At 70.5% G+C, this 86,156-nt stretch carries 84 protein-coding genes and 1 pseudogene (1 of these 85 only partly in view); 42 read left to right on the top strand and 43 right to left on the bottom strand.

Translation table 11 applies throughout. The annotated features are described in order from the left end of the window. Positions 1 to 570: 570 nt before the first annotated feature. The 5 genes from tyrS to ACFC06_RS28710 form a co-directional block, all read right to left on the bottom strand. Positions 571 to 1,857, bottom strand: coding sequence for a tyrosine--tRNA ligase (gene tyrS / locus ACFC06_RS28730; protein WP_375938486.1), 1,287 nt, complete (start codon positions 1,855 to 1,857; stop codon positions 571 to 573). Between the two features lie 26 nt (positions 1,858 to 1,883). Beyond that, complete coding sequence (locus ACFC06_RS28725; protein WP_375938483.1) at positions 1,884 to 2,726, bottom strand: alpha/beta hydrolase; 843 nt, start codon at positions 2,724 to 2,726, stop codon at positions 1,884 to 1,886. Positions 2,727 to 2,871: 145 nt separating this feature from the next. Continuing rightward, positions 2,872 to 3,504: a DNA-3-methyladenine glycosylase gene (locus ACFC06_RS28720; RefSeq protein WP_375938480.1), complete on the bottom strand. Its 633-nt coding sequence runs from the start codon at positions 3,502 to 3,504 to the stop codon at positions 2,872 to 2,874. A 23-nt stretch (positions 3,505 to 3,527) separates the two neighbouring features. Continuing rightward, positions 3,528 to 4,394, bottom strand: coding sequence for an RNA polymerase sigma-70 factor (locus ACFC06_RS28715; protein WP_375938477.1), 867 nt, complete (start codon positions 4,392 to 4,394; stop codon positions 3,528 to 3,530). A 27-nt stretch (positions 4,395 to 4,421) separates the two neighbouring features. Continuing rightward, complete coding sequence (locus tag ACFC06_RS28710) at positions 4,422 to 4,763, bottom strand: hypothetical protein (RefSeq protein WP_375938474.1); 342 nt, start codon at positions 4,761 to 4,763, stop codon at positions 4,422 to 4,424. A 104-nt stretch (positions 4,764 to 4,867) separates the two neighbouring features. Here ACFC06_RS28710 and ACFC06_RS28705 point away from each other — a divergent pair, with 104 nt between their 5' ends. The 5 genes from ACFC06_RS28705 to ACFC06_RS28685 all read left to right on the top strand — a co-directional run bounded on the left by ACFC06_RS28705 (position 4,868) and on the right by ACFC06_RS28685 (position 8,996). Beyond that, positions 4,868 to 5,161 carry a hypothetical protein gene (locus ACFC06_RS28705; protein ID WP_375938471.1) on the top strand — a complete coding sequence of 98 codons (294 nt, stop codon included), beginning with the start codon at positions 4,868 to 4,870 and terminating at the stop codon, positions 5,159 to 5,161. Between the two features lie 114 nt (positions 5,162 to 5,275). Then, positions 5,276 to 6,787, top strand: coding sequence for a multicopper oxidase family protein (locus ACFC06_RS28700; RefSeq protein ID WP_375938468.1), 1,512 nt, complete (start codon positions 5,276 to 5,278; stop codon positions 6,785 to 6,787). A gap of 74 nt (positions 6,788 to 6,861) precedes the next feature. Next, positions 6,862 to 7,596, top strand: a complete 735-nt coding sequence (locus tag ACFC06_RS28695; RefSeq protein WP_375938465.1) for an ABC transporter ATP-binding protein — start codon at positions 6,862 to 6,864, stop codon at positions 7,594 to 7,596. Next, a complete protein-coding gene (locus ACFC06_RS28690) occupies positions 7,593 to 8,357 on the top strand; it encodes an ABC transporter permease (protein ID WP_375938462.1) in 765 nt (254 codons plus the stop codon). Before ACFC06_RS28695 ends, ACFC06_RS28690 begins: the two co-directional genes overlap by 4 nt. A 21-nt stretch (positions 8,358 to 8,378) precedes the next feature. Next, the gene (locus ACFC06_RS28685) at positions 8,379 to 8,996 is read left to right on the top strand and encodes a TetR family transcriptional regulator (RefSeq protein WP_375938459.1); all 618 of its coding nucleotides are present in this window, start codon (positions 8,379 to 8,381) and stop codon (positions 8,994 to 8,996) included. 36 nt (positions 8,997 to 9,032) lie between these two features. Here ACFC06_RS28685 and ACFC06_RS28680 read toward each other — a convergent pair whose 3' ends face one another. Genes ACFC06_RS28680 through ACFC06_RS28670 form a run of 3 tightly spaced genes read right to left on the bottom strand, consistent with a single transcriptional unit; the run spans position 9,033 to position 11,917 of the window. After that, positions 9,033 to 9,257 (bottom strand): Trm112 family protein, encoded by a 225-nt coding sequence (locus tag ACFC06_RS28680; protein WP_375938456.1) that lies wholly within the window; start codon positions 9,255 to 9,257, stop codon positions 9,033 to 9,035. A gap of 9 nt (positions 9,258 to 9,266) precedes the next feature. After that, a complete protein-coding gene (locus ACFC06_RS28675) occupies positions 9,267 to 9,713 on the bottom strand; it encodes a GtrA family protein (protein WP_375938453.1) in 447 nt (148 codons plus the stop codon). Further along, positions 9,710 to 11,917, bottom strand: coding sequence for a hypothetical protein (locus ACFC06_RS28670; protein WP_375938510.1), 2,208 nt, complete (start codon positions 11,915 to 11,917; stop codon positions 9,710 to 9,712). The genes ACFC06_RS28675 and ACFC06_RS28670 overlap by 4 nt, the downstream gene beginning before the upstream one ends. Positions 11,918 to 12,085: 168 nt before the next feature. Between ACFC06_RS28670 and ACFC06_RS28665 the strand changes: the two genes are divergently transcribed. Next, a complete protein-coding gene (locus ACFC06_RS28665; RefSeq protein WP_375938450.1) occupies positions 12,086 to 13,213 on the top strand; it encodes a glycosyltransferase in 1,128 nt (375 codons plus the stop codon). After that, the gene (rffA, locus tag ACFC06_RS28660; RefSeq protein ID WP_375938447.1) at positions 13,210 to 14,346 is read left to right on the top strand and encodes a dTDP-4-amino-4,6-dideoxygalactose transaminase; all 1,137 of its coding nucleotides are present in this window, start codon (positions 13,210 to 13,212) and stop codon (positions 14,344 to 14,346) included. Before ACFC06_RS28665 ends, rffA begins: the two co-directional genes overlap by 4 nt. Before the next feature lie 37 nt (positions 14,347 to 14,383). Here rffA and ACFC06_RS28655 read toward each other — a convergent pair whose 3' ends face one another. After that, positions 14,384 to 17,401, bottom strand: coding sequence for an AMP-binding protein (locus ACFC06_RS28655; RefSeq protein ID WP_375938444.1), 3,018 nt, complete (start codon positions 17,399 to 17,401; stop codon positions 14,384 to 14,386). Positions 17,402 to 17,697: 296 nt separating this feature from the next. On the opposite strand from ACFC06_RS28655, the gene ACFC06_RS28650 reads away from it, so the two are divergent. The 4 genes from ACFC06_RS28650 (at position 17,698) to ACFC06_RS28635 (ending at position 20,957) form a co-directional block, all read left to right on the top strand. Next, positions 17,698 to 18,051: a hypothetical protein gene (locus ACFC06_RS28650; protein WP_375938441.1), complete on the top strand. Its 354-nt coding sequence runs from the start codon at positions 17,698 to 17,700 to the stop codon at positions 18,049 to 18,051. Between the two features lie 108 nt (positions 18,052 to 18,159). Beyond that, positions 18,160 to 19,293, top strand: a complete 1,134-nt coding sequence (locus tag ACFC06_RS28645; RefSeq protein ID WP_375938438.1) for a serine hydrolase domain-containing protein — start codon at positions 18,160 to 18,162, stop codon at positions 19,291 to 19,293. 49 nt (positions 19,294 to 19,342) lie between these two features. Next, positions 19,343 to 20,566 (top strand): threonine ammonia-lyase, encoded by a 1,224-nt coding sequence (gene ilvA, locus ACFC06_RS28640; RefSeq protein ID WP_375938435.1) that lies wholly within the window; start codon positions 19,343 to 19,345, stop codon positions 20,564 to 20,566. 61 nt (positions 20,567 to 20,627) lie between these two features. Beyond that, a complete protein-coding gene (locus tag ACFC06_RS28635) occupies positions 20,628 to 20,957 on the top strand; it encodes a hypothetical protein (RefSeq protein ID WP_375938432.1) in 330 nt (109 codons plus the stop codon). Between the two features lie 3 nt (positions 20,958 to 20,960). On the opposite strand, the gene ACFC06_RS28630 is transcribed toward ACFC06_RS28635, so the two are convergent. The 3 genes from ACFC06_RS28630 to ACFC06_RS28620 all read right to left on the bottom strand — a co-directional run bounded on the left by ACFC06_RS28630 (position 20,961) and on the right by ACFC06_RS28620 (position 24,014). Continuing rightward, positions 20,961 to 21,284 carry a multidrug efflux SMR transporter gene (locus ACFC06_RS28630; RefSeq protein ID WP_278265845.1) on the bottom strand — a complete coding sequence of 108 codons (324 nt, stop codon included), beginning with the start codon at positions 21,282 to 21,284 and terminating at the stop codon, positions 20,961 to 20,963. Positions 21,285 to 21,294: 10 nt separating this feature from the next. Next, positions 21,295 to 22,713 (bottom strand): argininosuccinate lyase, encoded by a 1,419-nt coding sequence (gene argH / locus ACFC06_RS28625; RefSeq protein ID WP_375938428.1) that lies wholly within the window; start codon positions 22,711 to 22,713, stop codon positions 21,295 to 21,297. 98 nt (positions 22,714 to 22,811) lie between these two features. Continuing rightward, on the bottom strand, positions 22,812 to 24,014 hold the full coding sequence (locus ACFC06_RS28620; RefSeq protein ID WP_278265847.1) for an argininosuccinate synthase: 1,203 nt from the start codon (positions 24,012 to 24,014) through the stop codon (positions 22,812 to 22,814). Between the two features lie 234 nt (positions 24,015 to 24,248). Between ACFC06_RS28620 and ACFC06_RS28615 the strand changes: the two genes are divergently transcribed. Beyond that, complete coding sequence (locus ACFC06_RS28615; RefSeq protein WP_278265848.1) at positions 24,249 to 24,389, top strand: hypothetical protein; 141 nt, start codon at positions 24,249 to 24,251, stop codon at positions 24,387 to 24,389. A 25-nt stretch (positions 24,390 to 24,414) separates the two neighbouring features. Further along, complete coding sequence (locus ACFC06_RS28610) at positions 24,415 to 24,555, top strand: hypothetical protein (RefSeq protein ID WP_336086752.1); 141 nt, start codon at positions 24,415 to 24,417, stop codon at positions 24,553 to 24,555. 4 nt (positions 24,556 to 24,559) lie between these two features. On the opposite strand, the gene ACFC06_RS28605 is transcribed toward ACFC06_RS28610, so the two are convergent. Next, the gene (locus ACFC06_RS28605; RefSeq protein WP_375938423.1) at positions 24,560 to 25,234 is read right to left on the bottom strand and encodes a GNAT family N-acetyltransferase; all 675 of its coding nucleotides are present in this window, start codon (positions 25,232 to 25,234) and stop codon (positions 24,560 to 24,562) included. A gap of 84 nt (positions 25,235 to 25,318) precedes the next feature. Here ACFC06_RS28605 and ACFC06_RS28600 point away from each other — a divergent pair, with 84 nt between their 5' ends. From ACFC06_RS28600 to ACFC06_RS28540, 13 genes are all read left to right on the top strand, one after another. Further along, positions 25,319 to 25,474 (top strand): hypothetical protein, encoded by a 156-nt coding sequence (locus ACFC06_RS28600; protein ID WP_375938420.1) that lies wholly within the window; start codon positions 25,319 to 25,321, stop codon positions 25,472 to 25,474. Positions 25,475 to 25,523: 49 nt separating this feature from the next. Continuing rightward, complete coding sequence (locus ACFC06_RS28595) at positions 25,524 to 26,330, top strand: aldose 1-epimerase (protein ID WP_375938417.1); 807 nt, start codon at positions 25,524 to 25,526, stop codon at positions 26,328 to 26,330. A gap of 231 nt (positions 26,331 to 26,561) precedes the next feature. After that, a complete protein-coding gene (locus ACFC06_RS28590) occupies positions 26,562 to 27,407 on the top strand; it encodes an MlaE family ABC transporter permease (protein WP_375938507.1) in 846 nt (281 codons plus the stop codon). A 1-nt stretch (position 27,408) separates the two neighbouring features. Next, positions 27,409 to 28,269 carry an ABC transporter permease gene (locus ACFC06_RS28585; RefSeq protein ID WP_375938414.1) on the top strand — a complete coding sequence of 287 codons (861 nt, stop codon included), beginning with the start codon at positions 27,409 to 27,411 and terminating at the stop codon, positions 28,267 to 28,269. Between the two features lie 9 nt (positions 28,270 to 28,278). Next, complete coding sequence (locus ACFC06_RS28580; protein WP_375938411.1) at positions 28,279 to 29,652, top strand: MlaD family protein; 1,374 nt, start codon at positions 28,279 to 28,281, stop codon at positions 29,650 to 29,652. Between the two features lies 1 nt (position 29,653). Next, positions 29,654 to 30,676, top strand: coding sequence for an MlaD family protein (locus tag ACFC06_RS28575; RefSeq protein WP_375938408.1), 1,023 nt, complete (start codon positions 29,654 to 29,656; stop codon positions 30,674 to 30,676). After that, positions 30,673 to 31,704, top strand: a complete 1,032-nt coding sequence (locus tag ACFC06_RS28570; RefSeq protein WP_375938405.1) for an MCE family protein — start codon at positions 30,673 to 30,675, stop codon at positions 31,702 to 31,704. Before ACFC06_RS28575 ends, ACFC06_RS28570 begins: the two co-directional genes overlap by 4 nt. After that, a complete protein-coding gene (locus ACFC06_RS28565; protein WP_375938402.1) occupies positions 31,704 to 32,777 on the top strand; it encodes an MCE family protein in 1,074 nt (357 codons plus the stop codon). Before ACFC06_RS28570 ends, ACFC06_RS28565 begins: the two co-directional genes overlap by 1 nt. Then, a complete protein-coding gene (locus ACFC06_RS28560) occupies positions 32,774 to 33,850 on the top strand; it encodes an MCE family protein (RefSeq protein WP_375938399.1) in 1,077 nt (358 codons plus the stop codon). Before ACFC06_RS28565 ends, ACFC06_RS28560 begins: the two co-directional genes overlap by 4 nt. Next, a complete protein-coding gene (locus tag ACFC06_RS28555; protein ID WP_375938397.1) occupies positions 33,847 to 35,043 on the top strand; it encodes an MCE family protein in 1,197 nt (398 codons plus the stop codon). Before ACFC06_RS28560 ends, ACFC06_RS28555 begins: the two co-directional genes overlap by 4 nt. 14 nt (positions 35,044 to 35,057) lie before the next feature. Then, complete coding sequence (locus ACFC06_RS28550; RefSeq protein WP_375938394.1) at positions 35,058 to 35,642, top strand: hypothetical protein; 585 nt, start codon at positions 35,058 to 35,060, stop codon at positions 35,640 to 35,642. 11 nt (positions 35,643 to 35,653) lie between these two features. Continuing rightward, the gene (locus ACFC06_RS28545; RefSeq protein WP_375938391.1) at positions 35,654 to 35,974 is read left to right on the top strand and encodes a hypothetical protein; all 321 of its coding nucleotides are present in this window, start codon (positions 35,654 to 35,656) and stop codon (positions 35,972 to 35,974) included. A 42-nt stretch (positions 35,975 to 36,016) separates the two neighbouring features. After that, positions 36,017 to 36,550 (top strand): DUF4184 family protein, encoded by a 534-nt coding sequence (locus tag ACFC06_RS28540; RefSeq protein ID WP_375938388.1) that lies wholly within the window; start codon positions 36,017 to 36,019, stop codon positions 36,548 to 36,550. Here the strand turns inward: ACFC06_RS28540 and ACFC06_RS28535 are convergent. Next, entirely contained in the window at positions 36,519 to 37,931 is a 1,413-nt protein-coding gene (locus ACFC06_RS28535; protein ID WP_375938385.1) for an MFS transporter, read from the bottom strand. The two genes, ACFC06_RS28540 and ACFC06_RS28535, sit on opposite strands and share 32 nt — an antisense overlap. Positions 37,932 to 38,058: 127 nt before the next feature. On the opposite strand from ACFC06_RS28535, the gene ACFC06_RS28530 reads away from it, so the two are divergent. Then, positions 38,059 to 38,631, top strand: coding sequence for a TetR/AcrR family transcriptional regulator (locus ACFC06_RS28530; RefSeq protein ID WP_375938382.1), 573 nt, complete (start codon positions 38,059 to 38,061; stop codon positions 38,629 to 38,631). 6 nt (positions 38,632 to 38,637) lie between these two features. On the opposite strand, the gene ACFC06_RS28525 is transcribed toward ACFC06_RS28530, so the two are convergent. Genes ACFC06_RS28525 through ACFC06_RS28495 form a run of 7 tightly spaced genes read right to left on the bottom strand, consistent with a single transcriptional unit; the run spans position 38,638 to position 45,693 of the window. Then, on the bottom strand, positions 38,638 to 39,141 hold the full coding sequence (locus ACFC06_RS28525) for an arginine repressor (RefSeq protein ID WP_375938379.1): 504 nt from the start codon (positions 39,139 to 39,141) through the stop codon (positions 38,638 to 38,640). Between the two features lie 34 nt (positions 39,142 to 39,175). Further along, entirely contained in the window at positions 39,176 to 40,108 is a 933-nt protein-coding gene (gene argF, locus ACFC06_RS28520; protein WP_375938376.1) for an ornithine carbamoyltransferase, read from the bottom strand. Next, complete coding sequence (locus ACFC06_RS28515; RefSeq protein ID WP_375938373.1) at positions 40,105 to 41,307, bottom strand: acetylornithine transaminase; 1,203 nt, start codon at positions 41,305 to 41,307, stop codon at positions 40,105 to 40,107. The genes argF and ACFC06_RS28515 overlap by 4 nt, the downstream gene beginning before the upstream one ends. Continuing rightward, on the bottom strand, positions 41,304 to 42,188 hold the full coding sequence (gene argB / locus ACFC06_RS28510; RefSeq protein ID WP_375938370.1) for an acetylglutamate kinase: 885 nt from the start codon (positions 42,186 to 42,188) through the stop codon (positions 41,304 to 41,306). Before argB ends, ACFC06_RS28515 begins: the two co-directional genes overlap by 4 nt. After that, positions 42,185 to 43,384, bottom strand: a complete 1,200-nt coding sequence (argJ, locus tag ACFC06_RS28505; RefSeq protein ID WP_375938367.1) for a bifunctional glutamate N-acetyltransferase/amino-acid acetyltransferase ArgJ — start codon at positions 43,382 to 43,384, stop codon at positions 42,185 to 42,187. The genes argB and argJ overlap by 4 nt, the downstream gene beginning before the upstream one ends. Beyond that, a complete protein-coding gene (argC, locus tag ACFC06_RS28500; protein WP_375938363.1) occupies positions 43,381 to 44,439 on the bottom strand; it encodes an N-acetyl-gamma-glutamyl-phosphate reductase in 1,059 nt (352 codons plus the stop codon). Before argC ends, argJ begins: the two co-directional genes overlap by 4 nt. Positions 44,440 to 44,466: 27 nt before the next feature. Then, positions 44,467 to 45,693 carry a cation:proton antiporter gene (locus ACFC06_RS28495; RefSeq protein WP_375938360.1) on the bottom strand — a complete coding sequence of 409 codons (1,227 nt, stop codon included), beginning with the start codon at positions 45,691 to 45,693 and terminating at the stop codon, positions 44,467 to 44,469. Positions 45,694 to 45,702: 9 nt separating this feature from the next. On the opposite strand from ACFC06_RS28495, the gene ACFC06_RS28490 reads away from it, so the two are divergent. Continuing rightward, a complete protein-coding gene (locus ACFC06_RS28490; protein ID WP_375938357.1) occupies positions 45,703 to 46,299 on the top strand; it encodes a hypothetical protein in 597 nt (198 codons plus the stop codon). A gap of 18 nt (positions 46,300 to 46,317) precedes the next feature. On the opposite strand, the gene ACFC06_RS28485 is transcribed toward ACFC06_RS28490, so the two are convergent. Continuing rightward, on the bottom strand, positions 46,318 to 46,809 hold the full coding sequence (locus ACFC06_RS28485; RefSeq protein ID WP_375938354.1) for a pyridoxamine 5'-phosphate oxidase family protein: 492 nt from the start codon (positions 46,807 to 46,809) through the stop codon (positions 46,318 to 46,320). A 63-nt stretch (positions 46,810 to 46,872) separates the two neighbouring features. On the opposite strand from ACFC06_RS28485, the gene ACFC06_RS28480 reads away from it, so the two are divergent. Beyond that, the gene (locus ACFC06_RS28480; protein ID WP_375938351.1) at positions 46,873 to 47,847 is read left to right on the top strand and encodes a helix-turn-helix transcriptional regulator; all 975 of its coding nucleotides are present in this window, start codon (positions 46,873 to 46,875) and stop codon (positions 47,845 to 47,847) included. 34 nt (positions 47,848 to 47,881) lie between these two features. Here the strand turns inward: ACFC06_RS28480 and ACFC06_RS28475 are convergent, their stop codons facing one another. Further along, positions 47,882 to 48,979, bottom strand: a complete 1,098-nt coding sequence (locus tag ACFC06_RS28475) for an FAD-dependent monooxygenase (protein ID WP_375938348.1) — start codon at positions 48,977 to 48,979, stop codon at positions 47,882 to 47,884. A 99-nt stretch (positions 48,980 to 49,078) separates the two neighbouring features. Between ACFC06_RS28475 and ACFC06_RS28470 the strand changes: the two genes are divergently transcribed. After that, complete coding sequence (locus ACFC06_RS28470) at positions 49,079 to 49,621, top strand: TetR/AcrR family transcriptional regulator (RefSeq protein WP_375938345.1); 543 nt, start codon at positions 49,079 to 49,081, stop codon at positions 49,619 to 49,621. 2 nt (positions 49,622 to 49,623) lie between these two features. Here ACFC06_RS28470 and ACFC06_RS28465 read toward each other — a convergent pair whose 3' ends face one another. Genes ACFC06_RS28465 through ACFC06_RS28450 form a run of 4 tightly spaced genes read right to left on the bottom strand, consistent with a single transcriptional unit; the run spans position 49,624 to position 54,645 of the window. Then, on the bottom strand, positions 49,624 to 51,057 hold the full coding sequence (locus ACFC06_RS28465; RefSeq protein WP_375938342.1) for a GntP family permease: 1,434 nt from the start codon (positions 51,055 to 51,057) through the stop codon (positions 49,624 to 49,626). Between the two features lie 10 nt (positions 51,058 to 51,067). Beyond that, positions 51,068 to 51,709 carry a bifunctional 4-hydroxy-2-oxoglutarate aldolase/2-dehydro-3-deoxy-phosphogluconate aldolase gene (locus tag ACFC06_RS28460; RefSeq protein WP_375938339.1) on the bottom strand — a complete coding sequence of 214 codons (642 nt, stop codon included), beginning with the start codon at positions 51,707 to 51,709 and terminating at the stop codon, positions 51,068 to 51,070. Further along, entirely contained in the window at positions 51,706 to 53,319 is a 1,614-nt protein-coding gene (locus ACFC06_RS28455) for an amidohydrolase family protein (protein WP_375938336.1), read from the bottom strand. The genes ACFC06_RS28460 and ACFC06_RS28455 overlap by 4 nt, the downstream gene beginning before the upstream one ends. A 9-nt stretch (positions 53,320 to 53,328) precedes the next feature. Beyond that, a complete protein-coding gene (locus tag ACFC06_RS28450; protein WP_375938334.1) occupies positions 53,329 to 54,645 on the bottom strand; it encodes an amino acid deaminase in 1,317 nt (438 codons plus the stop codon). 92 nt (positions 54,646 to 54,737) lie between these two features. On the opposite strand from ACFC06_RS28450, the gene ACFC06_RS28445 reads away from it, so the two are divergent. The 4 genes and pseudogenes from ACFC06_RS28445 (at position 54,738) to ACFC06_RS28430 (ending at position 57,228) form a co-directional block, all read left to right on the top strand. Beyond that, on the top strand, positions 54,738 to 55,778 hold the full coding sequence (locus ACFC06_RS28445; RefSeq protein WP_375938331.1) for a sugar kinase: 1,041 nt from the start codon (positions 54,738 to 54,740) through the stop codon (positions 55,776 to 55,778). After that, a pseudogene (locus ACFC06_RS28440) lies at positions 55,775 to 56,437 on the top strand (IclR family transcriptional regulator); the annotation flags it as partial. The gene ACFC06_RS28445 and the pseudogene ACFC06_RS28440, both read left to right, overlap by 4 nt. 114 nt (positions 56,438 to 56,551) lie before the next feature. After that, a complete protein-coding gene (locus ACFC06_RS28435) occupies positions 56,552 to 56,962 on the top strand; it encodes a RidA family protein (RefSeq protein WP_375938505.1) in 411 nt (136 codons plus the stop codon). A gap of 98 nt (positions 56,963 to 57,060) precedes the next feature. Then, positions 57,061 to 57,228 (top strand): hypothetical protein, encoded by a 168-nt coding sequence (locus tag ACFC06_RS28430; protein WP_278265880.1) that lies wholly within the window; start codon positions 57,061 to 57,063, stop codon positions 57,226 to 57,228. Positions 57,229 to 57,232: 4 nt separating this feature from the next. Here ACFC06_RS28430 and ppc read toward each other — a convergent pair whose 3' ends face one another. Together ppc and ACFC06_RS28420 are read right to left on the bottom strand one after the other, a co-directional pair. Next, complete coding sequence (gene ppc, locus ACFC06_RS28425; protein WP_375938328.1) at positions 57,233 to 60,004, bottom strand: phosphoenolpyruvate carboxylase; 2,772 nt, start codon at positions 60,002 to 60,004, stop codon at positions 57,233 to 57,235. A 47-nt stretch (positions 60,005 to 60,051) separates the two neighbouring features. Further along, positions 60,052 to 60,609, bottom strand: coding sequence for a sugar O-acetyltransferase (locus ACFC06_RS28420; RefSeq protein ID WP_375938326.1), 558 nt, complete (start codon positions 60,607 to 60,609; stop codon positions 60,052 to 60,054). A 92-nt stretch (positions 60,610 to 60,701) separates the two neighbouring features. Between ACFC06_RS28420 and ACFC06_RS28415 the strand changes: the two genes are divergently transcribed. Next, entirely contained in the window at positions 60,702 to 61,340 is a 639-nt protein-coding gene (locus ACFC06_RS28415; protein WP_375938323.1) for a TetR/AcrR family transcriptional regulator, read from the top strand. Between the two features lie 80 nt (positions 61,341 to 61,420). Further along, a complete protein-coding gene (locus ACFC06_RS28410) occupies positions 61,421 to 62,806 on the top strand; it encodes a lipase family protein (protein ID WP_375938320.1) in 1,386 nt (461 codons plus the stop codon). Between the two features lie 221 nt (positions 62,807 to 63,027). On the opposite strand, the gene ACFC06_RS28405 is transcribed toward ACFC06_RS28410, so the two are convergent. From ACFC06_RS28405 to ACFC06_RS28390, 4 genes are read right to left on the bottom strand one after another with little or no spacing between them, the layout of a single operon-like run. Further along, positions 63,028 to 64,053 (bottom strand): hypothetical protein, encoded by a 1,026-nt coding sequence (locus tag ACFC06_RS28405; protein ID WP_375938317.1) that lies wholly within the window; start codon positions 64,051 to 64,053, stop codon positions 63,028 to 63,030. 48 nt (positions 64,054 to 64,101) lie between these two features. Continuing rightward, on the bottom strand, positions 64,102 to 64,608 hold the full coding sequence (locus tag ACFC06_RS28400; RefSeq protein ID WP_375938314.1) for a hypothetical protein: 507 nt from the start codon (positions 64,606 to 64,608) through the stop codon (positions 64,102 to 64,104). A 23-nt stretch (positions 64,609 to 64,631) separates the two neighbouring features. Beyond that, a complete protein-coding gene (locus tag ACFC06_RS28395) occupies positions 64,632 to 65,399 on the bottom strand; it encodes an alpha/beta hydrolase (RefSeq protein WP_375938311.1) in 768 nt (255 codons plus the stop codon). Next, complete coding sequence (locus ACFC06_RS28390; RefSeq protein WP_375938502.1) at positions 65,396 to 66,796, bottom strand: TerD family protein; 1,401 nt, start codon at positions 66,794 to 66,796, stop codon at positions 65,396 to 65,398. Before ACFC06_RS28390 ends, ACFC06_RS28395 begins: the two co-directional genes overlap by 4 nt. A gap of 103 nt (positions 66,797 to 66,899) precedes the next feature. Here ACFC06_RS28390 and ACFC06_RS28385 point away from each other — a divergent pair, with 103 nt between their 5' ends. Next, entirely contained in the window at positions 66,900 to 68,105 is a 1,206-nt protein-coding gene (locus tag ACFC06_RS28385; protein ID WP_375938308.1) for a hypothetical protein, read from the top strand. Positions 68,106 to 68,154: 49 nt separating this feature from the next. Here the strand turns inward: ACFC06_RS28385 and pheT are convergent, their stop codons facing one another. Further along, the gene (pheT, locus tag ACFC06_RS28380; RefSeq protein ID WP_375938305.1) at positions 68,155 to 70,656 is read right to left on the bottom strand and encodes a phenylalanine--tRNA ligase subunit beta; all 2,502 of its coding nucleotides are present in this window, start codon (positions 70,654 to 70,656) and stop codon (positions 68,155 to 68,157) included. A 37-nt stretch (positions 70,657 to 70,693) separates the two neighbouring features. Next, positions 70,694 to 71,755 (bottom strand): phenylalanine--tRNA ligase subunit alpha, encoded by a 1,062-nt coding sequence (pheS, locus tag ACFC06_RS28375; RefSeq protein WP_336086783.1) that lies wholly within the window; start codon positions 71,753 to 71,755, stop codon positions 70,694 to 70,696. A 479-nt stretch (positions 71,756 to 72,234) separates the two neighbouring features. Here pheS and ACFC06_RS28370 point away from each other — a divergent pair, with 479 nt between their 5' ends. Then, positions 72,235 to 72,708, top strand: coding sequence for a hypothetical protein (locus ACFC06_RS28370; RefSeq protein WP_375938301.1), 474 nt, complete (start codon positions 72,235 to 72,237; stop codon positions 72,706 to 72,708). A 71-nt stretch (positions 72,709 to 72,779) separates the two neighbouring features. On the opposite strand, the gene ACFC06_RS28365 is transcribed toward ACFC06_RS28370, so the two are convergent. Beyond that, the gene (locus ACFC06_RS28365; RefSeq protein ID WP_375938298.1) at positions 72,780 to 74,213 is read right to left on the bottom strand and encodes an MFS transporter; all 1,434 of its coding nucleotides are present in this window, start codon (positions 74,211 to 74,213) and stop codon (positions 72,780 to 72,782) included. A gap of 125 nt (positions 74,214 to 74,338) precedes the next feature. Between ACFC06_RS28365 and ACFC06_RS28360 the strand changes: the two genes are divergently transcribed. Next, on the top strand, positions 74,339 to 74,896 hold the full coding sequence (locus ACFC06_RS28360) for a TetR/AcrR family transcriptional regulator (protein ID WP_375938296.1): 558 nt from the start codon (positions 74,339 to 74,341) through the stop codon (positions 74,894 to 74,896). 7 nt (positions 74,897 to 74,903) lie between these two features. Here the strand turns inward: ACFC06_RS28360 and ACFC06_RS28355 are convergent, their stop codons facing one another. The 4 genes from ACFC06_RS28355 to infC form a co-directional block, all read right to left on the bottom strand. After that, a complete protein-coding gene (locus ACFC06_RS28355; RefSeq protein WP_375938293.1) occupies positions 74,904 to 75,701 on the bottom strand; it encodes a TrmH family RNA methyltransferase in 798 nt (265 codons plus the stop codon). Between the two features lie 35 nt (positions 75,702 to 75,736). Further along, positions 75,737 to 76,123 carry a 50S ribosomal protein L20 gene (gene rplT, locus ACFC06_RS28350; protein WP_019046423.1) on the bottom strand — a complete coding sequence of 129 codons (387 nt, stop codon included), beginning with the start codon at positions 76,121 to 76,123 and terminating at the stop codon, positions 75,737 to 75,739. Between the two features lie 115 nt (positions 76,124 to 76,238). Then, a complete protein-coding gene (rpmI, locus tag ACFC06_RS28345) occupies positions 76,239 to 76,436 on the bottom strand; it encodes a 50S ribosomal protein L35 (RefSeq protein ID WP_278265897.1) in 198 nt (65 codons plus the stop codon). A gap of 33 nt (positions 76,437 to 76,469) precedes the next feature. Further along, a complete protein-coding gene (gene infC / locus ACFC06_RS28340) occupies positions 76,470 to 77,147 on the bottom strand; it encodes a translation initiation factor IF-3 (protein WP_336086930.1) in 678 nt (225 codons plus the stop codon). Between the two features lie 358 nt (positions 77,148 to 77,505). Between infC and ACFC06_RS28335 the strand changes: the two genes are divergently transcribed. Further along, a complete protein-coding gene (locus tag ACFC06_RS28335) occupies positions 77,506 to 77,847 on the top strand; it encodes a DUF1844 domain-containing protein (protein WP_375938288.1) in 342 nt (113 codons plus the stop codon). A 413-nt stretch (positions 77,848 to 78,260) separates the two neighbouring features. Here the strand turns inward: ACFC06_RS28335 and uvrA are convergent, their stop codons facing one another. Next, on the bottom strand, positions 78,261 to 81,227 hold the full coding sequence (gene uvrA, locus ACFC06_RS28330; protein WP_375938285.1) for an excinuclease ABC subunit UvrA: 2,967 nt from the start codon (positions 81,225 to 81,227) through the stop codon (positions 78,261 to 78,263). A 423-nt stretch (positions 81,228 to 81,650) separates the two neighbouring features. Here uvrA and ACFC06_RS28325 point away from each other — a divergent pair, with 423 nt between their 5' ends. Further along, positions 81,651 to 82,283, top strand: a complete 633-nt coding sequence (locus tag ACFC06_RS28325) for a response regulator (RefSeq protein ID WP_375938284.1) — start codon at positions 81,651 to 81,653, stop codon at positions 82,281 to 82,283. A gap of 4 nt (positions 82,284 to 82,287) precedes the next feature. Here the strand turns inward: ACFC06_RS28325 and ACFC06_RS28320 are convergent, their stop codons facing one another. Then, entirely contained in the window at positions 82,288 to 83,067 is a 780-nt protein-coding gene (locus ACFC06_RS28320; RefSeq protein ID WP_375938281.1) for a hypothetical protein, read from the bottom strand. A gap of 144 nt (positions 83,068 to 83,211) precedes the next feature. Between ACFC06_RS28320 and ACFC06_RS28315 the strand changes: the two genes are divergently transcribed. Continuing rightward, the gene (locus ACFC06_RS28315) at positions 83,212 to 85,032 is read left to right on the top strand and encodes a GAF domain-containing protein (protein ID WP_375938278.1); all 1,821 of its coding nucleotides are present in this window, start codon (positions 83,212 to 83,214) and stop codon (positions 85,030 to 85,032) included. A gap of 7 nt (positions 85,033 to 85,039) precedes the next feature. On the opposite strand, the gene ACFC06_RS28310 is transcribed toward ACFC06_RS28315, so the two are convergent. Next, positions 85,040 to 86,156: the 3' portion of a beta-ketoacyl synthase N-terminal-like domain-containing protein gene (locus ACFC06_RS28310; protein WP_375938275.1), read on the bottom strand. Its footprint extends 29 nt past the window's final position; 1,117 of the gene's 1,146 nt are visible here — the last part of the coding sequence; the start codon falls outside the window, past its right edge — the gene reads right to left on this strand; the stop codon is at positions 85,040 to 85,042.

The following is an 86,156-nucleotide window of genomic DNA, read 5'->3' as shown; positions in this document are numbered from 1 at the left end:
CGTCCTGAGCCAGGATCAAACTCTCCGTTGAAGACTCTCAATCACACCCGAAGGTGTAATCAGAAATATCTAACTAGAGTCCGAAAACCTAGCAAAGCCAAACACCAGCAAAAAGATTCGCTGTTGTTTAAATGTCCACTCCTCAACCGGGGGGTATGAGAAGCGGAACCAATAATAATATTGGCACTGACATTCATCGACACACTATTGAGTTCTCAAAGAACACACGCACAAGCAGAATCACCGAAATTCTTCAGATCTTCCGCAGGGCAACTGTTCCAGCCTAACTTCGCGTCCAGACGATGTCAATCGTAACTCTGGTCACACAGTTGAGGCAATGTCAGGCGCTTCCCCGTCCTACCGCGTTTTCCCTCGCCCCGCCGGTCTCGAAGACCAGCGTCTCGGCTCCGGGTTGGTGTCCGTGTCGCTCTGACTTCCAATAAGTTACGCGCCGGATAACGCCGCGTCAAATCGCCTGGACAGCAGGGTATCTGCGCTGGTAGACGCGGCGCGGCCAGGCGGCGCGTCGGCCTGAATCACACGGATGTGATTCAGACCTCCGCGACGGCTTCAGGCTATCCGACGGACGCCGGCCATGTTCTTCTTTCCGCGACGCAGCACCAGCCACTGCCCGTGCAGGAAATCGGTGTCGGACGGGGTCCAGTCGATGTCGGCGACGCGCTCGTTGTTCACCGAGGCACCGCCTTCGTTGACCGCGCGACGGGCCGCGCCGCGGCTCTCGCACAGACCGGAGGCCACCAGCAGGTCGACGATCGTGCTCGGCTCCCCCGGGGTCACTTCGGCGACCTTGCCGTCCACCGCGGCCTCGCGCAGCGCCGCGCCGAGGGTGGCCTCGGGCAGTTCCCGCAGGTCGCCGCGCCCGAACAGGGCCTGGCTGGCCAGTTCGACCGCGCGGGTCTCGGCTTCGCCGTGCACCAGGGTGGTCATCTCGGCCGCGAGCCGCTTCTGCGCCTCGCGGGCGAAGGGGCGTTCGGTGGTCGCCTGCTCGAGTTCGTCGAGTTCTTCGCGGCTCAGGAAGGTGAACCAGCGCAGGTAGCGCACGACATCGGCGTCGGCGGTGTTCACGAAGTACTGGTACCAGGCGTAGGGGCTGGTCAGTTCCGGGTCGAGCCAGAGGCTGCCGCCGCCGGTGGACTTGCCGAACTTCTTGCCGTCGGCCGAGGTCACCAGCGGCACGGTGAGCGCGTGCACGTGCGCCCCGTCGACGCGGCGGTTCAGCTCCACGCCGGCGATGATGTTGCCCCACTGGTCGGAGCCGCCGACCTGCAGCGTGCAGCCGTGTTCGCGGCGCAACTGCAGGTAGTCGTTGGCCTGCAGCAGCATGTAGCTGAACTCGGTGTAGGAGATGCCCTCGCCTTCGAGGCGCCGCTTGACGGTGTCGCGGGCCAGCATCACGTTCACCGAGAAGTGCTTGCCGATGTCGCGCAGGAAGTCCACGGTCGACAGCGACCCGGTCCAGTCCATGTTGTTGACGATCACGGCGCCGGTGGGTGAGTCGTCGAGGTCGACGAAGCGCTCGAGCTGGCCGCGGATGCGCTGGGCCCATTCGGCGACGGTGTCGGTGGAGTTCATGGTGCGTTCGCCGACATCACGCGGGTCACCGATCAAGCCGGTGGCGCCGCCCGCGAGCACGATCGGACGGTGCCCGGCGCGCTGGAAGCGCTTGAGCGCGAGCAGCGGAACCAGGTGGCCGGCGTGCAGGCTGGCCGCGGTGGGATCGAAACCGGCATAGAGGGTCAGCGGGGCCGCGGCGGCCGCGGCGCGCAGCTCGTCCAGGTCGGTGGACTGCGCGATCAGGCCGCGCCAGGTCAGTTCGTCGAAGATGTCACCGGTCACGGTGTTCCATCTTTCCGTATCGGGGTTCAGACCCTGGCGCGGGTCACCCACGCCAGCAGTTCGGCTTCGACCTCGTCGCGGTTGATCTCGTTGAGCACCTCGTGGCGGGCCTGCGGGTAGGTCCGGTAGGTGATGTCGGTCAGACCGGCGTCGCGGTAGCGCTGCACGAGCAGGTCCGACAGGCGCAGGCCGGCGTTGAGCGGATCCTTGTCGCCGACCATCACGTAGATCGGCAGGTCGGCGCGGACGGTGGCGGGATCGGCGAGGCGGGTCTGCGCGGTGGCCGCGAGCAGGCCCATGTTGGCCTCGTCGATGGCGAATCCGCACCAGGGATCGGCGATGTAGGCATCGACCTGGGACTCGTCGCGGCTGATCCAGTCGGCCTCGGTGCGGGTGGGCTGGAACTCGGCGTTGAAGAAGGCGGTGAGATCGCCGCCCGCGGTCGCGATGGCGGCGAACAGTCCGTCGACGGCGGTGGAGCCGCACAGTACGGCCTCGTCGACGAGGGCGGAATGGTCGAGCAGGTACTGCTGCACGGCGAAGGAGCCGAGGCTGTGGCCGAACAGGGTGATCGGCAGTCCGGGGTGACGCTCGCGCAGGAGGTGGGTGAGGGCGACCTCGTCGGCGACGAGCAGGTTCCAGCCGTCGGGCCCCAGGTCGCCGGGGACCTCGCCCATGCTGTGGCCGTGGCCGCGGTGATCGTCGGCGTAGACGGCGTAGCCGTGCTCGACCAAGCGCTCGGCGAGATGGCCGTACCGCTCGGAGTGCTCACCCATGCCGTGCGCGATCTGCACGACACCGCGCGGTTCGGCGGGCAGCCAGCTCCGGACGTGGATCGTGGTTCCGTCGCTGCTGGGGAAGGTGAACACGGGTACTCCTGCTGGTCGGCGTCGAACTGAGATCCTCGATCGTCGCACTCGCGGCGGGTGCCTGCCATGGGATCCGGCGCCGAGATCGCCGCCGCGGTGTTGGCTCGGCAGACGAATCGACACCGAGCTCAGCGCACCGGTGCGGTCAGCGTGGTGGGATGACGGCCGCGGGCGCGCGGGGACTGCGGCGGTAGGCCGAGACGGCCGGGGAGTCCGGCAGCCAGAACCGCCACGGCACCTCGGCGGCGAGGCTCACGCCGACGCGCGGTCCCGACGCGATCGCAGTGTCCGGCACCGGTGGACGCAGGGTGAGGTGGACAGCCGAGAACGGGTCGAACAGTTCGGTGCCGTAGTCGTCGAGGCTGACGGCGAGGGCGCTGCCCACATTGCCGGGACCGCGGGCGAGGTCGACGTCGGTGCGGGCCGCCGGGCGCCGCTGCCGGGCGATCTCGAGGCCGTCGACCACTTCGCCCGCGCGCACGAGCACCGCACCGGCGACCCCGTCGAAGGTCGCGGTGACGTTGACACACAGGTGGATTCCGTAGGAGCGGTAGATGTAGAGCCGTCCCGCGGGGCCGAACATCACCGCGTTGCGGGCGGTGGGGCCGGGCCAGGAGTGCGCGGCCGGATCGGGCCACGGACCCGCGGGGTCGCTGCCGTAGGCCTCGACCTCCACGATGCGCAGGGCCACCGGTCCCGACGACAGGATGGCGCCGAGCAGCCTGCGCGCGGCGGCCGGTGGATCGACGGCGAGTTCCTGAGCGGACACGACGCCCATTGTCGTCCATCGGCGACGCGGGCTCAGCCGAGCAGCTCGGTGCCCCGGTAGAGGCCGCCGAGTTTGCCGGGGTTCACCTGGAAACGCAGATTGTGGATCAGCCCGTCGACCAGGTCGTAGGTGAAGGCCGCGCCCGGATTGCCCGCGAAGCAGGCCAGGGCGCCGCGTTCGCCGTTGATGTCGGCGGCGGTGAGCTCTACACCGGCCGACGCCGGTTTCGCCAGGACGCCCAGAATCCAGCGCGCGACGTGGTCGGGGCCGTGCATCGGCCTGCGAGCGGCGGTGACGACACCGCCGCCGTCGGACCAGCAGGTGACCTCCGGCGCGAGCAGATCCGTCAGCGCGTTCAGGTCGCCGCCGGCGCACGCGGCCATGAACCGGTCGGTGACGCGGGCGCGCGCGACCCGGTCGGTGTCGAAGCGTGGACGCCGCGACCGCACGTGGTCCCGGGCGCGATGGGTGATCTGGCGCACGTTCGCCTCGGAGCGGTCGAGGGTGTCGGCGATCTCGGCGTGGGAGTAGCCGAAGACCTCACGCAGCAGGAAGACCGCGCGTTCGACCGGGGCGAGCGTTTCCAGGACCACCAGCATGGCGGTCGAGACGGCCGTGTCCTCGGCGATGTCGGGTGAGGTCAGCACCGGTTCGGGCAGCCACGGGCCGATGTACTGCTCGCGGGTGGCGCGCGCCGAGGTGAGCCGGTTGAGCGCCGGATTGGTGACGGCGCGGACCAGATACGCCTTGGGATGCTCGACGGTGGTCCGGTCGACGGCGTGCCATTTCAGCCAGGCGTCCTGAAGGATGTCCTCGGCGTCGGTGACCGTTCCGAGCATGCGGTAGGCGGTCGCGAACAGCAGCCGGCGATGTTCGAGGAACGGGTCCTGTTCGGGCATGGGCTCAACCATGACGCACGGGCCGCGTCAGGCCGGGTGGCGGGTCGCCCGGCCGCCCTTCGACAGCTGGACGGTCATGGTCATCCGCTTGCTGCCCTTGACGGTGGGGATCGGGCTGCTGCTCACGAGCTCCTTGTAGACGCGGGCGGCGCGGCCTGTGAGGTGCAGGCGGCGCGGGGTGTCGTCGGCGTGGGTGAACTGGATGACGGCGTCGCGGCGGCCCAGGCTCACCGGCTGGTGGACGGCGGCGGCGTCACCGATCGCGTGAATCGTGGGGTGCGACACCGACTTCAGGGTCGGGTCGACCACGATCAGGCCGCGTTCGTCGGTGCTGATCCCGGCCGCCGTGGCCAGGGGTGAGACCCGCACGCCGCTGGTCCACAGGGTGAGGTCGCTCGCGAGTTCCCCGTCGCGAGCCGGGCGAGTTCACCGGCGAATTCGTGGGCGGTGCGCGGATCGTTCAGGGTCCACGCGTGGTCGGCGGCGCCGGGGACCGCGGTCGTGTCGGTGGTGCTGCCGAGGGCGTAGATCAGCTCGTCGTAGACGAGCTCGCCCGCTCCCTCGACGTGCACGCGGCGGGTCTCGGGGTCGAGGGCGGTGGCGCGACCCCGGACGAACCGGATGCCGGTGCCGTTCAGGAGGGCGGGGATGTCGTGGTGCGCGAGTTCCTGGCCCGCGGCGATCTGGTGCTCATGGTGACGCTCCTTCTCGGTCGGATATCCAGGGGACAGACGAGCCGGGCCGAACGTGACAACCCCGCGTTGTGATACAGATCACATATGCCTGACCTGCTGGAACGCCGGGAATCAGGGCAATGTCGGGGTCGGGTTGGGGGTCGCTCCCCGATGTGCGGGAGGGTGGTCCGTTCCTACCGTCGGGACATGGTTTCTCCCCCGCGCCGTGTGCGCCGTGCCCTGCTCGGCGTGGGCACGCTCGTCGTCGTCCTGCTCACCGCGATCGCCGGTGGCGTCGGCTGGATCTGGGCCACGGCCGACATCTCCACCGTCGGTACCGAATTCACCCGCCCACTGGCCATCCCACCCCTGGCCGAGTCCACCGTCGATGCCGACGGCACCCGCGTGTTCTCCCTCGACATGCGCAGCGGCACCACCGCGTTCGAGCCCGGAACCGACACCGAGACATGGGGTTTCAACGGCAGCTACCTGGGGCCGACGCTGCGGGCGAGCGCGGGGGAACGCGTGCGGGTCCGGATCGCCAACCAGCTGCCCGAAGCCTCGACGGTGCACTGGCACGGCATGCATCTGCCCGCCGCGATGGACGGCGGGCCACACCAGATGGTCGAGCCCGGCGCGACCTGGACGCCGGAATGGACGGTGGCGCAACCGGCCTCGACGCTGTGGTACCACCCGCACCCCCACGGCGCGACCGAGGACCACGTCCGGCGCGGCCTGGCGGGCATGTTCCTGATCGACGACGCCGCGGCCTCGGCACTGCCGCTGCCGAAGACCTATGGTGTCGACGATCTTCCGGTAATCGTTCAGGACCTGCGCCTGCGCGGCGACCGGCTCGACGGCTCGCACACGATCTTCCGCGATGTCGGGTTCCTCGGCGACCGCACGCTCGTCAACGGCACCCTGGCCCCGTATCAGGAGGTGGGCGACGAGCTGGTGCGGCTGCGCCTGCTCAATGCCTCGACCGCGCGGATCTACACCTTCGCCTTCGACGACGCGCGCCCCTTCGCGCTGATCGGCTCCGACGGCGGGTTACTGGAACGTCCGGCCACGCTCGACCGGGTGCGGCTCTCCCCTGGTGAACGCGCCGAGATCGTGGTGCGGATGCGGCCCGGCGAGCGGACCGTGCTGCGCAGCGAACGTCTCGACGCCGGACTGGATTTCTGGGGCAACCGGTTCGCCGGTGGTGACGACCGCTTCGACATCCTGGAGCTGCGGGCCGCGCCCACCCTGCGCGAATCCGCCCCGCTGCCCGCGGCGCTCGTCCCCGCGTCCACGCCCGACGGCAGCGACGCGGTGACCGAGCGGCGGTTCGATCTGACGCTGTCGGGCATCAACGGCACGGCCATGGCGATGGATCGCATCGATACGACCGTCACCCGGGGAACCACCGAGACGTGGGTGGTGCGCAATACCGACGGGATGCCGCACAACTTCCATGTCCACGATGTGCAGTTCCGCGTGCTCGACTACGACGGTGGCGCACCGCCGCCCGCGCTGACCGGGCCCAAGGACACGATCTTCCTGCCACCGAACACCACCGCGCGGCTGGCGCTGCGTTTCGACGGGCCCGCCGATCCGGACACCCCGTACATGTATCACTGCCATCTGCTCTGGCACGAGGACCTGGGGATGATGGGCCAGTTCGTGGTGGTCGAGCCCGGGCAGCAGGCGGGCACGCCGCACGGACACGCCCACTGACCCTTGCCGTGCGACATCGGCCGCGCTAAATTCATCACGTAGTGAATTCAACACTCGATGAATTGAGTCGGCCGATGTCGCACACTCCACCACCCCAGGACGCCGTCCAGGTCACCGATCTGACCGTCCGGCGCGGGAAACGCACTGTTCTGCACGGTCTTTCGACGCGGATACCGCGCGGGTCGATCACCGGGCTGCTCGGTCCGTCCGGGTGCGGGAAGACCACGCTGCTGCGCAGCATCGTCGGCACCCAGCTGGTGCAGTCCGGCACGGTCACGGTGCTCGGCGAGCCCGCGGGCAGCGCCGGGCTGCGGCGCCGCGTCGGGTATGTCACCCAGGCGCCGAGCATCTACGCCGATATCAGCGTGCGCGAGAACGTCGCGTACTACGCCGCGCTCTACGGACGCGAGCGCACCGATACCGAGGACGCGCTCACCGCGGTGGGATTGCGCGACCACGCCGACCAGCTCGGCGATCAGCTCTCGGGCGGGCAGCGGACCCGGGCCTCGCTGGCCTGCGCGCTGGTGGGCAAGCCCGAACTGCTGGTGCTCGACGAACCGACCGTCGGGCTGGATCCGGTCCTGCGCGTGGAACTCTGGAAACAGTTCCACGACCTGGCCGCCGCCGGGACGACCCTGCTGGTGTCGAGTCACGTGATGGACGAGGCCGATCACTGCGACACCCTGCTGCTGATGCGCGAAGGCGAACTGCTCGCCCAGCTCAGCCCGGACGAACTGCGCGCCGACACCGGCGAGCAGAACCTCGAGAACGCCTTCCTGACCCTGATCACGAGGGGAGCGCGCGCATGAGCACCGCCCTGCGGCCCTATACCGCCACCACCGGCCGGATCCTGCGTCAGCTGCGCAACGACCGGCGCACCGTCGTCATGATCCTGGTGGTGCCCGCGATCCTGATGGCGCTGCTGTACTTCATCTATCAGGACGCGCCGCGCCCGCCGCACGCGCCGCTGACCATGTTCGACCGCGTCGGGATCACCATGCTCGGCATCCTGCCGTTCGTGGTGATGTTCCTGATCACCGCCATCGCCATGCAGCGCGAACGCACCTCCGGCACCCTCGAACGCCTGCTCACCACGCCGCTGAGCAAGTTCGATCTGCTCGCCGGATACGGCTCGGCGTTCTCGCTGGCCGCCGCCGCGCAGGCCGCGGTCGCGTGCGCGGTCTCGTTCTGGCTGCTCGGGATGCAGGCGGCCGGAAGTCCGGGCTGGGTGATGCTGATCGCCATGGTCGACGCCGTGTGCGGGGTGGGGCTGGGGCTGCTGGCCAGCGCGTTCGCGCGCACCGAGTTCCAGGCGGTGCAGTTCATGCCGGTGATCGTGGCACCGCAGATCTTCCTGTGCGGGTTGCTCGTTCCGCGCGATCAGCTGCCCCGCTGGCTCGAGCTGCTCAGCAATGTGATGCCGTTGAGCTACGCGGTGGACGCGCTGCAGCAGGTGTCGACCCATGCCGAGCCGACGGCGACGATGTGGCGCGACATCGCTGTCGTCGCCGGGTTCGCGGTGGTGGCACTGGCCCTGGCCGCGGCCACGCTGCGCCGGCGGACCGCGTGAATCGATAGCGAGGAGGACAGCATGGGCGGCGACGGACGCGAGCCGGGCAGGCGCAGTGGGCGCAGGCCGGGCAAGGCCGACACCAGGACGGCGATCCTGGACGCCGCCCGTGCCCGCTTCGCCGAGGCCGGTTTCGACAAGACCTCCATCCGGTCGGTCGCCGCCGACGCCGGGGTCGATCCCGCGCTCGTGCACCACTATTTCGGGACCAAGCAGCAGTTGTTCGCGGCGGTGGTCGAGTTCCCCGCCGACCCGGAGGCCACCCTGTCGACCGTCGCGGCGGCGCCGGTGGACGAGCTCGGGGAGACGATCGTGCGGACCGTGGTCGCGGTGTGGGACTCCCCCGCGGGCCCGGGCGTGGTCGCCATGGCGCGCAGCATGATCGCCGGCGACCCGAACCTCGCGCGCACGTTCCTGCTGGAGGTGGTGCTGGAGCGGGTACGCACCCGCATCGCCACCGCCGAGGACGACGGGCACGCGCGGGTGGCGCTGGTCGGGGCGCAGATGGCGGGCCTGCTGATCGCCCGCAAGGTGATCAGCCTCGAACCGCTGGCCTCCATGCCGCTGGCGGAGGTGGTCGCGGCGGTCGGGCCGACCATACAGCGCTACCTCACCGGCGACATCGGTGCCACGGCCTGATTCCGGTCAGGACGTGGCACCCGCCAGCTCGAGTGGTCAGGACTCCGAGGCGAAGAATTCGTGTTCGGTGTCGGTGACGTCGCGGGCCTCGTCGATCAGCAGGACCGGGATGCCGTTGTCGACCGGGTAGGCGCGCCGTAGCCGCGGGTTGTAGAGCACGCTCGCGCCGTCTTCGGTGCGCACCAGCTGCAGCGGGCCCTTGTCCTGGGGGCAGGCCAGCAGGCCGAGCAGGGTTGCGTCGAGGGTGGATTCGTGCGCCATGCCCCTAACCTACCGCGCCCGCCGGAACGAGATGTAGCGGTGCCCGAAGAAGCTCAGGACCGCGACCAGCCCCATCACGATCACCGAGGCGGGCTCGGCCGGGAAACCCAGTCCGGTGACGGCGAACTCCACCAGGATCACATTGAGGACCAGCCCGCCGGCGTTCACGCCGCAGAAGGCCAGGAAGTCGCGCAGCACCCGGCCACGGACCCGGAAGACCAGCGTGCGATGCAGCACGAACGCGACGATCGTGCTCACCGCGTAGGCGGCGACCACGGCCAGGCCGGGCCTGCCGTCACCGAGCACCCGCAGCCAGAACACCGCCAGGGCCATGCCGAGCAGGGTGTTGAATCCGCCGACGACGGCGAAGGCCAGCTCCTGGCGTTTCACGATCCGCAGCAGCGGGCCCGGCGTCTCGAGGACACCGCCGCCCGCCGCCGCGGCCTCGGTGGTCATCGCAGCGCGTCCACGAGCTCGGGATCGTCGTCGGGGACCGGGGTCTCGACCGGCGTCTCCTGCTCGTCCTCGGGTTTGCGCCCGCGCAGGTACAGCCACTGCAGGAGCGCCAGGCCGAGCAGGCCGGTGGCGATGGCGGCGCCGCCGATCTTCCAGCCCGGCGGCCGCCAGGTCAGGTCGAGGGTGGCGTCGCGGGTGCCCGCGGGGATGTCGACGGCGACGAAGCTCTTCGCGACGACCTGGAACGGGATGTCCTCGCCGTCGAGGGTCACCCGGTAGCCCGGCCAGCCCAGCCGCGCGAACACGACCCGGCCGCCCGACTCGGAGCTGACCCGCACCCGGCTGGTGGTGTCGCTCTCCGACAGCGAGACCGCGGTGACGCCCTCGGCGGCGGAGATCCGGCCGTTGCGGGTGGAGATCAGCCCGTCCTCGCGTTCGAGGACGGCGATGTACTTCTCGTGGCCGGGGTAGTCGACCCATTTCCAGCCGGTGGGGGCGGGCTGGTTGCGGGCGTCGGGGTAGAGCGCGGTCTGCAGGACGACCCGGTCGACGTTCATCAGGTCGACGACGGTCTTGCCGGTCGACGGCTCCACCGCGAAGGCGCGCCGGTAGGCGTCCGGGCAGACGCTGGTGTCCCAGCGCATGCAGAGCATGTCACCGAACCAGTAGTGGCCGTTGGGGGTGTAGCCGCTGACGTAGGTGCGTTCGATGTCCTTGGCGTAGTTGCCGAAGACCAGCGACCCGTACGCGCCGTCGAGGCTGCGTTCGCCCGGCTGGATCAGGGCGCGGTCACCGAGCTGCAGCGTGGTGCCCGCGAACTCCGGGAACGCCGCGCGCGCCGCGGCCCGGTCGCTGGGCAGGTTCCAGCTCATCGGCGTGGGCTGCGCGCGTTCGACCTGGACGTAGGCGATCGGGAACACCGCGACGATCGCCAGCGCGACCGCCGCCGAGGTGCCCTTGCGCAGGGCCAGCCACACCATGCCCGCGCCGAGGGCCGCCACGGCCGCCGCGGCGAGCAGATGCGCGGGGACGTGGTGCGGGTCGGCCGAGAACGACCGCACCCACAGCAGCCCGATCAGCACGGCGGCCGCGACACACCGTGAGCGCCAGTCCTTCACCGTCGCGAAGCGTCCCAGCAGCACGCAGACCAGCAGCAGCAGACCCAGCGCCACCATCGGCAGCACGCGGGCGGGCCAGCGCAGCGGGCCGATGGTGCCGGGCCCCGCGGTCCACATGAGCGCGGCGGCCGCGAACACCGCGATGCCGGTCAGCTCGCGCCACGCGGTGCGGGCCCTGCCCCAGTCGATGAAGGCCAGGCCGGGGATCAGGAACCAGGCGATGTAGACGACCGGCAGCGGCTGGACATAGCCCCACCAGGAGGTGAAGGCGGGCAGGGTCGAGGGCAGGCTGGCGTTCAGCGATTCCGACCACGGCACGGTGAGGAACTGGTCGTTGTTGATCTGGGCGGTGCCGCGCCAGGTCACCTTCGCCGAGAGCATGCTCGGCAGGTAGGTGGCCACGCCCGCCAGGGCCGCCAGGCCCGAGACCGTCAGCAGTTTCAGCGGGGGACGCCAGGCGCGCTGATAGACCAGCTCGCCGATCGCGACGGCGCCGATCATCAGACCGGCCTCGACCGCGGGGAAGATGTACTGCACCGAGATCGCCAGGTACAGGTAGACGAACACCGGGATCGGCCCGCCGCGTCCGCGCGCGTACCGCACTCCCGAGGCCCACGCGTGCACCATCCACGCCGTGCCGGTGAAGGCGGTCATCCAGCTGGCCTCGTCGAAGAACAGCAGCCAGCCGGTGAACGGGATCGACACGCCCGCCAGCGCCGCCCACTGCACCCGCGAGCCGTAGGCCAGGCAGATCCGGTAGACGCCGAGGCCGAGGATGATCGCGAAGATCAGCTTCACCACGGTCGCGTAGAGCACGAGGTTGTCCACCGAGGGCGCGATCAGGTCGATCAGCAGCTGCGGCGGATTCAGCAGTCCCGCTTCCTCGATGGAGTAATTGCCCGCCATCCAGTGCTCGGGCACCATGACCGGCAGATCACCGTCGCGCAGCCGCCTGCCCAGCATCACCCACAGCGGGACGTACTGGGATTCGGTGTCGTCGGTGTAGAAATGCCGGACGTTGGCGAGCAGAACCGCGCCATAGCCGGCGATCACGCCGAGAGAGGTGAGCAAGCCCCACAGGTACACGGCCCGCCGGGGAGGGGTTCTACTTTCCACCACGAGGACCAGACCCTACAGGTAACCGGCGGAATAGGCACCGCCGCACGGGCCATGGCGCAGCAGCCGACTCGCCGTGGTGCGGTGTTAAAGTTCCCAGCACTGTTGGGTCTGTTCCGGTCACACCGAAAGTCGACGATGCCGATTCCTACCGCACACTCGTCCCGGCTCGGCGCCGTGCTGCACACGGGCGCTCCCGACAGCGGCGACCGGCCCGGCACGGTCCATTCGGTGTCGGTGGTGGTCCCGGTCTACCGGGGCGAGGACACGATCGCCGCACTGGTCGCCGAACTCGACCGGCTCACCGGCCCCACCACCTCCGTGGCGGGCGCGCGATTCGCCATCGAGGAGATCATCCTCGTCCACGACAACGGCCCCGACCGTTCCGACATGGTGATGCAGGAACTCGAGCGGACCTACCCGCAGGTGCGGGCGGTCTGGCTCAGCCGCAACTTCGGCCAGGACGCGGCGACGATCGCGGGTATGGCGGCGGCGCGGGGCGACTGGATCGTCACCATGGACGAGGACGGCCAGCACGACCCGGCCTTCATCGCCGATTTCCTCGACGCCGCGCTGGCCTCGCGCGCGGACCTGGTCTACTCCAAGCCGTCCAACACCCGCCCGCACGGGTTCCTGCGCAATCTCACCTCGCGCGGCGCGAAGATCGTGCTGGCCACGGTGTTCGCCTTCCCCGATTCCACCCGGTTCGAGAGCTTCCGGCTCATCCGTGGCGACATCGGCCGTCAGCTGGCCGAGGTCGCCGCCAACGGCGCGTACCTGGATGTGGCACTGACCTGGGTGGTCGGGCGCACGGTGTCGGTGCCGGTGGTGCTGCGCGCCGAGGGCCGCGACGAGTCCGGCTACAACTACCGGCGGCTGTTCTCGCTGTTCTGGAAGATGGTGCTGTGCAGCGGCACCCGCGGCCTGCGGCTGGTCAGCATGCTCGGGGTCTCGCTGGCGCTGGCCGGGGTGATCATGGCCGCGGTGGTCGTGGTGCAGGCGCTGACCAACAACGACAACAACGATCCCGAGGGCTGGGCGTCGATCATCGTCGTGCTGCTGCTGTGCTCGGGGGCGATCCTGTTCTCGCTCGGCCTGATCGCCGAGTATCTCGGTGTGGCGCTGCACATCCTGGTCGGCAAACCGCTCTACCTGACCGTACAGACCCCCACCCCGCGCCCGGATACGATGCACACGCCGGCCGCGCACCATCGAATCGAGGCCGCGGTGCCGGCCGCCGCGACCGAGAAGGGGCACCGCGAGTGAGCGACCGCATCATCTTCAGCAGGCCGTTCCGGGCGGCCGCCGAACGCGCCAACCTGATGACCGTGCTCGACTCCGATCACAGCCACGGCGACGGCCAGTTCACCAAGTCGGCCACCGCGCGGATCAAGTCGATCACCGGCGCCGGGCACGCCCTGCTCACCACCTCCTGCACGCACGCGCTCGAACTCGGCGCGCTGCTGCTCGAACTCGGGCCCGACGACGAGGTGATCGTCCCGAGTTTCGCGTTCACCTCCGCGGCCACCGCGATGGCGCTGCGCGGGGCCACCTGCGTGTTCGTCGACATCGACGACAGCACCGGCAATATCGACCCGGCCGCGGCCGCCGACGCCGTCACCGAGCGCACCAAGGCGATCCTGGTGATGCACTACGGTGGCGTCGCCGCCGACATGGCACCGCTGCTCGAGCTGGCCGCCCAGCACGGCCTGGCCATCATCGAGGACAACGCGCACGGCTTGGGCGGCACCTGGCGGGGCAGGCAGCTGGGCACCATCGGCACCCTGGGCACCCAGAGTTTCCACGACACCAAGAACGTGCACTGCGGAGAGGGTGGCGCGCTGCTGCTCTCCGACGAGATCCTGATGAGCCGCGCCGAGATCATGCGCGAGAAGGGCACCGACCGCGCCCGGTTCCTGCGCGGCCAGGTCGACAAGTACTCCTGGCAGGACATCGGTTCGAGCTATCTGCCCAGCGAACTCAACGCCGCCGTCCTCGACGCGCAGCTGGCCGAGTTCGACACCATCCACGCGAACCGGCATCGGGTGTGGGACACCTACGCGGCCGCGCTGCCCGGCTGGGCAGCGGCCAACGATGTGCGCCCGATGACCGTGCCGCAGGACCGCGGCCACACCGCGCACCTGTTCTATCTGCGGATGCCCACCGAGGACAGCCGCGACGGCCTCATCCGGCACCTGGCCGGGCAGGGCATCGTCGCGCCGTTCCACTACATCCCGCTGGATTCCAGCCCCGCCGGCCTCAAGTACGGCCGCACCCCGGTGCCGTGCACCCGCTCGGCGAACTTCTCGGCCACCATCCTGCGGCTGCCGCTGTGGCCGATGCTCGACGACGCGCAGCTCGGCCGCGTCGTGGACGCGGTCACCGCCTACCGGGTGTGAGCGTCCCGCGCGGCCCGGGAGGCCGCGCGGGAACGCCTCAGTTCCGGCCGAACAGCTCGGCCGCGGCGGCCTCGGTGAGCACCCCGTAGGTCTGGGTCGAGCGGTCGTAGATCCAGGTGTCGGGTCCCGGCTGCGGCAGCCCGGCGGCCTGGACCGCCGCGGCCGAGGGCCGGAAGCTCGGGCTGCGCGGGATGTCGTCGACCACGTAGACCAGATCCGGTCGCTGATCGAGCTCGAGCGCCCGCATCGCCTCGGTGACATCACCCGGTTCGATCCGGTGCCCGGTGCGCACGCTCAGCGCGGCCGCGGCCAGGGTGCCCGCCGCGGTGGGCAGCGCGAAGGCCACCTCCATGTCGACGGCGGTGATGTCGTTGAGCACGTCGACGATCGGCTGGGTGAACACCGGACCGCGCCCGGTGCGGATGACGGTGTCGCGGCGGTCCAGCAGCCAGTAGTCGCCGTCGCTGTCGCGGCGGAACAGGTTCTCCGTCGGCCACCAGGCGTCACCGGCCTTGAACACCCCGCGCAGCCCACCGTCGGAGATGTCGCCACCGTCGACGGCCTTGCCCAGCAGCAGGCCGGGCTCGTTGTCGGCGCAGCGCCGCGCGAAACCGCTGTCGCCCACCAGGATCTGCTCGCTGAGCGGGTCGTAGGCCACCAGCTCCACGCGCGCGGTGCCCGGCACCGGCCTGCCCTTGGACCCGATCTTGGCGCCGTCGACATTGGCCAGCACCACGTCGCCGTCGATGGAGGCGTAGAACTCGAGCACCCGGGCCGGCTCGAACTGCTCGACCGTGCGCCGCCACAGCCCGGCGGGCATGCCGGAGCCGATGAACAGCCGGATCGGGTGGTTGTGCCCGGCCGGGAACACCTGCGCGTCGAGCAGATCGCGCAGCATCGTCCAGGTGTAGGTGACCACGGTGACGCCGTAGCGGTGCACCTCGGCGGCGAAGCGGCCCGGGTCCATGTCCATCGGCCGGGCCAGCGCGATCCGGCTGCCACCGGCGATGGCACCGCCGAGACTCACCAGCAGTCCCGAGGAATGGTGCAGCGGGGCCAGGCAGTAGACGGTGTCGCGGCGGTCGAGGTCGGCCGCGCTGGCGGTGCCGAAGGCCGACAGGGCCCAGCGGTGGTTGGTGATGTACTTGGCCTCGAGCCGGTCACCGGAACCGAGCACCAGCACGAACGCGAGTTCGCGGGCCAGGCCCGGGTTGGGGCGGTACCAGGCGGGCACGCGCACCCGTGCCGGGTCGATCTGCTCGAGGTCGATCACCCGCTCGCCGGTCGGCACCGGCAGCTGCCGGGTCGCGCCGCCGCCGAGCACCAGCACCCTGGCGCCGGTCGCCGCGGCCGCGCGCAGGTTCTCCGGATCGGTGATCAGCGTCTGCACGCCGGTGAGCTCGATGGCCCGGTCCAGTTCGGCGCCGGGGGCGAGCAGCACCGCGACAGCGCCGAGGCGCGAGAGCGCGGCCACCGAGGCCAGCGCGCTGGGCCGGGTCTCCATCATGATGCCGACGCGGGTCGCGGGCCGGATGCCCACCGAGATCAGCCCGCGCACGATGTTGTCGACGCGTTCCTCCACCGCCGCGTTGGTGTGCACACGGTCGTCGAAGAGCACCAGGTCCTTGTGCGGGGCGCGGCGCGCGTGCTCGGTGAGCAGCTTGCCCAGCGAGATGCGGGTGTGCGGCTGGATCATGCCCAGGCGGGTCAGCCGGGGCAGCGCGCGGGCGGCCTCCCCCGCGATCTCGAACGACCCGCGCACCGTGCTGCTGGCGATACCCTCCAGCGCCTTGCCCACACCCGCGCCCGCCTCGGCCAGCGAGGCGGCGGTGTGCACCATCCGGGTGGCCGCGGTGCGCGGGGCATTGCTCGGCACGTGTTCGCGCATGGGGACGATCGCCTCGGGCAGGGTGCCGTTGCCGTCCATCCAGCCGATCCAGTCCCGCACCAGCGGCCAGGTGTGGTTGGTCGCCATCGAACCGGCCACCAGCCCGAAGTGCCCTGCCACCAGGCTGGCCTCGTAGACCTCGGCGTTCGGCGCGGCGCGCACGATGCCGCGCACCGCCGCGGGCTGACCGATGTCGTCGACCTCGCCGACGAAGGCCAGGATCGGGCACTTGAGCTCGGCCAGCGACACCGGGTGATCACGGATCACGAAGCCGCCCAGCATCATCCGGTTGTGCGCCACGAACTGCTTGAGCAGATCGGCCACCGCCGGACCCGAATACCCCACCCAGCCGTCGCTGTTGAGGAACCGGCGCTGACGTTCCTTGGGCAGCAGCGCTTCCCGGTCGTGCAGTTGCAGCAGGAAATCGATGCGCGACTTCGCGGTCTTCACCGGGTCGAGCATCTGGAAGCCCACCCGCACCATCGATTCGGTGATCGGCAGCCGGTGCATCACGTGGTCGGCCAGGAAGTCGGCCACCTCCGAGACCAGCCCGTAGGGCAGCCCGAACGGCATGCCCGCGACGATGTCGACCGGGCTGCCGAAGGTGACGATGGAGGCCACGCCCTTGCCGTAGCGGTAGGCCGTGGTCTGGTAGGCGAACATGCCGCCCTGCGAGTACCCCATCAGGTGCACCTGTGCGCCGGTGGCCTCGCACACGGTGTCGATCGCGGAGTTCACCGCGAGCACGTGATCGGCCAGATCACGTTCCCAGCCGCCCTCCTCGGTGGCCGGTGAGCCGAAATCGATGACCCAGCAGTCGATTCCGCTCGCGTGCAGGATCCCGACCGCACCGCCCGCCGCGTTGACGTCCCAGATGTCGGCATTGACCATCAGCGGCGGCACCAGCAACGCCACCGGACGGCCCGACGTCGTGTCGTCCGGGAAGTAGTGCCGCAGCCGGTACATCCGCCTGCGCTCGACCACCTCGAACGGCGAGGACTCCACATCGTGCGCCAACCCGCCGAAACGGATGACCTCCAGCCCGTTCTGCGCGGTAGCCAGCAACCGCTGCACCGAACCGACCACACCCTTTGGACTGATATCCACTGTTCCCACCTGGCCTACCCTGCTGAAAGTGACACACCTCACACACCCCGATGTGCTCATATGAGCTAACCACACCGGACCTCCATTATGTGTCGGCTGTGACAGGCCGCATGTTCCGGCGATTCGCATCACAACCGCTGCTCAGCGCACCGGGGCTCCCCGCTCCCCAGCGTCTTCGGTGACGGTCGGGACCAGCGTGTGGACCGATGATGACACATCCGATAGATGCGCATATCTACATCTTCCGATGCTTCACAGTTCCTTGGCCAAATCACAGGATCGCCACAGTCGGCGACCAGGCCACCCACCCATCCTGGACAGGGAAAGTTTTCCGCAGAGGTGAGTGAGGTAGAGCGATGGTCGAGGTCGAGGTTCACGACGACACGGTGACGGTCCATGTACTCGGCGGGCACCGCCTCCTCGCCCTGCGCCAGCAGGTCGTGATCGACCGGGCCGCGATCACCGAGATCACCACCGCGGAGGTGGACCTGCGCCCGCCGTGGGTGCGCGCACCGGGCACCTTCATCCCCGGAGTGATCGCCGCCGGCGTCTACCGCGGCAAGGGCCGGAAAGAGTTCTGGGACACCACGTTCGGCGGCAGTGCGGTGCGCATCGATCTCGACGGGCCCGACTTCACCCGGCTCGTCGTCGACGTCGACGATCTCGACGCGGTCCTGGACGCGCTGACCGCCGAATCCGTCGGCGCCTGACCCGCGCGCGGCAGGCTCACCGGACGGCCGGTCCCCCACCGGTGGTGGCATGCTCGGCTCATGGGATTTTCGACAGCGCAGTCGGTGGATCGACGTTTCGTCCGTGTGGTGGCCATTTTCGATCGGTTGTTCCGCACCCCGGCGCACGGCGGGGGCGCCCTGTGCGTGTACCTGCACGGTGAGCCGGTGGTCGACGTCTGGGCGGGCTACGCCGCGCCCGGGGTGCCGTGGACGGCGGACTCGGTCGCGTTGGGGTTCTCCACCGGAAAAGGTGTGGCCTCCACGGTGATCCATCAGCTCGCCGAACGCGGGCAGATCGACTACGACACCGCGGTGGCCGAGTACTGGCCGGAGTTCGCCGCGGCAGGCAAGTCCCACATCACCGTGCGCGATGTGCTCACCCACCGGGCGGGCCTGCACCGGCTGCGCGGCCTGCTGCCCGGCCCGGTGGAGTCCTTCTTCGACGACAGCGCCGTCACCGCCGCGCTCGCCGCCGCCACACCCGATCCCCGGCACCGCGTCACCAGCGGCTACCACGGCATCAGCTACGGCCATCTGGCCGCCGAGCTGGTGCGGCGGGTGACCGGGCGCGAGTTCACCGAGGTGGTGCGCACCGAGCTGGCCGAACCGCTGGGTGCCGAGGAACTGTGGTTCCGGGTGCCCGCCGACCAGCGCCACCGCATCGCCACCACCTTCCCGCGCCTGCGCGCCGCGGGCATGGATTGGGACCGGGGCTCGGATCTGCTCACCCGTACCAGGTTCGCGGCCGCCGCCGAGACCACGCCGCGGGGTTTCGCCGAGCTCATCGTCGATCCACGGGTGCACGATTCGGTGATGCCCGGTGTCAACGGTGTCTTCTCCGCGCGCGCTCTGGCCCGCCTCTACGCCGCGCTGGCCAACGGCGGCGAACTCGACGGCACCCGCGTCCTCGACCCGGACTCGATCCGCAGGTTCAGCGCGCGGCAGGTCTTCACCCCGGACTACGTGCTGGCCTTCCGGATTCCATGGGCGCTGGGCTACCACGGTGTTCCGATGAAACCCTCCAAGGCCGACCCGATCTCGGCGTTCGGCCATTTCGGGCTCGGCGGCTCGGGCGCCTTCGCCGATCCGGAAACGGGGCTGTCGCTGGCCTTCGTCACCAACCGGCTCGGCGGCAAGCTCACCCCACTCGGCGACGCGCGCCTCACCCGCCTGGGCACGGTCGCCCACAACATCGCGAAAGCCAGCGCCGCGGCCCGGTGAAACGACACGGGCCCGCGCCGTCGCGTTCGGCCGTGCCCGTCCTGGCACGATGTGGCGCATGGAGACGGTCGGGCTCGAGCGGATCGAAGCTGCGGCGGCGCTGCTGGCGGCGGTCATCCGGCGGACACCCACCGTGGCGTCCCGGGTGCTGTCGGACCGGGTGGGTTCGCCGGTGCTGCTCAAGTGCGAGAACCTGCAGCGCACCGGCTCGTTCAAGCCGCGCGGCGCCTACAACCGGATCGCGCACCTGCCCGACGCCGAGCGGGCGCGCGGGGTGGTGGCCGCCTCGGCGGGCAATCACGCGCAGGGAGTGGCGTGGGCGGCGGCGGAACTGGGCATCACCTCGACGGTGTTCATGCCGGTCGGGGCCTCCCTGCCGAAGCTGATGGCCACGCGCGCCTACGGGGCCGAGGTGCATCAGATCGGCGACACCATCGACGAGTCCCTGCTCGCCGCCCAGGAATTCGCCGAGCGCACCGGGGCGACGCTGATCCATCCGTTCGACCATCCCGACATCGTCGCCGGGCAGGCCACCGTCGCACTCGAGATGCTCGAGCAGGTGCCCGAGGTCGGCACGGTGGTCGTGCCGACCGGCGGCGGCGGGCTGCTGGCCGGGGTGGCGGTGGCCCTGCACGCGCTGGCGCCCCGGGTGCGGGTCGTCGGGGTGCAGGCGGCCGAGGCGGCGGCGTGGCCGGATTCGCTGGCCGCGGGCACCCCGGTGCGGGCGGCGCGGATGGCGACGATGGCCGACGGCATCGCCGTCGGCCTGCCGGGTGCGGTGCCGTTCGCCCATGTCGCCGAGCTGGTGACCGAGATCGTCACCGTCGACGAGGACGCGTTGTCCAAGGCGCTGCTGCTGTGTCTGGAGCGCGCCAAACTCATCGTCGAGCCCGCGGGCGCGGCGGGTGTGGCCGCCCTGCTCTCCCCCGCCCTGCGCGCGCTGCCGGGCCCGGTGGTGGCGATCCTGTCCGGCGGCAATATCGATCCGCTGCTGCTCACCCGCGTGATCGGTCACGGGCTCAGCGCGGCGGGCCGCTACCTGGCGATGCGGGTGACCATCGCCGACCGGCCCGGGGCGCTGTCGGCGCTGCTCGGTGTCGTCGGGCGCGCGGGGGCGAGCGTGGTCGACATCGTCCACTCCCGCACCGGCATGTGGCTGGCGGTCGACGAGGTCGAGGTCTCGCTGACGGCCGAGACCCGCGGTCCCGCCCACCGCGACGAGGTCCTCGACGCCCTGCGCGATGCCGGGTTCCGGGTGCGGGCGGAGCTGTGAACGCCCATGTCCACCCGCTAGGGTCGGCAGTCCACCCCTCACCGACGACGCTGGGATCACCGTGACGACAGGACAGCACCACCCCACCATCCGCCCCGCGACCGGACCGGATCTCGATGCTCTCCAGGCGCTCGCGCGCCGCACGATCGACATCTGCTACCGCGGGTTCCTCGGCGACGAGGCCGTGGACTGGTTCGTCGGCAGCGGCGCCTCCGACGAGCACGTGCGCGGCCACCTCGAGCAGGGTCATGTGCACTGCCTCGATCTGGAGACCTTCCCGGACAATGTCACGGCCAGGTCGTTCTACGACTCGTGCGGCTGGGTCCTCGGGGATCGGCTGGAGGACGAGGGGCCCGCCAAGCTCGAATACACCAAGAGCGCCGGCGACTGAAAGCTAGTGGGCGCCGCCGAGTTCCAGGGCCAGGACGCCGAGGATCACCAGGCCGATACCGCCGACCTGCACCAGCGTGAGCCGCTCCCCCAGGAACAGCACGCCGATTCCGGCGATGGCGGCCACCCCGACCGCCGACCAGATGCCGTAGGCGACGCCGATCGCCATGCCCCGCTTCAACGCCTGGGACAGGAAGAAGAACGCGGTGGCGTAGCCGATCACCACCACGATCGAGGGCACCAGTTTGGTGAATCCCTCCGAGAGTTTCAGCGAGACGGTCGCGGTCACCTCGGTGGCGATGGCCAGTGCCAGGAAGAGCAGGGTCATGACACGGGTGTCAGCGCAGCCAGGCGCGGGCGTCGGCGGCCGACGCGGCGACCTCGGCCAGCTGCTCGGCCACCCGCACCCCGGCGGTGCCGCCACGGGCATTGCGGGAGGCGATGGAGCCCTCGACGGTGAGGACCTCGCGCACGCCCCCGGTCAGTGCCGGGTCGACGGCGGCGAACTCCTCGTCGGTGAGCTCGTCCAGGCCGACACCACGGGCCTCGGCGGCACGCACGCAGGCACCGGCGGCCTCGTGCGCCACCCGGAACGGAACACCCTGGCGGACCATCCATTCGGCGATGTCGGTGGCGAGGGTGAATCCGGCCGGGGCCAGCTCGGCCATCCGGTCGGTGTGGAAGGTGAGGGTGCCGACCAGACCCGCGATGGCGGGCAGCAGCAGTTCCAGCTGGGCGACCGAGTCGAACAGGGGTTCCTTGTCCTCCTGCAGATCCCGGTTGTAGGCCAGCGGCTGGGCCTTGAGGGTGGCCAGCAGCCCGGTCAGGTTGCCGATCAGGCGGCCCGCCTTGCCGCGGGTCAGTTCGGAGACGTCCGGGTTCTTCTTCTGCGGCATGATCGAGGAGCCGGTGGACCAGGCGTCGGCGAGGGTGATGTAGCCGAATTCCGGTGTGCTCCAGAGGATGATCTCCTCGGCCATCCGGCTCAGATCGACACCGATCATGGCCAGCACGAACGCGGCCTCGGCGGCGAAGTCGCGCGAGGAGGTGGCGTCGATGGAGTTGGCCGCCGAGGCGGTGAAGTCCAGTTCGGCGGCGATCTGCTCGGGGTCGAGGCCCAGCGAGGAACCGGCCAGCGCGCCCGAACCGTAGGGCGAGACGGCGGCGCGCTTGTCGAAGTCGCGCAGGCGTTCCAGATCGCGCAGCAGCGGGTGCGCGTGGGCGAGCAGGTGGTGGGCGAGCAGGACCGGCTGGGCGGCCTGCAGATGGGTCTTGCCCGGCATCACGGCGTCGGGGTGCGCGGCGGCCTGGGCCACGAGCGCGTCGACCACGTCCAGGACTCCGGCCGCGACCCGGCGCACACCGTCGCGCAACCACATGCGGAACAGGGTGGCCACCTGGTCGTTGCGCGAGCGGCCCGCGCGCAACCGGCCACCGAGCTCGGTGCCGACCCGGTCGATCAGGCCGCGCTCGAGCGCGCCGTGTACGTCCTCGTCGGACTCGGCGGGCCCGAAGGCACCCGAGGCCACATCGGCGGCGAGCGCGTCCAGCCCGGCGAGCATGCCGGACAGGTCGGACTCGGAGAGCAGGCCGGCCTTGTGCAGCACGCGGGCGTGCGCCTTGGAGGCGCGGATGTCGTAGGGGGCCAGCGCCCAGTCGAAGTGCGTCGACTTGCTCAGCGCCGCCATCGCCTCGGCCGGACCGGACGCGAATCGCCCACCCCAGAGGGCACCTTCGTTGGTTCCGCTGTGGGTCATCGGGTTCTCCTCCGGTCGGGTTGGCGGGCAGGGCTGGGCACGGCACCGGCCGGTCCGTGACGGGACCGGCCGGTGTCGAGACTACGACGTGCTGGTTGTTACTTCTGGTTCAGGTCGCGACGCGCGGCGACCTTGGACGACAGGCCGTGGATCTGCACGAAGCCCTTGGCCAGGGACTGGTCGAAGGTGTCGCCCTCGTCGTAGGTGGCCAGGTTGAAGTCGTAGAGCGACTGCTCGGAGCGGCGGCCGTTGACCACGGCGGAACCACCGTGCAGCACCATCCGGATGTCGCCGGTGACGTGCTGCTGGGTGTCCTGCACGAACGCGTCGAGGGCGCGCTTGAGCGGGGAGAACCACAGGCCGTCGTAGGCCAGCTCGCCCCAGCGCTGCTCGACCTGGCGCTTGTAGCGGCCCAGCTCGCGCTCGATGGTGACGTTCTCCAGGGCCTGGTGCGCGGTGATCAGCGCGATGGCGCCCGGCGCCTCGTAGATCTCGCGGCTCTTGATGCCGACGAGCCGGTCCTCGACCATGTCGAGGCGGCCGACACCCTGGCGACCGGCGCGGGTGTTCATCTCCTCGATGGCCTGCAGCACGGTGACCTGGCGGCCGTCGATGGCGACCGGCACACCCTTGTCGAAGGTGATGATGACCTCGTCGGGCGCCTCGAAGTTCACCGTCGGGTCGGCGGTGTAGTCGTAGACGTCCTTGGTCGGGGCGTTCCACAGGTCCTCGAGGAAGCCGGTCTCGACCGCGCGGCCCCACACGTTCTGGTCGATGGAGAACGGCGACTTCTTGGTGACGTTGATCGGCAGCTTGTTCTGCTCGGCGAAGGCGATGGCCTTCTCGCGGGTCCAGGCGTAGTCGCGGACCGGGGCGATCACGTTCAGGTCGGGCGCCAGCGCGCCGATGCCGACCTCGAAGCGGACCTGGTCGTTGCCCTTGCCGGTGCAGCCGTGCGAGACGGTGGTGGCGTTGTGGAACTTGGCGGCCTCGACGAGGTGCTTGACGATCAGCGGACGGCTGATGGCCGAGACCAGCGGGTACTGGCCCATGTACATGGCGTTGGCCTGGATGGTGGGCAGGCAGTACTCGTCGGCGAACTCGTCGCGCGCGTCGACCACGATGGCCTCCACGGCGCCGCAGTCCAGCGCGCGCTGGCGCACCACGTTCATGTCCTCGCCGCCCTGGCCGAGGTCGATGGCCACGGCCACCACCTCCGAACCTGTCTCCTTCGCGATCCAGCTGATGGCGACGGAGGTGTCCAGCCCACCGGAGTAGGCGAGTACGACGCGATCGGACATGTCTGTTGTGCTCCTCGAGGTCTGGGACGTACATCTGCACGGGCTGCCGTGAGCAGTATGGATGCTCCGGCCGCCGGTCGGCTCGCGCCGCTGCTGCAAATGATTATGCACGATGATGCAATCTCATACATACCCGGGGGTAGCCACCCTGCCGTGATCCTTGGCGGCACCCCTTCGATGTGAGACGCTGGTCACATCAGCTACCAATCGGTCGGGGTCGAGGGAGTGGTCACCATGCATGAACTGCAGCAGTTCGCCCAGGACAACTACGAGCTGATCAGCACGGTCGTCGTCGGGCTCGGCAATCTCAGCCTGACCGTCGCCAAGGTCGTCATCGAGATGGGCGCACCGATCCTGCGCGACCTCCTCTACTGACCTTCCGAGACCGAGAGGCAGCACCATGAACGAAGACAAGATCCTGGGCGTCCTGTCCGACAACTACGAGGCGCTGGCCACCACCGGCCTGGCCCTGGGCCGGATGGGCTTCGACATCGCCGCGCCGCTGCTGCTGGCCATCCTGAACTTCCTCGGCACCGCCTGACCCGTCACCGGGCGCCCGCGCGCCGCTGCACCAGTCGCGCCCGCACGCGCGGCCAGTCCTCGGCGACGATCGAGAACAGCACACTGTCGCGCACGGTGCCGTCCCCGCGCCGGAAATGCCTGCGCAGCGTGCCCTCGTAGACCGCGCCGAGCCGGGCGATCGCGCGCTGCGAGCGGTGATTGCGGACATCGGTCTTCAACTGCACGCGGCCCACCCGCAACGTCTCGAACGCGTACTCGAGCACCAGCAGTTTCGCGTCGGGGTTGACCGCGCTCCCCCACACCGACGGCGTGTAGGCGGTGAAGCCGATCTCCAGCGACGCGTCACGCGGCCGGGCATCGAGATAGCAGGTGAGGCCGAGCACGGAGCCGGCCGGACGTTCGCCGATGCTGTTGCGGGAGCGCACGATCCACACGTGCCAGTCCGAGGTGGCGGCGAGATCACGCAGTAGCTGCCCCAATTCGGCGGCGTCGGTGGGGCGCCAGGGCAGGTGTTGCCACACGGCGTCGGCGTCGAGTGCCGCGAAGAGTTCGGCGGTGTCGGCCGGGTCGAACGTCGTCAGCGTCACGACTTCGCCGGTCAGCCGGGTTCCGGCCGGGACGGGCCAGGTCATCTCGGGCCAGGCCGTGTCGGCGGGACGGGGATCGGGGATCGGCTCGAACGTGGTGTCGTGTCGCACCAGGACGAATGTACGGACCGTGTCGGTGGTCTATGGCACCCTGGGAGTGCACTATTCGGCTCCACGAACGTGAGGACGAACGAGATGCTCCACTACATCGCGCAGGAATTCTCCACTCTCGGCAACGGCGTGCTCGATGTCGGCCGGGCGGTGGTCCAGCTCGTCCAGGACATCATCGATGTCGCGACACCGGATCAGCGCGGCGGCGGAGGCGGCGGCGGGCAGTATCCGTTCAACTGACCCGGCGTGGGAGGTGCCCGGCGGCGGCACGCGCCGATAGTCTCCGGACATGGCAGCCCAGGATGATGTGCGCCTCCACGCCGGCGACGCGGCACTGATCATCGCCCCCGGTGACGGTGGCGCCCTGCACAGCCTGACCGTCGCGGGCACCGAACTGCTGCGACAGGACCCGGGCACCGGGTGTTTCGTCATGGCCCCGTGGGCGGGCAGGCTGGGCTACGGCCGGTTCACCGTGGGTGCGCGCACCTACACGATGCCGATCGACAATCCGCCGCACGCGATCCACGGCACCGCCCGGCACGGCGCCTGGGAGGTGGTCGACGCCACCGCGAGCACGGCGACCCTGCGGCACCGGCTGACCGACCCGTGGCCGTTCGCGGGCACCGTCACCCAGACGTTCGCCCTCACCGCGACCGGCCTGACCCTGACGATGCGCATCGCCACCGACCACGACCCGTTCCCCGCCCAGGGCGGCTGGCACCCGTGGTTCCTGCGCGAGCTCGCCCCGGCGCACGGACCGCTGGAACTCGACTTCCAGCCCGCATGGCAGTACGAACGCGGCGAGAACTACCTGCCCACCGGCAGGCACATCCCGCCCACCCCACCCCCGTGGGACGACTGCTTCGGCATGCCCGACGGCGTGCACGCGTGGCTGAGCTGGCCCGGCTTCCTCGAATTCACCATCACCAGCCCGGTCCACGACGTCGTCGTCTGGACCCTGCCGACCGAATCGCTCTCGGTCGAAGCCCAATCCGGCCCACCCGACGGGCTCAACACCGAACCCCGGATGGTCACCGTCGACGACCCGCTCGAGGTGCGGGTCGACTGGACGTGGCGGCGCCTTCCGCCCGGCTGACACGCGATTCGCCACTGCGGCACCACTTCTCACACCTGACACGACGGCCCGCCCGGTTCCGCGGGCATCTTCCCGAATCGATGACAGTCACCGCCGCGCTTGCTACTGTCTCAGACAGTTCGCTACACGCGTGTAGATTCACCGAGCACGCGCCGCGGCACGACAGCCACTTCCGACCGCCGGCCACCGGCGACCGGACCGCATCCCGGGGTGATCACCATCGTCGCGACCATCGAGAAACCGTCCACACCAGGCGATCGTGAGCTCGTCGTCGAGTTCGTGAAACGCTGGTGGCGCGCACACCCGCAGCGGTCCGTCGAGACCGCGGGCAGGCAGGTCACCATGGCGGGGCGGGCGATCACCGAGCTCGTCCTCGCGCTGGTCCGCCGCCGGTTCCCGCTCACCGAGTTCCTCCGGCAGTGCTCGTTCATGGCAGGTGTCTCAGCCACTCCGACCCTGTTGGTCGCCATCCCGGTCGCCGTGGTGGTCTCGATCCAGATCGGTTCACTGGTCGGGCAGGTCGGCGCGACCACCTTCATCGGCGCGGTCAACGGCCTGGGGATCATCCGGCAGGGGGCGCCGCTGGTCACCTCGCTGATGATCGCCGGGGCGGTCGGGTCCTCGATCTGCGCCGATCTGGGCTCACGGACCATTCGCGAGGAGATCGATGCCATGCGGGTGATGGGCGTGGACCCGGTCCGCAGGCTGGTCGCGCCACGCCTGCTGGCGGCGGTCTCGGTGAGCATGCTGCTGTGCGGGTTCGTGGTGTTCATCGGCTTCGCCACCGGCTACGCGTTCAACGTGTTCATCCAGGACGGCACCCCCGGGTCCTACATCAGCACATTCGCCTCGTTCGCCGTCGCCGCCGATCTGGTGGTCGCGATCGTGAAGGCGGCGGTCTTCGGCGCGCTCACCGCGATCATCGCCTGCGACGCGGGCCTGCACACCCAGGGCGGTCCCGGCGGGGTCGCGAACGCGGTGAACTCGGCGGTGGTGAGTTCGGCGATCGTGCTGTTCGCGGCCAATATCGCGCTGACCCAGATCTACAACACCGTCTTCCCGTCGAAGGTGCTCTGAGATGGCGAGCTATCTGCCGCCCGCCCTGCGTCCGTGGCGGGCACTGAGCGCGGCGACACGGCCGCTGGCCGACGCGAATGTCCGTCTGGGACACCAGGGCGTGGTCTTCGTCGAGTCGCTGCTGGCGATTCCGTTCGTGCTGCGGCACTACCGCAAGGAACTGGTCCGGCTGATCGTCGACGTCACCTGGGGCAACGGCGCCCTGGTGGTCGGCGGCGGCACCGTGGGCGTGGTGCTGATCCTGTGCGGTTTCGGCGGGGTCACCGTCGGCATGGAATCGCACACCGCCCTGGACCTGCTGACGATGAGCCCGCTGACCGGCGCGATCTCCGGCTTCGCGACCACCCGCGAGCTGGCCCCGCTGCTGGCGACCATCGCCTTCGCCGCGCAGGCAGGCTGCCGCTTCACCGCCCAGATCGGGTCGATGCGGATCGCCGAGGAGATCGACGCGCTCGAGGCCATGGCGATCCGGCCGCTGCCCTACCTGATCACCACCCGCATGCTGGCCGCCGCGGTCGCGATCCTGCCGCTCTACGCCATCGCCATGGCCACCGCGTACCTCAGCACGAAGGTGACGGTGTTCTTCCTGGGCGGCACCGGCATCGGCACCTACGACCACTACTTCCACCAGTTCCTCGATCCCGGCGACATCGGCTGGTCGGTCGTCAAAGCCGTGGCGTTCGTGCTGGTGGCCACCTTCATCCAGTGCCACTACGGCTATGTCGCCGCGGGCGGGCCGGAGGGGGTCGGGGTGGCGGCGGGCCGCGCGATCAAGATGACGATCATCGTGGTGGTCTTCCTGAATCTGCTGCTCACGCTGGCGATCTGGGGCGTCGACCCCGGCATCCGGATCTCGGGTTAGGAGGTCGGCATGTCGGTGGATTCCAGTGGCCGCGGTTGGTCGCGGCGGCGGCTCGGCCTGGCCGGGGTGGCGATGACGGCGGTGCTGTCGGGGGTGGTCGCGCTGCTCGGGTTGCGCTCGGCGGGCCGGTTCGAGGACACGGTGACGGTGACGGCGGTGCTGACCGGTACCGGTGACGGCCTGCCCGCTCGCGCCGATGTCCGTTTCCGCGGGCTGCTGGTCGGCACGGTGTCGGCGGTGGAGATCGCCGGGAAAGGGGTGCGCCAGCGCGTCGAGCTGCGGCTGGAACCCGCTGCCGCCGCGGCGATTCCGTCGACGGTCACCGCGCGGGTGGTCCCCGCCAACATCTTCGGTGTCACCGCGATCGAACTGGTCGACAACGGCGCGGCACCGGCCGGTCTGCGCGCGGGCGCCGAGATCGCCCAGGACACCGGCGGTGCCACGGTCGCGCTCCAGACGACACTGACCACGCTGCGCGACGTACTCGACCGCATCCAGCCCGAGAAGCTGGCCCGCGTGCTGGCCACCCTCGCCGATGCTCTCGACGGTGACGCGCGGCTGCCCGGTTCCACGGTGGAGCGGCTCGACCGGTGGATCACCGAGGTCCGCGCGATTCCCGGGATCGGTGATCTGCTCGGCGATCTCGGCGCGGCGACGGCGGCGGTGAACCGGTCGGCGCCGGAACTGGTCGACGCGCTCGGCCGCTCGGTGCGGACCGCACGCACCATCACCGACCGCCGCGCGCAGCTCATCGACCTGCTGACGAACGCGAGCGCCGCCACCGACGCGACACAGGCCCTGTTCGCCCGCAATCCCGACGCGGGCAAGGAACTCGTCGTCGGCCTGGACCAGACCTTCGGCGCGCTGGCGGCCGATCCGGCCGCGCTCACCGACACCGTGCGCGAGCTCAACACCTCCCTGGCCCGGCTCGGCACGGTGTTCAACTGGGGTCCGAGCAGACAGATGCGCTGGGAGATCACCGTCTCGCTCACCCCGTTCCAGCAGTACACGGCGGCCGACTGCCCGCGCTACGGCAGCCTGGCCGGTCCGCGGTGCGGGGGCGCCACCGTGCCGGAGGTCGCTGCGCCGCAGGAATATCCGGCCCGGCTGATCCCCGGCTGGCTCGAGTCGGCGGGGCCCGCCCCTGGCCCCGCGCTACCCGAACTGTCACTACCGGCGATCCCCGGTCTGTCGCTGCCGACGATCCCAGGGCTGGTGATCCCGGGCATCACCGCTCCCGCGCCGACTGTCCCGATCGCCCTGACCGGCCCGGACGCCGTCACCGCCCTCACCGGCGGCCACCCGGATCTCACCCAGCTCATGCTGCTGGGCGCGATCCTGTCCGGCACCACGCTCACCGCCGTTCCGACGGGAGACCACTGACATGCGTTCGCGCACCACCTATGCCGGCCTGGCCGTCTTCGTCGTGCTCTCGGTGCTGGCGACGGCCACCATCTGGTCGACCCTGCAACGGTCGGTGCCCGGCGAGACGCACCGCTACCGCGCCACGTTCGCCGATGTCCTCGGGCTGCGCGAGGGTGACGACGTGCGGATCGCGGGCGTGCGGGTCGGCCGGGTCGATGCCATCGAGCTCGTGGACCGCCGCCACGCCCGGGTCACCCTGTCCGTGCAGGCGCGTCAGCACCTCACCACCACCACGACCGCGCTGATCCGTTACCAGAATCTGATCGGCCAGCGCTATGTCGCCCTGGCCGCGGGCGAGTCCCCTGGTCTGCCGCTGGCTCCGGACGGCGCGATTCCGCTGGAGCGCACCGAATCCTCCTTCGACGTGTCCACCATGCTCTCCGGTTTCGAGCCGCTGTTCAGCCTGTTGCGGCCGGAGGAGGTGAATTCGCTGTCGGAGACGCTGGTACAGGCCCTACAGGGTGACGGTGTCTCGCTGTCGGCGCTGATCACGCAGGCCGCGGCGCTGGCGGCGACCTTCGGGGAGCGCGATCAGATCCTCGGCGCGGTGATCGGCAATCTCAGCGATGTGATCGCGAGCCTGGCCCATCGCAGCGGCGAACTGGAGACCCTGATCACGCAGTCGCGCGCACTGGTCACCGGACTCTACGACCAGGGCTCGGTGCTCAGCGGTGCCGTCACCGGGATCGCGACGTCGACCACGAAGCTCACCGAGCTGATCGGGCAGGTCGCGCCGGGGATGGCGCTGGCCCAGCAGCAGGCGAGCGCGGGCGTGGATCTGTTGCTGGCCAACGGTGAACGCCTGGACCGCTCGGCGATCGAGCTCCCGCTGGTGCTGGCCGGGCTGGCCCGGATCAGCGGCAACGGCACCTATATCAACGCCCACATCTGCAGCCTGGATGTCTCGCTGTGGGGCGTGTTGTTCCCGCGTGGGCTGCTGCCGCAGGTGGGTGGCACCGCGCATACGGAGGTCTGTCGATGATCACGTCCCTGTCCACCCGGGCGGTGGCCGCGCTGCGCGGCTCGTTCGGCAATCGGCCGCTGTGGCTCGGGCTGGCCGCCGGGGCGGTGGTGGTCGCGCTGGTCCTCGGTTCGGGGGTGCTCTCCCGCGCGGAGCTGGGCAAGGCGACCGTGTCCGCGGAGTTCGCCCAGGCCGCCGGACTGCGCGTGGGCGACAGTGTCGACATCGCGGGCATCGAGGTCGGCACCGTGAAATCCGTGCGGCTCGAACGCGACCGGGTGGTGGTGGCGATGAGCCTGCGCTCGCAGGTCGTCCTGGGTGCCGACGCGAAGGCCGCGATCGAGATGTCGACGATTCTCGGCAAGATGCACGTCGAGCTCGATCCCGGCGAGCGCACCGATCTCGGCGCGGCGCGGATTCCGCTGTCGGCCACCACGGTTCCCTACAACCTGGCCAAGGTGGTGAACGACCCCACCTACCGCAACTCCTTCGAGCATCTCGAACGCCTCGACCCGGAGGCGTTGCGGGCGAGCCTCGACGCGGTGAGCAGGCAGATGGGCGACTCACCGCAGCTGACCGCGCAGGCCCTCGACAGCGTCGGCGCGCTGGCGAAGGTGGTGGCGACCCGCCGCGACGAAGTGCATCAACTACTCGACAGCATGGACCAGGTCTCGGGCCTGATCGCCGACAACCAGAACAGTGTGCTGCTGTTGCTGACCAGGGGCCAGGCCATCGGTGACGCGGTATCGCGCCGCCGTGATCTGGTCCGTGAACTGCTCGGCAATGTGGCCGCCGCCTCGAAGATCCTGCAGGACATGGGTGTCGAGAACGGCGGCAGGCTGGGCCCGCTCATCCAGAGCCTGAACACCATGTCCGAGGGGTTGGAGAAGAACCGCGACAATCTCGACGCGCTGTATCAGGTGATGCCGGTGACGGTGCGCCAGTTCACCAACGGGCTCGGGCAGGGCCCGTACGGCGAGGTCTACATGCCGTGGCTGTTCCCGGACAACTGGCTGTGTCTGGCCCAGGCCGTGCCGGGGTGCCGGTGATGCGCGCGGTGGTTCAGGCCCTGGCGCTGCTGGCCGTGGCGGTGTTCGGGGTGGGCTGTTCGTCGATTCCGGTGTCGCTACGCCCGGACGCGCTGCGGATCAGCGCCGATTTCGAGAGCGCGGCCGGGCTTTTCGTCGGCAACGAGGTCGCGGTGCTCGGCGTCCCGGTCGGCCGGGTCGACGCCATCGAGCAGCGCGCCACCTTCGTCGAAGTCAGGATGACCATCGACGGCGGCACCGAACTGCCCGCCGACGCCATGGCCGCCCTGGTCTCCCCGCAGCTCATCACCAACCGGCACGTGGAGCTCACCCCCGCCTACTCCGGCGCGGGCGCCCGGCTGACCGACGGCACCCACATCCCCTTGTCGCGCACGAGAACTCCGGTGGAACTCGACCGCATTCTGCGCAACTTCCAGCAGCTCGGCGCCGCCCTGCGCGGCGACGACACCGAGGGCCCGATGGCCAGCCGCGTGCTGTTCCCACTGCTCAACGGCAACGGCGACCGCATCCGCGCCACCCTGGACGCGCTCGCGAGTGCCCTCGAGGTGACCCTCGCCGACCGCGACCAGATCTCGAACACCATCATCGCCCTCAATGACCTCACCGCGGTCGTGGCGGGCAACGACCGGACCGTGCGCGATTTCAGCGCCCGCCTCACCGAAATGATCACCCTGCTGGCCGAGCAGGCGCCCGGCCTGGCGGCGGTGCTCGCCCAGATCGACGACTTCGTCGCCAACACCTCGGCCGTGCTCGCCGAGAACAAGGCGCCGCTGACCGATGCGGTGCGCCGTCTGGTCGGTATCACCGGTCAGATGCGCGAGCACGCGCGCGGGCTCACCGAGATCGTCGATGTCACCCCGACGCTGTTCGAGAATCTCGCGCGCTCGGTGAGCACCGAGCACCGGGCGCTGCGCCTGCACCTGCTCACCGACAAGACCCTGCTCGACAACGAGATCCTCGCGACGCTGTGCGAGCGGCTCGCCCTGCGCGCCGACGGCTGCCGCACCGGCAAGCTCCAGGATTTCGGCCCGGATTTCGGCCTGACCGCCGCGCTGTTGGGACTCACCGCATGAACCGTCACCTCCTGCGCCTGGCCGTCGCGCTGCTGACCACGGCCGGGCTCACCGCCTGCACCGTCGAGACGATGCCGCTGCCGCGCCCCGGCGTCGACGGGCCGTCCTACCGGCTGCACGCGGTGTTCGACAACGCGCTCAACCTGCCCGAACGGGCGAGGGTGAAGATCGGCGGCACCGATATCGGGGTGGTGACCGGGATCGACACCACCGACTTCCGCGCCGAGGTCGAGCTCGAGGTGCGCCGCGATATCGCGCTGCCCCTGGGCACCCGGGCCGAACTGCGCCAGGCGACACCGTTGGGCGACATCCATATCGCGGTCACCCTGCCCGAACCCCGGCCCGGCACCCCGCTGCTCGGCGACGGCGACACCATCGACCGCGAACACACCTCGGCCGGTGCCTCGGTGGAGGAGCTGATGACGGCGATGTCGCTGCTGCTCGACGGCGGCGCGATGAACCAGGTCGCCCGGATCACCTCGGAGCTCGACGCCATCGTCGGCGGACGCGGGCCTCAACTCGCCCATCTGATCACCGAGCTCACCGCCGTGATCGGCGCGCTGAATCAGCGCACCGGGCAGATCGACTCGGTCCTGTACGGGCTGAACGAGCTCACCGGTACGCTGCGCGCCCGCAAGTCCGAACTCGGGCAGACCGCCGAGACCTTCCCCGATCTGATCGCGGTGATCGCCGAGAACAACCGCGCCATCACCGATCTCACGGCGAAGGTCGCGACGGTCACCGCCGCGCTCGGCGACTTCACCACCACCACCGGCCCCGCCTTCCTCGGCCTGTTCGACAGCGTGCAGGCGCTGATGTCGGGATTCACCCGGATGGAGGACGACCTGGCGGGCGCCCTCGACCAGTTCACCGCGCTGGCACCGGCGGTCCGGGCGAGCACTCAGGGCACGACGCTCGCGGTGGCGGCGACGGTGTCGTTCCTCGACATCGGCGCGCTGACCGATCCGGCGGGCAGCAGACTGCCCGACGGCACCGACGTGACCGCCTTCATCGGCAGCCTCACCCAGGTGCTGGCCCGGGTGTTGGGCCGCGTGCAGGGAGGACACCGATGATCGACCGTGCCGCCGGATGGGTGGTCGCCGCGGCACGCCGGGCGCACCGGCACCGGATCGTCTTCGCCGTGCTCGGGATGGCCGGGCTGCTGGTGGTGGGTTCGGGATATCTCGCGATCGATGTCGTCGGGGTGCGGCCGCTGCGGTCCACCTACACCGTGCAGGTACAGCTCGATCGCAGCGGCGGACTGCTCCCCCGCAGCGATGTCACCGTGCGCGGGGTGCCGGTCGGGTCGGTACGGACCGTGCGCATCGACGGCGACGGCATCCGTGCCGAGCTCGAGATCGACAGTGCGGCAAGGATTCCGGCGGATTCGGTGGCGGCGGTGGGCCGGTTGTCGGCGGCGGGCGAGCAGTACCTGGATTTCCGGCCGGACACCGACACCGGGCCGTTCCTCACCGAGGGCGCCGTCGTTCCCGCCGGACGGGTGAGCACGCCGGTGACCATCGACGCCTTCCTGGCCGACACCGGTGCGCTGATCGGCGGCATGAATCCGCAGCGGCTCACGGTGATCGTCGACGAGCTGGATCGCGCGCTCGGCGGCGGGCCCGACACCTTGCGGGCGGTCATCAGCGGGCTCAGCCAGGCCATGACCGGGCTCACCGGGCTGCTGCCGCAGACCACCGAACTGATCCGCAATCTCCAGGTCGTCGCGGCCACCACCGCACTGGCCCAACCCGATCTGGGCACCCTGGTGCGCGGGTCGGGGGAACTGTTCGATCAGCTCAACGCGGCCGATCAGGAGGTCCGCGACCTGCTCGAACACACGCCGGGACGGTTCGCGGCACTGGGCGGAATCCTCACCGAGACCACCGACCCGCTGACGGATCTGGTCACCAATGTCGTGGCCATCACCCGCGCGGCCCGGCTGCGCACACCCGCCATGGCGGCCCTGTTCCCCGCCCTGCGCGCCGGTGTGGCCGCGATCGGCGTCCCCGCGCACGACGGCGCCTTCTACACGCTGGCGGAGGCATGGCCGCGCCCCACCTGCGAATACGAGACGGTGCCGGTCTCGCCCGCGCTGGTCTCCGACGGGCGCAGCCGCCTCTACAACTACTGCGTCACCACCGATCCCGCGCTCCAGATCCGCGGCGCCGCCAACGCGCCCCGGCCACCCGGGCCCGACAACGGGTCGGGTCCGCCACCGGGTGTCACCGGTGACGAGCTCTCCGTTCCCCTGCCCACGAAATGATCCCGAGGACTCCGATGACCAGCGACGACACCGCTCCCCTCGACGAAGAACATGGCGAAGAGTCACCAATCCCGCTGTACCGCAGGCTGGTTCCCCGATCAGGCGTTCCGGCCCGCCGCAGTGTGATGGCACTCCTGACCGTCGCGGCCGTGGCCGCCTCGGGAGCGGCGGCCTGGTTCGCCGTCGACAACCACCACCTGCGGTCCCTGGCGGACGCCCGCACCGCCGCGCACCAGGCCGCCTGCGCGTACGCGCCGACCCTGGCCCGCTACGACGCCAAGGATCTCGACACCTACTTCGCGACCGTACTGGCGGGCGCGACCGGCGAGTGGAAGTCCGAATTCGACGCCACCAGCAAGGATCTGCGCGATGTGCTCGTGCAGGGACAGGTGGTCTCCACCGTCGGCACCGTCGAGTGCGCGCTCACCGCGGCCGACGAGTCCAGCGCCGAAGCCGTCGCCGTCATCCACCAGACCATCACCAGCCTCGGCACCCAGGGCACCCCCACCCCCGGCCAGCTCGCGGTGACGATGTCGCTGCGCAAGGACGCCGACCGCTGGCTGATCAGCAAGGTCAGCTCCCCACTGCTCACCCACTGACAGGACACCTGATGACCACCCGCCCCGATCTCGACACCCTCCTGCGCACGCCAGCGGCCCGCCGGGCCCGCCGCCACGCCACCCGCCTGGCCGCCACCCTGGCCGGCCACGCCCGGCTCGCACTCCTGGCGACCCTGGCCCTCGCCGTCGCCGCGATCACCGGCCTGACCGCGGCCGTATTCGCCCTCGCCGCCCTGGTCCGCGGCTTGGAGCAACTGCTCCCCCGCTGGGCCGCCTACGCCACCACCGCCGCCCTGCTCCTACTCTGCGCGGGCACGGCCGCGATCGTGTGTGCCTGGGCGCTGCTGCGCACCCGCCGCCCGGCCCGCTGACCGCCACTTCCGAGGCCGGGGTGGTCGGCCTACGGTGAGCCGGTGCCGATCACGCTCGCCCACCCGATCGCGGTGCTGCCCTTCGCCCGATACCTCCCGGTGCCCGCGCTCGTCGCCGGCGCGGTCGCCCCGGATGTCGTCTACTACCTGCCGTTGCCGCTCGACGGCAGCGCGACGCATTCCCCGCTCGGACTGCTGAGCTGGAATCTGCTGCTCGGCCTCGCGCTGCTGGCGGCCTTCCGGCTGTCAGCGCCGCCCGCGCTCGCGCTGTCGCCCTACCGCGTGTCGCGGTCCACACCGGCACCGCCCCGGCCCGGCGGGCAGCCGATGGCGACGATCGCCGCGCTCGCGGTCGGGGCGATGACGCATCTGGCGTGGGATTCCGTGACGCAGACAGGCGGTTTCGCGGTCCGGCACTGGGAGCTGTTGCGTGCCCCGGTGCTCGAACCACACCGCGTCTACAACGTGATCGGCTACCTCTCCTCCCTGGTCGGCACCGCGCTGGTCGCCGTCCTACTGGTCCGCAAAGCGCACGGAACGCTGGTCACCCGGTCGCGCGGCCGCCACGGAAAGTGAGGGCGACCACGACGGTGAGAGCCGCGATGACAGCGGCCGCGGCGAAGGCGGCGGTCATGCCGCCGACCAGGGCGTGGGTGGGTGAGCCGCCTGCCGCGCGGGCGGCGGTGCCGAAGACCGTCACCAGAACGGCCAGGCCGAGCGCGCCACCGGTCTGCTGGAGGGTCTGCAACGCGCCGCCCGCCGCGCCCGCCTCCTCCGCGGAGACCGTGGACATGATGATCACGTTCAGCGGCGAGAAGGCCAGGCCCAGACCGCAACCCATGGCGACCATGGCCACGAACAGCAGCGGGAAGTAGCCGGTGTCGGCCGACAGGCGGGTGAGCAGGACCAGGCCGGTGACCATGGCGACGGTGCCGGTCAGGGTCACCGGTTTCGGGCCGAAGCGGGCCAGCAGCCGGGGGATGAAGCGGATCATGGTGAACATCAGCACCGCCGTCGGCAGGAACGCGAAACCCGTTGCCAGCGAACTCATTCCCAGCACATCCTGGAGATACTGGGTCAGGAAGAAGAACATCGACATGCCCGCCATCGGCCCGAGGAACATGTTCAGATAGGCGGCGGCGCGATTGCGGTCGGCGAACAGCCCCAGCGGCAGCAAGGGCTGCGGCGCCCGCGATTCGACCGCGAGGAACGCCGCCAGCAGCACCACGCCGAGCGCGAGGAAGATATCGGTCCCGGCCGCGCCCCACCCGTCGGAGGCGGCGCTGATGAATCCGTAGACCAGCGCGGCGACACCGGCCGTCGCGGTCACCGCGCCCGGCAGGTCCAGCCGCGCGGGCCGCCGCGGCGCCTCGGGCAGATACCGTCCTGCGAGCACCGCGATGACCAGCCCGAACGGCACATTGATGAACAGCACCGAGCGCCAGCCGAACCACTCGGTGAGCAGCCCGCCCACGATCAGCCCGATCGCGAAACCGGCACTGGACATCCCGGAGAACAACGCGAGCACCCGGATGCGGGCCTTCGGCTCGGCGAACGTGGTCGTGAGCAGCGCGAGGGTATTGGGCGCGGCCATGGCACCGCCGATGCCCTGCAGCACCCGCGCCGCGAGCAGCCAGCCCGCCGAGGGCGCCAGGCCACCGGCCAGCGAGGCGAGGGTGAACAGCGTGGTGCCCCAGAGGAACAGCCTGCGGCGGCCGAACAGATCACCGGCACGGCCGCCGAGCAGCAGCAGCCCACCGAAGACGAGGGTGTAGGAGTTCATCACCCAGGACAGCCCGGTGGGACTGAAGTCCAGATCCGTCCGGATGTGCGGCAGCGCCACATTCATCACGGTGACATCGAGAATGATCATGAGCTGACAGGTCAGCAGGGTGAACAGGACGAGGCCCGGCCGGGTGCGATCGACCCGGGATTTCTGCACAAGTGTGGTGGTCACCGACGCTCCATCGAGAGTGGAAGCAAACGGAGAGAGTCTCCGTTTAAGACAGAGCTAGCATAGGAAGAAAGCCTCCGGTTCCGCAAGACTAAACGGAGACTTCATCCGTTTCCAGTGGAGGATTCTCGTGGACGCACCGTCGCGGCCGATGCGCGCCGACGCACGCCGCAACTACGAGCGCATCATCGCCTGCGCGCGTGACGCTTTCGCCGAACACGGCACCGACGCTCCACTCGACGACATCGCCCGCCGCGCGGGCGTGGGCGCGGGCACCCTGTACCGGCACTTCCCGCATCGCACCGCGCTGATGGAGGCGGTCTACCGCGCCAATATCGAAGCGCTCGCCGCCCGCGCGGAGGAACTGCGCCGATCCGAGCCGCCGCTGGCCGCGTTCGAGACGTGGTTCGGCGAACTCGTCACCTACATCCTCGAGCGGCACGGCCTGGCGAACACCCTCAAGGCCGCGATCGACCGCACCTCCGAGACCTTCTCGGCCTGCTCGACGCTGCTGGGCGAGGCCGCGGGCAGCGTGCTGGTGCCGGTGCAGGAGGCGGGCATCATCCGCCCCGAGGTCGGCCCGCGCGACATCCTACGCCTGGGCCACGGCATCGGCGCGGGCTGTCAGGCCGCGGCCGAGTCGGCGCCGCTGCTCACCGAGATCACCCTCGCGGGCCTGCGCGTTCCGCCGCCCGCGTCCTGAGACCGGTCAGGCCAGGCGTTCGATCTCGGCGGCCAGTTCGGCGCCGGTGAGGGGTTCGCGGGCGATCACGGCGATCGTGTCGTCACCGGCGATCGTGCCGACGATGAAGGGCAGCGCGGCCCGGTCCAGCGCACTGGCCAGGAAATGCGCCGCGCCGGGCGGGGTCCGCAGCACGGCGAGATTGCCGCTGGCGTCGGTGGAGACCAGCAGGTCACCGAGCAGTTTGGACAACCGGCCGGTGCCACCGGTGACCCCGCGCACGGGGCTGCCGTCCTCGGGCACCACATAGACGCCCGCGCCGCCGTCGGCCGCGCGCAGCTTCACCGCGCCGAGTTCGTCGAGATCCCGCGAGAGGGTGGCCTGGGTGATCTCGATGCCCTCGGCGGCCAGCAGCGCGGCCAGCTCGGTCTGGCTGCGCACCGAATGCGCGCTGAGCAGCTCCACGATCCGCGACTGGCGGCCGGCGCGGGTGCGCGCGATGGCGGGCGAGCCCTTCTCGGGCGCGCTCATCGCTGGACCCCCACGCCGGCCCCGGTTCGCGGTCTCACGCGGCGGCTTTCGCCAGCAGCCAGACCAGCAGCGCCTTCTGGGCGTGCAGGCGGTTCTCGGCCTCGTCCCAGACCACGCTGTGCGCGCCGTCGAGCACCTCGTCGGTGATCTCCTCGCCGCGGTGGGCCGGAAGGCAGTGCAGCACAATGGCTTCCGGGGCGGCGTGGCCGAGCAGTTCGGTGTTGAGCTGGAACGGGCGGAACGGGCCGACGCGGTCGAGGCCGTCGTTCTCCTGGCCCATCGAGGTCCAGGTGTCGGTGACGAGCACATCGGCGCCGCGCGCGCCCGCCACCGGATCACCGGTGACCGACACCGTCGCGCCGGTCTCGGCGGCGCGCTTGGCGGCGGCCTCGAGGATCCACGGCAGCGGCTCGAATCCGGCCGGGGCCGCCACGGTGACGTTCATGCCCGCCGTCACGCCACCCAGCAGCAGCGAGTGCGCCATATTGTTGGCGCCGTCGCCGAAGTAGGTGAGGTTCAGCCCCGCCAGGGTGCCCTTGCGCTCGGCGATGGTCTGCAGATCGGCGAGCACCTGGCACGGATGGAACTCGTTGGACAGCGCGTTCACCACGGGAACCGTCGCGGTGACGGCCATCTCGTCCAGGCGCGCCTGCTCGAAGGTGCGCCACACGATGGCGTCGACGTAGCGCGAGAGCACGCTGCCGGTGTCACCGAGGGTTTCCTCGCGGCCGAGCTGGGTGTCGCGGCCGTCGACCACCACCGCGTGCCCGCCGAGCTGGGCGATGCCCAGTTCGAAGGAGAAGCGGGTGCGGGTGGAGTTCTTCTCGAAGATCACCCCGACCCCGCGCGGGCCGTCCAGCGGCCGGTGCGCGAACGGGTTCTGCTTCAATTCCGCGGCGATGGCGAGGATTTCGGCCTGTTCGGCCTGGGTCACGTCGTCGTCGCGCAGAAAGTGGCGCAGGGTCACTGGGGCGCTCCCTTCGCATCGGCAGCGGCCTGGTCGAGAATTCCCGGCAGGTCGGCGATGAAGTTGTCGGCCTGGGTTTCGGTGAGCACCAGTGGCGGCGCCAGCCGGATCACGTTCGGCTTGGCGGGGTTGATCAGGTAGCCCGCCTCCCGCGCCCGCTCGTCCACGTGCGCGGAGATGTTGTCGCGCAACACGATACCGATGAGCAGGCCCGCGCCACGCACGTGATCGATCTCGGGATGCTCGAGCAGGGCGATGCCGTCGCTGAGCTTCTTGCCGACCCATTCCACATGGGAGAGCAGGTCTTCGGCGTCGATCGTGCGCAGCACCGCCAGCGCGGCGGCGGCGCAGACGGGGTTGCCGCCGAAGGTGGTGCCGTGCAGGCCGGGCGTGAGCAGCTCGGCGGCGCGGCCCTGGGCCAGCACGGCGCCGATCGGCAGGCCACCGCCCAGGCCCTTGGCCAGGGTGATGGCGTCGGGCACGATGCCCGCGGCCTGGTGCGCGAAGAATGTTCCGGTGCGGCCGATTCCGGTCTGCACCTCGTCGAGGATGAGCAGCGCGCCCGCCCGGGAGGTGATCTCGCGGGCCTTGGCCAGGTAGTCGAACGGCGGGACGACCACGCCGCTCTCCCCCATCATCGGCTCCAGGAACACCGCGGCGGTGTCGGTGTCGACGACGGCCTCCAGCGCGGCGGCGTCACCGTAGGGCACGTGCACGACACCGGGCGGCATCGGCTCGAACGGCTCGCGCTTGGACGGCTGACCGGTGAGCGCGAGCGCGCCCATGGTGCGGCCGTGGAAGGCCTCCTCGGCGGCGACGATCTTGGTCCGGCCGGTGAGCCGGGCGATCTTGAACGCGGCCTCGTTGGCCTCGGTGCCGGAGTTGCAGAAGAACGCCCGGCCCTCGCCGTCACCGAAGTGCGCCAGCAGCTTCTCGGCCAGCTCGATCACCGGCTCGTTGGCGTAGATGTTCGACACGTGGCCGAGGGTGCCCAGCTGCTGGGTGACCGCTTCCAGGATGGCCGGATGCGCGTGGCCGAGGCTGTTGACCGCGATGCCGCCGAGGAAGTCGACGTAGCGCTTGCCGTCGGCGTCGTAGACCACCGCGCCCGCGCCGCGCACCAGCGCGACCTTCGGGGTGCCGTAGTTGTTCATCATCGCGGCCGACCACCGCTGCTGGATCTTCGCTACTTCGCTCATGAGGTCACCATCGTTCCGATTCCTTCTCCGGTGAACAGCTCCAGCAGGACCGAATGCGGCACGCGGCCGTCGATCACGTGGGCGCTGGGCACCCCGCCCTGCACAGCGCGCAGGCAGGCTTCCATCTTGGGCACCATGCCCGCATCCAGGCGCGGCAGCAACTCCGCCAGGGCCGCGGCGTCGATCTCGCTGGTCAGCGAGGACCGGTCGGGCCAGTCGGTGTAGAGGCCCTCGACATCGGTGAGGACGACGAGTTTCTCCGCGCCGATGCCCTCGGCCAGGGCGGCCGCGGCGGTGTCGGCGTTGATGTTGTGCACCACGCCGTCGGCGTCGGGGGCGATGGTGGAGACCACCGGGATGCGCCCCGCGTCGATCAGGTCGAGCACCGCGCCGGGATTGACCTCGGTGACATCGCCGACCAGGCCGATATCGGTGGCCGCGCCGTCGACGGTGACGGTGCGGCGGGTCGCGGTGAACAGGTGCGCGTCCTCGCCGGAGATGCCGACCGCGTAGGGGCCGTGCGCGTTGATCAAGCCGACGAGCTCGCGCCCGACCTGCCCGAACAGCACCATCCGCACCACATCCATCACCTCGGGCGTGGTGACCCGGAAACCGCCGCGGAACTCGCCTTCCATGCCGAGCCGCTTCAGCATGGCATTGATCTGCGGGCCACCGCCGTGCACCACCACCGGGTGCACCCCGACGGTGCGCAGGAACGCCATGTCGGCGGCGAAGGCCGCCTTGAGCTCGGCGTCGATCATGGCGTTGCCGCCGTACTTGACCACGACGATCTTGTCGCGGAACTTCTGCAGCCACGGCAGCGCGTCGGCGAGCACGTGGGCCTTGTCCAGGGCCGAAAGGCTGTGCACCACACTGCTCATGAGCTGTAGGCCGAGTTCTCTTCGACGTAGGCGTGCGAGAGGTCGGTGGTGCGCACCATGGCGGTGCCCTCGCCGACATGGAGTTCGATCAGCACCTCGATGTCCTCGCCCGACAGGTCGACCTCGCGCGCGCCCGGGGCGCCGACGCTGTCGACACAGACCGGATTGCCGTTGAACGACACCGCGATCCGGTTCGGGTCCAGCGTCACCGGGGCGATGCCGACCGCGGCCAGCACCCGGCCCCAGTTGGGGTCGGAGCCGAACAGGGCGGTCTTGACCAGGCTGTCGCGGGCCACCGCACGGGCGACGGTGAGTGCCTCGTCCTCGGTGGCGGCGCCGGTGACGGTGACCCGCACCCGCTTGGTGACGCCCTCGGCGTCGGCCATGAGCTGGGCGGCGAGGTCGTCGCAGACGGTGAACACGGCCGCGTCGAGGTCGTCCTGGGACGGGGTGACGCCGCTGGCGCCGTTGGCCAGCAGCAGCACGGTGTCGTTGGTGGAGCAGGAGCCGTCGACGTCGAGGCGGTCGAAGGTGTACTTGGTGGCCTTGCGCAGCGCCGCGTCGAGCTGTTCGGGGGTGGCCACCGCGTCGGTGGTGAGTACGACGAGCATGGTGGCCAGCGAGGGGGCGAGCATGCCCGCGCCCTTGGCCATGCCGCCGACATTCCACTTGTCCTCGTGGTGGAAGGCCGATTCCTTGGGCACGGTGTCGGTGGTCATGATGGCGTGGGCGGCCTCGGTACCGCCCGACATGCCGCCACCCATCTCGTGCACGATCTCGGTGACCGCCGGGATGAGTTTGTCCATCGGCAGCCGGTCGCCGATCAGCCCGGTGGAGCAGACCGCGATCTCGCCCGCGCCGGTCTCGGTGCCCCAATTGCTCAGTGCCGCGGCGAGTTCCTCGGCGGTGCGGTGGGTGTCCTGGAAACCGCCGGGGCCGGTGCAGGCGTTGGCGCCGCCGGAGTTGAGGATCACCGCGCGCAGCCGCCCGGTCTTGAGCACCTGCTGCGACCACAGCACCGGCGCCGCCTTGACCTGGTTGCTGGTGAACACCCCGGCCGCCGCGTACTCGGGCCCCTCGTTGAGCACCAGCGCGAGGTCGGGCTTGCCGCTGGCCTTGATCCCGGCCGCGATACCCGCCGCCCGGAAACCGAGCGGGGCGGTGACGCCCTGGGTGTGGATCAGTTTGCTGGTCACGGTGCCACTCCTACGGTGGAAAGTCCTGCGGTCTCGTCGAAGCCGACGGCCAGATTCATCGATTGCACGGCGGCGCCCGCGGTGCCCTTGGCCAGGTTGTCGACCGCGCCGATCACCACCAGCAGGCCCGCGTCGGCGTCGACGGTGACCTGCAGGGTGATGGCGTTGGAGCCGATCACCGAACCGGTCTGCGGGAGCAGACCTTCGGGCAGCACGTGCACGAACGGCTCGTCGGCGTAGGCCTTCTCGTAGACCGCGCGCGCCTGGGCCGCGTCGACCTTCACCGGGGCGGTGCAGGTGGCCAGGATGCCGCGCGGCATGGGCGCGAGCACCGGGGTGAACGACACCGAGACGTCCACGCCGCCCGCGGCTTTCAGGTTCTGCGCGATCTCGGGGGTGTGCCGGTGCGCGCCGGCGATGCTGTAGGCGCGCACGCTGCCCATCACCTCCGAGCCCAGCAGGCCGACGTCGAGCTTGCGGCCCGCGCCCGAGGTGCCGCTCACGGCGACGACATTGACGGTGGGTTCGATGATCCCGGCGGCGATGGCCGGGGCCAGGGCGACGCTGGCGACGGTCGGGTAGCAGCCGGGCACCGCGATGCGCTTGGCGCCGATCAGCCGTTCGCGCCCGCCGGGTAGTTCGGGCAGGCCGTAGGGCCAGCTGCCCGCGTGGGCGCTGCCGTAGTACTTCTCCCAGGCCGCGGCGTCGGTGAGCCGGAAGTCGGCGCCGCAGTCGATGATGACGGTGGACTCGGGCAGGGCCTGCGCGATGGCGGCCGACTGGCCGTGCGGGAGGCCGAGGAAGACCACGTCGTGGCCCGCCAGGGTGTCGGGGGTGGTCGCTTCCAGGATCCGGCCCGCCAGCGGCAGCAGGTGCGGCTGGAGCTCACCCAGCGGGGTGCCCGCGTTGGATCCACCGGTCAGCGCCCCGATCTCGAGGCGCCCGGCTCGGTACTCCGGGTGGTTCAGCAGCAGACGCAACACTTCGCCACCGGCGTATCCACTCGCACCGGCAACCGCCACCCGCAACACGGGTCCTCCCGACGAATCAACCATGTGATGATTATGCACGACTGTGCAAGCTCATTCATGGGCAGGTGTGACCGACGTGGGTGCGCTGCGTCCGATCAGGCGCGCGACCAGCGGAAACAACAATACCGTCGTGGCGCCCGCGGCGATCAGGACCGAGGCGGTCTCGGCGGTCATCATGTCCGTCGACACCGCCACCTGGGTGACCGCGACGATGATCGGCAGGCCCGTCGCGGCGAACAGGGCGAGCTGGACGCGCTCGCGCGGGGTCTCGAGGTTGCGCCCGTGCGCGACGAACCGTTCGCTGAACCAGACCGGCAACCCGCGCGCCACCGCGATGGCGAGCACGAATCCGGCCCACAGCAGGGGTTCGTCCGCCACCGCGGCCATGTCGATGCCCATGCCCGAGACCACGAAGAACACCGGGATCAGCAGGCCGTAGCCGATGGTCTCGAGCTGCTCGTCCACGCGCGGATGCCCGGCCGCGATGAGGCGGCGCAGCACCATCCCGGCGGCGAAGGCGCCCAGCACCACGTCCAGATCGAAACGCTCGGCGACCACCATCAGCACGAGCAGCAGCAGGATCGCGCCGCGCACCGGCAGCTGGGAGGTGCCGCCGTCCATCCGGGCCAGCGCCGCCCCGAGATCGGGGATACGGGTGAACAGGCGCAGCGGGACGATGCCCGCCAGCAGCGTGGCCACCACGAACAGGCCCAGCACCACCAGCGCCGCGCCCACGCTGTGGCTGCTCAGCAACACCGACATGGCCACGATCGGGCCCAGCTCGCCGACCGCGCCGTGCGCGAGCACCGCCCGGCCGAGCGGGGTGTCCAGCAGCCCCGCCTGCTTGACGATCGGCAGCAGCGTGCCCAGCGCGGTGGAGGTCATGGCGATGGCCACGGCGATGTGGTTCGTCGTGGGCTCCCCGCTCGCCAGCACCGTCACCAACCCGAACCCGAACACCAGCCCCGCCAGCCACACCAGCCAGGCCACCCGCCCCGACCGCCCGCGCAGCAACCGCGGATCCAGCTCGTACCCGGCCAGCAGGAACAGCATCCCGAGCCCGAGCTCCTCTATCAGATCCACACCCCCGTCCCCGGACGCCCACCCGAGCGCGAACGGCCCGAGCACCGTCCCCGCCACCAGCAGGATCACCACATCCGGCACATACCCCCGCAACACCCGCGACAGCAACGGCGCCCCCACCGCCACCACCGCCACCCAGAACAGCGACACGATCGCCGACGGCCCCCCGACCTCCCCGGAAGCAAGCACCTCCATGCCGTCATCGTGACACAACCCCCACCCCACCCCACGTCACCTCGCGGGCGCCCAGAAAAGAATCGACACGATCGCGACAACGGCGATACGGTCACGCCCGTGCCATCGAACCTTGCCGCGGACGATCCAATTTTCGTGAACTTCCGCGGCTATCCGTTCAATCACGCCTACCGGTGGGTCCACATCTCGCGTTTCGGACTCGTTACCGATGCCGCGGACACCGTGGTGATCTCGGCGGTCATCGACGCGGAGTCGTACCGCGACGGGTATATCGGCGCCGGAGCCGACCCGAAGGGCACGATCCACGGCCCGTTCCGGATCGAGTGCATCGGGACAGCCGACTACAGCCGGGTGCCTGCAGAAGCGGCCGCCGCACGATTCGATCGCTGGGCGGCGGCCTACGGCGCCGTACCGGCCGAGCTCGCGGCGGTCCTCGACGAGCAGGTCCACCGGCGGTTCGCGGCCGCCGATACCATCCACGTCCTGCGGGATCTCGGTGACGATGCCGTCTGCGAGCACGGCCGGATCCACACCGAATTCAACGAATTCCTCACCATCGATCGCCGTCGGGGCGAGGTGGCGCTGATCGTCGCCGCCGACGATTGAGAATCGCCCGGGACGTGGTCAGTCCTTGCGGATCACTCGTTCGCCTGCGCCGGGCTTCCAGACGGTGATGTCGAGGTGGTCGTCGGCTACCTCGACGGTGGAGGCGCCGGTGAGGTCGGCGACGAAGAAGTGGTCGAATTTCTCTTCGCGGATGTCGAAGCCGGAGTCGTCGAAGAGTTTCTGGGCGAAGCGGCGGTGGACGGATTCGTCGGTGATGTCGGTGACGGTGCCGAAGAGTTTGGCGTCGCCGTCGGTGACCTTGGTGTCGACGGTGGCGGTGTGCAGGCAGAAGCGGGGGTCGCGGGCGAGGTCGTCGAATTTGCGGGTGTCGGGCATGCCGGCCAGGACGAGCATGCCGTCGAAGATCATCGGTTCGATGGGGCTGATGCGGGGTGATCCGTCGGCGCGGACGGTGCCGAGCATGCACAGGTTCCCGGTGGCCTGGTGCCTGCGCAGGAACAGCGCGGCGATGCTCGGTGCTTCCTGGGTGAACTGGCTCCACGTGGTCATATCTCGTACGGTACGACGCAAACCAGACATCTCCTGTCAGGTTTCCCGGCTAGTCTCGGCGATATGCGCGCGAGCAGATTGGTGCGACTGCTGCTGTCGCTCCAGGCCTCCGGCGGGTCGACCGCGGGCGCGCTGGCGCGCGAGCTGGAGGTGTCGACCCGCACGGTCTATCGCGATGTGGAGGCCCTGTCGGAGGCCGGGGTGCCGGTGTACTGCGAGCCGGGGCGCGGCGGCGGGGTGCGCCTGATCGACGGCTACCGCACCCGCCTGACCGGGCTCACCTCCGACGAGGCCGACGCGGTGCTGCTGGCGGGGTTGCCGGGCGCTGCCGCCGATCTCGGGTTGGGCACCGTGCTCGCGACCGCCCAGCTGAAGATGCTCGCCGCCCTGCCCCCGGAACTGCGCGGCCGGGCGACCCGCATCGCCGACCGCGTCCACATCGATATGCCCGGCTGGTTCCACCGCCCCGACGACACCCCCGCTCTCGCCACGGTCGCCGACGCGCTCTGGCACGACCGCAGGCTGGCGCTGGGCTACCGGCGCCCCGACCGCGTGGTGGATCGGACCGTCGACCCGCTCGGCCTGGTGCTGAAGGCGGGCACCTGGTATCTGGTGGCACGCGAGTCCGCCGATATCCGGTCCTACCGGGCGAGCCGGATCGTCACCGCCGCGCCGACCGGCGAGACCTTCATCCGCCCAGCCGATTTCGACCTGTCCGCGCACTGGCGGGCAGCCGCCGACGACTTCGCCCGCTCCATCCTGCGCGTACGCGCCCACTGCCGCATCGCCACCGCCCACCTCGGCCTGCTACGCCTGATGAACGACCCGGCCGCCGTCACCGAGGCCCTCGCCTCCCTGGGCCCACCCGATGCCGACGGCTGGGCCGAGATCACGATCCCCGGCGAATCCGTCGACATCCTCACCCACGCACTACTCCCCCTCGGCCAGCACCTCGAGGTCCTCGCCCCCGAACGACTCCGCACCGACCTGGCCGCCATCGCCGACGCCATGGCCGCCCGCTATCGCCCGCCCGGCTGATCGCGTCCGCAGGGTCGGCTCGCATTCCGACTGCTCAGCAGGTCCAGTCGAGGATCGGGGCCATGGAACGGAGTTGGGCCGAGAACGGGGTCAGGCGCAGGGCAGTGTCGCGGAGGGCCACCAGTGGGGCGGCGGAGAGCTGGCCGAGGGTGCCGAGCTGGGCGGAGCGGCGGGTGATCATCCGGGTGCGGGGGCGGCGTTCGTGGTCGTAGCGGGTCAGGCCGTCGGGGTCGGCGGCGTGGCGGGCCAGGACGACCGCGTCTTCGAGGGCCTGGCAGCCGCCCTGGCCGAGATTGGGGGTCATGGCGTGGGCGGCGTCGCCGAGCAGGGCGACGCGGCCGGCGGTGAAGGTGGGCAGGGCGGGCAGGTCGTAGATGTCGTTGTGCAGCACCATGTCCGGGTCGGCGGCGGCGAGCAGGGCCGGGATCGGGTCGTGCCAGTCACCGAAGCGGGCGCGGACCGCGTCGAGCCCGCCGGGTGCGTGTTCGGCGGCATTGTCGACGGCGAACCAGTAGAGCCGTCCGTCCTTCAGCGGCGCGATGCCGAAACGCGCGCCGCGGCCCCAGGTTTCGCCGAAATCGGTGGGCGGGTCGGCGAGCTCGACGACGGCGCGCCAGGCGGTGTACCCGGCGTAGCGGGGCTCGACGTCACCGCAGACCGCGCGGCGCACCACACTGCGCAATCCGTCCGCACCGACGACCAGATCGGCGGTCGAGGTCCCCGCCGAGTGCACGACGGTGCCGTCGGTCCGCGCCTCGCGCACCGAGACCCCGGTGCGCAGCACACCGGCGGGCAGGGCGGAGCGCAGGATGTCGAGCAGGACCGCGCGGTGCAGGATCACCGGTGTGCCGAAGCGCTCGCGCAGCGCGGCGATATCGGTGCGCGAGAGCCATCGCCCCCGGGTGTCGCGGATGCCCGCCGAGGTCCCGTCGATCGACTGCCCCCGCACCGCGGCACCCACACCCAGCGCGTCGAGGGCGCGTAAAGCGTTGCTCCACAGCGAGATTCCCGCGCCGACGGCGGTGATCTCCGGCGCCTGCTCGAGCACCTCCACCGACCACCCCCGGCCGTGCAGGGCCAGCGCCGCGGCCATTCCCCCGATACCGCCGCCGACGACGATCGCTGTAGCCATCCGGTCTCTCCTCGCTTCAGGTCTGCCGCCACGCTACTACTGCTGTAGTGCCGCACACTACGACTGTAGTGATCGTCACTACGGGCGTAGTATCGCCGCGTGGTGTCGAAACGGGAGCAGGTCCTCGACGCGGCCATCGTGGTGCTGGGCACCCGGGGTTCGCGCGCGCTGACCCATCGCGCGGTGGACGAGGCGGCGGGCCTGCCCACGGGCTCGGCGTCGAACTACTTCCGCACCAGGGCGGCCTTGCTGTCGGGGCTCGCCGAACGGCTCGAGCAGCACGATCACGCCGACTGGGCCGCCCTGGATCAGGTACTGACCCTGTCCACCCTCGACGATCTGGTGGAGGGCCTGGCCCGGTTCGCCGTGCACGCCACCACCGAGGGCCGCGTCCGCACCCAGGCGCGCCTGGCCCTGTTCGGGGAGGCACAGACGATGCCCGCGCTGCACGAATCCGTGCGGCGCGGGCATCGGCGCCTGCGGGCCATGGCGATCGAGCTGACGGCCCTGGCCGGGGTCGGCGCGGCCGAGGCGGGCATCCTGGTCGACTATCTCGACGGGGTCATCATGCACCGCCTCACCGGCGCCGACTCCGATCCGCGCCCGGCGCTTGCCCGGCTGGTCCGCGCGCTGACCGCCTGAGCTCAGACGATCGCGAACAGCAGCGCCGCGACCGCGAAACTCACCACCGACAGGATGGTCTCGAGCACCGTCCAGGTCTGCAGGGTCTGCTTGACGGTCATGTTGAAGTATTTCGCGATGATCCAGAACCCGCCGTCGTTGACGTGGCTGAGGATGATCGACCCGGCCGCGATGGCCATGGCGATCAGCGCGATCGACATCTGCGAGTACCCCTGCCCGGTCACCAGCGGCGCGACGATGCCGCCGGTGGTGACGATGGCGACCGTCGCCGAGCCCTGCGCGATCCGCAGCCCACAGCTGATCAGGTAGGCCAGCACGATCACCGGCAGCCCGGCCGCGGACATGGTGTCGGCCAGCGCGGTACCGATCCCGGTGGCCGAGATGACCTTGCCGAAGAAGGCGCCCGCGCCGACGACCAGCAGCACCATGCCGACCGGCTTGAGCGATTCGGCGGTGATGGTGCTCAGTTCCTGCACGGTGGACCCGCGCCGGATACCGAGCACATAGAAGGCCACCAGCACCGTGATGAGCAGCGCGACCGCGGGCGTGCCGAAGAAGGTGAGCACCTGCAGCAGCGCCGAATCCTGGTCCAGCAGTTGGTATCCGAAGGTGGCGCCCAGGATCAGCACCAGCGGGATCGCGATGATCGCGCCGATCAGGGCCACCGAGGGCGGCGACTTGGTGAGCACGGCGGTGCCACCGGCCCCCTCGGCACCGTCGGGGTCGGCCTCGGGTTCGAGCGGCACGAATTCGGTCGGCACGGCCACCTGCACGCGCTTGCCGATCCAGGTTCCCCAGACGATGCCCGCGGCGACGAAACCCGGGATGCCGCAGACGAATCCCATGATGATCAGCCAGCCCAGACTCACCCCGAGCAGACCGCCCAGGGCGACCGGGCCGGGGTGTGGCGGCAGGAAGGCGTGGGTCATCGAGAGCCCGGCCAGCATGGGCATGGCGTAGAGGACCAGGGACCGGCCGCCGCGTTTGGCCGCGACGTAGACCAGCGGCGCGAGCACGAAGATGCCGATGTCGAAGAACACCGGGATGCCGAAGATCAGGCCGAGCAGCCCCATCGCGACCGGCGCGCCCTTCTCGCCGAACATCCTCAGCAGCCGGTCGGTGAGCACGTCGGCGCCGCCGGAGCGTTCCAGGATGGCGCCGAGCACGGTGCCCAGACCGATGATCACCGCGATGTGCCCGAGGATGGCGCCGAAGCCCGTCTCCAGCAGGGACTCACCGGCTTTGAGCGGTGTGCCGACGATCTGCTCGACCGGTAGCCCGGCCGCGAGTGCCAGCAGCAGGCCGGTCAGCAGCAGCGCGACGAACGGCTCCAGTTTGATCTTGATGATGGCGAACAGCAGTACGGCGATGGCCAGACCGCACAGAACCAGCAACCCGGGGGTGGTGGTGCGCAACCAGTCGACAGTGGCGCCCATGGGATACCTCTCAATCAAGCGAATGGACGAAGCGTGCGGCCCGGGAGCCGATCCGGGACCAGTGCGCGTTCGCGACGTCCGCGGGGGCCACCACTTCGGTGCCCGCGGTGACGGCGATCGCGCCCGCCTGGAGGAAGTCCCGCGCGTTGTGGGAGTTCACGCCACCGGACGGGATGAGGAAGATGTCGGGAAAGGGCCCGAGCAGGTCCTTCAGGTAGGCCGGGCCGAGGGCGCGGGCCGGGAAGATCTTCACCGCCGCGGCCCCCAGCTCGACCGCGGCCAGCACCTCGGTCGGGGTGAAGGCGCCCATGATCACCGGAATGCCGTGTTCCACCGCCACTTCGGCGACTTCCGGGCGCAGCGCGGGGGTGACCAGGAAGCGCGCGCCCACCTCGATGGCGGCCTCGGCCTGGGCCGGGGTGGTCACAGTGCCTACGCCGATCACCGCGTCGGTGACCGCCGCGGCCTTGCCGACGGCGTCGAGCACGCCGAGCGTGGTGAAGGTGAGTTCGACCGCGCGCAGCCCGGCGCCTGCCAGGGCCGTGGCCAGTGCGGCCGGGTCCGGGATCTCGGGGGCGCGGACCACGGTGAGGGCCCGGTCGGCCCGGATCACGGCCAGGGCGGGCGAGGACGAGCTGAGCAGCGGGTTCATCGGGTTTCCTTTCGCCGGGCGTCCGCGCGCAGGGCCCGCCCGGCGCGCACGCCGGTCGGGATGCCGTCGCGCAGCGCGAATTCGCCGTTGACCAGGACGTGCTGGATGCCGCGCGCCTGCTGTCGAGGGTTGTCGAAAGTGGCGGTGTCGTGGATGGTCGCCGGGTCGAACACGACCAGGTCGGCCGCGTGCCCCGCGCGCACGAGGCCGCGATCGGCCAGCCGCAACCGCGCGGCGGGCCTGCCGGTGAGGTGGTGCACGCACTCCTCGAGGCCGAGCACGCCCAGCTCGCGGACGTAGTGGGACAGGTAGCGCGGGAAGGTGCCCCAGGCGCGCGGATGCGGGCGGGCGCCGACGAGCAGGCCGTCGCTGCCGCCCATGTGCCCGGGGTCGGTCATGATCGCGCGCACGTTCTCCTCGTGGCCGACGTGCTGGAGGATGGTGGTGGCCAGCTGGTCGCGGCGCAGCAGCTCGAAGAACACCTCGACCGGCGCGACCCCGCGTTCGGTGGCGATCTCGGCGACGGTGCGCCCGACCTGGGCGGACAGCGCGTCGTCGCCCACGCCGCTGATCTGGATGGTCTCCCATTCGACGGTGACGCCGTGACAGCCGTCGGACCCGGTGACATCGACGTCGACGGCGATGCGGGCTCGCGCGTGCGGGTCGTCGAGCCGGGCCAGCGCGGCATCGGGTCCACCGGACATCGCCCAGCTCGGCAGCAGCGCCGAGAGCGTGGTCGAGCCGGGGAGATACGGGTAGGTGTCGAGGGTGATGTCGCAGCCCTCGGCCCTGGCCTGCGCGAGCAGGGCGAGGAATTCCGGTGCGCGGCCGCGGTTCACGCCGAAGTTGAGGGTGGCGTGGGTGAGGTGCAGCGCGCAGCCGGTGGCGCGGGCCAGCCCGATCATCTCCGCGTACGCCTCGAGCGCGCCCGCGCCGTAGGAGCGGGTGTGCGGCGCGTAGAAACCCCCGGCGGCGGCGACCACCGCGCACAGGGCGGCGAGTTCGCCGGTGTCGGCGTACATTCCGGGCGTGTAGGTGAGCCCGCTGGACATGCCGACCGCGCCCTCCTCCAGCCCCTGCGCCAGCAGCGCGCACATGCGGTCGATCTCGGCTGTGGTGGCCGGGCGTTGCTCGGCGCCCACGACCAGCAGCCGCAGCGTGCCCTGCGGCACCAGGTAGGCGGCATTGGGGGTGATGCCCTCGTCGAGGCGGTCCAGGTATTCGCCGACGGTGCGCCAGGTGAAGTCCAGGCCGGTGGGGTTGCCGTTCCAACCGGCGATCTGCTTGCGCACCACCGCCAGGGCGGCGTCGTCGATCGGGGCGTAGGACAGGCCGTCCTGGCCGATCACCTCGGTGGTGACGCCCTGGGTGATCTTCGGGGTGTGGCCGGGATCGGTGAGCAGGTGCAGGTCGGAATGCGCGTGCATGTCGACGAATCCGGGTGTCAGCACCGAACCGGGCGCGGTGGCGACGGGTTTCGCGGCAGCATCCAGCGAGTGGGACGGGCCGATCTCGGCGATGCGGCCGTCGCGGATCAGGACATCGCCGGGCGTGCGCGGGGCGCCGGTGCCGTCGATGACGGTGATGTCGCGGAAGAGCAGCTCTGTCATGGTCGTCCGTCAGAAGTAGGTGCGGATCAGCTCGCGCACGCGAGGCCGCTCGGCGTCGGCATCGTCGATCACCGGGATGAGCCGCCACTTGTCGAAGGCCGTGCACGGGTGTGAAAGGCCGAGGCGCACCACGCTGCCCACGGGCAGGTCGGCCGCGGTGGCGCCGGGCAGGCGCAGGAAGGTGTGCTGGTCGTTGAGGGCGGTCACCTCGGCGCCGGGTGGCAGCGCGGGCCCGCCGACGACGAGCTGCGGGACCGGCAGGCCCTCGTCGAACGGGAAGTCGCGCTTGCCGCCGTCGAGCAGTGCCAGTTCCGGCTCGGGCCGGGAGACCACGCGCGCCCAGCCGTGCATGGCGGCGCGCAGGCCGGGTGCCATCGCGGGCGCGGTGAGCGGGGAGATGCTCGCGTAGAAGCCGTCGTCGTGGACGAGGTAGGCGCCGCTGCGCAGCACCACGGTGGTCGATCCGTCGGCGGTGGCCAGGCCCGCGAGCGCGTCGACGACCAGTTCCGGATAGGCGCTGCCGCCCGCGGTGACGATCGCCGGGCCGGAGTAGGCGCCCGCGGCGAGCAGTTCGGTGTGCAGGGTGGCGAGTTCGGTCAGGTAGCCGCGCACGGCGTCCAGACCCGCCGGGCTGCGGTCGTGGGCCAGCGCGCCCTCGTACCCGGCGACCCCGGCGAGGGTGAGCCGCTCGCTCGCCCGGATGGCCGATGCCACCGCGTGCGCCTCGGCCCGGCTCCGCGCGCCGGTACGGCCGTGCGGGCCACCGAGTTCGACCAGCACCCGCACCGGCGGGCCGGGCGGTGAGGTGCGCAGGATCGCCGACATCGCCTCGACGGTGGCGACGCTGTCGGCCCAGCAGGAGAAGCCGAACTCGTTGTCGCGCGCGGATTCGGCGGCGGCCCAGGACAATCCGACCGGATCGACCAGCGAGTTGGCCAGCATGATCCGTCCGACGCCGAACGCGCGCGCCAGCTGCGCCTGCCAGCCGGTGGCCAGGGTGATCGCCCAGGACCCGGCCATGAGCTGCTCGCGCCACAGCTGGGGAGCCATCGTGGTCTTGCCGTGCGGGGCCAGCGCGACACCGGCGATGGCCGTCCACTCGGCCATCAGCGCGAGATTGGCATCGAGCCTGCCGCGATCGAGGGTGAGCAGCGGGGTCTGCCACTGCCACAGCTCCGGCGCGGTGCCGAGGTACTCGCGCACGTGCTGACCCCAGGCGGCGGGCGGGACGCTCTTGTCCTGCGGACCCAGCATCCGATCGGCCAGCCCGTCCACCGCGTCGTCGTCGATGATCACAGCGTCCCTTCGGTCATACCGTCTGCGCATTGCATAATTTGCAACGCGAGTTGCACTGAATGTTTCTGCTCGTTATTGTGCATCGAGAGCACTGTGACCGCAACCACGAAAGGGCGCCAGAGGTGACACAGGCCATATCGGCACCACCGCGGGCGGTCACCGTCGGCGAGGGGCTGGCGGTGCTGATCGCCCGGCCGGGACCGCTGGAACTGTCGGATCTGTTCGAGCGCGGGGCGGGCGGCGCGGAGGCGAACGTGGCCGTGGTGCTGGCCCAGCTCGGGATCGCGGCGGCGTGGCTGTCGCGGGTCGGTGACGACGGATTCGGGCGCTACCTGGTGGCCCAGCTGGCGGCGAGCGGGGTGGATGTCGGCGCCGTCGCGGTGGACACCGAACGCCCCACCGGCCTCTACCTCAAGGAGCGTGGCGGCGGCTCGGACGCGGCGCACGACCTCCCCGCCCTGGCCAGCCGCATGCACTACTACCGCGCCGGCTCGGCGGCCAGTGCCCTGTCCCCCGCCGACCTCGCGACCCCGGCCGCCCGGGCCCTGCTCGACCACGCCGACCTGGTGCACTTCACCGGCATCACCCCCGCCCTGTCCGCCTCGGCGAGCGCCCTCACCCGCACCCTGCTGAGGACGCCGCGCCGCTCGCTGGTCGGCTTCGACCTCAATTACCGCCCGGCCCTGTGGGGTTCGCGCCTGGACACGGCCGCCGACGAACTCGCCGCCCACATCCGCGGCGCCGACGTGGTGCTGCTCGGCGCCGACGAGGCCGCCGAACTGTTCGGCACCGGCGACCCGGCCGCCCTGCGCGCCACCTTCCCCGAACCCGCCCAGCTGATCGTCAAGAACGACCGGCACAGTGTCACCGGATTCGACGGCGACACCGCCGTCGAGGTACCGGCCCTCACCCTCGAGATCACCGAACGGATCGGCGCCGGTGACGCTTTCGCCGGCGGCTACCTGGCCGCCCTGCTGCACGGCGCCGACCTGCGCACCCGCCTGCGCTACGGCCATCTGTGCGCCGCCGCGGCCCTCACCGCACCCGGTGACGCGGCGAAACTGCCACCGGCACAGGAACTCCGGCACCTGGCGTCGCTGCCGGAGCCGGCCTGGGCGGCCCTGCGCTACCCGCGGGTAATGGATGGGACGATCGGGTCATGAGCCAAAGCGTGTCGCGCGCCCTGACCATTCTCATCGCCCTCGGCGAGAACGCGCAGTCCCTCGACGAGCTGGCCGGGCGGCTCGGCGTCCACAAGTCCACGGTGCTGCGCCTGTTGCAGACCATGCAGGCCGAACGGTTCGTGGTGCGCGACGCGGCACACCGCTACTCGCTGGGCACCCGGATGTTCGAATTGGCCAGTCACGCACTGGAGAACCGCGATGTCCGGACGGTGGCCCGCCCGCATCTGAGCGCGCTGGGCGCCGCCACCGGGCAGACCGTGCACCTGGCCGCCTACGAATCCGGCGACGCCGTCTACATCGACAAGGTCGACGCCGAACAGGCCGTGCGGATGTACTCGCGCATCGGCAGGCCGGCGCCGCTGCACTGCACCGCGGTCGGGAAGGTCCTCGTCGCCGCACTGCCCCGGGCCGAATGGTCCACCGTCGCCGCGCGATTGGACTATCACCCGTTCACCACCCGGACCCTGCGCACGCCCGAGCAGTACCTGGCCGAACTCGAGCGGGTCGCCGCGCAGGGCTTCGCCGAGGACCACGAGGAGCACGAGAGCTTCGTCAACTGCGTCGGTGTGCCGGTGCGCGACGGCATCGGCGAGGTCGTCGCCGCGGTCTCGGTCTCGGTGCCCGACGTGCTGCTCGACCACGATCAGGTGCTCGCGCTGTTGCCCCAGCTCCGGGCGACCGCCGACGCCATCTCCGCCGAACTCGGCTGGGCCCCCCCGCCGAGACGTCCCCGCGAGGAAAGGCTGACCCCCATGTCCGACAAGATCGCCGTGCGCACCACCGACGCGCCCGCTCCCGCGCACACCTTCTCCCAGGGTGTGCGCAAGGGCCCGTTCGTCCAGGTCTCCGGGCAGGGCCCGGTCGACCCGGCCACCAGCGAGTATCTGCACCCCGGCGATGTCGCCGCGCAGACCACCCGCACGCTGCGCAATGTGCTGGCGATCGTCGAGGCCGCGGGCGCCACCTTCGACGATGTGGTGATGCTGCGTGTCTATCTCACCGAGCGCGAGGATTTCGCGCTGATGAACGACGCCTACGGCGCCTTCGTCACCGAGCACACCACCGGCGGCGTGCTGCCCGCGCGCACCACCGTGTTCACCGGTCTGCCGCGCGCGGAGATGCTCGTGGAGATCGACGCGCTCGCGGTGGTCACGGATCGGTAGCGGCCGGAATTCGCCGTAATCGGGGCGCCCGAGCGGCGGGGATATGCTTCTATGGGCAATCCCCCAGCCCGGGGTACCGCACTATCGAGGACGTACCTATGTTTGCCAAGACCGCTCGCCCGCTCGCCATCGCCGCGCTCGCCCTGTCGGCCACCGCGCTCGGCGCCGGAACCGCCTCGGCCGCCACCGCGCAGCCCGTCGTCGGCTCGGTCGCCATCTGCGCCGGTATCCCGGTGGGACCGATCACCGTCAGCGTGTGCCTGTAGCGCGCTAGCCCGAGTTGCGCAGGGCGGTGGCCAGGCCGTTCATGGTGAGCAGGATCCCGCGCTTCACCAGTTCGGAGTCGTCACCGCCGCGCAGCCTGCGCAGCAGATCCACCTGGAGCTGGTTCAGCGGCTCCAGGTAGGGGAAACGATTGTGGATCGACTCGGCCAGCGACGGGTTGTCGCTGAGCAGTTCGGCGTGCCCGGTGACCGCCTCGTACATGCGGATGGTGCGGGCGTGTTCGTCGCGGATCATGCCGAAGATCTCCGCGCGCAACTCCGGGTCCTCGACGAGCCCGGCGTACCGGGCGGCGATGTCCAGATCGCTCTTGGCCATCACCTGCGCGAGGTTCGACAGCACCGTGCGGAAGAACGGCCAGCGGTGGTAGAGCTCGGTGAGCCGGGCCAGGCGGCCGGGATCGCCGTCGACCCAGTCCTCGAGCGCGGTGCCGGTGCCGTACCAGCCCGGCAGCATGACGCGGGCCTGGCTCCAGGCCATCACCCACGGAATGGCGCGCAGGTCCGAGACCGAGTTGGTGGGTTTGCGGGAGGCGGGGCGGCTGCCGATATTGAGATCGCCGACCTCGGCCACCGGGGTGGACTGGCGGAAGTACTCGACGAATCCCGGGGTGTCGTGCACCAGGCGCGCGTAGGCGGCGCGGGCGCGGGCGGCGAGGTCGTCGAGCAGTTCGTAGGCCGGTTCGGCGTCGGCGCCCAGACCCTCCACGTCCAGCAGGGTCGATTCCAGCGTGCCCGCGATCAGTGATTCCAGATTGCGGTGCGCCGCACCCTGTTCGGAGTACTTGGCGGCGATCACCTCGCCCTGCTCGGTGAGCCGCAGCGCGCCGTGCACCGCGCCCGCGGGCTGGGCGAGGATGGCGTCGTAGCTGCGCCCGCCGCCGCGACCGACGGTGCCACCGCGACCGTGGAACAGCCGCAACCGGATGCCGGTCTCGCGGGCGACCTCCACCAGATCCAGTTCGGCCCGGTACAGCGCCCAGTTGGCGGCCAGGTACCCGCCGTCCTTGTTGGAATCGGAGTAGCCCAGCATCACCTCCTGGCGCATGCCCGCCGCGGCGACGAGTTCGCGGTATACCGGCACGTCGAGCACCGCCGACAGTGTCGCCGCCCCCGCGCGCAGGTCCTCGATCGTCTCGAACAGCGGCACGATCCCGACCGGGCAGCTCGGCGCGCCCTCGGCCGTCCCAGGGTCGAGGATGCCCGCCTCTTTGAGCAGCAGCGCCGCCTCGAGCATGTCGCTGACCGAGGTGCACATGCTGATGATGTAGTTCGGCACGGCCGCGGCGCCGAAGGTGTCGATCACGTCCTTGGCCGCGCGCAGCACCCCGAGCTCCTTGACGGCCAGCTCGCTGAGCTGCGCGCGCGGGCCCAGCAGCGGCCTGCGCGTGCGCAGTTCCCCGGCCAGCAGCGCGACCCGCTCGGCCTCGGGCAGTCCCGCGTAGTCGGCGTGCACGCCGGACCAGGCGAGCAGTTCGGCGACGACCTGCTCGTGGACCTCGGAGTTCTGCCGCATGTCCAGGCCCTGCAGGTGGAAACCGAAGGTCTCGATCGCGTGGCGCAGGGCAGCGAGCCGGTCGTCGGCGAGCAGGCCGTCGCCGCTGGCGCGCAGGGACGCGTCGACGGCGTCGAGGTCGTCGAGGACGGCCTGCGGAGCCGGATACGGTTCGGCCCCGGTGTCCAGCCCGCTCTCGGGCAGCACCCCGAGCGCGCGCCGGGCGGTGGCGCTGAGCCGGGCCCGGATCGCGTGCAGCGCACGGCGATACGGTTCGTCGGCGAAGAACGCCGGGTCCTCGTACCCGGCCTGCGCGAGCGCGGCGACCGCGTCGGTGACCGGCACCAGCCTGCCCGACTGCGACAGCGACTTCTCCAGTTCGACCAGTTCGCCGAGATAGCGGCCGAAGGCGAAGGCCGCGGCCTGCTCGGCGGCGGTGTGCACCACCTCGGCGGTCACGAACGGATTGCCGTCGCGGTCGCCGCCGATCCAGGAACCCGGGCGCAGGATGGGCCGGGCCAGCAGATCGGCCTCGGGCCAGCGGTAGCGCAGCGCGGCCCGCACCTGGGCGTTGATCGCGGGGATCACGTCGTAGAGGGTCAGGTCGTAGTAGCGCAGGCCGACGGCGATCTCGTCCTGGATGCGCAAGCGCGCCAACCGGATCAGCGCGGTGCGCCACAGCGTCAGCACGGCCCGGCGGATGCGCAGTTCGCTCTCGTCGTAGCCGGGTTCACCGGGGCCGAGCCTGCGGCGCAGCCGCATCAGCTGGGTGATCTCGGACTGCACGTCGAAGACGGTGCGCCTGCGGGTCTCGGTGGGGTGGGCGGTGATCACCGGCGAGACCAGCGCGTCGGCCAGCAACTCGCCCACCGTCTCGCCGTCGAGCTCGGCGGCGTCGAGTTTGGCGTAGGTGGCCGCCAGCGAGGAGTCCTGCGGTGGTTCGCCTGCCGCGACGTGCACGGCGCGGCGGCGGTCGCGCTGGAGGTCCTCGGCGAGATTGGCCAGCAGCACGAAATAGCTGAACGCCCGGATCAGCGGGATGGCGACCTCGGTGGGTGTGCCGTCGAGCATGTCGGCGACCGCGCTGCGCTCGACCTCCTCGCGACGCACCCGGAACGCCTCGATCCGTACCCGTTCGATGAGGTCGAACACCTCGGGGCCCTCGTGGTCACGAATGGTGTCGCCCAGGATGCCGCCGAGAAACCGGATGTCCTCGCGCAGCGGCCGGGTCGCTTCCTGCTCCGTCTCGATCCGCGCTTCGCCCATGGACAGACAGTATTGCCGCGCGGCCCCGGGCGCGACCCGGCGACGCGCTAGAGGGCGCGGATCACCCGGGCGGGGTTCCCGGCGGCGAAGACGCGGTCGGGCAGGTCGCGGGTCACCACGCTGCCCGCGCCGACCACCACGTCGTCACCGATGCTCACCCCGGGACACACGATCACCCCGCCGCCGAACCAGGCGTTGTTCCCGATCCGGATGGGCGCGGCCGATTCCCAGCGCTGCCTGCGCTTGTCGTGGTCGTCCATCGGATGCAGGGCCGTCAGCAGCTGACAGCGCGGGCCGATCGAACAGTCGTCACCGATGACGATGGGCGCGCAGTCGAGCAGGATGGCGTCGTAGTTGAGGAAGCTGTTGGCGCCGATCTCGATGAGATAGCCGTAGTCGCACTGGAATCGCGGCATGATCCACGAGCCCTCGCCGATCTTGCCCAGCAGGTCGCCGAGCAGGGCGGTGCGCCGGTCGGTCTCGTCGGGTCCGGTGCGGTTGAACTCGTCGCAGAGCCGTTGTGCCTGTTGCCTTTCGGCCACCAGCTCCGGATCGTTGTCCCGGTACAGCTCCCCCGCCAGCATCCGCTGCTTCTGCTCACCCATGCGGCCGAGTCTAGGGCGCGAGCGGGCGGGTTCGGCGTCGCCGCGGGTGTCTGGGCCAGTCCGGCCGGGGCGACGGTCAGTAGGGTCGAGGCGTGAAACCGGCTCGGACTCGACACAACTACACCGGAACCTCGGTCGCCGAACGGCAGGTCGAGCGGCGGGCGCTGTTCATCGAGGCGGGGCTGAGCGTGTTCGCGGAGAAGTCCTACGCCAACAGTTCGCTGACCGATGTCTGCGCGGCGGCGGGACTGTCGCGACGGCAGTTCTACGAGCTGTTCGCCGACCGCGAGGAACTGCTGGTCGCGGTGTACGACAGCGTGCAGGGCCGGGCCCGCGCGGCGGTCGCCGAGGCGCTGGCCGCGAGCGGGTCGAGCGATCTGCGCGAGCTGGTCGACGTGGCCATCCGCGCCTACACCCAGGCCATCACCGCCGACATCCGCGGCGCCACCGTGGCCTTCGTGGAGATCGTGGGGGTGAGCCCGGCGGTCGAGGCACATCGCGCGGGCATCCGGGATCAGTGGGGCGAGGTGGTGCAGGCGATCGCGGCGGAGGTGCCGGACGCGCGCACGCCCCCCGGCGGCTGGCGGGTGGCCATGGCGGCCTTCATCGGCGCGGTCAACGGCGCCGTGCACCAGTGGAGCCTCGACGACCCGCGCCCGCCCGTCGATGTGCTGGTGGAGGTCTTCTCCACCCTGCTCAACGCGCTGACCTCGGACGTCGCCCCCCGCTGATTGCGATCTACGCCACACCCGTGCGATAGTAGCCCTCATTGAGACGACGCCGTCTCAAATCATGTGAGGACAGAGCACGAATGACATCTCCTACCGTTGCGCGGTGGCTCGCCCTGGTCACCGGCGTGATCGCGGTGAGTTCGGCCATCGTGGCAGGCCCCGTCGCGGCCGAACCGGCGGGCATCGCCCCCGCGCCGGTGATCCCGCTGCCGCCCGAGCTGGACCCCGGCTTCTATCTCCCACCCGCCGAGGTGGTCGCCGCGACCGCGCCGGGCCAGATCATCGCCGCCCGCCAGGTCACCGTCGCCGACTTCGGCCTGCTGCCGATCGACGTGGACGCCTGGCAGGTGTCCTACCGCTCGAACAACAGCCGCGACGAGGCCATCCCCGCGGTGGCCACGCTGATCAAGCCGCGCGGCACGGCGGTGGCGCCGCGCAAGCTGCTCTCGGTGCAGCTGGCCGAGGACTCGACCGCGGGCTATTGCGCGCCGTCGTACGCGCTGCAACACCTCTCGGTGGCACCGGTCGCCGGGCAGATCGTCGTCCCGGCCGAATTCCTGTTCGCCCAGGCGGCCCTCGCGCAGGGCTGGGCGGTGGTCGTCCCGGATCACCAGGGCCCGAACTCGGCCTACGCCGCCGGTCCGCTGGCGGGCCGGATCACCCTCGACGGCATCCGCGCCGCGACGAATTTCGCCCCGCTCGAGGCCGGACCGGACGCGCGGGTGGGCCTCTACGGCTACTCCGGCGGCTCGATCGCGACCGGGCACGCCGCCGAACTGCACGCCTCCTACGCGCCCGAACTGAACATCGTCGGGGCCGCCGAAGGTGGTGTCGGCGCCGATCTCGGCGCGGCGCTGCGGATGGCGAACAATCAGGCCACCTCGGGCCTGGTCTTCGCGGCCGTGCTCGGCCTCACCCGCGAATACCCTGATTTCGCCGCCTATCTCGACCAGCGGCTCGACCCGCTCGGCAAAGCTCTGGTGACGGTGAAGTCACCGCTGTGCGTGCAGTACCAGTCCGCGCTGCTGCCGTTCCTGAACCTGACCGGCATGATCGGCTCCGACGGTGACCCGCTCGACGACGCGCCCGTCGCCGCCATGCTCGCCGACACCAAGATGGGCAAGACGGTGCCCGACATGCCGCTGTTCGTCTGGCATTCGGCCTGGGACGAGATCCTGCCCCTGCCCGCCGCCGACGCCCTCGTCGACACCTACTGCCGCGACCCGGACACCTCGCTGACCTACACCCGCGACCACGCCAGTGAGCACATCGTCGCCGAGGTCGTCGGCGGCCCGGCCGCCCTGCTCTGGCTGCGCGACCGCCTCGACGGCATCCCCGCCACCCCCGGCTGCACCGTCAGCGACGCGGGCACCATGGCCGCCACCCCCGGCGCACTCGGCTTCCTCGGCGACACCCTCGCCGCCAAGTTCGCCACCCTCTTCGGCACCCCCCTCGGCTCCCACTGAGCCACCCCGCGAAATCCCCTGGCCGCTCCCTCGTCGCCGCCAGGGGATTCGCGTGTTCACGCCCGCATCACGGTCGGTGCCGAAACAGTTGGCAGTCCACGCTGCTGCCAGGGCTGCGGCCCCGCCTTCCGCCCCCGCTCCGCCGCGGATGTCCGCCGCCGCCGGATCCTGGCCCGGCGCAACACTATTCCGCTGCGCGAGGCCTTGACCGATCCGGACCTCTAGGTGGCCGGGGTGAGGATGGCCAGGACCTGGTCGGAGAGGAAGAAGGGCTCGAGGCGTTCGCGGATGAGGCCGGCCAGGACGCCGTTGCGCTTGGCGGCCTCGATGACGGCGGGGCCGTAGCGCAGGATCTCGGTGCTGATGTCCTCGGCGGTGAGGCCGAGTTCGGGGAGCATGGCCGAGAGGGTGTGGCCGCTGTACTTCTGGTAGAAGACCTCGACGCATTCGCGCACCAGCAGGCCGAAGTATTCCTTCTCGCGGGTGGTCACGGCGATCTCGTAGCAGATCTGGACCAGCTCGTTGAGATCCTTCTGGGTGAGGTATTCGCGCAGGCCCGCGACCGGCTCGTCGGCGTGCAGGTCCCAGAATTCCATGGCCGCCGAGTGCACGGGGGCGTCGCGCAGCATGTCGCGGATGGCGTTGTTGGTGCGCTTGAGCGCGAACAGGGCGCCCTTGCCCGCGAGGTCACCGACGAAGGTGCTGTCGGCGACCTTCTTGGCCCTGTTGGCCGCCGACTGGCCCAGCGACATCAGCGAGGAGACGCCCGGGATCTTCTCGGCGCGTTCGCGATTGGCCTGCATGAAGTCACCGATCAGCTTGTCGACGAAACGCGAGGCCACGGTGGCGACCAGCGGGCTCTCGGTGAGCCGGTCCAGGATCCGCTCCTGGGCCTGGTGCATGCCGAAGATCTTCTCCAGCAGCGCCTCCACCGGCTCACGGTCGACGACATCGCCGAGGGTGTACTCGGTGTTGGCGGCGATGTGGTCGTAGATGGCGTCGGAGAAGATGCCGACGGTGTCGGCGATGACGGGGCTGCCACCGATGCGGTCGAAAACGGTCGCGACCGTCTCCTCGCCCTGCTCGAGGGAGACCACGTCACCGAAGACGATGGTGTCGCCGACGGCCAGCACCGCGGCCACATCGCGGGCGATCACCTCGGCGAACCGGTCGCCGGTGACCTCGCCGAGCAGGAAGTCCACCTGCGCGTCGAGCAGTTGTTCGGCGATCTGGCGCGCCTGTGTCATGGTCGGGTCCACCCATCACGGTCGTTGCTCGGACGGGAGACCTCTCGGCTATTGGTCGCTGGCGCCGGAATCGTCGCGATGCATCGATTTCCGGATCTGTGCCAGGCGCTCACGCGCGGCTTTCTCCCGCGTCTCCCACTGTTCGTCGGCGCTGCGACCCGCCGGGGTCTGCCGATCGAGCTCACCCATCCCCTGCGCGGTGCCGTAACGCTGCTCGACCTTATCCCGAACCGCGTCGAATGTCGGCACGCCGGAGGGGGAATACCCGCCGGTGACAGTGGGTGCGGCGGCGCCCGGCACGCCATGCGGTACCGGCGGTACCGGCATGGTGCCCCCGACCTGCTCCGATGCGACGGGCACCACATCCGCCTCGACGACGACCGTGTCGAGGTTCACAGGCGTGCCGGTCTCGGCATGACCGGTTTCCACCTGGGCCAGCGCGGCGGCGACCTCGACCAGCCCCGGCCTGCCCGCGACCGCGGCGCGCAGGACCGTCACCAGGTCGGCGTCGGGCAGCGCCGCCAGGCGGCCGAGGATCTCGCTGGTTTCGCTCATACCGCCAGGCTACGCAGCACCGCTCAGCTGTCGAGGAATTCCGACCATTCGGCGATGAGCTTCGGCCAGCGCGCGCCCAAGGTGTCGATGACGTCGTTGTGGCCCGCGCTGGGCACCACGATGAGCTGCTTGGGTTCGGCGGCGGCCGCGTAGAGGCGTTCGGCGTGGCGCAGCGGGAGCAGTTCGTCGCGGTCGCCGTGCATCATCAGGATCGGCACCCGCAGGGTCGCGATCCGGCGCAGGCTCGGGTAGGCGTCCGGGATGAGTGGCGCGGGCAGGAACGGGTAGACCGAGCGGGCCGCGTCACGCATGCCGCTGAAGGTCGACATGAGGATCATGCCCGCGGGCGGGTGCTCGGTGGCCAGTTCCAGCAGCACGCCGCCGCCGAGGGATTTGCCCAGGTAGAGGATGCGTTCGGGGTCGACGCCCGGCTGTTCGAGCAGGGCGGTGCGGGCGGCGCGCGCGTCGAGATAGGTGCCCTGCTCCCCCGGTGTGCCGGTGCTGTGGCCGAAGCCGCGGTAGTCGAAGGCCAGCACGTCGAAGCCGGCGGCGACCAGCAGGGCGATGATGGCGACGCGGTCGCCGATGGTGCCCGCGTTGCCGTGCGCGTAGAGGATGTGCCCGCGCGGACGCTCGGCGGGCACGAACCAGCCGTGCACGTCGATGCCGTCGGCGGTGCGCATGCTCAGATCCCGGAACTTCAGGCCGAGCGCGGCCGGGGTCTGCGCGACGTGCTCGACCGGGTGGTAGACCAGCGCGTTCAGCACCCGGGTCGCGGGATGGCGGATCATTTTCCGCGGCCCGCCTGGAAACCGAAGTCCCAGTGGTAGAGCCGGGCGATCTCCATCACGCCACCGCCCGGCTGACCGGCGGGCGGACGGATGAACGCGCCCTCGCGGCGCACCACGAGTTCCCCGTTCACATTCTCGAGCACCGCCAGCACCGCGTCGCGCGAATTGTCGGTGCACCCGTCGAGAGTCATCTCGATCGGCGCAGAACCCACCGGGTGCAGGGTGACCGTGGCGTGCACACCGCGGAAATCGCTGGCGCCGTCATAGATCGACGCGAAGACGAGGATGCGGCGGAAGAACTGGGTGTAGTCGAGATTGATCGACAGGTTCTCGCCGGTGATGCTCGCGCCGGTGCGGTCGTCCTGGTCCAGGTGGATGAACGGCGGTTCGTACAGCGCGCCGAAGCGGCGGTCCAGCGCGCGCACCGAGCCGATCGCGCCATTGACCAGTTCGTAGAAGCAGCACAGGTCGAGGTCGATGTTCTTACCGCGCAGCTTGCCGAACAGGCGTCCGGTGGCGGCCATCGAAGTCCAGTTGAGGTTCACCCGCATGACGCCACCGGTGGCACCGTGCTTCGTCAGGGAGACCGACGGGGCCTCCTTGGTGAGCGAGACCTTGCCGAGGTTGACGGGAGCGCCTTGCGGCTGGCCGGAAGCAGGCTGGTCGGCGGCGTAGGGCTGAGGCTGCCCGAACTGGCCGGCGGGGGGATGCGGCGCAGCGGGAACGTGTGGTTGGCCAGGGTGCGGGTGACCGGTAGCGGGAAACGGCGGCGCGGGTGCGGGGTGCGCGGTCGGGACGTGCGGTGGAGTCGGGGCGGGGAACGGCGCCGGAGGCTGACCCACCGGCGGCGCGTACTGCTGGGCAGGTGCGGGCGGGGTGGGTTCGTCGTCGACGGAGATGCCGAAATCGGTGGCGAGACCGCCCAATCCGGAGTCGTAGCCCTGGCCGACCGCACGGAACTTCCACGCACCCTGCCTGCGGTACAGCTCGCCGAGCACGAAGGCCGTCTCGGTGGTGGCGCCGGTGCTGTCGAAGCGCGCGAGTTCGGTGCCGGTCGCCGCGTCGAGCACCCGGATGTAGAGGCCGTGGAACTGCCCGAAGGTGCCGCCGTCGGCGGAGGCGGCCAGCACGATCGTCTCGATCTGCGCCTCCACCTGCGCCAGATTCACCGACAGCGCGTCGACGACCGTGGCCCCCTGCTGCTTGCCTTCGTGCCGCACCGCCCCGGACGGATGCACCGCCTGGTTGTAGAACACGAAGTCGTCGTCGGAACGCACCTTGGCCCCCGCGAGCAGCAGCGCCGACGCGTCCGCGTCCGGCACCCCCGCCCCCGACTGCCAACCCAACTCGACCCGGACCGCGGCAGCAGGCACCGCGACATTGGCGCCTTTCATCATCGACACGCCGTCCAACCTATCCCGCCCCGGCCCGTCGCGGGCCACGGGTGTCGGACCGCTTCGCTACCGTCTCCCGCAGCGAGACGAAAGCGGGGACAGCGGAATGGGATTCACGTCGAATTGGATGCTCGTGCGCGGGCGCGAGCCGGAGCGGATCTGGGCGGGACTCGGCGTGCGACCGAGCGGGGACCGGACGGATCATCCGGAAGGGTGGCTGGTCGGCACCCGACGGGCCGACGGGGCCTACCTGCTGGTCGAGGACAACGCGGAAGAGCCCGTCGAGGACACCTGGGATCTCGCGGAGCTGTCCGCGAGCGGCGAGGTGATCGCCGCCGGTGAGGTCGACGGTTCCGGCGGTGCCGAGCTGGTGCTGTGGCGCGACGGCCACAAGCTGTGGGGTCTCGCCGCGGACTGCGACGAGCTCGAGGTCTGGGGTGAGGTACCCGCCGAGGTCCTCGCGGCCGTCGAGCGCCACCGGCGGCCCGATCCGGAAGACCAGGACGACCCGGTGGACTACTTCTCCGGGGTTCTCGGCCTCGCCACCGACCTCACCGGGTACCAGTGCGGCAGCGGCGTCGTCGGGATCGACGCGGAGCCGTTCGACATCCTCGAGACCGCGGGAGACGCCGACGTGCTGGCCGGATTCCCGGCGGCGCTGGCGGATGCGCTGGCGGGCAAGGGTTTCCGGCCGTCACCGTCGCTGGACGGATGGCGGACGTGGTTCACCGCCGATACCCCGGTTCCCGGCCTCAGCGCAGGGCTCGCTCTGTCGATCGACCGCTCGGGACTCGGCGGTATCCGGGTCGGAGGCACGGTGAGTGTCCTGTCGACGGCCGCCGCGGACGTGCTCTCGGCACTGCCGGAGCACGCGAATCGCCAGGGCAAGCGCTGGTTCCCCGAGTTCGGCGAGATCGACGAGTGCGCCTTCGATCCCGACAGCGACCCCGCCTATCGCGACACCGTGACCATGGGGTGCGCCGAGGACATCGACGACGGTGTGCGCTGGGTCCTGCGCTACCTGGACGGCCCGATGGCCACGTGGTTCGCCGGGTACGCGACCTTCGCCGACGTCGTTTCCCGAGCCCAGCGCACTCGCAACCGGTGGGGCGTCGAGTCGGTGGACACCGCCCAGGTGCGGGCCACCATCGCTTTCACCGCCGCGCACGGCCACCCGGAGGCGGCAGCCCTCATGCGCTGGTATCTGGCCCGTCCGGACCTCGGGAATCTGGACTCGCACGAGCGAGCCCACGCCTTCGACGCGGCGCTGCGCGCGCGATTCCCCGACTACGCGCGCGCCATGTCGTCCTGAACCGCCCGCGGAGGGAAGCGGCCGGGCTACTTCCCTCCGCGGCCGACCGTCAACCGCGCAGTTCGGCGCCGACCGCGGTGGTGGCCGAGGCGACGGCGGCGTCGCGGGCGGCGCTGGCCTCGTCCTCGGTGAGGGTGCGGTCGGGGGCGCGGAAGCGCAGGGCGTAGGTGAGGGACTTGCGGCCCTCGCCCGCCTGGGCACCCTCGTAGATGTCGAACAGCGAGATGTCCTCGAGCAGGTCGCCGCCGCCGGTGCGCAGGGCCGATTCGACCTCGGCGGCGGGGACGGTCTTCTCGACGCTCACCGACACGTCCTGCAGGACGGCCGGGAAGGCCGACACCGTCGGCGCCGGACGCGAGGCCGTCAGCGGCAGCGCGTCGAGGTCGAGTTCGAAGGCGCAGGTGCGCTGCGGCAGGCCCGCGCGCTCGAGCACGGCCGGGTGCAGCTCACCCGCGTGCCCGACGACGCTCCCGTCGACGACCAGTTCCGCGCAGCGGCCCGGATGCCACGGCAGGTAGGCGGCGGCCCGGCGCTCGATGGTGACACCGGCCGCGTCGGCGACGGCGTCGACCAGCGCGAACGCGTCGGCGGCCTCGGCCTGGCGACCCGGCCCCCACGGACCGCGCGGTTCCCGCTTGCCGCTGAGCACCGCGGCCACGTGCACCGGCTGGGCGGGCAGCGAGCCGATGAGCTCGGCGATCTGCTCGTCGGTGGGCCGGCGATCCACGGGCAGCGCCTCGACCGCGTGGGTCTGCGCGCTCGGCAGCACCACCTGGGCGATGCCGTAGATGGTGAGGTCACGGGCGCCGCGCGAGATATTGCGCGCGGCCACCTCGAGCAGACCCGGCAGCAGGGTGGTGGCCAGCTCGGGACGGTCGGTGTCGAGCGGGTTCAGCACGCTGGTGGTGTTGCGGCGCGGGTCCTCGGCGTCCAGGCCCCACACGTCGAAGACACCGGCGGGCAGGAACACCGGCGCGGGCACCTCGACGGCGCCGTCGAACGCCAGTGCCCGGCTCACGGCCCGGCGCCGCTGCTGCTTGGCGGTCAGGCCACGACCGGCCGGGGCGGCGGGCAGCACCGACGGGATCTGCTCGAGTCCTTCCAGCCGCAGCACCTCCTCGACCAGGTCGGCGGGCTGGGAAAGGTCGGGCCGCCAGGTCGGCGGGGTCACCAGCAGCTGGGTGCGGCCCGCGTCGTTGACCTCGATCTCGACGCCCGCGCCGATCTGGGCCAGCCTGCGCACGGCGGTGCCCGCCGGGTAGGTGACACCGGCGACGCGGTCGGGCAGGTCGATGTCCATCGCGATCGGCGTGGCGGCGGGCAGCGGCACGCGGATGTCGGTGAGCGTGGATTCGATGGTGCCGCCGGTGATCTCGGCCAGCAGCGTGGCGGCGCGATCGAGCGCGATCACGTTGATCTCCGGGTCGACGACGCGCTCGTAGCGCTTGCCCGCCTCGGAGACCAGCTTGTGCCTGCGCGCGGTCCGGTAGACGCGCAGCGGGTTCCAGGTGGCGGCCTCGAGCACCACATCGGTGGTCTCGGCACCGACCTCGGTGCTCGCGCCACCCATCACCCCGGCCAGCGAGATCACGCCGGTGTCGTCGGCGATCACCACGTCCTCGGCGTCGAGGGTGCGCTCGGTGTCGTCGAGGGTGCGCAGCGTCTCGCCCCGGTTGGCCGAGCGCACGACCAGGCCGCCGTGCAGCTTGGCGGCGTCGAAGGCGTGCAGCGGCTGACCCAGCTCGAGCATCACGTAGTTGGTGACGTCGACGGCCGGCGAGATCGGGCGCATCCCCGACAGCATCAGCCTGCGCTGCAGCCACAGCGGGCTCACCGCGTTCGGGTCGATCCCGGTGACCCGGCGCGCGCCGAAACGGGTGCACTCCGAGTCGGCCTCGAGCCGCACCGGCCACGCCTCGGACTCCCCGTCGCCCAGGGTCCGCACGGCCGGGTCGGCGTATTCGAGGTCGAAGCCGCAGGCCAGCTCGCGGGCCAGGCCGCGCACCGAGAAGCAGTAGCCGCGGTCGGGGGTGATGTTGAGTTCGATGATGGTGTCGTCGGTGCCCAGCAGCACATTGGCGTCGTCACCGGGCTGCGCGGAGCCGGGCTCGAGCACCAGGATGCCGTCGTGGTCCTTGCCGATGCCCAGCTCGGCGACCGAACAGATCATGCCGTTGGAGGTGTGCCCGTAGGTCTTGCGCGAGGAGATCTTGAACCCACCCGGCAGCTCGCCGCCGGGCAGCACCACCACGACCAGGTCGCCGACCGCGAAATTGCGCGCGCCGCAGACGATCTCCTGCAACTCCGGGTTGCCGACGTCGACCTTGCAGAAGCGGATCGGCTTCTTGAACTCGGTGAGCTCGGTGATCTCGGCGACGCGGCCGACCACCAGCGGCTTGTCGATGTCGCCGCCGATCGGGGTCAGCTTGTCGACCTCCTCGACCTCGAGGCCGACGCGGACGAAGCCGGCGTCGAGCTCTTCGGCCGACACCGACCACTCGGGGGTGGTGCGCTGCAGGATCTCGGTCAGCCAGGACTGCGCTACTCGCACTTGACGTTTCGCTCTCTGTGTCGAAAGGGGGTGTCGCTCAGGACCGGATACCGAAGGGCAGGGTGAACCGCACGTCGCCCTCGACGATGTCGCGCATGTCGGGGATGCCGTTGCGGAACTGCAGCGTGCGCTCCATGCCCATGCCGAAGGCGAAGCCGGAGTACACCTCCGGATCGATGCCGCTGGCGATCAGCACCTTCGGGTTGACCATGCCGCAGCCACCCCATTCGACCCAGCCCGCGCCGCCCTTCTTGTCCGGGAACCACACGTCGACCTCGGCCGAGGGCTCGGTGAACGGGAAGTAGTTGGGGCGCATGCGGGTTCGCGTGTCGGGCCCGAACAGGGCGCGCGCGAACGCGTCCAGGGTGCCGCGCAGATGCGCCATCGTCAGGCCCTTGTCGATCGCCAGACCCTCCACCTGGGAGAACACCGGGGTGTGGGTGGCGTCGAGCTCGTCGGTGCGGAAGGTGCGCCCGGGACACACCACGTAGATCGGCACGTCGCGTTCCAGCATGGACCGCACCTGCACCGGGGAGGTGTGCGTGCGCAGCACCTGGCGCGAACCCTCCGGGGCGATGTGGAAGGTGTCCTGCATGGTGCGCGCCGGGTGGTCGGGCAGGAAGTTGAGCGCGTCGAAGTTGAAGTGCTCGGTCTCCACCTCGGGACCCTCGGCGACCTCCCAGCCCATCGCGACGAACACGTCGGCGATCTCCTCGGAGATGACGGTGATCGGGTGCCGGGCACCGGCCGGGCGACGGCGCGCGGGCGCGGTGACGTCGATCTTCTCGGCCACCAGCACGGCCTGATCACGCTCTTCCAGCAGCGCCGCACGGCGCGCCTCGAAGGCGTCGGAAACCCGCTTGCGGGCGATGTTGACCCGCTTGCCCGCCTCGGCCTTCTCCTCCTTGGGCAGGCTGCCCAGTCCGCGCTGCGCCAGCGCGATCGGCGACTTGCCGCCGATGAAGTCGGTCTTGGCGACCGCCAGCGCATCCAGATCGGCCGCCGCCGCGAACGCCTTCTCGGCCTCCGCCGCCGCTGCCGCGAGTGCCTCCTCGGTCAAAGAGGCGTTCTGCTCGACTCCACTGTTGTCGTCGGCCACGATCTTCTCGACTCTCCCCTGGGGATCGGTTCACGGGCGCGTCATTGCCAACCCGCATCGGTGCTGGATAAATCCTATGGGATCGGGTTCGCGCGGTTCATCCGGATTACCGCCGGACACCACCACCCCGGTCAGCGGGTCCCGATGACGACCGACAAGTCCAGGTCAGGCCGGTTCCGTGCCACATCGCGGACCTCCGCGAAATTCGAGGGAACCGAATCGGTCCGTGTCCCGTCCAACCGATCAAACACATCAGCGTGTTCGACTCGAGGACAGGACGGTTCGATGCCTGAACAGACTTGCGATTCGACCCCGCCCCAAGGCAGACGTGTCCGCCGCACCGCGCCCGGCAGCGGTCTGGCACTGTGTGGACTCGGCATCCGCCCGGTGAGCCGCCGCCCGTTCCCACGGGCCCTCGGCCGGTGCGAGCGCCCGGAGAGCGCGCCCGGGTCTGGACCGACGCGCGCGGAGGAGGCCGAATGAGACGGGAGCCCGATCGCCGGTCGGAGCCGTCGGTGCCGCGGCGGTATGTGCGCTTCCAGGCGATCCACCCGAATCGCCACGGGGTGTGCCCCGGCGTGTTCGCCCTGGTCAACGGTCTGTCGTCGGAGGGTCGGCTGAGCGTGGAGCAGGAGCGGTTCCGCCGCAGCGGCAATGATTGGTTCACCGATCACCTGGTGAATCCCTACGAGGTGGACCGGCGCGTCTACGACCGCGACCGGCATCCGGGGGCGGTGGCGTGGTTCAAGGCGACGGCGCTGCCGATGATCGACCGGGTCAGCGGGTACCTCGACATTCTCGACCGGCACGGGATCGCCTGGGAGCGGCTGGATTCCGACGATCCCGGGACGATCCTGTACGAGGACCCGCAGCAGATCGTCGCGCTGCCCGCGCCGATCGTGGTATCCGCGTACCCGGCGGCGTATCCGGCCCCGGCCGGACCCGCGTCCTGAGTCCCACGGACGGAGACCGAGCACGGCGGACCCGCGCACCGACGAGGCACGCGAGCCCGCCGAGGCCCGGATCAGCCCTGCTGCGTGGCGTGGCGCGGCAGGAAGGCCGCCACCACCGCCGCGACCGCGACCAGACCGGCACCCACCCACACGGCGGGCACCAGGCCGTCCACGTAGGCCTGCGGATCGCTGTAGGAGCCGTGCGAGGCGAAGACCGAGGCGAGCACCGCGATGCCCATGGTCACGCCCACCTCGCGCACGGTGCTGTTGATACCCGAGGCCATGCCCTGATCGGCGGGCGACGCACTGGCCATGACGATGGTGGAGGACGGCGCGAAGGTCAGGCCCATCCCGATACCGCCGAGCACGAAGGGGGCGATGAACGACGGGTAGGCGACATCGGTGCTGATGATCAGCGCCATCCAGCCCAGCGACACCGCCAGGCACACCTGTCCGGCGGCGATGAGCACGCGCGCGCCGACGCGGTCGACCACCAGCCCGGCCAGCGGCGCCACGACCATCGGCACCATGGTCCACGGCATCGTGCGGATGCCCGATTCCAGCGGCGAGTAGCCCTGCACCACCTGGAAGAACTGCGCGAGCAGGAAGATCGCGCCGAACACACCGGCGGAGAAACCGAAGGACACGATGTAGCTCAGGCTCAGGCCGCGGGAGGCGAACATCCGCAGCGGCAGCATCGGATCGGTGGCCGCGCGCTCCCAGGCGACGAACGCCACGAGCAGGACACCGCCACCGATCAGCGCGGCGAGCACCGGGCGCGAGGTCCAGCCGTCGTCGGCACCGTGGATGACGCCCCACACCACCGCGAGCACGCCACCGGCCGAGAGCACCAGCCCGAGCAGGTCGAGCTTGCGTGCGGTGCCGCGGGATTCGGCGAGCACGCGCGCGGCGAACGGCAGGGCGAGCAGGCCGATCGGCACATTGAGCCAGAAGATCCACTGCCAGTTCAGTCCCTCGACGACCGCGCCGCCGACCACCGGACCGACCGCGACCCCCAGCCCGGCCAGGCCACCCCAGATGCCGATCGCGGCACTGCGCATCCGCTCGGGCACCGCCGCGGCGAGCAGGGTCAGCGACAGCGGCATGACCGCGGCACCGCCGGCGCCCTGGATCGCGCGGGCGGCGATGAGCATCCACGGCTCGGTGGCCAGCGCGCACGCCGCCGACGCGGCCACGAACACCGCGATACCAGCCAGGAACACCCGGCGCCGGCCGATCCGGTCGCCCAGGGCCGAGGCCGTGAGCAGCAGCGAGGCGAACGAGAGGGTGTAGGCGCTGATGAACCACTGCAGGTCCGACAGTGAGGCGCCCAGTTCCTCCTTGATCACCGGCAGCGCGTTGGTCACGACGAGGTTGTCCAGGGTGACCATGAACATCGGGATGCCGACGGCGGCGATCACCGTGCCGACCGGGACGGATTTCGCGCCGGAGGGCGCGGGCGGTTCAGCGAGGACGGCGTCGCCGGGTTCGAGTGTCTGAGTCATGTCCAGCCCTTGTTGTTATTCACTGATAACTAATACGGTCAATGGTTATGCATCGGCTGATAACATGTCAAGAGGCAACGGAGCACGAGGGAGGCGCACCCATGGGCGGCACGACGAGAACCCGGATGACGGCCTCCGAGCGCAGCGCCCAGGTACTCGAAGCCGCCGTCCGCGCCTTCGCCGAATCCGGATACGCGGCAACGAAAACCGATGAGATCGCCCGGCTCGCGGGAGTGTCGCAGCCCTATGTGATCCGGCTGTTCGGCACGAAGCAGCAGTTGTTCCTCGCCGCGCTGCACGAGGTCTGCGACCGGATCGAGGAACTGTTCCGTGGCGCCCCGATCCCACCGGAGACCGGCACCGCCGAGGCGCTGCGCACCCTCGGCCAGGGCTTCGACGTGTTCCTGGCCGAACGCGAACTACCGCTCATGCTGCTGCACGGCGCCGCCGCCAGCGCCGATCCCGCGATCGGCGACCCGATGCGCGAGCGCTTCGGCCGGATCTACCGGTTGGTCGGCGAGCTGACCGGCGCCGACACCCTCGAAGCACGCCGTTTCGTCGCCACCGGCATGTTGCTGACGATCATGACGGCCATGCAGGTGGCCGGGAGCCACGCGATCGCCCTCCCCTGGGCCACCGAGATCCTCGACGATCTCCGGTCCGGCACCGAGCCCAGCTGCTGAGCGCCCGCTAGCGCGCGTGCTGCACGCGCGCGTTCGCGTAGAGGCAGATCGCCGCCGCCGCCGCGAGATTCAGGCTTTCGGCGCGGCCGTGGATGGGGATGCGGATGCGATGGTCGGCGCGGGCGGCCACGGCCGGGTCGAGGCCGTGCGCCTCGTTGCCGAACAGCCAGGCGACCGGGCCGGTGAGGATCTCGTCGGCGTCGTCGAGGTCCACCTCGCCGGTGGCGGCGGTGGCCAGGATCGTGACCCCGGCGGCGGAGATGGCGTCGAGGGTGGCGGTGATGTCGCGGCTGCGCGCGATCGGCACATGGAAGACACTGCCCGCGCTGGCACGGACGCATTTGCCGTTGTGCGGGTCGACGGTCTCCCCCGCCAGGACCACCCCGTCGGCGCCGACCGCGTCGGCGACCCGGATGAGAGTGCCCGCATTACCGGGCTCGGCGATCTCGACCGGTACGGCGAGCATGCGCGGACCGCGGTCGAGCACCGTGGCGAGAGGCACGTCGAGCAGCTCGCACACCGCGACCAGCCCCGGCGCGGTGACGGTCTCGCCGAGGTGTTCGGCGGCGCGATCGGCGACCAGCGTGGTGCGGACACCGTCGGCGGCGGCACCGGCGATCAGCGCGGTCTCGCGTTCGGCCGCGGCGAGCGAATAGAACAGCTCACGAACACGACCGGTCTCCAGCGCTGCGGTGACGGCATTGGCGCCCTCGGCGAGGAACAGTCCCGCCTTGCGGCGCTGCGCGGCGCGCTGGAGTTTGACAGCGGAAACGACCCGCGGATTACGCTCGGAGAGCGCGTCCACGGGTCGTTCCGGCGAATCGCTGTGCGTCGTCAAGCTCAGGCGGCGGTGGCCGGCGCGTTGACGTCGGCGGGCAGCGCGGCCTTGGCGACAGCCACCAGACCGGCGAAGGCCTCGGCGTCGGAGACGGCGAGCTCGGCCAGGATCTTGCGGTCCACCTCGACACCCGCGGCCTTGAGGCCCTGGATGAAGCGGTTGTAGGTGATGTCGTTCAGACGCGCGGCGGCGTTGATACGAGCGATCCACAGCTTGCGGAAGTCACCCTTACGCGCCTTGCGGTCGCGGTAGGCGTAGGTCAGCGAGTGGAGCTGCTGTTCCTTGGCCTTGCGGTACAGGCGCGAGCGCTGGCCCCGGTAGCCCTTGGAGGCCTCGAGGATGGAACGGCGCTTCTTCTGAGCGTTGACGGCCCTTTTGACGCGTGCCACTGTGTCAGTCCTTGATCATCTGGGGGCGCGAAGGCGCCCGAGTTCGGTAGTTGTCGGCGTCCGGTGTGTCCCGGCCGCGGAATCGTCGGGGTGCGACGGTCTGCTTACCTGGAAATCAGGCGAGACCGAGCAGCCGCTTCACGCGGGGGGCATCGACGTCGGCGACGGACTCCGTGCCTTCCAGACGACGAGTCCGGCGGGTGGACTTGTGCTCCAGGAGGTGGCGACGGTTCGCCTGCTCGCGAAGCAGCTTGCCCCGGCCGGACACCTTGAATCGCTTCTTGGCGCCGCTGTGGGTCTTGTTCTTCGGCATGGAGATTCCTCTATCTAGTCGGTGAAATCGGTGTTACTGCGGGTCGGCCGGCGCTGCCTGCTCGGCGGGCGCCGGGGTGTCGACCAGCGCAGCCGGTTCGGCACTGGCGGGACCGGTCGGCAGCGGACGTGCCGGGGCCGATTCCTGCTGTGCCTTCACCCGCGTCTTCGCACCCTTGTGGGGCGCGAGGACCATGGTCATGTTGCGGCCGTCCTGCTTGGCCGAGGTCTCGACGAAACCGAGTTCGGCGACGTCGGAGGCCAACCGCTGCAGCAGCCGGAAGCCGAGTTCGGGTCGCGACTGCTCACGACCACGGAACATGATCGTGACCTTGACCTTGGACCCGGCCTCGAGGAAGCGAACGACGTTGCGCTTCTTGGTCTCGTAGTCGTGGTCGTCGATCTTCGGGCGGAGCTTCTGCTCCTTGATCACGGTCTGGACCTGGTTCTTCCGGGACTCGCGTGCCTTCTGCGCGGTCTCGTACTTGAACTTGCCGTAGTCCATGATCTTGCAGACCGGCGGACGGGCATCGGGTGCCACCTCGACCAGGTCGAGATCGGCTTCGAGCGCGACGCGAAGTGCATCTTCAACACGCACGATCCCAACCTGTTCGCCGCCGGGTCCGATGAGACGGACCTCGGGAACACGGATGCGATCGTTGATGCGGGTCTCAGTGCTGATGGGGCCTCCTAGGTCAAGCGGTGTCGTCATAACGACCGCATGCAATAACTGCAACCCCTGTTTCAACACGAAAGCCCCGGTGCGGTATTTCTCCGCCACGGGGCCCGATGTCGACCGATCGTCCACAGCCGATACCCTCGCGGGATCGGTGTCGACCTCCGCGCGCCAGGCACACGGAGAACCCATCGCGAAGGACGGGTGACCGGGACCGTTTGCCGAGGACGATTGCTCGCCGGAAACGGTGGGAGTCGGGCTCCACTTATCTGCCCCAGAGCCGCATGGCGCGACCAGGGGCGGTCGTCAGCGGAAAGTCTAGCATCGCATTCCGCTATCGCCGAATCGCCCCGGCGCCGCGGGTCCGCCCCGGCCGCGCTATAGCCTGATCAGCATGACTGACGAGCTCGATCCCCCCGTGCGCGACCTGGCCGACATCCCCGCCGTCGAGGTGATCAGCCGGGCCGCGGTGATGCTGATGAGCTCGGCCGCGGAGAAGCTGGGCCTGGCCGGGGAGGACCCGTCCTCGGGCGCCGGTGTCGACCTGGACGAGGCGCGCCGGGTGATCACCGCGCTGGCCGGGCTGGTCACCGCGTCGGTGGAGTACCTGGGCCCGCACGCCGGGCCGATCCGCGAGGGCCTGCAGGCCCTGCAGCGCGCCTTCCGCGAGGCGTCCTCGACGCCGGACGCGCCGGGCGCCGGGCCGGGCGAGAAGTACACCGGGCCGGTGTACTGACCCACTCCCCCGACAGACGAAAAGATCCGCCGGCGCGAACGCCGGCGGATCTTCGTTTCGTGTGGGCCGTTGCTCAGGCCGTGCCACCCGGCGGTGTTCCCGGGGTGACCGAGACGGCCGAGCCGGTGGCGAGCATGTTGGCGATCGCCTCGAACAACGTGGCGCTTCCGGTATCCATCAGTGATTCCTCTCGATTCTGCCGGTCAGGCCGTCGGCTTGGTGGGCTCGTAGGCCAGCGAGGACCCGCCACTGAGGAAAGACAGGATCTGGGCGATGAGCGCCGTGGTGGCTTCATCCATGGGGACGTTCCTTTCGTACTGCACGACATCCACGATCGCGCGGCCCGAATGTTACCCACGAGTGTTTCACTTCGCAGCTTTTTCGGAAAGTCCCCGGCGGGAGGATAACCGGGCTCAGCGCAGCGCGGCCGCCTTTCGGGCCAGACGCTTGGCCGCGGCCGTCTCCGCCGGGGCCTTCTTCGCCGCCGGAGCCTTCTTCGCGGCCTTCTTCGCCGGTGCCTTCGCGGGCGCCGCGAGGACCTCCTTCAGGAATTGGCCGGTGTAGCTGTCCGAGACCGCCGCCACGTCCTCGGGGGTGCCGGTCGCCACCACCGTGCCGCCGCCGGAACCGCCCTCGGGGCCCATGTCGATGACCCAGTCCGAGGTCTTGATGACATCGAGATTGTGCTCGATGACGATCACCGTGTTGCCCTTGTCGACCAGCCCGTTGATCACCTTCAGCAGCTTGCGGATGTCCTCGAAGTGCAGACCGGTGGTCGGCTCGTCGAGGATGTAGACGGTGCGCCCGGTGGAACGCTTCTGCAGCTCGGCGGCCAGCTTCACGCGCTGGGCCTCACCACCGGACAGCGTCGGCGCGCTCTGGCCCAGACGCACGTATCCGAGCCCGACCTCGACCAGGGTCTTGAGGTAGCGGTGGATCGAGGTGACCGGCTCGAAGAACTCGGCGGCCTCGTCGATCGGCATGTCCAGCACCTCGGCGATGGTCTTGCCCTTGTAGTGCACCTCGAGGGTTTCCCGGTTGTAGCGGGCGCCGTGGCACACCTCGCACGGGACATAGACGTCCGGCAGGAAGTTCATCTCGATCTTGAGCGTGCCGTCACCCGAGCACGCCTCGCAGCGGCCGCCCTTCACATTGAAGGAGAACCGCCCGGGCTGGTAGCCGCGGACCTTGGCCTCGGTGGTGGAGGCGAACAGGGTGCGGATCTTGTCGAAGACGCCGGTGTAGGTGGCCGGGTTCGAGCGCGGGGTGCGCCCGATCGGCGACTGGTCGACCTGCACGAGCTTGTCGAGCTGATCGACACCGTTGATCCTGGTGTGCCTGCCCGGCACCTGCCGCGCGCCGTTGAGCTTGTTCGCCAGCACCGTCGCCAGGATGTCGTTGACCAGCGTCGACTTGCCCGAGCCGGAGACACCGGTGACCGAGGTGAGCACACCCAGCGGGAACATCACGTCGATGCCCTGCAGATTGTGCTCGGTGGCGCCGACCACGGTGAGCTTGCGCTTCTTGTCCACCGGCCTGCGCACGAACGGCACGTCGATCTGCTCGCGGCCCGACAGGTACGCGCCGGTCAGCGACTCGGGCTCGGTCAGCAGCTCGGCGTACGGGCCGCTGTGCACCACGCGACCACCGTGCTCACCGGCCAGCGGGCCGATGTCGACCACCCAGTCCGAGGCGCGGATGGTGTCCTCGTCGTGTTCGACCACGATCAGGGTGTTGCCCAGCTTCTTGAGCCGCAGCAGGGTCTCGATCAGCCTGCGGTTGTCGCGCTGGTGCAGGCCGATCGACGGCTCGTCGAGCACATAGAGCACCCCGACCAGGCCGGAACCGATCTGGGTGGCCAGGCGGATGCGCTGGGCCTCACCACCGGACAGCGTCGCGGCGGCCCGCGAGAGCGTCAGGTACTCCAGGCCGACGTCGAGCAGGAAGCCGAGCCGGGCCTGGATCTCCTTGAGCACCTGCCCGGCGATGGCGGCCTCGCGCTCGCCCAGCGTCAGCGAGTTCAGGAAGTGCGCGCACGCGCCGATCGACAGATCGGCCACCTCGGCGATCGACTTGTCGGTGCCGTCGGCGGCCAGGGTGACCGCCAGGATCTCCGGGCGCAACCGCGACCCGTGACAGACCGGGCACGGCACATCCCGCATGTACCCGTCGTAGTGCTCCTTCATCTGCTCGGACTCGGTGTTGTCCATGCGCCGGTGCAGGAACGGCATCACGCCCTCGAAATCGGCGTAATAGGAGCGCTTGCGGCCGTAGCGGTTGGTGTAGGAGACGTGCACCTGATCGGAGCTGCCCTCGAGCACGGCCTTGCGCGCCTTGGCGGGCAGGCTCTGCCACGGGGTGTCCATCGAGAAACCGATCGCCTCGGCCAGACCGGACAGCAGCCGGTTGAAGTACTCGGCGGTCTGCCCGCGCGCCCACGGCGCGATGGCGCCCTCGGCCAGACTCAGCGCCGGATCGGGCACGACGAGCTCGGGGTCGACCTCCTTGCGGATACCGAGGCCGGTGCAATCCGGGCAGGCGCCATAGGGCGAGTTGAACGAGAACGAGCGCGGCTCGAGATCCTCGATGTCGAGCGGATGCCCGTTCGGGCAGGCCAGCCGCTCGGAGAACCGGCGCTCCCGGTCGTGCGCGTGCTCGTCACGGTCGACGAAATCGAGCACGACGATGCCGTCGGCCAGCCGCAACGCGGTCTCGATCGAATCGGTGAGCCGCTGCTTGGACCCGGACTTCACCGCCAGCCGGTCCACCACGACCTCGACGTCGTGCTTCTCCTGCTTCTTCAGCTTCGGCGGATCGGTGAGCGGATACACCACCCCGTCCACCCGCACCCGCGAATAACCCTGGGTCTTGAGCTGGTCGAACAGGTCGACGAACTCGCCCTTGCGGGTGCGCACCACCGGCGCCAGCACCTGGAACTTCAAGCCCTCGTCCATCGCCAGCACCTGGTCGACGATCTGCTGCGGGCTCTGCTTGGCGATCAGCTCACCACACACCGGGCAGTGCGGGGTACCGGCGCGGGCATAGAGCAACCGCAGGTAGTCGTACACCTCGGTGATCGTGCCGACCGTCGACCGCGGATTGCGGTTGGTCGACTTCTGGTCGATCGACACCGCGGGCGAGAGACCTTCGATGAAATCGACATCCGGCTTGTCCATCTGCCCGAGGAACTGCCGCGCGTACGCCGAGAGCGACTCGACATAGCGCCGCTGACCCTCGGCGAAGATCGTGTCGAACGCCAAGCTCGACTTCCCGGACCCGGACAGACCGGTGAACACGATCAGGCTGTCGCGTGGCAGATCCAGGTCCACACCCTTCAGGTTGTGTTCCCTCGCTCCGCGCACAGTGAGGCGTTCCGCCACCTGGTGAATCCCTTCTCCATCGTCATCCGCCACCCGGACATGAACCCCCGCACGCCATGCTAGGCCGGACCACCGACAGGTTTTTTGGAGCGCTGGCGCGCTCGAGTTCGCGCCTGTGTTTTTGGAGCGCTGGCGCGCTCGAGTTCGCGCCCTTTGGGCGGTCCCGTCGATCAGGCACCGTGGCTTGCTCCTTCGTCGCGTACGCCACGGCGCCTGATCGACGGGACGGGCGCGAACCGCCGCTGCGCGGCGATCCCTCCTCGGGGTCGGGATGTGCGGGGCCGGGTCGGGTGGTCATGGCGGATCGACGGGGTCCCTCGGGCCGAGTTCTTCGTCTGTGCCCGGGAATTCGGCGGGCGGATTATGTTTGACGGCAGGGGTGGGTGGCAGGGTGGGGGCGATCGACATGATGAAGGAGCCGGCGTGCTCGAGGTATTCCTGGTCGATGATCACGAGATCGTGCGGCGTGGGCTGATCGATCTGCTCGAGGGTGATCCAGAACTCACTGTGATCGGGCAGGCAGGGGGTGTCGCGGAGGCGATGGTGCGCATTCGCGAGGCGCGGCCCGATGTGGCGGTGCTGGATGTGCGGCTGCCCGACGGCAACGGCATCGAGCTGTGCCGCAATCTGCTGGCCGAGTTCGAGGACCTGCACTGCCTGATCCTGACCTCGTTCTCCGACGAGCACGCGATGCTCGACGCGATCCTCGCGGGGGCCAGCGGCTATGTGGTGAAGAACATCGACGGCATGAAACTGGCCGACGCCATCAAACAGGTCGGTGCGGGGCACTCGCTACTCGACACCAGGGCGGCCGACGCCCTGCGCGCCCGGCTGCGCCGCAGCACCGAACCCTCCGGCGCGCTGGCGGGCCTCACCGAGCAGGAGCGCCGACTGCTCGAACTGCTCGGTGAGGGCCTGACCAATCGCCAGATCGCGGCGCGCATGTTCCTGGCCGAGAAGACGGTGAAGAACTACGTCTCGCGGCTGCTGGCGAAACTGGGCGTGGAACGCCGCACGCAGGCGGCGGTCCTGGCGACGAAGCTGCGCGAGCCGTGACGGCTCAGGCGGGCACCACGATGGTGAGGTTGCCGTCGTAGCGGCGGTAGAGCAGGTTGCCGCGACCGGTGTGGCTGTCGGTGAAGAACAGGTACGGCAGACCCGCGGTGCACAGCACGTCGGAGGCTTCGTCCTCGGCGTAGACGGGGGCGGCGTCCTGGACCACGCGCACCGGCATCGCGCTGGCGGTGAGCGGCAGGCCGGCCTGGTCGTCGACGGCGAGGGTGTGGCGCTGGCGCGCCAGGTTGACGCCGTGCGGGTCGGCCCAGGTGACGATGGCGTCCTCGCCGGTGAGCGCGTCGGTGAACAGGTAGGCGTCGTAGTCCATCGCGTCGAGCACGGTGCTGGCTTCCAGCGGTGTCCCGGTCATCAGCGCGCAGTCCTTGCGCCGGATGATCGGCCGGGTCTCGGTGATCTGCGCGAGCGGCCTGCGGGCCGGGTCCGGCCAGGCGCCGCGCGCCTCCTTGCCCGCGCGGCGCGCGAGCTGACGGTCGAGCCGCTCGGCGGCGAAGGTGACCGCGAACCCGCCGGGGCCGGTCACCTGCACGCGGGTGAGCGTCTCGTTGGTGCGGATGTTGGCCTGCACCAGGGTCGGCTCGTCGGAACCCTGCGGCGCGGTGACGCGCACGCGGGCCGGACTGTCGAGGTGATGCCTGCGCATCACGCGAGTGATGGCGCGGACCGCCCGGGTGACGTCCTGGGCCGGTACCTCGCCACGGGTGGTCACCGCGAGCTCGGGGTCCGCGGCGGTCGTCCAGTGCTGGGTGCTCGACAACGAATTCATCTCTTGCCCCACTTCTCGATCCCATTTCCCGGTGCCCTATGCCACCATCGGGGGCCGGTGCGGGTGAAGGGCCGAAAGTCCCAACATTGCGGACTAGACTTTGCGTCTGATCGGTAGGGGCGGCACGGCGCGAAGGGCACGGCGATGACGAATGACGGTCGGGGTGACCGCTATTCGCCGGGGCGGACCGTGTCCCAGCAGCGTCTGCGCGACCTGCTGGGCGAGGTGGCCGACCGGGTCGAGGTGATGATCGGCTCGCGCGACCGGATGGACGGCCTGGTCGAGGCCATGCTCACCGTCACCGCGGGACTCGATCTCGACGAAACCCTGCGCACCATCGTGCGTACCGCGATGAACCTGGTCGACGCCCGCTACGGCGCGCTCGCGGTGCGCGGCCACGATCAGCAGGTCGCGCAGTTCATCGACGAGGGTCTGCCGGACAAGATCCGCGAACGCATCGAGCGATTACCCGCCGGGCACGGGGTACTCGGCGCGGTGTTCGCCGAGAAGGCGCCGCTGCGCCTGGACGATCTGACGAAACACTCGTCCTCGGTGGGTTTCCCGGCGGGTCATCCGCCGATGCATACGTTTCTCGGTGTGCCGGTACGCATTCGGGACAAGGTCTTCGGCAGCCTGTATCTCACCGAGAAGTCCGACGGTCAGCCGTTCACCGAGGAGGACGAGGTCCTGGTGCTCGCGCTGGCCGCCGCCGCGGGCATCGCGGTGGACAACGCCCGGCTCTACGAGCAGGCCCGCACCCGGCAGGCCTGGATCGAGGCCACCCGCGACATCGCCACCGAGTTCCTGGCGGGCACCGAATCCGATCGCGTGCTGGCCCATGTGGTCGACGCCGCGCGCGGCCTGACCGGTTCGCACCAGGCGTTCCTCGCCTCGGTGCCGGTGCCCGACGAATCCCCCGGTGAGATCTCCGAACTGGTCATCACCCAGTGGACCGGGCCCGACGCCGGACAGGACTGGCAGACCATCCCGATCGCGGGCACCGCCCTGGGCGACGCGTTCACCCGCCGCACTCCCCTGCGCTACGACAACACCGCCGAGGTGACTCTCGGCATCGACTTCCCCGGTTCCGAAACCCCCTGCGCCGGACCGGCACTGGTGCTGCCGCTGTGCACTCCCGACGCCACCCTGGGCGTGCTGGTGACCATCCGCCCGCCCGGCTTCGCGCCCTATTCCGACGAGATGATGGAACTCACCGCGGCCTTCTGCGACCAGGCCGCGCTGGCGGTGCGCCTGGCCGACGCGCAGCGGCGCATGCGCGAACTCGACATCGTGGCCGACCGCGACCGGATCGCCCGCGATCTGCACGACCACGTCATCCAGCGGCTGTTCGCCATCGGCCTGACGGTGCAGGCGACCCTGCCCAAAGCCGTGGTTCCCGAAGTGCGGCAGCGTCTTTCGACGGTGATCATGGATCTGCAGGAGGTGGTACAGGAGATCCGCACCTCCATCTTCGATCTGCACGCCAGCGGACCCGAGCACAGCGCGAGCCTGCAGCAGCGGCTGGAGGTGGCGATCCGGCGCCAGACCGCCGACATCGCCCTGCGCGCGACCATCCAGGTCTCGGGACCGCTGTCGGTCCTGGACCCGCAGCTGGCCGATCACGCCGAGGCGGTGGTGCGCGAGGCGGTGAGCAACGCGGTGCGCCATTCCGGGGCCGACACCGTCGCCATCGTCATCGAGGTGGCCGACGATCTGACCATCACGGTCAGCGACAACGGCTGGGGTATCCCCAATCACGTCATCCGCAGCGGGCTGCGCAATCTCGAACAGCGCGCGCAGGAAGCGGGCGGGCGCTTCGAGGTGGGTCCGGCCCAGCCCGCCACCGACGAGGACCATCCGGAGCTGCCGGGTACCCGGCTGCGCTGGGCGGTGCCGCTGCCACAGGACCATCCGACCGGCGGGTACGCGCTGGCGGCCGGTCCGGACGGCGGCGACGCCGACTGAGCGCCGCTCAGACCGCGGCGAGTACCACCGCGGCGTTGTTGCCGCCCATTCCCATCGACAGTTTCATCGTCGGCCCGCCGGTCAGCGGGGCGGTGCCGTCGAGCAGCCGCGGGTGCGCCGGGGCGGTCACCGGCGCCGAGACGGCGACGCCGCGCTCGTAGGACAGCGCCAGCGCGGCGATCTCCACCGCCGCGGACGCGCCCTGGCAGTGCCCGACCAGCGGCTTGAGCACGGTGACGGCCGGACGGTCGTCGAAGACGGTGGCGAGCACCGCGCGTTCGGCGGCGTCGCACTGGCGGGTGCCGGTGCCGTGCGCGCTGAAGTAGTCGATGTCGGTGGCCGCGAGCCCGGCGGCGGTGAGCGCCTGGCGCGCGCACGCGAGCAGCTGGGTGTGCGACGGCTCGACGGAGACGACGTGGAAGGCGTCGTTGTTCATGGCGCCGCCGAGCACCCGGGCGTAGGGGGCCTCGACGGCGTCGGTGAGCAGCAGCGCCGCCGAGGCCTCGGCCATGACGAAGCCCAGCGAGCCCTCCTGGAACGGGCGGCAGGCGGTGAACGGGTCGACATCGGCGACCGCGGCGCCCATCCGGACGAAGTGGTCGAGCATGTCGGGGGTGGCCGAGATGTCGGTACTCACGCACAGGACGTCGTCGACCAGGCCGGCGGCCCGCCACAGCTGGGCGGTCAGCAGGGCGACGGTGCCGGAGCTGCACGCCGCGGACACGTCCATCGCGGGGCCGTGGAAGCCGTATTCCTGCATCACCACCGAGACGGGGGTCGAGGGCAGCAGCGGCAGGTAGTCGCGGGGGCGGCGGTGGCCCTGGTCGACGAGGTAGAAATCGCGCCAGTCGGCGACGTCACCGAGGGTGACCGCGTGCACCAGCCCCACCGTGCGGCCCGCGCGGCGCCAGCCCCTGGCCTCGGCGTCGGCCACCGCTTCGGCGGCCGCCGCGGTGACGGCGCGCCCGAACACCCCGCGCCCGTGCGCGGGATCACCCAGGGCGGGAATCCGGCCGACCCAGGCGTGCTGATCGCGTCCGGGCCCGTAACCGGGGTGCAGGCGCGCCGCGGGCTTGCCTGCCAGCAGTCCCTGCCACAGCGTTTCCCTGCCCCAGCCGTAGCCG

Origin of the sequence: Nocardia sp. NPDC056064 (assembly GCF_042266925.1) — a bacterium.
Lineage (GTDB): Bacteria > Actinomycetota > Actinomycetes > Mycobacteriales > Mycobacteriaceae > Nocardia.
Note: the sequence above shows the minus strand (reverse complement) of the source record. Positions and strands in the feature narration are given on the sequence as shown.

Bases quoted from the DNA above. Each gene is read 5' to 3' on its own strand.
- ACFC06_RS28720 (WP_375938480.1), bottom strand. From the start codon at position 3,504: ATGGGCGTCGTGTCCGCTCAGGAACTCGCCGTCGATCCACCGGCCGCC.
- ACFC06_RS28715 (WP_375938477.1), bottom strand. From the start codon at position 4,394: ATGCCCGAACAGGACCCGTTCCTCGAACATCGCCGGCTGCTGTTCGCG.
- ACFC06_RS28700 (WP_375938468.1), top strand. From the start codon at position 5,276: ATGGTTTCTCCCCCGCGCCGTGTGCGCCGTGCCCTGCTCGGCGTGGGC.
- ACFC06_RS28695 (WP_375938465.1), top strand. From the start codon at position 6,862: ATGTCGCACACTCCACCACCCCAGGACGCCGTCCAGGTCACCGATCTG.
- ACFC06_RS28690 (WP_375938462.1), top strand. From the start codon at position 7,593: ATGAGCACCGCCCTGCGGCCCTATACCGCCACCACCGGCCGGATCCTG.
- ACFC06_RS28685 (WP_375938459.1), top strand. From the start codon at position 8,379: ATGGGCGGCGACGGACGCGAGCCGGGCAGGCGCAGTGGGCGCAGGCCG.
- ACFC06_RS28680 (WP_375938456.1), bottom strand. From the start codon at position 9,257: ATGGCGCACGAATCCACCCTCGACGCAACCCTGCTCGGCCTGCTGGCC.
- ACFC06_RS28675 (WP_375938453.1), bottom strand. From the start codon at position 9,713: ATGACCACCGAGGCCGCGGCGGCGGGCGGCGGTGTCCTCGAGACGCCG.
- ACFC06_RS28665 (WP_375938450.1), top strand. From the start codon at position 12,086: ATGCCGATTCCTACCGCACACTCGTCCCGGCTCGGCGCCGTGCTGCAC.
- ACFC06_RS28655 (WP_375938444.1), bottom strand. From the start codon at position 17,401: ATGAGCACATCGGGGTGTGTGAGGTGTGTCACTTTCAGCAGGGTAGGC.
- ACFC06_RS28650 (WP_375938441.1), top strand. From the start codon at position 17,698: ATGGTCGAGGTCGAGGTTCACGACGACACGGTGACGGTCCATGTACTC.
- ilvA (WP_375938435.1), top strand. From the start codon at position 19,343: ATGTGGCGCATGGAGACGGTCGGGCTCGAGCGGATCGAAGCTGCGGCG.
- ACFC06_RS28630 (WP_278265845.1), bottom strand. From the start codon at position 21,284: ATGACCCTGCTCTTCCTGGCACTGGCCATCGCCACCGAGGTGACCGCG.
- argH (WP_375938428.1), bottom strand. From the start codon at position 22,713: ATGACCCACAGCGGAACCAACGAAGGTGCCCTCTGGGGTGGGCGATTC.
- ACFC06_RS28620 (WP_278265847.1), bottom strand. From the start codon at position 24,014: ATGTCCGATCGCGTCGTACTCGCCTACTCCGGTGGGCTGGACACCTCC.
- ACFC06_RS28615 (WP_278265848.1), top strand. From the start codon at position 24,249: ATGCATGAACTGCAGCAGTTCGCCCAGGACAACTACGAGCTGATCAGC.
- ACFC06_RS28610 (WP_336086752.1), top strand. From the start codon at position 24,415: ATGAACGAAGACAAGATCCTGGGCGTCCTGTCCGACAACTACGAGGCG.
- ACFC06_RS28600 (WP_375938420.1), top strand. From the start codon at position 25,319: ATGCTCCACTACATCGCGCAGGAATTCTCCACTCTCGGCAACGGCGTG.
- ACFC06_RS28595 (WP_375938417.1), top strand. From the start codon at position 25,524: ATGGCAGCCCAGGATGATGTGCGCCTCCACGCCGGCGACGCGGCACTG.
- ACFC06_RS28585 (WP_375938414.1), top strand. From the start codon at position 27,409: ATGGCGAGCTATCTGCCGCCCGCCCTGCGTCCGTGGCGGGCACTGAGC.
- ACFC06_RS28580 (WP_375938411.1), top strand. From the start codon at position 28,279: ATGTCGGTGGATTCCAGTGGCCGCGGTTGGTCGCGGCGGCGGCTCGGC.
- ACFC06_RS28575 (WP_375938408.1), top strand. From the start codon at position 29,654: ATGCGTTCGCGCACCACCTATGCCGGCCTGGCCGTCTTCGTCGTGCTC.
- ACFC06_RS28570 (WP_375938405.1), top strand. From the start codon at position 30,673: ATGATCACGTCCCTGTCCACCCGGGCGGTGGCCGCGCTGCGCGGCTCG.
- ACFC06_RS28565 (WP_375938402.1), top strand. From the start codon at position 31,704: ATGCGCGCGGTGGTTCAGGCCCTGGCGCTGCTGGCCGTGGCGGTGTTC.
- ACFC06_RS28560 (WP_375938399.1), top strand. From the start codon at position 32,774: ATGAACCGTCACCTCCTGCGCCTGGCCGTCGCGCTGCTGACCACGGCC.
- ACFC06_RS28555 (WP_375938397.1), top strand. From the start codon at position 33,847: ATGATCGACCGTGCCGCCGGATGGGTGGTCGCCGCGGCACGCCGGGCG.
- ACFC06_RS28550 (WP_375938394.1), top strand. From the start codon at position 35,058: ATGACCAGCGACGACACCGCTCCCCTCGACGAAGAACATGGCGAAGAG.
- ACFC06_RS28545 (WP_375938391.1), top strand. From the start codon at position 35,654: ATGACCACCCGCCCCGATCTCGACACCCTCCTGCGCACGCCAGCGGCC.
- ACFC06_RS28525 (WP_375938379.1), bottom strand. From the start codon at position 39,141: ATGAGCGCGCCCGAGAAGGGCTCGCCCGCCATCGCGCGCACCCGCGCC.
- ACFC06_RS28515 (WP_375938373.1), bottom strand. From the start codon at position 41,307: ATGAGCGAAGTAGCGAAGATCCAGCAGCGGTGGTCGGCCGCGATGATG.
- argB (WP_375938370.1), bottom strand. From the start codon at position 42,188: ATGAGCAGTGTGGTGCACAGCCTTTCGGCCCTGGACAAGGCCCACGTG.
- argC (WP_375938363.1), bottom strand. From the start codon at position 44,439: ATGGTTGATTCGTCGGGAGGACCCGTGTTGCGGGTGGCGGTTGCCGGT.
- ACFC06_RS28495 (WP_375938360.1), bottom strand. From the start codon at position 45,693: ATGGAGGTGCTTGCTTCCGGGGAGGTCGGGGGGCCGTCGGCGATCGTG.
- ACFC06_RS28485 (WP_375938354.1), bottom strand. From the start codon at position 46,809: ATGACCACGTGGAGCCAGTTCACCCAGGAAGCACCGAGCATCGCCGCG.
- ACFC06_RS28480 (WP_375938351.1), top strand. From the start codon at position 46,873: ATGCGCGCGAGCAGATTGGTGCGACTGCTGCTGTCGCTCCAGGCCTCC.
- ACFC06_RS28475 (WP_375938348.1), bottom strand. From the start codon at position 48,979: ATGGCTACAGCGATCGTCGTCGGCGGCGGTATCGGGGGAATGGCCGCG.
- ACFC06_RS28465 (WP_375938342.1), bottom strand. From the start codon at position 51,057: ATGGGCGCCACTGTCGACTGGTTGCGCACCACCACCCCCGGGTTGCTG.
- ACFC06_RS28460 (WP_375938339.1), bottom strand. From the start codon at position 51,709: ATGAACCCGCTGCTCAGCTCGTCCTCGCCCGCCCTGGCCGTGATCCGG.
- ACFC06_RS28455 (WP_375938336.1), bottom strand. From the start codon at position 53,319: ATGACAGAGCTGCTCTTCCGCGACATCACCGTCATCGACGGCACCGGC.
- ACFC06_RS28450 (WP_375938334.1), bottom strand. From the start codon at position 54,645: ATGCGCAGACGGTATGACCGAAGGGACGCTGTGATCATCGACGACGAC.
- ACFC06_RS28435 (WP_375938505.1), top strand. From the start codon at position 56,552: ATGTCCGACAAGATCGCCGTGCGCACCACCGACGCGCCCGCTCCCGCG.
- ACFC06_RS28430 (WP_278265880.1), top strand. From the start codon at position 57,061: ATGTTTGCCAAGACCGCTCGCCCGCTCGCCATCGCCGCGCTCGCCCTG.
- ppc (WP_375938328.1), bottom strand. From the start codon at position 60,004: ATGGGCGAAGCGCGGATCGAGACGGAGCAGGAAGCGACCCGGCCGCTG.
- ACFC06_RS28420 (WP_375938326.1), bottom strand. From the start codon at position 60,609: ATGGGTGAGCAGAAGCAGCGGATGCTGGCGGGGGAGCTGTACCGGGAC.
- ACFC06_RS28410 (WP_375938320.1), top strand. From the start codon at position 61,421: ATGACATCTCCTACCGTTGCGCGGTGGCTCGCCCTGGTCACCGGCGTG.
- ACFC06_RS28405 (WP_375938317.1), bottom strand. From the start codon at position 64,053: ATGACACAGGCGCGCCAGATCGCCGAACAACTGCTCGACGCGCAGGTG.
- ACFC06_RS28400 (WP_375938314.1), bottom strand. From the start codon at position 64,608: ATGAGCGAAACCAGCGAGATCCTCGGCCGCCTGGCGGCGCTGCCCGAC.
- ACFC06_RS28395 (WP_375938311.1), bottom strand. From the start codon at position 65,399: ATGATCCGCCATCCCGCGACCCGGGTGCTGAACGCGCTGGTCTACCAC.
- ACFC06_RS28390 (WP_375938502.1), bottom strand. From the start codon at position 66,796: ATGATGAAAGGCGCCAATGTCGCGGTGCCTGCTGCCGCGGTCCGGGTC.
- ACFC06_RS28385 (WP_375938308.1), top strand. From the start codon at position 66,900: ATGGGATTCACGTCGAATTGGATGCTCGTGCGCGGGCGCGAGCCGGAG.
- ACFC06_RS28370 (WP_375938301.1), top strand. From the start codon at position 72,235: ATGAGACGGGAGCCCGATCGCCGGTCGGAGCCGTCGGTGCCGCGGCGG.
- ACFC06_RS28365 (WP_375938298.1), bottom strand. From the start codon at position 74,213: ATGACTCAGACACTCGAACCCGGCGACGCCGTCCTCGCTGAACCGCCC.
- ACFC06_RS28360 (WP_375938296.1), top strand. From the start codon at position 74,339: ATGACGGCCTCCGAGCGCAGCGCCCAGGTACTCGAAGCCGCCGTCCGC.
- rpmI (WP_278265897.1), bottom strand. From the start codon at position 76,436: ATGCCGAAGAACAAGACCCACAGCGGCGCCAAGAAGCGATTCAAGGTG.
- infC (WP_336086930.1), bottom strand. From the start codon at position 77,147: ATGACGACACCGCTTGACCTAGGAGGCCCCATCAGCACTGAGACCCGC.
- ACFC06_RS28335 (WP_375938288.1), top strand. From the start codon at position 77,506: ATGACTGACGAGCTCGATCCCCCCGTGCGCGACCTGGCCGACATCCCC.
- ACFC06_RS28320 (WP_375938281.1), bottom strand. From the start codon at position 83,067: ATGAATTCGTTGTCGAGCACCCAGCACTGGACGACCGCCGCGGACCCC.
- ACFC06_RS28315 (WP_375938278.1), top strand. From the start codon at position 83,212: ATGACGAATGACGGTCGGGGTGACCGCTATTCGCCGGGGCGGACCGTG.